Raw genomic sequence first — 112,342 nt, 5'->3', positions numbered from 1 at the left:
CTCCCTGGTTTGAGAACTACTTCCGTCGCCTGCTTAAAGAAATTAGACGGAGGCTCCCCATGCCAGTACTGCTTCATTTCTGTAGATAAATTAGGATAGTCTTTTAAATCAAGGTGCTCAAGAGGCCGAAGAGCATTTTCATTGGGCATAAAATACCATTTTTTTTCCCCGTGAATTTGGAAAACAAAATTCACGTAGGAATCGAAATGAGGTACGAGCCCCCCCTGTTTGTGCGCGGCGTAAATGATAGCCTTATGAAATACATTCTCGGGCAATGACAAAGTATTTTTTAGCCTTTTCCCAATCTTATACAGTTTTTCATAGGCCAAATCAGCAAAATCAAACTCCAGTGCTGCGCCTTCTAAATAAAGTTTAGCAGCCTTATTTACATTAACCATTAAGCGATCCGACAGCCCTTCAGTGGTTTCCAACAAGTTTTTTCCGTAACACATGACCGGAAATTTATAATCCTGAAGAACGTTGTCTAAGGAAAACGCTCTGGGAAGACTGAGGAAGCTGAGTACATCATCTAACCCTGCATGTGACACGCGGTAATTCTTATCCGGCCAGCAGTTTTCAATAAAATCACGTAGTCCATTCACTCCAAATATAAATCTATTATCATTGACTACAACGTTCATTTGAATGTCCTCTGCAAGTTGGTATTTTCTGCCGCTCGCAACATCTGATATAGGCAGATCGTAACCACAGAAAATATTGCTCCATCTATCGCTACCGCGATACCTGCGGAATATATATCAGAAATAAAAGTTAACATTTTGGCACCAACTGCGGCACCGAGGAAGCTGATAAGGATAAAGCTTGAGAAAATAGCCCCTTTATATCTATCTTCCGTATTGTTTTGAATAATTAGGCGGGTCATAGAGAACCCTATGCTTGTCCCTGCCCCCCATAAAACTCCAGCAGCTAAACAAACATGAGGAGACCGCGCGAGACCGAACAAAACCACACCACAGCCACAAATAAACCAACCGGCAATATAAAAAATACTGTGGTTGGTTATTTTCAGCTTTCGTAAAAAAAAGAAACCGGTGACCAGGCCACCTAATGACCAAGCTATCTGCATACCCGCAATATAAAAATCATTACTGTTCTCTAGTTCCTTGACATGTAGGGCAACACCGCCAATGAAAACGGCCATTGAACACAAGCCAATCATAAAATAAGTGATGCTCATCAGCAATATCGTTTTATTGTTTGTAATTTCTCTTAGTGCTTCCAACATGACTTTTTTATATTTTGGCTTTGTAGCGACCAAACTTACTTTCTCAGGGATCATAGAAAGAAAAATGAGCCCCATAACACAAAGTACAAGTGCGATACTAAGGTAGGTTTTTGTGCTGTCGCTAATTAGTATATAAGATAATAATGAGCCTGTCAGGCCGAAGAAATAGTTCAATGTTGTTGTATTAATTGTCAGGTTTTTTATCCTGCCAACACTAATGTCAGGGATAATGCTATCCAAGGTTGGTTTAATGAAACCAGTGCCAAAACCGAATAGAACACTGTACACATAGACGTTTAGTATAGATAACGTAGAGGACAAATTAAAACTAAGTGACACGACAGCGGTTGAAAGCATTAAAAAACCAAAAACAGCAAGTTTTTTTGCACTAACAATATGACTAATAAATCCCGCAACGATAATTCCGATGACGATAGAAATATAAAATATAGAGAATGCATCGGCCGTCCTATCCATAATCCCTGAGCCTAAATACACGATAAGCCAAGGAAGAAAATAGGCATTGGCTGTCTCCATAAAATACCAGCATGAGCTATATCTATAATAGTTTTTTTCGTTGTTGGTTAACATATGGCTTCCTGTAAATTAGCTCCCATAATGTTGGTCGAGGGCTGTCGATGATGAGCTGGTTGTCGTAATTGATGTAGTCAATACCAGCAACAAGCTCTTCTTCACTGAAATCGACAGGTCGAAGTTCATACGAACTCATGCTAGCGCATGCTAGGAACTGCTCAATAGTGGAGGTCTCGATACTCTCTTCGATCGCTTTTTTCACAATTTCCCTGTAAGAGTATTCATCCAGCTGTTGTTGAAACTGAGGCAGTAATGCTTTTACATCTGAATAGGAATCGACTAAGTAAAGCGCCCCCCCTTCCTTCAGTATGCGGACACATTCTTTCAACCCCTGAATTGGGTCTTCCCAGTGATGAAAGCAGGAATAGGAAAAAACCAAGTCGAAGCATGCATCGGGATAAGGCAAGGAATGTACATCTCCTTGTACCAGTTTTACACGATCGCTCAAATCATGAGAGGCAATTTTCTTGTTGGCAAGTGCGAGCATAAAGGGGTTAATATCTAAGCCATCAATTTGGCCGACATTCTGTTTCGCAAAAAATACTGTCAGATCGCCAGGGCCAATACCCAAATCGAGAGTTCTATTGACGTTACACTCGGTGAACAGTCGTTGCATTCTCTCCGCCAGCATCGGGTAGATGTGGAGCTGATATTTTTGGACAAACTCGTTGTATTTCAGGCAGGCGTTTTGACTAAGCATGTTCAGTTTCTCAATGTCGCATCTTCAATAATTTCTTCTTCTTGCATCTCCTGGATGAGATTTTCGACATCAGATATTATGTCTGAAATGTTGGCGTCATACTCCCTAGACAGTGCATCAACTATCTGCATGTTACTAAGTCCATTAGTTATTTTCTTGAAAATAAACGCGGCAGTGGAGTTCAATGCAAAATCTGGTTCAATAATGATTGACTCGTTCACCTCTTTCCAGCTAACTCCTTCTGAAATAACAAAAAACCTCTCTTGCATTACGAATTCCTTTTATTAAACAGCAAACTTACCCCATGTGATAAAAGGGGTGCCAGCTGCCCCCCCTTTTATTTTTCTTCTTAAATCAATGACCGCCAACGGATACTGAGCGACGGATTTGAACTAAGCGTGGTTTAGCATAAGTCTTTTTCATTGCTCTATTCCTTTTGAAAGTAAATTGATATAGTCACCTGTATCACAACATTTTGTTAACAGGTTATTAATGTTTAGCAAGGATAATGTTTTCCTGCAAGTTTTTTTTAAAAACATCACAAGACATATGCAACCACCTGTTTTATTTGATTTTTTTATAAACCATTAAAATAATTTCAACATAAAACATTACAGATAGGAAACTATTATGCTAAGAACTAATCTACTTGAAGATAATTCATGCCCAATTTTGAAATCTCTTATCTTGGAACATTGCGGCGGGGATTCAATGGTCGTACATGGAGAAGAGTTTATTCTCTCCTCACTTCCTGTTTTTGTATGTAGCGAAGGTAATAAGATTTGCGGGTTTTGTGTTTTTAAAGAGGATAAAGAAAGCATTGAAATAATTGCAATTAATGCATTAATATCAAGAAAAGGAATTGGTCTAACACTCATCGATGAAGTCAAACGCTATGCTGTAGCTCATGGTAAGATGGAAATAAAACTCACGACAACGAATGAAAATTTAGGAGCCATCATTTTTTACAAAAAGATGGGTTTTAATTTGTATTCTGTAGATGTAGATGCCGTTACTAAAGCCAGGATGATAAAACCCTCAATCCCGTTATTCAGCGAAGAAGGAGTCTTAATAAAAGATGAGCTACACTTTTCGTTTGCATTCAACAATAAATCCAATCATATCAAATAGATTTTTCCCCATCATTTATCAGGGTGCAATTAAATGCGAATTTAACAGGTGTCTCCAATAATTTATGGAGTATCCCTAGTACGTAGCCCTCCTAAACTTTAATCCTAATGCCATGATTTTGTGAACCACTACACCATCATGGCGATACTTCTGGCCTAGCAGAACTACTACACTAAATAATTTATCCAGAGTTGTAATTTACCCGCCCCCCGAAAATATGCCTTGGAGTTGATGCATGTATTCTGGTCACTGCCTCTAGAAGGGGGGTATTTGAGCATCCAATGAGTTCAGCAGATTAATAATGTCGTATTGGGCGGCCCTGCCGATCGACTAACTCACCTTCATACCGCGCGACACTTCTGCAGCCAATCTGCCCCACATTCCTCATTCAAAATCAGGTTGGATTGTATTCCCTGCTTAGTGCTACGTTTATGTAGCGTATGCTCATGCGCTTTCAGCGTTTGCGGCACCGCTTAGCCTAACGCCCGTGCTTATAGCCTTGTGGCGGCCATACACAACATACAGTTAGCAACGCGGATTCGGTAGAGGGATGTGGGCATTGCCGAACATTATGCCCTCTAAGGTGCCAATCACGCCCAAATTGTCACAAACATCGACCAGAGGATCAGTATGCTGTTGATGTTCAGGACTTCCGCCGAACTATGCTGCGCCAGAAGCAGTATGCGGGCATCATTCGGGTTAGCAGGTGACGTACGTACGATGACGGCCAGCTCTTCGGTGATCTTCGCCAACAGCAGAGAGGGTAATAACCTCTGGGAATGGCATTATAATCTGGCGGCGCAATATGCCGTTGTTACAGCCGCTGAACGGCTGCATCAGATTGTTGTGGATCACCTGTACCACCGCCCGTATATGCGGCATGTAGCTGGCGCGATATTTCGGGTTGATGGCCACCGCATCGCCGCCGATGGTAGCTTTATACCCCCATCACATCTCCTTTTCTCCTGGTCAAGTAGGATATCAGCGATAAACCGAACACGCTGGCACGTTCGTACGCAAATTTTTGGTTATTGACGGGGCGTTGGTGGTGTAGTGCCCCGGGCATCAACCGGGCGATGGCCTCCATCAAGCTCTTGCCACTGCCAGAACTGAGGCGTATGGGGCTGCCACCCCGGCACACTTGCCAGTGGGAGCTGAATTACCTTGCAAGTATCTTGAGAAACAAAAGTATCACTTTGATAAAAAAGAACTCCCCTACAATCAAGTTAGTATATTAGTACTGTGCCTTCAAAAAGTTATCGAAAAAGATTTATAGAAAAACTGTTCACCTACAGAACCGCAGGCACAAAAAAACCGGCCTGAGCCGGTTTGGGGAACGCTTGTCGTTATGATATTGGCCGTTCAGCGGCCGATAGGATGCCCTGGTGTTGCTGCATGTATTCGGGTCACTGCCACTATAGGTGGCGCTGCGATTGAGCGTCCAATGGGTTCGGCAGATCAATAATTGCCTATTGATCGGCCCGGCCGATCGACCCGCTCATCGTCACACCGCCCCACACTTAGGCAGCCAGTCCGCTTCGCACTCGTCACTCAATATCAGGTTGGTCTGTATTCCCAGCTTGGTGCGGCGTTTCAGCAGCATATGCTCATACTCTTTCAGCGTCTGCGGCACCGCCTGGCCGAACGCCGTCAGGTTCATCACGTGCTGATAGCCCCTTGCCGCCATAAACGACAGGTAGGCGTGGTACAGATAGCGGCGCGGGTTCGGCGGGGTGATGTTGGCATTGCCGATCATCATCCCTTCCGGGGTACCCAGCACCGTCAGGTAACCACAAAAATCGACCAGCGGATCGGAATGCCGTTTGATTTCCAGGGCTTCCGCCGAACTTTGCTGCGCCTGGAGCAGTGCACGCGCGTCATTCGGGTTGGCAAAGCGCTGCATCAGGTGACGCACAATCACGGCCAGCTCTTCGGTGATCTTCGCCAATAGCAGCGGGTCGCGCTCCTCGGGGGCAATAGCTTCCGGGAACGGCAAAATAACGCGGCGGCGCGAGATGCCGCCGCTGCGGTCGCTGAACTGCATCGGGTTGTTGTTGACCGCCAGTATCACTGCCGGGATGTAGGCGGCGTAGGCATCGCGGTATTTCGGGTCGATGGCGACCGCATCGCCACCTGTGATGGCCTTGATGCCCGCCCCGTCACCGCTCCACTTTTCCTGGTCGGGCAGGAGTATCAGCGAGTAGCCGACCACACTGGCACGTTCGCGCGCCGACTCCAGGTTGTCGATGGTGGCGGAGGTGGTGTTGTCGGCCCCGGCCAACAGCCGGGCGATGGCGGCCATGACGCTCTTGCCGCTGCCGCCGGGGCCAGTCACTTCGAGGAACAGTTGCCAGTCGTAGCGGTTGGCCAGCACCATAAAGAGTGCCGCGAGGATACGCTCTTGCTTGTCGTGGTTGCCCCCGGCGGCCCGCGTCAGCCAATGCCAGAAGTGCGGTGCATGGTCGGCCAGGTTCTCCCCGGCACGCGGCGGCGTATAGTCCATGCTGTTGACCGTGCGCAGCCAGTGCTCTTGCCGGTGGGCGCTGAACTGGCCGCTGACGGTATCAAACACCCCGTTACGAAAACCAATCAACCGGCGGGCCGGGTCGCCCATCTGCGGCACCATCAGCTTGAGGGTATCCAAAATGCTGTTGATACCGGCGGCAGAGAACGGCGCACGCACCTTCTGGAACAGCGCGGCAATCTCCCGGCTCAGTTGCCGGTGCGGCAGCACCTGCCAGGCGCCGCGCGTATAGCGGCACAGCTCTTCCCCCACCGGCGGCACCGCCAGGGTGTTGCCGTAGTGCTCGGCCAGCAGTTCGGCCTTCTCGCTGGCGCTCATGGCTTTGAGGTCTGCATCACTCAGCGTGTCGAACGGGCTCGGCTGCGGCGGTTGGCTGAATGCCTGGAGCTGGGTGCGCGTGGCCTCGGCCCCTTCCCGGCCATAAACGTCGTTCCAGTCGCCTTCCGAAGGCGGCAGTGCCGGGATACCGCCGGTGAGTGTGGCCGCCTCGGCGGCGCGGGTCTGCCCGGTGCCGCTGCGGTCATTATCGGCCGCCAGCAGCAACCGCGCATCCGGGTAATGGCTGCGCAGCTGCTGCGCCATCGTCGCCAGGTTGTTGGCGCTGAGTGCCACGCACACCGCCTCACCGGTCAGGCGGTGCACGGTGAGGCCGGTGGCGTAGCCTTCGGTGAGCCAGATAACCGCGTTGTCCGGGCCACTCAGGGTGTGGCAGGCGGCTTTCACCTGCCCGCCCGCCAGCATGCGCTTGTCCCCGCGGGCGTTAATCAGCTGCACGTTGACCACCTCGCCTCCGGCATTATGCAGCGGCAGCAACAGGTCGCCGGGCTGGAAGGTGATACCGCCGACGCGCAGCGGCTGACCGTGCAGGGTCAGGGTTTCTGCCTCCGGCCAGCCTTTGGCGCTCAGATAGGCGTTGCCGGTCTGGGGCCGGGCAGCGGCCACCAGAGTCTGTGCCTGTCGCGCGGCCTTGCGCTGGGCGTCGGCCTTCTCTTGCCCGCCGACCGTCTGTGACGTATGACCGCTCTCAGCGGTCGGTGGCAGAGCGTTGGGGTTTTCTCCCATCACGGCAGCCACCTGTTCGGCTGCGGCCCTGGCAGACAGTGACAGGGCTTTTTCCACCAGGTTGAGACCGTCACCGGCCCCACACTGATTGCAGAACCAGGTGCCGCGCCCATCCTGATTGTCGAAACGGAAGCGGTCTTTGCCGCCGCAGGTCGGGCACGGCTGCGGCTTGCCGTTCGGCTGCAAGGCGATGCCGAGCGCCGGGAGTATCACCGGCCAATGGCCGGTGGCGGTGCGTACAGTCTGGGAAACGAAGTGGGCGCTCATGCTCTTCTCCTCAGTGTACGGTGGCATTCTGCGATGCCGACAGGCGCTCGCAGCACAGCTCGTCCATCATCTTTTGCCCCAGCGCGGTCAGGCGCGGCGCGGCCACCAGAACGTCCGGCTGCACCATGTCGCTCAGCATGGTGCACGCCATGTCCATGCCATCCTCCGCACCGTACTGACGCACAAAGTGCCCTTCCAGGCGCAGGGCAATCGTCATCTGCAGCTCGTCCAGCGTGTACCCGAGGCTCACCCGGTAAAAGGCGCAGGTGTCCAAATAGGCTTGTGCCACGGCGCGGCGAAAAACGGCGGTGCGGACTTCAATCGGTAAACAAGATGAGGTGTTCATGCGGCGGTGGCCTCCATGCGGGCAAGAATTTGGGTTTCACAGGTGTTGACGACGTGGCCGAGTTGGTCAGTCAGCAGGGCAATGACCGAGGCAAACGATGCCTGTTGCACGGCATCGGGGCGCTGCCCGCCGAGGTCGAGGGTGTCCAGCAGGTCGAGGAACAGCACGCCGGTGGCGTGCGCATGCTGGAGACGCAGAAAATCGGCGTGCGGGATAGGGTAATGGGTATCACGGTAGTAGCGGTCGGCCAGGGTGTTCATGCTGCCGCCTTAACCGGCAGACGACCGGCAAAGGACAACACGTAATCACGGGCCAGCACGCGGCGGGCGTTGTGCTCAGAATCCGCCACGGTGCGCACCATACGTGGTGAAGCCGTCAGCGCAGACCGGCGTACGGCCGCAAACAGGAAACAGAATGTCGGGTGAGTTGGGGTGAGGGTCGTAGCCATAACGGCAGCCTCCAAGGTTAGCGAATTACCGCTACCACCGGAGTTCCTACACTCAATGGTGGTAGCCCAGACGGGGGTAGGAATACCGGCAACCTTGGAAACCGGCCAGCCCGAAGGCTGCCCCGCCTGAGCCACCATTGATTGACTGCTGCGGTAGCATAACATCCACCGCGCAAAAAATGAGCGCACTAAGGCTGTGACATAAAAAAACACGCGTGGCGCGTGTTCATTTGTCGCCAAGATTAAACACGGGTTCCTACGCCCGGCTGCCGATTTTGCGGCAGCGGGAGGACTATAGCGCAGGGCCGGACGTGGGGGCAAGCCGTAAGACGCCCTCGGACGTTCAATTGATCGCATAGTGATCAACAGTCGGTCAGTTGGTCGTTGCGGGTATCGGCCGCCGCGCAGGTCAGCGGCACAGGCCCGGCACGGAACAGGCGCGGCTCAGCCTGGCGACTCGCCAGACGAATAACGCCGTGTTTTTCGCTGCGGTGCTCCGGCAAGACGACGCCAGGCTCTTTACGCTGCAACAGGATAGCTTCCGCCACAAACAGCGCGTCGCGCTCATCGAGGGTGAAATGCTGGCGACCAAAGGTTAACTGCATCATACGGCGGCCCCCTGGTGACGGTTGGCGATACGTTCGTCCATCCACTGCTCGACCTCGGAGGCCAGCCAGGCGACGTTTTTACCGCCGAGGGAGACCTGAGCCGGGAACTGCCGGCGGCTCATCATCTCGTACACGGTGGAGCGGGACAGGCCGGTGGTGTAGAGCACTTCCGGCAGGCGGATAAAGCGCTCGCGCGGGGTGTAACTGCTAGGAATAACCGGCGACGGGGTAGATGGAGTGGGGGTGGAAACGGTCAACATAAAACGCTACCTCTTTGTGTCCGGCCAACGCTGGCCGGGACTGTGTGAACTTCGGTAGCGCCCTATTATGTGAAGATTTGCCGGGGTGGCAACAAGGTGTTGTTGTGTGGTGGAACAGATTTTATGGTTGTTTTTCAATCAACTGGACAACGCTGGCCGATATTGGCCTTTATTGGCATTTATTGACCGTTGTTGGCAAATCGGCCGAAAAGCCTGAGCGATGGATGGACGGTTGATTAATAGGGAGAAACCGCCAAACACCGCTAGCCAGGGAAAAGGTCGTTTTGGGCTGGGTGAACAGTAGTGAACACAGGGTGAAGAGTTTAGCGAGAAGTGTTCACCCTATTATTTACTGATTTATCGATATTTTTTATTTAGGTGAACGGTAGTGAATAGTTTTAGGTAAAACTAAAAACGGCTTGATGGTTTTCTCATCAGCGCCCAAGGCTGTTGTCCTGGGGACAGTCCAACCGGGATGAATGGCGATGTTGTACGGCGGTCAGCAGAATAGCTTCACATTGACTGACACCGGAGACACGACCATGAGCACCACCGCCTTACCGAAATACATCACCGATAAACTGCAAGCCCTGCGTGACGCTCGCGCCGCCCACGACAAAAACTATCAAGCGTTGACCGACGTCGTAACCGGCATTGCCCGCTGCCACCAACAGAAGAAAGACACCGAAGTGCAGAGCCAGGAGGCAGAAAGCCAGTGGCGCACCCTGTTTCGCAAACTGCGCGGAGAAATGACGCCGGAACGGCAAGCGCAGCACCACAGCCGGATTTCCAAGCGGGAGCTGGCGAAAGAGTTCGACGGCCTGATTGAGGAGATGGAGCTGGACAAAATGCAGCTTCACCTCAGCTGCGGCGGTACAGCCCCGAAGGTGGTGAACGCGCACAAAGACGCCCTCACGACCTTTGCAGCTCACGCGATACATCAGGCGGTGGATGCGCTGAGCAAGGCGCTAATCAGCCCTGACGTTATCAAGGCGTGTGCACTGGCTTCACGTGCTTACGGCGTCTATGCGGACAATCCGATGAGGATGATTGAGCAACAGGTACTAGGAACGCTACAAGGCCGTATTCACGTTGCCATGGCACAGCAAAATATCGACCACCCGGTGCTTAATGAGATTGGCCTGACGATACCGCAAGAAACCAGCGTATTGCAGGAGCGACAAAAATGCCCAATGCGCCAGAGGCGTAGGGCAAGAGAACTGGCGGAAAAACGCCGTCTGCTGCAAGAAAAAGGAGCCAAATCATGATGCGCTGCCCGCTGTGCACTCATGCGTCCTATACTCGCACCAGTCGCTATATCACGGAGCGGACAAAAGAGGCGTATTACCAATGTCAGAGCCTGACCTGCTCTTGCACATTCAAGACGGTGGAAAGCGTCGATAAAATCCTGTGTCAGCCGATACAGACACAACCGGTCGATGAGAACGCCCTGCCACCGCCGGAGAAACGGACATTGAACCGCTATCGCCGCTACAACAGCAATCCAACCTTGCACTAAGCTCTCTCCTCAGCCCCGCCGCTCTCGACAGCATTGCGGGGCATTGCCCTTCCAGCCTCGCCCAAAACAGCCTTTTTCCTGGCTAGCCAGCCTCAAATTGCGCGTGCATGCATAGGGTGCATGATTTCGCATGCAAGAAAATGCACTTTTCATCCCCTGCCGCACCAGTACTGGCGCGGCCTGCGGTCGTTCATGCAACTGCATGAAAAGCGACACATGAAGTGCGCAGGCGAGGCGGGGGAAGTATTGCGCGCCAGCGGTAATATGCGTATTTATTTTCACGGCCTGAGTGCATCGTCACACTTCACTAGTTCGCGGTAATGTCGGCGAGTGATACAGTAACGTTCAAGGGAGGGAAGTGCTAATGAGGCGGTCAGATGAGGGTGAGCAAAGGATGGACGGCGGAGGAGCTCGGCCATTTAAACTTTCTAAAGTATAGCTTTTTTAGCAGATCACCGATCTCCTTGGACATACCTTCACATCCATCCTTCTACACTGTGGCGCCCAAAGTCCATCGATATTACTTGTTGATCGTGTCCTATAGACTGTACTGTAACAACACTGCCTCACCACCTATTCGATAAAAGCATGTAAGGAGAACTGATGGAAGGGAAAAATTACACTTCTGAATATCTATTAATTTTCTCAGAAGAAAGAAAACTAATGCAAAATGAGGAAGATTTAATAAGAGGCCTTCAACTTAATCAAAACTTGAAGATTGAAAAGAAAGGTTCTAACAACACCATCACATTTCAGAATACTGAATTTACCCTAAACGTAAAGAAAATAAAATCCAAAAATGAAGCTTACCGTAGCTATGTCATTGACGTTTGCAACACAAATAAGGTTACAGATGAGAAAGAAAAATTAGCAGTAAGAGACTTAAATAAAGAAATCATTGCTACAATTAGAGAATTACAACATTCACAACTAAATACACTCAGAGATGACTTGGCAACCGAGTTTTCAATTGAGGGCTATAAGCACATACATGAAATAGAAAATAAAATGAGGAAATTAATCACCATCTTTATGTCTACAAAAGTAGGTCTAGAATGGATTAAATCAAACATACCACAAGAAGTTATCGACTCAATAAAAAATAAAGATGTAAAATCTGAAACTCAATCACTAAACACGTTCCTTTCAGAAACGGATTTCATTCAACTATCCAAATTCCTATTTGACAAATATAGCACAATCAAAACAGCCGATGTGCATCGCATATTAAATAGCACAAAAAAAACCATTGACGTTGAAAAATTAATGGATTTCGTTCCTAAAAGCAACTGGCAGCGATATTTCTCCCCAGAGGTTTACTCGGAAAAGACCGATTCCAAAGAGCGAAATAAAAAAGAAGAAAAACTCATTGATGATTGGGAGTCCCTGTATGACCTTAGAAATAAGGTTGCACACAACCGCTTTATTACCTATGAGGAAATGAAACAAATTATTAGCAAAAAAAATGACATCAATGAAGTCATCAATGAAGCATTTAATGCTATTGAGGAAATAGAGATAACTAAGCAACAAGAAGAGGAAATAAAGTCAGAATTAAAGACAACTATTCATGAGAAAACTGGCGAGAATGTAGACATAAGTAAAAACGAAGACCCAGAGAATAAGCCTGTTGATAAAAAACTGATGACTGACGGTGAGCACCATATAAGAAAGCTAACAAGATACATGTATATGAACATACACGATTCATACAAGAAAGAACTAAGAAAATATAGAAGCAAACTAAACAAAGCGGTGGAGAATTACAAGTCATCACCTGACAACACCCTTACATATAATTTATTAGAACTTGAATTAAATCGAGTTAAGGACTATTTAAAGACATTAGCCTCTGTTATTTAATGTCAAAAAAAGGGGCGCAACGCCCCTTTGCTTTATGAAGTGAGTCAACTCTGCGTGATACTAAATCATTTGGCGAATTCATAAGGAGATACTAACTTAATTTTATTCTCATCAAGATAATCAGCCCACCACTGCACCATCAACCTACGCTCATCTAGATGCACAGAAGTATGAATATAAGCTGCTCGCACATTATTGCGTTCAGAGTGGCTTAACTGGCGTTCTATCGCATCATCGCTCCACAGCCCTGACTCCCCCAAAGCACCGCGCGCCATCGTCCTAAAACCGTGCCCACAGACTTCTGTTTTGGTGTCGTAACCCATTGCACGTAGTGCATTATTCACAGTGTTTTCGCTCATGACTTTATCGGGATCATGATCGCCGGGGAACAAACGCTTATTTTCTCCGCTCAAACTCCTCAGTTTCTCTAACAAAACCAACGCTTGGCGGCTTAGCGGGACGATATGCTCTTCTTTCATCTTCATGCCACGGTGTGAGTAGCGTACACCTTTGATTTCTTCACGCTGCGCCGGTATGCGCCAGCAAGCTTTATCAAAATCGAACTCATCCCAGCGGGCGAAACGCAGCTCACTAGAACGCACAAAGGTGAGTAATGAAAGCTCTACGGCGATGCGTGTCATGAGACGTCCCCGATAAGCGGCAAGCCGTGCGAGGAACTCGGGGAAACGATGAGGCGGCAATGCAGGATAATGCCGAGCTTTGGTTGTTGCCAATGCTCCGGCCATGTCGCTGGCAGGATTTGAATCAATGTAATCGTTCTGAACTGCATAACGCATAATGGCCGTAACACGTTGCTGTAAGCGCTGCGCTACGTCGTGCTTACCGCTGGCGTCAACGGCCTTAATCGGTGCTAAGAGATGGCTGGTTTTAAGACCACGAATATCAGCTGCACCAATGTGCGGGAAAATATACAGTTCCAAATAACGAAGCACTCTCGCTCGGTGATCTTCACTCCAACGTTTGTTGTTGGCATGCCATTCTCGGGCAATGGTCTCGAACGTGTATGCGCCCGCAGTTTCAGCCTGAGCTTCCCTTTCTTCTGCTTTTGGATCCAATCCTTGTACCAACAGCTTTTTGGCTTCGTCTCTTTTGCTACGTGCTTCGGCAAGACTGACTGTCGGCCAAACACCGAAAGCAAGCCGATCCTCTTTTTTATCGTTAGGGCGGCGGTACTTCATTCGCCAATACTTGGAACCTTTCGTCGTAACCTCGAGATACAAACCGCCGCCATCGGCCATTTTGTAGGTTTTCTCTTTGGGCTTTGCGGTCTCGACCTGGCGGGCGTTTAGCTTCATTTTGGGGGCACATTTTCTATCGAAGTGGAGATGCCCCCAATTATGCCCCCAGTGCCCCCTGGATTTCAACGGACGACCTCGGACAACGGCGGACGCCAGAAAGGTCAATCTTATTGATTTTAAAGGATTTTTTGGACTTCGTCGGACGACTACGGAAGGGGGAATGGTGCCGAAGGCCGGACTCGAACCGGCACGTATCTCTACGGTTGATTTTGAATCAACTGCGTCTACCGATTTCGCCACTTCGGCACTGAAGTAGTATGCGGAAAACGGGTGAATTATACCTTCCCGCGACCAGCACGCAACACTTATCCGTTGTTCAATGAGTTAAGTGTCGAAAAAACCGCCGCAACACACGTTTGTCCTCCCCGCCTTACCGCTGCGCGCCCTTCCCAACCACGTTGGTGATGAACATGCTACATCCACAGGCTGTTGCAACGAGCATCCAGGATCAGGCGCCACACTCACGCAATACCATCCGATTCCAGCCTCGTCGCACAGAGCAATGATGATTCATGTGCCGTACATCACTCACTCCCACTAGCCAGAACCGCTCGCCAGCTAGCGAAACAGGTTCAGGAACCCGCCACGCGGAAGGTAGCACCTGCCTTCCCCATCCCCACTGTCTCACTCAGCCCCTATCAAAAATAAAATAATCCCCAGCGGCAATGACAATGCTGCAAATAATTGCATAACAATGTGTCAGCCAATAAAGAATGAGGTTGCGTAACATTCCAGGAACAATATTTTTTCATTACTGAATATCAGGCAGGAAATAAAAAATCGAAACGGGGCTATAAAAAGACAGAGGTTATTCACGTTGGATTGGCTTTATCTGAAATCACCAGAAAATAGCGTACATACATAACAAAATGGCTAGTTTATGCCTAAAAACCAGCTGAGATCGCTTGCCTCTGCGGAGTTAATAGCTTTAAGATGGTGCAAGAAAATTTTCCCTGGTGTTGGCCAATATTGGCAACCTGGCCCTACGCGGTCAGGTTTTTTTTTGTATTTTTTATCAAAACATTACCGGGAAAGTGTATCGCCTTAAGGGGTGGGAAACTAGTTAGACTAAAGTACAGTCCCTTACTAGACCTTTATAAGTTCATGCAGGTTATTATTTCACATCGCAGAGATCGGAGCCGATACGCTATTGCAGCCTTCACGTTAATCGCCACGCGGCCAACTCAATACCGATTTAACACCCGTATTTCCCGAATCGAAAGACGCTGTTCGCCAGCCGATATTTTCTCCATTTAGACGTATCCCGGCTGATGAGTTCTGCGCAGTCGTTGCCTCAGTATTCCACAGGCTAGCTAGCCCATCACTCCACCGGTTTGATCAGCCGCAGCTCCATCCCCAGGCGCACGGCATGTCGGGCATTCGTGACCCCCAGCTTTTTGACGACGTTGGACATATGAAACTTGATGGTGCCGGTCTTGATGCCCAGGATCATCGCCGTTTCCTGGTAGGTTTTACCCACGCTGGCCCAATAGAGGATCTCGTTTTCCCTGTCGGTAAAGCGGGCGTTTCTCTCTAGGGCTGCGGCGTTTTTTGCTGACAGTGGTGACAGCGCCAGATAGGACTCATGGATTGAGGCCAGCAATACCGAAATGTCGCCTTTACGTTCGGTGAGCGCCTGGATGGCTTCCGCTCTTTGCTCAAGGTTGAAGGCAAAGGAAAGCGTGACGAGGTTATCGTTGTAATCGTGCAGCACGAAAGTATAGCCGTGCGTTACGCCAAACTCGCGGGCCTGTTCGAACAGTTCGGGAAAATGCAGCCCTCCGTCCGCCATGATTTGCTCGTCCCAGGCGAAGGGGGTCAGGCGGTTACGGGCGGTAAGCACCACCGGATCAATGTACTGCAATCCCTGCTCTTGATACTTTTTTACCCATTCACTCGGGTAGTTGGTGACGCCAAAGATGCAGGCAATGTCTTTTTTGGATAACACCACATACGCCCACAGGAGATTGCCCAACTCCCCTAGTGCCACTTCCAGGCGCTTGCCGATAATGTTGCTGAGATTATATTCGTCTTCCATTGGCTGCCTGCTCCCTCTCCTGCATTGCTGCTGAAGTGACTATAGCACGACAAAAACCGCAGGCGGGGGCATGCCACCCCAACAAAAAAGGCGCGGCCCCGCGGCCACGCCTTTCTTCACTACCGCTCGCCCCGCTACTTGCGTTTGAGCAGCATATACACGCTGATCAGCAGGAACAGCATGCTCGGCAACAACGCGCCCAGCACCGGCGGCATGCTGTACACCAGGCTCAGCGGGCCGAAAATCTGATCCAGCACGTAGAACAGGAAGCCGAAGCTGATGCCGGTCACCACGCGGATGCCCATCGGCACGCTGCGCAGCGGGCCGAAGATGAACGACAGCGCCATCAGCATCATCACCGCCACCGACAGCGGCGAGAAGATTTTGCTCCACATGTTGAGCTGGTAACGGCTGGCTTCCTGGCCGCTCTGCTTCAGGTACTTCACGTAGTTGTGCAGCCCGCTGATGGAGAGCGAATCCGGATCCAGCGCCACCACGCCCAGCTTGTCCGGGGTCAGGTTGGTTTTCCATTCGCCGGTCAGCGTCTGGGTGCCGGTCACCTGTTTCGGGTTGGTCAGATCCGAGGTGTCCACCTGTGAAAGCTGCCACAGGCCGTTCTCGAAGCTGGCGGTAGCCGCATAGCGCACCGTCTCCAGGCGACGCTGATCGTTGAAGTGGTAGATGTTCACGCCGGAGAGTTCTTTGTCGCCGGAGACGCGCTCGATGTAGATGAAGTCGTTGCCGTCCTTCGCCCACAGCCCGCTCTTGGTGGAGAGCAGCGAGCCGCCGTACATCTGCTGGGCGCGGTAGTTGCGCGCCATCTGCTCGCCCTGCGGCGCCACCCACTCGCCGATCGCCATGGTCAGCAGCACCAGCGGAATGGCGGTTTTCATCACCGAGCCGGCGATCTGCAGGCGGGTGAAGCCGGAAGCCTGCATCACCACCAGTTCGCTGCGCGTCGCCAGTTGGCCCAGGCCGAGCAGCGCGCCGAGCAGCGCCGCCATCGGGAAGAAGATCTCGATGTCTTTCGGCACGCTCAGCAGGGTGTACATGCCGGCGCTCAGCGCGGTGTATTCGCCCTGGCCGACCTTGCGCAGCTGATCGACGAACTTGATGATGCCGGACAGCGACACCAGCATGAACAGCGTCATGATGATGGTGTTGAAAATCGTTTTACCGATATACCTGTCTAATACGCCAAACATCAGGCCGCTCCTCTCAGGCGTGCGCGCAGCTTACGCATCGGCACGGTATCCCACAGGTTCAGCGCCAGTGCGATCGCGAAGTAAACGCCGTTAACCAGCCACAGCCACAGCATCGGATCCAGCTTGCCCTTGCCGGCATTGGAGCGCAGCGAGGTCTGCAGCAGGAAGAAGATCAGATACAGCAGGATGGCCGGCAGCATGCTCAGCACGCGGCCCTGGCGCGGGTTCACCACGCTGAGCGGCACCACCAGCAGCGCCATCAGCGCCACCGACACCACCAGCGTCAGGCGCCAGTGGAATTCGGCGCGCGCGTCCGGATCGTCGGATTCCCACAGCGTCTGCATCGACATCTGTTCGGATTCGGTGTTGTCCACCGCCACGGTGCGGTGGCCAATCACCGCCTTGTAGTCGGTGAAGTCGGTAATGCGGAAGTCGCGCAGCAGCGCGGTGCCTTCAAAACGCGTGCCCTTGTCGAGCGTCACCACCTGCGAGCCGTCTTTCTGCTGCACGATGTTGCCGTGCTCGGCCACCACCACCGACGGGCGTTGGTTGCCGTTCGGCCGCAGTTGCGCCAGGAACACGTCGTTGAAGGTGCTGCCCTTCACGTTGCCGATAAACAGCACCGCGTTGCCGTCTTGCGAGGGTTTGAACTGCCCTTCAGCCAGCCCGGCGATGCTCGGGTTGGCTTTGGCTTCGTTCACCACCACGTCCTGATAGCGCGAGGCCCAGGGGCCGGCCCAAAACACGTTCACCGCCGCGACCGCAGAGGTGAACAGCGCCAGGATCATGGCGGCGATAATCAGGGTGCGTTTGCCCAGCCCGCAGGCGTGCATGACGGTGATTTCGCTCTCGGTATACAACCGCCCAAGCGTCATCAGCAAGCCGAGAAACAGGCTCAAAGGCAGGATGAGCTGCGCCATCTTCGGCACGCCCAGAGCGAGCAGAGAGAGTATTAAGTTTGTCGGGATATTGCCGTCCACCGCGTCGCCCAACACCCTGACCAGGTTCTGACAAAAGAAGATCAGAAGCAGGATGAACAGGATGGCGATTTGGCTCTTGAGCGTTTCCCGTACCAGATATCTTATGATGATCACGCTTATTACGCCTGTGAAAACTTGTCTTTTTGCAGGAAAATCGATAATTTCATCGCTAATCCGCCATTTATTCTCATCATATGGCAACCTTCACAGCTAAAATAGTATTACAACATCAAGCCGTTTGGGTGTCCTATAGGAACTTGCTTATAGTCGCCAAAACAGAGCAATTTACGCCGTTCAGGTTAACATAATCCGTTAACTCAAATGGCGGGAGATCGTTACGGAGTCGATTATTCTAGCCGTAGCGTCCGCCTTTGTCTTTAAGATTCAGGAGAGTGCATGGAGTTCAGTGTAAAAAGCGGTAGCCCGGAAAAACAGCGCAGTGCCTGTATTGTAGTCGGCGTTTTCGAACCGCGCCGCCTGTCCCCTATCGCAGAACAACTCGACAAAATCAGTGATGGTTATATCAGCGCATTGCTGCGCCGTGGCGAACTGGAAGGCAAGGTCGGGCAGACGCTGCTACTGCACCATGTGCCCAACATTCTCTCCGAGCGCATCCTGCTGATCGGCTGCGGCAAAGAGCGCGAGCTCGATGAGCGCCAATACAAGCAGGTGATCCAGAAAACCATCAATACCCTCAACGACACCGGCTCAATGGAAGCGGTCTGCTTCCTGACCGAGCTGCACGTGAAAGGCCGCAACACCTACTGGAAAGTGCGTCAGGCGGTGGAAACCGCCAAAGAGACGCTCTACACCTTCGATCAGCTGAAAAGCAACAAGGTGGAGCCGCGTCGTCCGCTGCGCAAAATGGTGTTCAACGTGCCGACCCGCCGTGAGCTCACCAGCGGCGAGCGCGCGATTCAGCACGGCCTGGCGGTGGCTTCCGGCATCAAGGCGGCCAAAGATCTCGGCAACATGCCGCCGAACATCTGTAACGCCGGCTACCTGGCCTCGCAGGCCCGTCAGTTGGCGGACGCCTTCAGCACCAACATCACCACCCGCGTCATCGGCGAACAGCAGATGAAAGAGCTGGGCATGAACGCCTATCTGGCGGTCGGTGCCGGTTCGCAGAACGAATCATTGATGTCGGTGATGGAATATAAGGGCAACCCAAATCCGGACGCTAAGCCGATCGTGCTGGTCGGCAAAGGGCTAACCTTCGACTCCGGCGGCATCTCGATCAAACCGGCCGACGGCATGGACGAGATGAAATACGACATGTGCGGCGCGGCGACCGTGTACGGCGTGATGCGCGTGGTGGCGGAGCTGAACCTGCCGCTGAATGTGATCGGCGTGCTGGCCGGCTGTGAAAACATGCCGGGCGGCCGGGCGTACCGTCCGGGCGACGTGCTGACCACCATGTCCGGCCAGACCGTCGAGGTGCTCAACACCGACGCCGAAGGCCGCCTGGTGCTGTGCGATACCCTGACCTACGTCGAGCGCTTCGAGCCGGAGCTGGTGATCGACATCGCCACCCTGACCGGCGCCTGCGTGATCGCTTTGGGCCACCACATCACCGGCCTGATGTCGAACCACAACCCGCTGGCGCACGAGCTGCTGGGCGCTTCCGAGCAGGCCGGCGACCGCGCCTGGCGTTTGCCGATGGCCGACGAGTATTACGAGCAGCTGGACTCCAACTTCGCCGACATGGCGAACATCGGTGGCCGCCCAGGCGGCGCCATCACCGCCGCCTGCTTCCTGTCGCGCTTCACCCGCAAGTACACCTGGGCGCACCTGGATATCGCCGGCACCGCCTGGCGCTCCGGTAAAGCCAAGGGCGCGACCGGCCGCCCGGTAGCGCTGCTGTCGCAGTTCTTGCTCAACCGTGCAGGCCTGAACGGCGACGATTAAATACCCTTCATCTTTCAAGTCGCAGCGTTGTTGGCCGCATTCGTTCACCCCAGTCACTGACTTGATGTCAGCTCCTGGGGATGAACGAACTTGCCGCCTAGCTGCAACTTGAAATCTATTGGGTATATAATCCTCTCAGCAGCGAAGGGGTAGAGTTATCTGCTCCGTTCCCAAAAAGGGCGCAACCTACATGTTGTGCCCTGTTTTTTTATCGGCAGCGGTGGATCCTTAATGAAACAGGCGACGTTTTATTTGCTCGACAACGCGGAACCGTCAGGCGCGCTCAGCGCCCATGAGGCCGTGGCCTGCGCCGTTGCCGCCAACGGCTTCCGCGCCGGCAAGCGGGTGCTGATCGCCTGCGAGAGCCAGGAGCAAGCCCAGCGGCTGGACGAAGCGCTGTGGCAGCGCGAGCCGCATGAATTCGTGCCGCACAACCTGGCCGGCGAAGGGCCGCACTACGGCGCGCCGGTGGAACTGTGCTGGCCCGGCAAGCGCGGCAACGCCCCGCGCGATCTGCTGATCGCTCTGCTGCCGCAGTTTGCCGATTTTGCTACCGCTTTCCATGAAGTGGTAGACTTCGTTCCTTACGAAGACACTCTGAAACAGTTGGCGCGCGACCGTTACAAGGCCTATCGCAGCGTCGGCTTCCATTTGACCACGGCTACGCCGCCAACTCACTGAATACGATAAAGAATGGAAAAGACAAACAGTCAGCTCGATACCGCATACGACCCAAAACAGATCGAACAGAAGCTGTACGATCACTGGGAGAATCAGGGTTACTTCAAGCCGAACGGCGATACCAGCCAGGAAAGCTTCTGCATCATGATCCCGCCGCCGAACGTCACCGGCAGCCTGCACATGGGCCACGCGTTCCAGCAGACCATCATGGATACCATGATTCGCTATCAGCGCATGCAGGGTAAAAACACCCTGTGGCAGGCGGGCACCGACCACGCCGGCATCGCCACCCAGATGGTGGTGGAGCGCAAGATCGCCGCAGAAGAAGGCAAAACCCGCCACGACTACGGCCGTGACGCGTTCATCGACAAGATCTGGCAGTGGAAAGCGGAATCCGGCGGCACCATCACCCGTCAGATGCGCCGTTTGGGCAACTCCGTGGACTGGGAGCGCGAGCGCTTCACCATGGACGAAGGCCTGTCGAACGCGGTGCGCGAAGTGTTTGTCCGTCTGCACAAAGAAGATCTGATCTACCGCGGCAAGCGCCTGGTGAACTGGGATCCGAAGCTGCGCACCGCCATCTCCGATCTGGAAGTGGAAAACCGCGAATCCAAAGGTTCCATGTGGCACCTGCGCTACCCGCTGGCCGACGGCGCGAAAACCGCCGAGGGCAAAGACTACCTGGTGGTCGCCACCACCCGTCCGGAAACCGTGCTGGGCGATACCGGCGTGGCGGTCAACCCGGAAGATCCGCGCTATAAAGACCTGATCGGCAAAGAGATCATTCTGCCGCTGGTCGGCCGCCGCATCCGCATCGTCGGCGACGAACACGCCGATATGGAAAAAGGCACCGGCTGCGTGAAGATCACCCCGGCGCACGATTTCAACGACTACGAAGTCGGCAAACGCCACGGCCTGCCGATGATCAACATTCTGACCTTCGACGGCGACATCCGCCAGGAAGCGGAAGTGTTCAACACCCTGGGCGAAGTCTGCACCGACTACTGCAACGAGATCCCGGCCGAGTTCCGCGGCCTGGAGCGCTTCGCGGCGCGTAAAGCGGTGGTTGCCGCCTTCGAAAATCTGGGCCTGCTGGACGAGATTAAACCGCACGATCTGACGGTGCCTTACGGTGACCGCGGCGGCGTGGTGATCGAGCCGATGCTGACCGACCAATGGTACGTGCGCACCGCGCCGCTGGCCAAAGTGGCGGTGGAAGCGGTCGAACAGGGCCAAATCGAGTTCGTGCCGAAGCAGTACGAAAACATGTACTTCAGCTGGATGCGCGACATTCAGGACTGGTGCATCTCGCGTCAGCTGTGGTGGGGCCACCGCATCCCGGCCTGGTACGACGTGAACGGCAAAGTCTACGTGGGCCGCAGCGAAGAAGAAGTGCGCAGCGAGAACAACCTGGGCGCCGACGTGGTGCTGACCCAGGACGAAGACGTGCTGGACACCTGGTTCTCGTCCGGCCTGTGGACCTTCTCCACCCTGGGCTGGCCGGAGCAGACCGACGCGCTGAAAACCTTCCACCCGACCAGCGTGATGGTCAGCGGCTTCGACATCATCTTCTTCTGGATCGCGCGCATGATCATGCTGACCATGCACTTCATCAAGGATGAAAACGGCAAGCCGCAGGTGCCGTTCAAGACCGTCTACATGACCGGTCTTATCCGCGACGACGAAGGCCAGAAGATGTCCAAGTCGAAAGGCAACGTGATCGATCCGCTGGACATGGTCGATGGCATCTCGCTGGAAGATCTGCTGGAAAAACGCACCGGCAACATGATGCAGCCGCAGCTGGCGGAGAAGATCCGCAAGCGCACCGAGAAGCAGTTCCCGAACGGCATCGAGCCGCACGGCACCGACGCCCTGCGTTTCACCCTGGCGGCGCTGGCCTCGACCGGCCGCGACATCAACTGGGACATGAAGCGCCTGGAAGGCTACCGCAACTTCTGTAACAAGCTGTGGAACGCCAGCCGCTTCGTGCTGATGAACACCGAAGCGCACGACTGCGGCTTCAACGGCGGCGAGAAAGTGCTGTCGCTGGCGGATCGCTGGATCCTGGCCGAATTCAACCGCACGGTGAAAGCCTACCGCGAAGCGCTGGATACCTACCGCTTCGATCTGGCGGCCAACATCCTGTACGAATTCACCTGGAACCAGTTCTGCGACTGGTATCTGGAGCTGACCAAGCCTGTCGTGAGCAACGGCAGCGAAGCGGAACAGCGCGGCACCCGCCACACGCTGATCACCGTGCTGGAAGCGCTGCTGCGCCTGGCGCACCCGATCATTCCGTTCATCACCGAAACCATCTGGCAGCGCGTGAAGCCGCTGACCGGCACGACCGCAGATACCATCATGCTGCAGCCGTTCCCGGCCTACGACGCCGCGCTGGAAGACGAGCAGGCGCTGAACGATCTGGAGTGGATCAAGCAAACCATCATCGCCGTGCGCAACATCCGCGCCGAGATGAACATCGCGCCAAGCAAAGCGCTCGACGTGCTGCTGCGCAACTGCAGCGCCGACGCCCAGCGCCGCGTGCAGGAGAACCAGAGCTTTATCGCCCGTCTGGCGCGTCTGGAATCCATCGCGCTGCTGCCGGCCGGTGAGAAAGGCCCGGTCTCCGTCACCAAACTGGTGGACGGCGCCGAGCTGCTGATCCCGATGGCCGGTTTCATCGACAAGGACGCCGAGATCGCGCGTCTGGCGAAAGAGATGGGCAAGCTGGATGCGGAAATCGCTTCGATCGAAGGCAAGCTGGCGAACGAAGGCTTCGTGGCGCGCGCGCCGGAAGCGGTAGTTGCCAAAGAGCGCGATCGTCTGGCGGCCTGCAAAGAAGGCAAAGTGAAGCTGCAGGAACAGCAGGCGACCATCGCCGCGCTGTAATCCACCGGCTCACGCCAACGCCTGAAAAACAGCGGGGTCTTCCCCGCTGTTTTTTTATCGCCGTTGCATCCGGGCCGGGTTAGATGTTATTACAAGATATTACTGCCGCAAGGACGCCGCCGGGAAATAACCCCGGCGCGTTTCGCGCTGCGATAAAAATGAAAAACGAACGTGGTCTCTTTCAATGGCGAGTGTAAACATGACAACAGCAACCCCGGCGCGCCTGCTGGTGCGCCCCATCACGGCGGAAGACAATCCCGCCATTGCTCACGTCATTCGCGAAGTCTCCGCCGAGCACGGCCTGACGGCGGATAAAGGCTATACCGTCTCCGATCCCAACCTGGATGCCCTGTATCAGCTCTACAGCCTGCCGCGCAGCGCTTACTGGGTGATCGAGGTGGACGGCCAGGTCGCCGGCGGCGGCGGCATCGCGCCGCTGCAGGGTGGCGCAGACGATATTTGCGAATTGCAGAAGATGTATTTCCTGCCGGTGTTGCGCGGCAAGGGATTGGCGAAACGCCTGGCGCTGCAGGCGCTGGATTTCGCCCGCCAGCACGGCTTCCGCTGTTGTTACCTCGAGACCACCGCCAGCCTGACGCAGGCCGTTGCGCTGTACGAACATCTGGGCTTCGAACACATCGACCATGCGATGGGCGCCACCGGCCACGTCGATTGTGAAGTCACCATGCTGAAAACGCTGTAATCCTCCCCCGCCTCTTCATCAGGGCGCAGCTTGCTGCGCCTTTTTTATTAATATCGCAATCAATCAGTAAAACTCGCTATAACGCCGTTTTTCAAGCAGATAAACTGACGTTAAAAACCACGATGTAAATTTAATGTGAAGTTCGTTAATAAATTAACGATCGCAAATTGACCGCCTTTTCCCCCGCGTTACTCTGCCAGTATCCCAATCGCGCACGGAGAGCTGTCATGTCGGAAAATACCTTTGATTACATCATCGTCGGCGCCGGTTCCGCCGGCTGTGTGCTGGCGGCGCAGCTGATCCGCCGCACCCAAGCGCGGGTGCTGCTGCTGGAAGCCGGCGGCGACGACAATAACCTGTTCATCAAGATGCCGGCCGGGGTGGCCAAGATCATCGCCAAAAAAAGCTGGCCCTATGAAACGGAGCCGGAACCGCACGCCAACAACCGCCGCATGCAGATCGCGCAGGGCAAGGTGCTGGGCGGCAGCAGTTCGGTGAACGGCATGATCTACCTGCGCGGCCAGCCGCAAGACTACGACGACTGGGCCGAGCGCTACGGCTGCGCCGGCTGGAGCTACCGGGAGGTGTTGCCCTACTTCAAACGCGCCGAGGCCAATGAAAGCCTGTCAGACGACTACCACGGCGCCGACGGGCTGCTGCCGGTCAGCGAGAATCGCTATCGCCACCCGCTCAGCATGGCGTTTATCCGCGCCGGCCAGGAGCTGAACCTGCCCTATCGCAACGACTTCAACGGCGACAGCCAGCACGGCGTCGGCTTTTACCAAACCACCACCCACAACGGCGAGCGCGCCAGCACCGCCCGCACCTACCTGAAGGCGGTGCGCGACGAACGGCGGCTGGTGGTGAAACTGAACGCCCTGGCGCACCGGCTGACCTTCGAGGGCAACGTCGCCACCGGCGTGGTCTACAGCCAGAATGGCGGCGCGGAAGTCACCGCCCGCGCCACCAAAGAGGTGATCGTCAGCGCCGGCGCGGTCGGTTCGCCGAAGCTGCTGATGCTGTCCGGCATCGGCCCGCGCGACCACCTGCAGCAGTTGGGCATCGAGGTGCGGGCGGATCTGCCGGTGGGCAAAAACTTCCACGACCATCTGCACATGTCGATCAACGTCAGCACCCGCGAGCCGATCAGCCTGTTCGGCGCCGATCGCGGCCTGCAGGCGCTGAGCCACGGCGCGCAGTGGCTGGCGTTTCGCAGCGGGGTACTCTCGTCCAACGTGCTGGAAGGCGCCGCCTTCACCGACAGCCAGGGCGACGGCCGGCCGGACGTGCAGATCCATTTCCTGCCGCTGCTGGACAGCTGGGACGACGTGCCCGGCGAGCCGCTGCCGAACATTCACGGCTTCACGCTCAAGGTCGGTTACCTGCAGCCGAAGGCACGCGGCGAAGTGCAGCTGCGCAGCAGCAACCCGCGCGATCCGGTCAAGCTGCACGCCAACTACCTCGGCCACCCGGACGATCTGGCCGGCAGCGTGCGCGCGGTGAAGTTCGGCCTGGATTTCCTGCAAACCGCGGCGCTGAAGCCGCTGATCAAAGATCTGCTGATGCCGCAGCCGGAGTGGACGCGCGACGAAGCGCAGCTGGAGGAGTTCGTGCGCAACTTCTGCAAGACGGTGTATCACCCGGTGGGCAGTTGCCGCATGGGGCCGTCGCCGCAGGACGCGGTGACCGATCCGCAGCTACGGGTGCACGGTTTTGAACAGCTGCGGGTGATCGACTGCTCGGTGATGCCGCAACTCACCAGCGGCAACACCAATGCGCCGACCATCATGCTGGCGGAAAAGGCGGTGGATCTGTTGCTGGGCGCGCCGCAGTAAGGGCGCGCCTCAACCTCAGGCGGCGGCGGGCACGCCGCTGTGGAAGCGCAGCTCGCTGTCCGGCGACAGGATCAGTTCAGCTTCGAGGCGGCCGAAATGCGCCACCCGTTCGCTGATGTCGCCGCCGGCGATCTGCTCGGCCAGCGTCAGGTAGTCCTGATAGTGGCGCGCTTCGGATCGCAGCAGCGAGACGTAAAAGCGGTTCAGCTCGTCGTCCAGGTGCGGCGCCAGTTTGGCGAAGCGTTCGCAGGATCGCGCTTCGATGTAGGCGCCGCAGATCAGTTTGTCGATCAGCGTCGCCGGATCGTGGGTGCGGATCTCGCGGATCATGCCCTTGGCGTAGCGGCTGGCGGTGATCTTGCGATACGGGATCCCGCGCGCCTGCATGATCTCCAGCACCTGCGAGAAGTGATGCAGCTCTTCCTTGATCAACAGCACCATGCGATCCGCCAGATCCTGGCCGTAGGCCGAGCCGTTTTTCGGCAGGATCTTGCGGGTGAACTGGCCCTGGCGGAACAGCGTGTCCGGCGCGCCCTGCGCTTCGTGCAGAAACGCCTCGTAGGGCCGCAGCAGCGCCAACAGCGCGTCGCCGCTCTCTTTGTCCGCCACGTAGCGGCGGATCAGCCACATGCCGGTCTGCGCGGCTTTCAGCTCACACACCAGGTGGTCGGTCAGCAACAGCTGCAGGTTTTCCGGACGGCGCGCGGCGTCGATCCAGGCGTCGGGAGTTTCACAGTGCAGGAAGCTTAAAATCGGGGCTAGCAGAGATTGGTATGTCATAGCGTCATTGCCCTATGTATTTCAAGTTGCAGCCAGGCGGCCAGCTCACTCATCCCCAGGAGCTTACTTAGGTAAGTGACTGGGGTGAGGGAGTGCAGCCAACAACGCTGCAGCTTGAAAGACGACGGGGATATCAGGGGCCGGCGAGAACCGGCCCATGTGAATAAGCGGGGTTAATCAGTGGCGTTTGCCGTCGTCGTCTTCGTCGATGTAGTCGCCGTCTTCGTCATCCTCACCGTCTTCACCGTTCGGATCTTCAAAGTAGGTGCCCCAGCCGTCGTAGTTGACGCCGCAGCGCTCCGCCAGCGCCACCAGCTGCTCGACCTGGGCGTCGATCAGCTCGGCGTTCAGGCCGACTTCGCTGATCACGTCGCAGCACATCACCAGTGAACCGTCTTCCACTTCCAGCTCTTCGGCGTCGGTCACTTCGTAGCCCAGCTTGAAGGCTTCAACGGCTGCTTGCTCCAGAACCTCAAATTTCTCGGCGGACAGATGGTGCTCGATGGTGTAGAGCGCGTCCGGATCGCTGCCGTCTTCCAGCAGCTCTTCGATGATCAGGCGGGTCTCTTCACGTTGTTCTTCCAGCAATTCGCGGTTTGCCATGCCTATATCCTCAAGTCAAATGGCCTTCATTCCTTCTATTTTCACACACCGCCGACATTGCTTCCACGATAAACGTGAAAGATTTCCTCGCTGGGGTTGAAATTGAATATTCATACATATAAAGTGAATTTTAATTCAATTGAGCAATCAGGGAATCGGACTATGAGCACCGGCAATGCGTTCTACCAACGTCACTTTCTGAGGTTAATGGATTTCACCCCCGCCGAACTGCAGGCGCTGCTGAAGCTGGCGGCCGATCTGAAACAGGCCAAGAAGCAGGGGCGGGAACAGCGCCGGCTGCAGGGCAAAAACATTGCGCTCATCTTCGAAAAAGACTCGACCCGCACGCGATGCTCTTTCGAAGTTGCCGCATTCGATCAGGGCGCGCAGGTGACCTATCTCGGCCCGAGCGGCAGCCAGATCGGCCATAAAGAGTCGATGAAAGACACCGCCCGGGTGCTGGGCCGCCTGTACGACGGTATTCAGTATCGCGGTTACGGCCAGGCGCTGGTGGAAACCCTGGCGCAGCACGCCGGCGTGCCGGTGTGGAACGGCCTGACCGACGAGTTCCACCCCACCCAATTGCTGGCGGATCTGCTCACCGTGCAGGAACACCTGCCGGGCAAGGCGCTGAGCGAGGTGAAACTGGCGTACGTCGGCGACGCGCGCAACAACATGGGCAACACGCTGCTGGAAGCCGCCGCGCTGGCGGGCATGGATCTGCGGCTGGTGGCGCCGAAGGCCTGCTGGCCGCAGCCGGAGCTGGTGGCCGAGTGCCAGGCGCTGGCGCAACAAACCGGCGCGAAACTCACCCTGACCGAAGACATCGCCGAAGGGGTGCAAGACGCCGACTTCCTCTACACCGACGTGTGGGTGTCGATGGGCGAACCGAAAGAGACCTGGCAGGAGCGTATTGCGCTGCTGCGGCCGTATCAGGTCAACATGGCGATGCTGAAGCTGACCGGCAACCCAAACGTGAAGTTCCTGCACTGCCTGCCGGCGTTCCACGACGACCAAACCACGCTCGGCAAGCAGATGGCGCAACAGTACGATCTGCACGGCGGCATGGAAGTGACCGACGAAGTGTTCGAGTCGGCGCACAGCGTGGTGTTCGATCAGGCGGAAAATCGGCTGCATACCATCAAGGCGGTGCTGGTCGCCACGCTGAGCGAAACCCTCTGACAATCCACCTCCACCGCCCTGGCGCCCCCGGCCAGGGCGGCTAATATATTCCTGGAATATCAAATAGCGCATTGACCTTTGCCCACCACCGGTAAAGGTTCTACCGTGACAGGCCGACGGCGCCCGCGCCGTAAAAACCAACGATAACAAACCGTTCTCAGCGCCACCTTGTGGCGCCTTCAGGGGATATACACCGATGAAAGCCAAACTCTTGCCGCTGTTCCTGCTCGCCGCCCTGCCCGCCGCCGCGTTAGCCGCCACGCCGCCGAATACGCTGGTGGTGGTGCAATCGCTGGATGACATCGTCAGCCTCGATCCGGCGGAAGCCAACGAACTCTCCAGCATCCAGACGGTGCCCAGCCTGTATCAACGATTGGTGCAGGCGGATCGCGACGATCCGGCCAAGGTGGCGCCGGTGCTGGCGGAAAGCTGGCAAAGCGATGCGGCGGCCAAAACGCTGACGGTGAAACTGCGGCCGCAGGCGGCGTTCGCCTCCGGCAACCCGCTGACCGCCGACGACGTGATCTTCTCCTACAGCCGCGCGGTCAAGATGAACAAATCGCCGGCGTTCATCCTCAACGTGCTCGGTTGGCAGCCGGACAACATCGACGCGCAGCTCAAGAAGATCGACGAACATACCGTGCAGCTGCGCTGGACGGCGGACGTCAGCCCGGCGGTGGCGCTGAATATCCTCTCGACGCCGATCGCCTCGATCGTCGACAGCAAAGCGGCGCTGGCCAACGTCAAAGACGGCGACTTCGGCAACGCCTGGCTGAAGATGCACTCCGCCGGCAGCGGCCCGTTCAAGATGCGCGTCTATCAGCCGCATCAGGCGATCGTGCTGGACGCCAATCCCACCACGCCGGGCGACAAGCCGCAGCTGAAAAACATCATCATTAAAAACGTGCCGGATCCGGCCACCCGCCGCCTGCTGCTCCAGCAGGGCGACGCCGATATAGCCCGCGAACTGGGCGCCGACCAGACCGACACGCTGAAGAACCAGCCGGGCGTCAAGGTGCTGGAGATCCCGTCCGCCGAGCAAAACTACCTGGTATTCAACACCGGCAACGGCGCCAATCCGCTGCTGAGCAACCCGGCCTTCTGGGAGGCGGCGCGCTATCTGGTGGATTATCAGGGCATCACGAAGGATCTGCTGAAGGGCCAATATTTCGTGCATCAGAGCTTCCTGCCGGTCGGGCTGCCGGGCGTGCTGGAGACCAACCCGTTCAGCTACGATCCGGCCAAGGCGAAAGCCATCCTGGCCAAAGCGGGCATCACCCACGCTGCCTTTACGCTGGACGTAGAGAACAAACCGCCGTTCATCACCATCGCGCAGGCGCTGCAGGGCAGCTTCGCCGCCGCCGGCGTGAAGGTCGAGCTGCTGCCGGCCGCGGGCAGCCAGGTTTACTCCCGCGTGCGCGCCAGGCAGCATCAGGCGGCGATCCGCCTGTGGATCCCGGATTACTTCGACGCCCACTCCAACGCCAGCGCCTTCGCCTACAACGACGGCAAGAGCAGCACGGTGGCCGGGCTGAACGGCTGGCAGATCCCGCAGTTGAACCAGCAGACGCTGGCGGCGCTGGCCGAAGCCGATCCGGCCAAGCGCCGCGCGCTGTACACCGCCATGCAACAGGAGCTGCAGCGCAGTTCGCCGTACGTGTTTATCGATCAGGCCAAAACCGAAGTGGTGCTGCGCGACAACGTCAAAGGCTATCAACAAGGGCTGAACGCCGACATGGTCTACTACGATCGCGTCAGCAAATAGCCGACGGGCGGCCATCGCCGGCCAATCGATTGCGGGGCGGCAAAAAACGGCGTTTTAACGCTTGCAGTGGCGAAAAGCGCGAGTATAATGCGCCACAATTTGCCAGGAGAAAGCATGAAAAACGACGTTTGTTTTGTTAGCCGCAATCGACAAAACCGACTGCCTATCGGCGGCCAGCTGCCGTTGTTTCTCCTGTTGCTAAACCGATCGTTTCAAGCCCCTCATTGAGGGGCTTTTTTTTGCCTTGAGAATATCCCAAAGTCCCGCGCCACGGGCACGCGTCGAGGAGGAGTGAAAAATGGCCAACCCGCTGTATCACAAACACATCATCTCTATTAACGATCTCAGCCGCGAGGATCTGGAGCTGGTGCTGCGCACCGCCGCCGGTCTGAAAGCCAACCCGCAGCCGGAACTGTTGAAACACAAGGTGATCGCCAGCTGCTTCTTTGAAGCCTCGACCCGTACCCGCCTGTCGTTCGAAACCTCGATGCACCGCCTCGGCGCCTCGGTGGTCGGTTTCGCCGACGGCAGCAACACCTCGCTCGGCAAGAAAGGCGAAACCCTGGCCGACACCATCTCGGTGATCAGCACCTACGTGGACGCCATCGTGATGCGCCACCCGCAGGAAGGCGCGGCGCGCATGGCCTCGGAGTTCTCCGGCAACGTGCCGGTGCTCAATGCCGGCGACGGCGCCAACCAGCACCCGACCCAAACCCTGCTGGATCTGTTCACCATCCAGGAAACCCAGGGCCGCCTGAGCAACCTCAGCATCGCCATGGTCGGCGACCTGAAGTACGGCCGCACCGTGCACTCGCTCACCCAGGCGCTGGCCAAGTTCGAAGGCAACCGCTTCTACTTCATCGCCCCGGACGCGCTGGCGATGCCGGCCTACATCCTGAAAATGCTGGACGAGAAAGGCATCGAGTACAGCCTGCACGGCAGCATTGAAGAAGTGGTGCCGGAGCTGGATATTCTCTACATGACCCGGGTGCAGAAAGAGCGCCTCGATCCGTCCGAGTACGCCAACGTGAAGGCGCAGTTCGTGCTGCGCGCCGCGGATCTGGCCGGCGCGCGCGCCAACCTCAAGGTGCTGCACCCGCTGCCGCGCATCGACGAGATCGCCACCGACGTGGATAAAACGCCGCACGCTTACTACTTCCAGCAGGCGGGCAACGGCATCTTCGCCCGCCAGGCGTTGCTGGCGCTGGTGCTCAACGCAGATTTGGCTCTTTAAGGGGGAACCGCCATGACTCACGACAACAAACTGCAGGTCGAAGCGATCAAATGCGGCACGGTGATCGACCACATTCCGGCGCAGATCGGTTTCAAACTGCTGACGCTGTTCAAGCTGACCGCCACCGACCAGCGCATCACCATCGGCCTGAACCTGCCTTCCAACGAGCTGGGCCGCAAGGATCTGATCAAGATCGAGAACACCTTCCTGACCGAGCAGCAGGCCAACCAGCTGGCGATGTACGCGCCGAAGGCCACGGTGAACCGCATCGACAACTATGAAGTGGTGCGCAAACTCACCCTTAGCCTGCCGGACCACATCGACGGCGTGCTGACCTGCCCGAATGGCAACTGCATCAGCCGCAGCGAGCCGGTGGCGTCGAGCTTCAGCGTCAAATCGCGCGGCGGCGAAGTGCACCTGAAGTGCCGCTACTGCGAAAAAGAGTTCGAGCACCAGGTGGTGCTGCAGGCCGACTAAGCCCGGTATGGGCGCCGGGAGATGGCGCTGTTATTCTCCCGGTGACGCCCTATAATGGGATTTCTGGATAGAACAATCCTCGTTTATCAGGAGAAAACATGTCACGTAACATCAGCACTGAACTCGCCCCGGCAGCCATTGGTCCTTACGTGCAGGGCGTTGATCTGGGCAGCATGATCATCACTTCCGGCCAGATCCCGGTCGATCCGAAAACCGGCGCCGTCGCCGACGACGTGGCCGCTCAGGCGCGCCAGTCGCTGGAAAACGTCAAGGCGATCGTCGAAGCCGCCGGCCTGATCGTTGCCGACATCGTGAAAACCACCGTGTTCGTGAAAGACCTGAACGACTTCGCCACCGTCAACGCCGCGTACGAAGCCTTCTTCACCGAGCACAGCGCGCCGTTCCCGGCCCGTTCCTGCGTTGAAGTGGCGCGTCTGCCGAAAGACGTGAAGATCGAAATCGAAGCCATCGCCGTGCGTCGTTAATCGACGCGCACGCGAATGACGGTCAGCTTCGGCTGGCCGTTTTTATTTCTGCTCTGCCCCGACAGCCTGCCGTCCCTGCGCCTTCAGCGCTCACCGCCGCCGCCATTTCGCCCTATATTAAGGCGTCGTCACGCCAGATCTGCACCGCAAACGGGCGTTTTTCGCCGCGGCAGCCTCGCTCTGCGCCATTTTCGCCCGTTATCGCCTTGGCACGTTTTATGCTCGATTGATTGACAGCCTGCAATGTCGACGAGGTGACGATGCTGAATATCAATCTTTCCGCTTCACCGTTTTTTGATGAGATGCTTCTGGCTGAGGGAAAACACCGTGGCCACTACGACGCCTACTGGCAATGGCTGCAGCAGGCCGATCACCAGGCCGTGCAACGCAAGCGGGAAGAGGCTGCGCTGCTGTTTCACCGGGTGGGCATCACCTTCAACGTCTACGGCGACGATGACGGCGCCGAGCGGTTGATCCCGTTCGACAGCGTGCCGCGCATTATTCCGGCCGCCGAATGGGCGATGCTCGATCGCGGCATTCGCCAGCGCGTACAGGCGCTCAATGCCTTCCTGCATGACATTTACCACCAGCAGCATATTCTGAAGGCCGGCCTCATTCCGGCGGAGCAGGTGCTGGCCAACGATCAGTATCAACCCTGTATGCAAGGCGTTGATCTGCATCGCGATATCTATGCGCATATCGTCGGCGTGGACATGGTCCGCAACAGCGACGGCCAATACTATGTGCTGGAAGATAACTTGCGCACCCCGTCCGGCGTCTCTTACATGCTGGAAAACCGCAAAATGATGATGCGTCTGTATCCGGAACTGTTCGCCCGGCAACGCATCGCGCCGGTGGAGCGCTACCCGTCGCACCTGCTGCAAACGCTGCGCGAAAGCTCGCCCATCAACGATCCCACCGTGGTGGTGCTGACGCCGGGCCGCTTCAACAGCGCCTATTTTGAGCACAGTTTCCTGGCGCAGCAGATGGGGGTGGAGCTGGTCGAAAGCGCCGATCTGTTCGTCAAGGACGGCGCGGTGTTCATGCGCACCACCGCCGGGCCGTGCAAAGTGGACGTGATCTATCGTCGGGTGGACGACGCCTTCCTCGATCCGCTGGCGTTTCGGCCGGACTCGATGCTCGGCGTACCGGGGCTGCTGTCGGTGTATCGCGCCGGCAATGTGGTGCTGGCCAACGCCATCGGCACCGGCGTGGCCGACGACAAATCGATCTACCCCTACGTGCCGGATATGGTGCGCTTCTACCTGCAAGAGGAACCGATCCTCAACAACGTGCCGACCTGGCAGTGCCGGCATAAAAGCGAACTGTCGTATGTGCTGGCCAACCTCGAACAGATGGTCGTGAAAGAGGTGCACGGCGCCGGCGGCTACGGCATGTTGATCGGCCCCACGGCGAGCAAGGACGAGCTCGCCCGCTTCCGTGCGCTGCTGCTGGCTCGCCCGCAGAATTACATTGCGCAAAACACGCTGGCGCTGTCCACCTGCCCGACCTTCGTCAACGATGGTCTGGCGCCGCGGCATATCGATCTGCGGCCGTTCGCCCTCAGCGGCGCGGAGATCCGCCTGGTGCCCGGCGGCCTGACCCGGGTGGCGTTGGCGGAAGGTTCGCTGGTGGTGAACTCGTCGCAGGGCGGCGGCACCAAGGACACCTGGGTATTGGAGGACGACCTATGCTGAGCCGCACCGCCAGTGAACTCTATTGGATGGCCCGCTATCTGGAGCGGGCGGAAAGCATCGCCCGGGTGCTGGACGTCACCAACAAGCTGTCGATGATGCCGATCCGCGACGGCGGCGATCAGGATCTGCAGGTGCCGCTCAATCTGACCGGCACCGGCCAGCTGTATGCCGCCGCCTACCCGGAATTGACGATGCCGAATCTGGTCAGTTTCTTCGCGCTCGACAACCGCAACCACAGCAGCATCTTCAGCTGCCTGCAAATGGGCTGGAACAACGCCCACGCGGTGCGCGGCAGCCTGTCGTCCGAAGTCTGGGAGTGCATCAACGCCACCTGGATAGAGATGAAACTGATCCGCCGCCAGGGCATCGGCTCGGTGGGCGCCGATGCCTTCTTCGACTGGGTGAAGGAGCGCGCCCATCTGTTTCGCGGCGCCATGTTCGGCACGCTGCTGCGCAGCGACGCCATGCGCTTTATCCGTCTCGGCACCCTGCTGGAGCGGGCCGACGGCACCGCCCGTCTGCTGGAGGTGAAGAACACGCTGATGGACATCGACGGCGACCCGGTGCGCGAATATTACCGTATGGACACGCTGCTGCGGGCGGTGAGCGCGCGCGAAGCCTACCACAGCATCTACAAGCAGCCGTTGAGCCGCGAGACCATCGCCGAACTGATGATTCTGCGCAATGAAATTCCGCGTTCACTGCTGGCCTGCGTCGGCGACATGGTGCAGCAATTGGAACTGATCGGCGGCGGCGCCAACCAACCGCGACGTCTGGCGCACACCCTGCATGCCGAGCTGCGCTTCAGCAGCATGAAGGATCTGAACAAGATCGGCCTGGGCGAGTGGTTGAGCGCCTTTCTCGGCCAGGTGAACGGCATCGCCGAAAGCATCCATCACACTTATCTGGAGGCGCAATGAAACTGAATATTGAGCACAACACCCATTATCGCTACGCCCAGCCGGTGCAGCGCAGCACCCAATATCTGCGGCTGACGCCGCAGGACTCGCCCCATCAGCGCATCCTCTCCTGGCAACTGTCGTTGCCGGATGACGCGGTGCGCACCACCGACGCCTTCGGCAACGTACTGCACGTGCTGACGCTTGATGAACCGCATCAGGCCATCACCATTCGGGTGCTCGGGGAAGTGGAGATTGAAGACGGCGTCGAAGATCGGGCGCTCGGGCACCTGTCGCCGCTGGTATTTCTGCGCCATAGCCCGCTGACCCAGCCCGATGACGCCATTCAGGCCTTCGCCCTGCGTTATCATCAACCGCAGGCGGTGCTGAGCGGCCTGGAACATCTGATGGGCGAACTGCTGCTGAAAATGCCTTACAGCCCAGGCTCCACACGCGTGACCGACAGCGCCGCCGAGGCTTTCGCCGCCGGCAGCGGCGTGTGTCAGGATCATACGCATGTCTTCCTGAGCTGCTGCCGCAGCCTGAACATCCCGGCGCGCTACGTCAGCGGCTACCTGTACAGCGAAGACTCGACCCATGTCGCCACCCATGCCTGGGCGGAAGTGTGGGTGGAGGAACGCTGGCACAGCTTCGACGTGACCAACAATACGCGCATGCCAAATCAGCACCTTAAGCTGGCGGTCGGCATCGATTATCTGGACGCCTGCCCGGTGCGCGGCATGCGGTTGGGCGGCGGCTGCGAAGACATGAGCGCCATCGCCGCCGTACAAATGATGCCAACCGGCCAGTAGCCGCTTGCCGATGGCAAATGTTTCGGGCACGCTGCGCGTTGGCGGCGTGCCGGTCTTGTTTTGAGGGATTGTAGTATGACCTACTGTGTGGCCATGCGTTTGTCGTCCGGGCTGGTCTTTGCGTCCGATTCGCGCACCAACGCCGGAGTGGACCATATTTCCACCTTCCGCAAACTGCACGTGTTCCAACAGGACGGCGATCGCATGCTGGTGCTGCAAAGCGCCGGCAACCTGGCGACCACCCAGAGCATCATCAGTTTGCTGTTGCACCGCAGCAAGGACGCCGAACGCCCCAACCTGCTCAACGCTCCCAGCCTCTACGACGCCGCCACGCTGGTGGGGGAAACGGTGCGCGAGGTGATCCAGCGCGACAGCGAGGCGCAGCAAAGCGGCAGCACCACCGATTTCAGCTGCAACCTGCTGCTCGGCGGCCAAATTAGCGGGGAAGAGATGCGGCTGTTCCATATCTACCCGCAAGGCAATTTTATCGAAGCCACCCGCGACACGCCCTATTTTCAGATAGGCGAAAGCAAATACGGCAAACCGATCATCGACCGGGTACTGCACTACGACACGCCGCTGGAACAAGCGATGCAATGCGCGCTGATTTCACTGGATTCAACCTTACGCAGCAACCTGTCCGTCGGGCTGCCGCTCGACGTGATGATCTACCCGCGCGACAGCTTCAGCCATGCCCGGCAATACCGCATTACCGAAGATCATCCGTACTTCAGCGCCATCCGCAAGGGCTGGGGCGAAGGGCTGGTCAGCATTTTTACCCAGTTGCCGCCGCTGCAGCTGTAGGGATCCGGGCTCACACGAGCCCGTCCGCTTCATTGCGGCTGGAGCCCCCGCAGCAGCGCCTCCAGCGGGTACACCGCCGCAATCACCACTTCGTCGCGCGTCTGCGCCGCCGCATCCAGCTGGCGCTGCACTTGTTCTGCTTCGGCCCGGCTCAGCGGTTTGCCCTGCTGATGGCGCTCCAGCAGCGTTAAGCCCAGCAAGGCCAAAGCATCGACATCCTGCGCCACCGGCGCCAGCTCCCGCAACGCGCGGTTGCCCGCGATCGCCGTCTGCAGCGCAGCGCCGTTCGCCTGCCAGCGCTGCAGCCGTTCGCGCAGCGCCTGCGCCGCCGCCTTATCGCGCTTATCCTTCAGCAAAGCCGCGACCTGCGCATGCATCTCGCGCACCGCGCCACTCTCCGGCGGCAGCGCATCGGCAAAGCGATTCAGCGGTTCGAACTGATGATAGTTGCCGGCCTGGAACTTCAGGTGCTGGCGGGTGTAATACTGCGCCGGCTCCACCGCCTCGGCCAGGATCTGCAGCGGCAGGATCTGCACGCTGTTGCTCAGCCGGGTGAATTCGCGCGCCGTTTCCACGTGCTGCTGCAGGCCGACCGACACCACCGACCAGGCGTCGATCGCCGCCAGCCGCCGGTACATGTTGCTTTCATCGGTGACGTCCTGCGCCGACCACAGCCGCTCCGCCACCGCGAAGGCGCGCGGCCACAGCTTGAGATCGAGCAGCGGCGCGCGCACGTTTTCCGCCCACAGCGCCGCTTCGCCGCCGAGAATGTTGGCCTGCCCCTTCTCGTCCGGCACCACCGGCATCTTGCCCGCCGGCGCCGCCGCCAGCTTGTCGCCGCTGGTGGGGTAACGCACGTTGCCGACCAGCGTATAGCCGCTGAGCTTGTCCTGTTGCAGCGTAAACACCGGCCGTGTGTCGCCCATCCAGGTATCGACGCGGAACGTCACCTGCTGCGGCGTGCGCCAGACGATGTCGTGCACCGCGCGGCGTGACTTGCCGTTGAAATCGATAAAGCCGCGCCAGCCCTGCTTGCCCTCGATCAGCGTGAAGCTGCCTTCCACCGCGCTTCCCTTCAGGCGCGGCATGCTGAAACGCCAGCTTTGCGCCTGCTCGCCGGGCTGCACCGCCGTCTCGACCCCCAGCGGCTGCGGCAGAATTTCATTGCGGTAGTGATAGGCGGTGCTTTGCGGCTGATCGAGATAGAAACCGGTGGAGAGAATGCCCTGATAGCCATCCTGCGCGCTGGCGCCCAGCGAGTCTTGCCCCTGCCAGGATTGAATGACGATCGAGCGCGGCAGCGACGGGTGGTAGATCTCATCCCAGCCGACCATCTGCCGCTGGTGCTTCTCGAGGACTTTTTCCAGCTTCTGGTTGAAGTAGGCCTGCAGCGCATGGGTATCCGCCAGCCCGTTCTGCTGCATAAACGCCTGTATCGACGGCGACGCCCGCCACTGGCTGGCGTCCACTTCGTCGCCGCCGATGTGCAGATAGGGATCGGGGAAGATCTCTGCCAATTCACCGACGATCGTGTCGACAAACTGATAAACCTCGTCGCGGGTCGGGTCTAGCGTCGGCTTATGCACGCCCCACTCGCGCTCCATGCGATACGGCCCCGGCGCGCTCATCAGCTCGGGATAGGCCACCGCGATGCTGGAGGCGTGCCCCGGCATGTCGATCTCCGGCACCACGCGAATGCCGCGCGCCGTGGCGTAAGCCACCACCTGCCGCATTTGCTCACGGGTGTAAAACAGGCCGTCGCTGGCCTGCTGCTGCAATTTGGGGTAATGCTCGGAGGCGAAGCGCCAGCCCTGATCGTCGGTCAGGTGCCAGTGGAATACGTTGAGCTTGGCCGCCGCCATGCCGTCAAGCTGGCGCAGAATGTCCGGCAGCGGCAGGAAATGGCGCGCCGAATCCAACAAGACGCCACGCCACGGGAAGCGCGGCACGTCGCGAATATCCACTAGCGGCAGGAAGGTATTTTGCCCGTCGGTCTGCAGCAGCTGCAGCAGGGTCTCCATGCCGCGCAGCGCGCCGAAGCGGGTGTTGGCGGTCAGCGTGGCGCCCTGCGGCGTGACCGCCAGCCGGTAGCTTTCGTCGCTGCCCGGCAGCGGCTGCGCCGCCACCCGATCCTTGATCACCACCTTGATCGCCGCGCCGTTCGCTTCTTCCCTCGGCGCCAGCGTCCAGCCGGTCTGCAGTTCGATGCGCTGGCGCCAGCGCGGCAGCGCGTCGCCCAAATCATCGCCCTGGAGGCTTAACGACAGCCGGTGATCCAAAATCAGTTTGCCCGCCGGTTGCGTCACTTCCACCTGCTGCGGCCAGGGCATCAGCGGCAAATCACCCGCCGGCTGCGCCAGCGCGCCGCAAGAAAACCATAACGATGAAGCCAGTAGCGTATAACGGAAAGGTCTGTGCATCGGAAATTCCTCAGAGGAAAAAAACAAAATATCCCCAATGAATTTCAAACCACCGCTAGGCGGCAAGCGCCCGCATCCTCAGGCGCTTAGGTCTGCTAAGTAACTGGGGGGCGGGCGTACAGCCAACAACGCGGTGGCTTGAAAGGCGCAGGGGAAAACAGCCAACGCTGTAGATAAAGACTCAGCACAGAGCAGATGTCCAACCGTTGCGGTGAAAAAGCGGACGGGATCACAGTTGCCCCCTCCCGGCCGGAGGGGGCGAACGGGTTATTGCCAGCCGTAGCGGCGCACGAACCAGCCTTTCACGCACTGGGTCAGCACCATGTAACCGGCGAGGATCAGCACTAGCCACGGGAAGTAACCGAGCGGCAGCGCCTGCAGCTGCAGGAAGCCGGCCAGCGGCGAGAACACCAGGCCGATGCCGGTGGCGATCACCGCCAGCGTCATGATGCACAGCGGCCAGGACGGGCGGCTCTGGATAAACGGAATTTTGCGCGTGCGGATCATGTGCACGATCAGCGTTTGCGACAGCAGCCCTTCCACGAACCAGCCGGACTGGAACAGCGTCTGCATTTCCGGCGTATTGGCCTTGAACACCCACCACATCAGGCTGAAGGTCAGCACGTCGAAGATCGAACTGATCGGCCCAAAGAACACCATAAACCGCCCCAAATCGGCGGAGTTCCAGCGCTGTGGCTGGGTGATCTGATCGTCGTCGACGTTATCGAACGGGATGGCGATCTGCGAGATGTCGTACATCAGGTTCTGAATCAACAGGTGCAGCGGCAACATCGGCAGGAACGGCAGGAAGGCGCTGGCGATCAGCACGCTGAACACGTTGCCGAAGTTGGAGCTGGCGGTCATCTTGATGTATTTCAGCATGTTGGCGAAGGTGCGGCGCCCTTCGATCACCCCCTGCTCCAGCACCATCAGGCTTTTTTCCAGCAGGATGATGTCCGCCGCTTCCTTGGCGATATCCACCGCCGAATCGACGGAGATGCCGATGTCGGCCGCGCGCAGCGCCGGTGCATCGTTGATGCCGTCGCCCATAAAGCCCACCACGTGCCCCTGACGGCGCAGCAGTTTGACGATGCGCTCCTTGTGCAGCGGCGTCAGCTTGGCGAACACCGTGGTGCGCGCCGCCACCTGTGCCAGCTGCTCGTCGTCCATCTGCTCGATCTCGCTGCCGCGCAGCAGATGATCGGCCTCCAGCCCGACGTCACGGCACACTTTGGCCGCCACCAGCTCGTTGTCGCCGGTGAGGATCTTCACCGTGACGCCGTTCTGTTTCAGCGCCGCCAGCGCCGGTGCGGTGCTTTCCTTCGGCGGATCGAGGAAAGCGACGTAGCCTTCGAGGATCAGATCCGACTCGTCCGCCACGCCGTATTCATGGGTTTGCGCCGGCAGGATCTTGTTGGCCACCGCCACCACCCGCAGCCCCTGCTGGTTGAGATCGTCGGTGATGCGGCGAATGCGCGCCAGCAACGCCTCGCTGAGCGGGATCACCTCGTCTTCGTGGCGCACGTGGCTGCAAATCGCCAGCATCTCTTCCAGCGCGCCCTTGCACACCAGCTCGTGATAGTCGTTGTCTTTGGCCACCACCACCGACATGCGGCGGCGCACGAAGTCGAACGGGATCTCATCCACCTTGCGGTAGTTTTGCAGCGCCTGCGGCTGCTGATTTTGCTCCGCGCAGCTCAGCACCGCCACGTCGAGCAGGTTTTTCAGCCCGGTCTGGTAGAAGCTGTTCAGCCAGGCGTAGCGCAATACCCGCTCGCTGCCGGCGCCGAACGCATCGGTGTGGCGCTCCAGCACGATCTTGTCCTGGGTCAGGGTGCCGGTCTTGTCGGTGCACAGAATATCCATCGCGCCGAAGTTCTGGATGGCGTCCAGCCGTTTGACGATCACCTTCTGGCGCGACAGCTTCACCGCCCCTTTGGCCAGCGTCGAGGTGACGATCATCGGCAGCATCTCCGGCGTCAGCCCGACCGCCACCGACAGCGCGAACAGCGCCGCTTCCCACCAGTCGCCCTTGGTGTAGCCGTTGATCAGCAGCACGATCGGCGTCATTACCAGCATAAAGCGGATCAGCAGCCAGCTGACCTTGCTGATACCGCTCTGGAAGGCGTTCGGCTGTTCATCCTGGCTGGTGACGCGCTGCGCCAGCTGGCCGAAATAGGTGCTGCCGCCGGTGCCGATCACCATCGCCAGCGCGGTGCCGCTGACCACGTTGGTGCCCATGAAGCACAGATTCTGGCAATCGAGCGGATCGGCCGCCGGCGACTGCGACGCCGCAGATTTCTCCACCGGCAGCGATTCGCCGGTCAGCGCCGCCTGGCTGATGAACAGATCCTTGGCCGACAGCACGCGCAGATCCGCCGGGATCATGTCGCCGGCCGCCAGCTTGATGATATCGCCCGGCACCAGCTGCGCGATCGGCAGCTCCACATGCTCGCTCCTGCCGGTGAGCGCATCGCTGCGGATGACCGTAGCGGTGTTGCTCACCATCGCTTTCAGCGCATCGGCCGCCCGGTTGGAGCGCGCCTCCTGGATGAAGTTCAGCAGCGTGGAGATCAGCACCATCAGCGCGATCACCAAGGCGCCGGTGAGATCCTCGGTGGCGTAAGAGATCATGCCGAGCGCGGTCAGCAGCAGGTTGAACGGGTTGCGGTAGCAGTGCCAGAGGTGTTGCCACCAGGCCTCTTTCTGCTGATCGTCGATGACGTTCTCGCCGCAGCGTTGGCGCACCTGTTCCGCCTCATGGGCGGTGATACCTTCCGGGTGGCTGTGGAAACGCTCAAACAGCTGCATCGTCTCTGCGGCGGCGCATTCCAGCCGCTGCTGCGCCAGGCCGGCCGGCATATCGCGCGCAGCGCCGCTGACGCTGTCCAGCAGGCTGTCGCGGCGCACCAAACGGCGCGGAAGGCCGCGGGCGAACAGGCCCAGCAGCTGACGGGGGAGTTTTTTCAGTTTCATGGTTCGCACCTCGTCGCCCGGTGCCTCACGGCAGCGGGTAAACGGGGATCGTCATCGGCCAGGCGGATGGCGCGCACGCCAAAAAGCCTCTGCCCATGCAGATCCTTATTCTTTTTTTCAGCAGCAGGAGCGAACGACGAAGCGCGCGCTACCGGTTACCGTGATGTACTTCACCGGTAAAACAGCAGCGCCAGGCGGAGAGGTTTTACCGGAGAACCGAGTGAGTGTCTAAAGCAGTCGGGTCGGGGTCCATATAGGGTATAACCTCCGGTAAAGGGAAAAACAGAGCGGCAGGAGCGGCCGTTCAGCGCAGTGCAACAATCCCGTTTTGCATCAAGATCCGCGTCGGAAAATGAGCTATGCTGACGGGCATTGTTTTACAGGCCATTATGTTACGCCTGTCCACCTCAACGAAAAGTAAACCATGCAAAACCGGCTGACCATCAAGGACATCGCGCGCCTGAGCGGCGTAGGCAAATCCACCGTCTCACGCGTGTTGAACAATGAAGGCAGCGTGAGCCCGCAGACCCGCGAACGGGTGGAAGCGGTGATCCGTCAGCAAGGGTTTACCCCCTCCAAGTCGGCGCGCGCCATGCGCGGCCAAAGCGACAAGGTGGTGGGCATCATCGTTTCCCGTCTCGATTCGCCGTCGGAGAACCAGGCGGTGCGCACCATGCTGCCGCTGCTGTACCAACAGGGCTTCGACCCGATCGTGATGGAGAGCCAGTTCGAAACCCGCCTGGTGCAGGAGCATCTGCACGTACTGCGCCAGCGCAACGTCGACGGCGTGATCCTGTTCGGCTTCACCGGCCTGACCGCAGCGATGCTCAAACCGTGGCAGGAAAAAATGGTGGTGATGGTGCGCGAATACGACGGCTTCTCGTCCGTCTGCTACGACGACGCCGGCGCGGTGAACCTGTTGATGGATCGTCTGTACCGGCAGGGGCATCGGCATATCGGATATCTGGGGGTGCAGCTCAGCGACGCCACCACCGGCCAGCGCCGCTACCAGGCCTATCTCGACGCCTGTGAACGCCTCACGCTCACGCCGCGCGCCACGCTGGGCGAGCTGAGTTACCAGAGCGGTTTCCAGCACGCCGCCGAAGTGATCGATGCGCACACCAGCGCGCTGATCTGCGCCTCCGACAGCATCGCCCTCGGCGCGATCAAGTACCTGCAGCAGCAGCCGGCGCGCGCCATTCAGGTGTGCGCCATCGGCAACACCCCGCTGCTCAGCTTCCTGTTCCCCGACACTCTGTCGGTGGAGTTCGGCTACGGCAGCGCCGGCCTGCTGGCGGCGCAGCAGCTGCTGGCGCAGCTCAGCGGCGAACAGGGGATCCGCCGCCTGGTGGTGCCCAGCAAACTTTCCTGACGATCTGCTTAGAAGTTGACCATTTTTTGTCATTTTGTGATCCTCGCCCCAAACCGGGAACGTTCCCATTTCATTCAAAAAGCCGAGTGGCTAAGCTTTGATCATTACTCAGTCAACACCTCTGCAGGTATCCCATAATGAGCAAAGTAAAACAGCAGGATATTGATCGCCTGATTGTTTTGGTCGGCGGCCGCGAGAACATCGCCACCGTCAGCCATTGCATTACCCGGCTGCGTTTCGTCCTCAATGACCCCAGCAAGGCCAGCCCAAAGGAAATCGAAGAGCTGCCGATGGTCAAAGGCTGCTTCACCAACGCCGGGCAGTTCCAGGTGGTGATCGGCACCGACGTCGGCGACTACTATCAGGCGCTGATCGCCAGCACCGGCGTCAACGAGGCCGACAAGGAGCAGGCCAAGGTGGCCGCCCGCCAGAACATGACCTGGACCGAGCGCACCATCTCCCACTTCGCCGAGATCTTCTTCCCGCTGCTGCCGGCGCTGATCAGCGGCGGTCTGATCCTCGGCTTCCGCAACGTGATCGGCGACATCCCGATGTCCGGCGGCCAAACGCTGGCGCAGATGCACCCGGCGTGGAAAACCGTTTACGACTTCCTGTGGCTGCTCGGTGAAGCGATCTTCATGTTCCTGCCGGTGGCCATCTGTTGGTCGACGGTGAAAAAGATGGGCGGCACGCCGGTGCTCGGCATCGTGCTGGGCGTCACCCTGGTGTCGCCGCAGCTGATGAACTCCTACCTGCTCGGCCAGCAAACGCCGGAAGTGTGGAACTTCGGCTGGTTCGTGATCCAGAAAGTCGGCTATCAGGCGCAGGTGATCCCGTCAATCCTGGCGGGGATGGCGCTGGGCTGGATCGAAACCCGGCTGAAAAAGATCGTCCCCGACTATCTCTATCTGGTGGTGGTGCCGGTGGTCTCGCTGCTGCTGGCGGTGTTCCTGGCCCACGCGCTGATCGGGCCGTTCGGCCGCATGATCGGCGACGGCGTCGCCTGGGCGGTGAAAGCGGTGATGACCGGCAGCTTCGCGCCGGTGGGCGCCGCGCTGTTCGGCTTCCTGTATGCGCCGCTGGTGATCACCGGCGTGCACCAGACCACGCTGGCTATCGACATGCAGATGATCCAAAGCATGGGCGGCACCCCGGTGTGGCCGCTGATTGCGCTGTCCAACATCGCGCAGGCCTCGGCGGTGCTCGGCATCATCATCATCAGCCGCAAGGCCAACGAGCGTGAAATCTCGGTGCCGGCGGCGATCTCCGCCTACCTCGGCGTAACCGAACCGGCGATGTACGGCATCAACCTCAAATACCGCTTCCCAATGCTGTGCGCGATGATCGGCTCCGCGATCGCCGGCCTTATCTGCGGGCTGGACGGCGTGATGGCCAACGGCATCGGCGTCGGTGGCCTGCCGGGCATCCTGTCTATCAAACCGCAGTTCTGGCTGATTTACTCGCTGGCGATTCTGGTGGCGATCGTCATCCCGCTGGTGCTGACCATCATGGTCTACAAACGCAAGGCCGCCCGCGGCGAGCTGCCGGTTTGATTGACGCAAAATACGCAACATGAATGTAGGGGCTGGAAATACCCTATAGCTTTCGAGCTGCAGCTAGGCGGCAAGGGTGCAAATCCCCAGGAGCTTACTCAAGTAAGTGACTGGGGTGCAGCGCCAGCAGCCAACAACGCTGCAGTTTGAAAGATGAAGGGTACGGGCCCGTTGTCACGATTCAAAGGTATCCAGTTATGAGCAACCCAACCCCCTGGTGGCAGAACGGCGTCATCTACCAAATTTATCCGAAGAGTTTTCAGGACAGCACCGGCAACGGCTACGGCGATTTGGCCGGGGTGACCCGGCGGCTGGACTATCTGCAGGAACTGGGCGTCGACGCGATCTGGCTGACGCCGGTCTACGTATCGCCGCAGGTGGACAACGGCTATGACGTGGCGGACTACTGCGCCATCGATCCGGCTTACGGCACGATGGCGGACTTCGAGCAGTTGGTCGCCGCCGCCCACCAGCGCGGCATCCGCATCGTGATGGACATGGTGTTCAACCACACCTCGACCGAGCACCCGTGGTTCAAGGCCGCGCAGGATCGCCACAGCCCGTATCGTCAGTTCTACGTCTGGCGCGACGGCGAAGGCGATACGCCGCCGAACAACTGGCGTTCCAAGTTCGGCGGCAACGCCTGGCAGTGGCACGCCGACAGCGGCCAGTACTACCTGCACCTGTTCGCCGCCGAGCAGGCGGATCTCAACTGGGAGCACCCGCCGGTGCGCGAAGAGCTGAAGAAAGTGTGTCAGTTCTGGGCGGACAAAGGCGTCGACGGGCTGCGCCTCGACGTGATCAACCTGGTGTCCAAACAGCAGGACTTCCCGTCCGACAACCAGGGCGACGGCCGCCGCTTCTACACCGACGGCCCGCGCATCCACGAGTTCCTGCAGGAGATGAGCCGCGACGTGTTTCAGCCGCGCGGCCTGATGACGGTGGGCGAGATGTCCTCCACCACGCTTGAGCATTGCCAGCGCTACGCGGCGCAGAGCGGCGAAGAGCTGTCGATGACCTTCAACTTCCATCACCTGAAGGTGGACTACGCCGGCGGTGAAAAATGGACGCGGGCGGCGCCGGATTACGTGGAACTGAAGCAGATCTTCCGCCACTGGCAGCAAGGGATGCATAACCGCGCCTGGAACGCGCTGTTCTGGTGCAACCACGATCAGCCGCGCATCGTGTCGCGCTTCGGCGATGAAGGCGCACTGCGGGTGCCGGCCGCCAAAATGCTGGCGATGGTGCTGCACGGCATGCAGGGCACGCCTTATATCTATCAGGGCGAAGAACTCGGCATGACCAACCCCGGCTTCTGCGCCATCGAGCAGTATCGCGACGTGGAAAGCCTGAACATGTACGCCGAACTGCGCGCCCAGGGCCGCAGCGACGCCGAGCTGCTGGCGATCCTGGCCGACAAATCGCGCGACAACGGCCGCACGCCGATGCAGTGGAGCGCCGCACCGCACGCCGGTTTCACCACCGGCACGCCGTGGATCGGCTGCGCCGAGAACTACCCGCAGATCAACGCCGACGCGGCGCTGGCCGATCTCGACTCGGTGTTTTACGCCTATCGCCAGCTGATCACCCTGCGCAAGCAGTATCCGCTGCTGACCCACGGCGACTATCAGGATCTGGCGCCGGAACACCCGGCGCTGTGGTGCTATCAGCGCAGCTGGAACGGCCAGCGCCTGCTGGTGGCGGCCAACCTGAGCCGCGAACCGCTGGCCTGGGCGGCGGAAGGCGTGGAAGCTTCCGCGCAATGGCGCCCGCTGATGAGCAACTACAGCGACTCGGCGGACCAGCCGCAGGCGCTGACGCTGCGGCCGTTCGAAGCGGTGTGGTGGCTGCTCGAAGACTGACCCCGCAGGGCGCGGCGAGCGCTGCGCCCTACCATTTCCCCATCAGCGCCGCCACGCCGGCGGCCTCTTGCGCCAACTGCTCATCGCTCATGTCGCTCACGCCCTGCACCAGATGCGGCGGCAGATAATCCATGCCGGTCAGGTTGGCCATGGCGTGGAACGGCAGCAGCAGATCCTGCACCGGATAACGGTTGTACCCTTCCGCCGTATAGGCCTGCGCGTTGCCGCCAGTGCTCACCACCAGCTGCAGCGGCTTGCCGTGCAGTTGGGTGCCTTCGCTGCCGTAGGCGAAACCGTAGGTTAATACCGCATCCTGCCATTCGCTGAGGATCGCCGGCGAGCTGTACCAGAAAAACGGGAACAGCATCACCACCGCATCATGGCTCTGCAGCAGTTCCTGCTCGCGCGCCACGTCGATGCGGTAATCCGGATAAGCGCGGATCAGTTCGTGAACGGTCACGTTGGGCAACGGACGCAGCGCCGCGATCAGCGCTTTGTTGATGCGCGACTCGTCGGGAGTGCGGTGGGCGGTTAACACTAAAATGCGCGACATAACGATTCCTCGGTCATAAGAAGATGAGGGCATTTTTCCATTTCCGCCGCTTCGGGTGTAGGCTGTTAAAGGTCACTTCAATTTCAACCAAAAGTATCAACCACTATGTCGCTGCCCTTTGACGTGCACCGCCTGCTGCCGGCCTTCCTCGCCGCCGCGCAGGCGCAAAATTTCTCCGCCGCCGCTCGCCAGCTGGGCGTGACGCCGGCGGCGGTCAGCAAAAACATCCGCGCGCTGGAAGAGAAGCTAGCGCTGCGGCTGTTTCAGCGCAACACCCACAACGTGCTGCTGACCGACGAGGGCAAAGCGCTGCTGGCGCAGGTGGCGCCGCTGTGGCAGGCGTTGGCGGCCACGCTGGAAAGCGCCGGCGGCGAACGGCAGGCGCCGGCCGGCGTGGTGCGCGTCAGCATGATCCCCGGCTTCGGCCGCCAGATGCTGATGCCGTTGATCCCGCAATTTCTGGCGCGCTATCCGCAGATCGATCTCGATCTGTCGCTGGACGCCCGGGTGGTGAACCTGGTGGGCGAAGGCTTCGACGTCGGCATCGGCAGCCGGGTCGATCCCGACAGCCGGCTGGTGGCCCGCCCGCTCTACCCGATGCACATGGTGCTGGCGGCCTCGCCGGACTATCTGGCACGGTGCGGTGAACCGCAAACGCCGCACGATCTGCTGCGCCACGACTGCCTGCTGCACCGCAACCCGGGCAACGGCCGCCACGTCAAATGGCAGCTGCGCCATCAGGGCGAAACGCTGGCGCTGGATCTGAACGGCCGGCTGGTGGTGAGCCGGCCGGAAATGTTGCTGGATGCGGCGCTGGCCGGGCTCGGCATCGTCAACCTGGCGCGCTGGTACGTTGAAAAGCACTTCGAGCAAGGTACGCTGCGGCCGGTGCTGGCGCAATGCTGGCCGCGCCCGGTGCAGCTGTGGCTCTATTACGCCTCGGCGGATCTGCCGCCGCGGGTGCGCGTCTGGGTCGACTTTCTGCTGGAACATTTTCGCGATCGGCCGGCGGGCGATTGACGTCTGTTCAGCTTGCGCACGCTCTTCCGTTTTCCTTGTTCTACATCAAAAGAATCGCGCCAATATCTATATATAGTGCATTAGGAATTACGAACGCCTATATATAGTAGTTATCCACAAAATCATCCACACGTCGCCACAGCCCTTGCGCGCTGCGGCTTTGCCCTGTGGATAAGCGAAATTTGACGGTTGCTCGCCACGCCAGGCGGGTATGAACGCTCCCTCGGGGAACAAGGAGTACAACGTGAAACCAGTAGTGATTAAGCGGGACGGTTGCCAGGTACCTTTTGACGAAGCGCGCATTGCGCAGGCCATCGAGCGCGCCGCGCTGGCGGTGGGCGTGGTCGACGCCGACTACTGCGCCACCGTCGCCCGCGTGGTCGCTCAGCGCATGGAGCAACAGCCGCGCGTCGATATCCACGAGATCCAGCAGGCGGTGGAAAACCAGCTGATGGCCGGCGAGTACAAACAGCTGGCGCGCGCCTATATCGAATACCGCCACGATCGCGACGTGGCGCGCGAGCTGCGCGGCCGCCTGAACCAGGAGATTCGCGGCCTGGTCGAGCAGAGCAACCGCGCGCTGCTGAACGAAAACGCCAATAAGGACAGCAAGGTGATCCCCACCCAGCGCGACCTGCTGGCGGGCATCGTCGCCAAACACTACGCCAAGCAGCACATCCTGCCGCGCGACGTGGTGCTGGCCCATGAACGCGGCGAAATTCACTATCACGATCTCGACTACTCGCCGTTCTTCCCGATGTTCAACTGCATGCTGATCGATCTGAAAGGCATGCTGACCAACGGTTTCAAGATGGGCAACGCCGAGATCGAGCCGCCGAAGTCGATCTCCACCGCCACCGCCGTGACCGCACAGATCATCGCCCAGGTCGCCAGCCATATCTATGGCGGCACCACCATCAACCGCATCGATGAAATTCTGGCGCCGTTCGTCGACGAGAGCTTCCGCAAACACCTGCAGGTGGCGGAAGAATGGCAGATCCCGGACGCCAAAGGCTATGCCATGGCGCGCACCGAGAAAGAGTGTTACGACGCCTTCCAGTCGCTGGAGTACGAGGTCAACACCCTGCACACCGCCAACGGCCAGACGCCGTTCGTCACCTTCGGCTTCGGCCTCGGCACCAGCTGGGAATCGCGCCTGATCCAGCGCTCGATCCTGAAAAACCGCATCGCCGGGCTGGGTAAAAACCGCAAGACCGCCGTGTTCCCCAAACTGGTGTTCGCCATCCGCGACGGCCTCAACCACCAGTACGGCGACCCGAACTACGACATCAAGCAGCTGGCGCTGGAGTGCGCCAGCAAGCGCATGTACCCGGACATCCTCAACTACGATCAGGTGGTGAAGGTCACCGGCTCGTTCAAAACGCCGATGGGCTGCCGCAGCTTCCTCGGCACCTACGAGCAGGACGGCGAGCTGGTGCACGACGGCCGCAACAACATCGGCGTCATCAGCCTCAACCTGCCGCGCATCGCGCTGGAGGCGATGGGCGATGAGTCGCGCTTCTGGGCGCTGCTGGATCAGCGCCTGCAGCTGGCGAAAAAGGCGCTGATGACGCGCATCGCCCGGCTGGAAGGCATCAAGGCGCGGGTGGCGCCAATCTTGTACATGGAAGGCGCCTGCGGCGTGCGGCTCAAGGCCGATGACAACATCGCCGATATCTTCAAGCACGGCCGCGCCTCGATTTCGCTGGGCTACATCGGCCTGCACGAGACCATCAACGCGCTGTTCGGCGGCAAAAACCACGTGTATGACGACGAAGCGCTGCGCGCCAAAGCGGTGGCGATCGTCGCGCGGCTGCGCGCCGCCGTCGACGCCTGGAAAGACGAGACCGGCTACGGCTTCAGCCTCTACAGCACGCCGAGCGAAAACCTGTGCGATCGCTTCTGCCGGCTGGACACCGCCGATTTCGGCGTGGTGCCGGGCGTCACCGACAAGGGCTATTACACCAACAGCTTCCACCTCGACGTGGAGAAGAAGGTCAATCCGTACGACAAGCTGGACTTCGAAGCGCCCTACCCGCCGTTGGCCAGCGGCGGCTTCATCTGCTACGGCGAATACCCGAACCTGCAGCACAACCTGAAGGCGCTGGAAGACGTGTGGGACTACAGCTACAGCCGGGTGCCTTACTACGGCACCAACACGCCGATCGACGAGTGCTACGAATGCGGCTTCACCGGTGAATTCTCCTGCACCAGCAAAGGCTTCACCTGCCCGAAATGCGGCAACCACGACTCGGCCAAGGTCTCGGTCACCCGCCGGGTGTGCGGCTATCTCGGCAGCCCGGACGCCCGGCCGTTCAACGCCGGCAAGCAGGAAGAGGTGAAACGCCGGGTCAAACACCTCGGCAACGGGCAGCTCGGCTGAAAAGCGCCGTACAGCCTATGCAGAAGCCTGTTCATCAGGCGTGATTGTCGCAGCCAGTTTGCCTTCGGCCAGCGCGCACCAACCGGAGCGTATACGCAGTACGTGAGGATTGGCAGCACTGCCCGGAGGCAAAATGGCCAGTAAAATAGCCTGATGGGCAGGCCTCACATGAATTATCACCAGTATTACCCGATCGACGTGGTCAACGGCCCCGGCACCCGCTGCACGCTGTTTGTCGCCGGCTGCGTGCACCAGTGCCCCGGTTGCTACAACAAAAGCACCTGGCGGCTCAACTCCGGCCAGCCGTTTACCCCGGCGCTGGAAGAGCGCATCATCACCGATCTGAACGATACGCGCGTGCCGCGCCAGGGGCTGTCGCTCTCCGGCGGCGATCCGCTGCACCCGGCCAACGTCCCGAGCATCTTAACGCTGGTGAAACGGGTGCGCGCCGAGTGCCCCGGCAAGGATATCTGGCTGTGGACCGGCTACCGGCTGGCGGAGCTGGACGCACAGCAAATGCAGGTGGTGGACAGGATCAACGTGCTGATCGACGGCAAGTTCGTGCAGGATTTGAAAGACCCGGCGCTGATTTGGCGCGGCAGCAGCAACCAGGTGGTGCATAGGTTGCGTTGAGTTGATAACACGCGTCTCAGCATGTGTTAATCCAAAGTTGCTCAGACACAGCTACGACATGGAGACAATCTGATGGGTGGATCTGAGCCAGAGGCAGTTACTCATCCCAACCTAATTGTTTGAAAAATTTCAGTTAGTGCCGTATCTATTCACTTTTGCTAATAGTTGATTATTCTTCAAGTATAATATTACCGGTAACATTTGATGACAACTTGGGTGGACATACTCAATAGAGCAGTAAATATTTTTTGGTGGTATAATACATTTATCATTTCAAAAATGAATCACAAACATAAATTCGAAAAGGGTAAAGTCGCCATTATTATGGCGCCCTATAATCAGAAAGCACTCAAAACTTTATGTCACCTAACTATTGATTCTTGATAACTGAATGGATTAGAAATAAGGGATAAAATGGTAAAATCTAACCAAATAACGTAAAAATCAATTAAATTAATTTTATCATTTCAAAAAACAACAATTGCAAAGTCGATACTTTTAGGTTTTATATCAACATCGTTCGGGTTGATAGCCTAAGTTGATTATTTAAAATGAATGCGACAAAAACTTTATAATTGTAAAGTTGACATTGATAAGACAGACATAGAAAAAGTAAGAACCACGTTACTTTACAAACGAAAACCCCTGTTTAATTCTTTGTCTGATGACTATAATAAATTTAAGCAATAAATTTTTAAGAAGAATAATAAACGGTTAAAGAAATCATAAACTTCATTCATTTTTACAAGCAGTCATCATACTATGCTAGTGATGACGACTGTATGGACTAGGAGTATAATCAGTATTTATGCCACCTGATTAAAAAGTTATAACTTAAATTATTTCCATTCAATTATACTTATTTAAAGTTAAGTATTTTTCACCAACGCTTGTAGTAAATCATTGATGGAATCTGATGGCACACTACCTTTTGACTGTATGAATTGGCTAAGTTTTTGTGCGGCCTGAGCGACGACTGGATTTACTGTCGCTTTCACCTCAAACTCGCTGACTTGCTGTAACAGCATACTGCAAATTTTCCTTCCTTGTGTAGTTTTACCTATATAAGCACGAAAATGCAGGTGATTAGTCTGAACCACCAGTCGCTCAACATGTTGAGAAAAAATGTGATGACGTGGATGATAACATGCCCATGTTCTTGTGTGTTGTCGATATCCGTTCCCAGCAGGTAGGGGCAACGAATAAAAATCGTTTGCTGCTTTAATCATATTACATGTCATACATACTCGAACTAGATTTTCTTCTACAAATGTGAATTGCGGGTATATTGAGCTTGGTAAAATATGATCAACATTAGAATTGCTATTATGAAATATTCTGTCTTGACAATATCCACAACGATTTGAAAGTCCATGTACATAGCTAGTAATTGCATCATAGACTCGTCTTCCAACAGGACCATCATTATATAACTTCGCCCATAATTTAATTGTCCCATTGCGCGATTCATCATAATAATAAATTGCCTTATTCGTTGCTTCTTTGATTTTTCTTTTTTGCGAATAAGATTTGCGAACCTCCCTCAGAAGTTTCATTCAGTCTCTATCTCCTCTCCCTGAAGGTTAGCCGGTTTAGACATCGCAATCAAATCCCTGATAGCCATCTCAAAGTCCTCGATTGTTCGCTTAATATCTTCGCTGTCCTTTTCTGTATGAGATGCAAGCTTAAGCTTTTTTTTAAAATTCTCAACGGATGCAAGAGTTGATGTCTCGGCTCTATTATATCTTGCCCTGTTAATATTCTCACTGGTTAGGATTTCAATGGTTTTTGTAACAATAGTAGCAAACTCTTCGAATATATATTTATTATCAGGAGGGATTGTATTGAAATTTTTATATAAAATACGCTCAACATTGAACTCATCATCCATTATTCTAATCAGTTCCCCAGCGGACAAATTATAACAATCAGCTCCAGCTTGCAATGCGCTTGAAATTATTACCGGCGAGTGAGTAGCAATATAACAGTTAACGTCATCTTTTAAAGATAGTAATGGATGAAAAATTTCAGGCCACTTAACTTGCCATTCAACGTGCAAGCTAACTTCAGGCTCATCAATAAAGTAGCATACACCCTGATTAATTGATGTAACTATTTTTAAAGCGGTGTTAATTATGTATTGCTCACCAGAACTCAAGTCAGAAAAGGGGTATGGAGTACCATTTTTGTAAAAAACAGCCTCAAAAGGACGCTCTTTAGCAACAAGTATCTCTTTATTTACTGTTGCAAAATCACTTGTTAACTCTTGTGTGTTAAACGGTTGAGTCTTAGAAAACTTTGTTTTTCTATAACTAATACCAAACTTTCCTTCAAACCCTATTTCTTCAAGAAAATTCATTAATGCCGGACACAAATCTGTGTCTAGTATTGCAAGATAAAGTATCACAGCATTTGCTGCTAAGGTGCCATTGTGAGTACCGTTTCCGACGGTTCTATTCCCCAAGTAACGATATGACCCATTGGCCGTTTTCTTAATTTGAGATCTAAATTTGAATTTATCCGATACACCAGAAGCAATCACTACTACATCTCGACTTTCTGAGAGCCGCTCCGCATTCTCTTCTAATGCTCGACTTTTTCCTGAACCATTGTTACCAATAATATAAGTGAACTTATTATTTTCAGCGAATTCCATATTTTTACCGAGATAAAGTTAGTAAAAAAAACCAAAGATAACATTCTTAACGAGTATAACTCAACATCATCCTCGATAGCGCCCCCGAATTTTCGCTTTGAATATAGCCATTCGTTTTTCTGCCTCCGAATGGCTGAGATAAACCGCGGTGCCGTTTCTTAAGCGTTCAAGGGCGGCATCCACCCTTTCACGCAACGCTTGCTCTAGGAATATCGCCTCTACGTCCATTTCGGGTTTATTCCGCTGTTCCATTCTCATTTCCTCCTTTGAGACAGCATCAAGTCACGAATCCGTTACACCAACCCCATCCCCACCACGCCGGTCAGTACGCCGCACAGCGCCACCAGCGCTGCCGTCAGGCACAGCGCCTGGGCGGAGAAGGTTTTGTTGAGCATCAGCAGCGAAGGCAGGCTGACCGCCGGCAGGGTCATCAGCAGCGCCAGCGCCGGGCCTGCGCCCATGCCCGCCAGCATCATGGTCTGTACGATCGGGATCTCCGCCGCGGTGGGGATAACGAACAGGCAGCCGACGATCGCCAGGCCGATGATCCACAGCAGGCTATTGTCGACGGCGCCGTCGGCGTGCGGGAACAGCCAGACCCGCGCCGCCCCCAGCGCCAGCACCGCCAGCACGTAGATCGGGATGGTCGACCAAAACAGCGCCCACAGCGCTTTGCCCCAGCGGGCGAGGAACGGCTGCTCATCGCTCTGCGCCATCATCAGCGGCGGCTGCGGCGCGGCGGGCTGCGGATCGTTGGCGGTCACGCGCTGCACCAGCCAGGCGATGCCCAGCACCATCACCACGCCCGCCACCAGGCGGATGGCGGCGAACGGCCAACCGAGCACAAACCCCATGAACACCAGCGTCGCCGGGTTCAATACCGGATTGGCGAGCCAAAAGGCCAGCGCGGCGCCGCTGGACACCGACTGGCGGCGCATGCCGGCGGCAACCGGTGCGGCGCAGCAGGTGCACATCATGCCCGGCAGCGCGATCAGCGCCCCCAGCACGGTGCCAGAAAAACGCCGGTGGCCGAGCGTGCGCGCCAGCCAGTCGCGCGGGATCAGCACCTGTACCAGCGAGCCTAACAGCACCCCGAGCAGCGCCGCCTTCCATACCGCGGTGAAGTAGACCAGCGCGTACTGCCAGGCCGCCAGCCAGGGGCTCGCAGCGCCGTCGGCCAGGATCGATTTGCCGATCGAGTGGCTGTCCGCCGCCACGAACGCCTTGCCGTAGTAAGGCTGCCATTTGACGTAGTAGAGGCCGACGGCCACCACCAGCAGAAACAGGATCGGTTTCCACAGCGGCCAGGCGCGTGGGGCGTGTTCAGGGGCATTCAGAGATTGCGGCATGGTAGCGGCCAGAGTCAGTCAACAAAGGCGCCAGCATAGCGCGCCGTCGCCGCCCGTGCACGCCTGGGCTGTCCTAAATAGTTCATCTGTTCGCCACCGACGCGTAACGCGATTGTCATCTGCGCCCGGCACCATGATGCCAACGTGAAAACCACAGGGTAGACGCCCGATGAAACGCACAGCTTCCGCCTTCATCGCACCGCCATCGGCATGACGAGGTTTTTATTATGATGGAGTTATCTAGACATCCGACCACTTACCCCACCCGCTATCAGCAGATCGCCGCGCAGCTGGAACAGGAGCTGCGCACGCAGTACCGCTGCGGCGACTACCTGCCTTCTGAACAGCAGTTGGCCGAGCGCTATCAGGTCAATCGCCACACCCTGCGCCGCGCGGTGGATCAGCTGGTGGAGCGCGGCTGGCTGCAGCGCCGCCACGGCGTCGGCATTCTGGTGCTGATGCGGCCTTATGACTACCCGCTGCACGCCAACACCCGCTTCAGCCAGAACCTGTTCGAGCAGGGCAGCCACCCCACCAGTGAGCGCTTACTCGCTGTCTTGCGCCCGTGCAATGGGCATGTCGCCAGCGCGCTCTCGCGTGAAGAAGGCGAAATGGTGATCCACCTGCGCACCCTGCGCCGGGTCAACGGCGTGCCGATGAGCGTGATCGACCACTATCTGCCCGATCTGGACTGGTGGCCGGCGCTGCAGCAGTTCCACAGCGGTTCGCTGCACCAGTTTATCGAACAGCACCTGCAGCAGCCGCTGACCCGCCGCCAGACGCGCATCAGCGCGCGCCGCGCGCAGGCCAAAGAGAGCCGGCTGCTGGAGATCGCCACCCACGCGCCGCTGCTGTGCGTGCGCACCCTTAACGTCCGCAGCGGCGGCGAAGACGTGGCGGAATACTCCGTCAGCCTGGCCCGCGCCGACATGATTGAACTGACGATGGAGCACTGAATGCACGCCTTAGAGTCGAGACAACGCTGGATGTCGGTGCTGGCGCACAGCCGGCCCGAGCAGCTGCGCAGCCACTGGCAGGCGCTGAACCTCAGCCCGGGTTACCGCAGCATCCGCGCGCCGGAGATCGGCCTGGCCCAGCTGCAGGGGCGCATGGGCGCCACCGGCCGCCGCTTCGTGCTGGGGGACATGACGGTCACCCGCGCGGTGGTGCAGCTGGACAACGGCGGCTACGGCTACAGCTATATCGCCGGGCGCGACAAGGCGCACGCCGAGCTGTGCGCGCTGGCCGATGCGCTGCTGCAACAGCCGGAACACGGCGAACGCCTGCAACAACAGCTGATCGCGCCGCTGGCCGCGCTGCAGCACGAGCAGCGCCAGCTGCGCGCCCGGGCGATCGCCGCCAGCCGGGTGGACTTCTTTACGCTGGTGCGAGGGGATTAAGCCATGAGTTTATTGACCGGTTTTGAACAACCGATAGACCAATCGCAGCACGCTTTCCGTTTGATTATTAAAGCCTTGAGCGAACCGGGCCACCGGGTGACGCTGCCGAACGGCCCGGCCTGGGCGCCGCTGAACGCCGCCAGCACCGCCGCGCTGCTGACGCTGGCCGATCAGGAAACGCCGCTGCAGCTGTGCGCGGCGCTAAAAAGTGAGCAAGTGCTAACAAACATTCGTTTTCACAGCGGCGCGCCGCTGGCCGCCACGGCGCAGGAGATCTGTTTTGCCCTGTTCGATGAACACGTGCAGGCCGCCGATCTGCAGGCGTTGCCGCACGGCACGGAAATCTCGCCGGAGTTCGGCGCCACGGTCATCGTGCAGCTCGCCGAACTGGAGAACGGCGCCGCGCTGCGCCTGACCGGCCCCGGCATCGAGAGCCAACGCCTGATTGCACCGCGCCTGCCGCCGGCGCTGCTGGATTACCTGGTCAACCGTCCGCAGCGCTTCCCGCTGGGGCTGGATATTTTGCTGACCTGCGGCGATCGCCTGCTGGCGATCCCGCGGACCACCCGCGTGGAGGTGTGCTGATGTACGTAGCGGTAAAAGGGGGCGAAAAAGCCATTGAGGCCGCCCATCAGCTGCAGGAACAGCTGCGGCGCGGCGACGAGGCGCTGCCGGCGATCGGCGCGGAACAAATCGAACAGCAGCTGGGGCTGGCGGTGGATCGGGTGATGACCGAAGGCGGCATCTACGATCGCGAGCTGGCGGCGCTGGCCATCAAACAGGCCAGCGGCGATCTGGTGGAGGCGATTTTCCTGCTGCGCGCCTATCGCACCACCCTGCCGCGCCTGGCGGTCAGCGAACCGCTGGCCAGCGAAAACATGCGGCTGGAGCGGCGCATCTCGGCGGTTTACAAGGACTTGCCCGGCGGGCAGGTGCTGGGGCCGACCTACGACTACACCCACCGGCTGCTGGATTTCGCGCTGCTGGCGGAAGGCGAGGCGCCGCGTGCGCCGCAGGCCGACGAACCGCTGCCGGACAACTGCAGCCACGTGTTCGATCTGTTGTGTCGCCAGCAGTTGGCGCGCGAAGAGCAGGACGACGGCAGCGCGCCGGACGACATCACCCGCACCCCGCCGGTTTACCCCTGCTCGCGCTCGGCGCGCCTGCAGCAGCTGGTGCGCGGCGACGAAGGTTTTCTGCTGGCGCTCGGCTACGCCACCCAGCGCGGCTACGGCCGCAACCACCCGTTCGCCGGCGAGATCCGCACCGGCCACGTTTCGGTGGAGATCGTGCCGGAAGAGCTCGGTTTCGCTATCGATATCGGCGAAATCCTGCTGACCGAGTGCGAAATGGTCAACGGCTTCGTCGATCCAAAAGACCACCCGCCGCACTTCACCCGCGGTTACGGGCTGGTGTTCGGCCGCGCCGAACGCAAGGCGATGGCGATGGCGCTGGTGGACCGCGCGTTGCAGAGCCCCGACTACGGCGAAGGCGTCGCCGGCCCGGCGCAGGACGAAGAGTTCGTGCTGGCCCACGCCGACAACGTCGAGGCCGCCGGCTTCGTCTCCCATCTCAAGCTGCCGCACTACGTCGACTTCCAGGCCGAACTGGAGCTGCTCAAGCGGCTGCGGCAGGAATACAGCGAGCGTCAGGAGGCCCGCGATGAGTGAAGTATTGACCGGCTATAACCTCGGTTATCTGGACGAACAGACCAAGCGCATGATCCGCCGCGCCATCCTGAAGGCGGTGGCGATCCCCGGCTATCAGGTGCCGTTCGGCGGCCGCGAGATGCCGATGCCCTACGGCTGGGGCACCGGCGGCATTCAGCTCACCGCCAGCGTCATCGGCCGCGCCGACGTGCTGAAGGTGATAGACCAAGGGGCCGACGACACCACCAACGCGGTGTCGATCCGCCGCTTCTTCCAGCGCGTCGCGGGGGTGGCCACCACCGAACGCACGCCGGAGGCCACGCTGATCCAAACCCGCCACCGCATTCCGGAAACCGCGCTGCGCGAAGACCAGATCCTGATCTATCAGGTGCCGATCCCGGAGCCGTTGCGCTTTATCGAACCGCGCGAAACCGAGACCCGCAAGATGCACGCGCTGGAGGAGTACGGCGTGATGCAGGTGAAGCTGTATGAGGACATCGCGCGCTACGGCCATATCGCCACCACCTACGCCTATCCGGTGAAGGTCAACGATCGCTACGTGATGGATCCGTCGCCGATCCCGAAATTCGACAACCCGAAAATGCACATGATGCCGGCGCTGCAGCTGTTCGGCGCCGGGCGCGAGAAACGCATCTATGCCCTGCCGCCGTTCACCAAGGTGGAGAGCCTGGACTTCGACGACCATCCGTTCAGCGTGCAGCAGTGGGACGAACCCTGCGCGCTGTGCGGCTCGCGCCACAGCTATCTCGACGAGGTGGTGCTCGACGATCGGGGCAACCGCATGTTCGTCTGTTCGGACACCGACTACTGCCGGCAGCAGCTGGCGCAATCTTCGCAAGAGGCGCAGCACTGATGACTTCCACCCCTTTGAGCACCACCCCGCTGCTGTCGGTGAACCGGCTCACTCACCTGTACGCCCCCGGCAAGGGCTTCAGCGACGTGTCGTTCGATATCTACCCCGGTGAAGTGCTGGGCATCGTCGGCGAATCCGGCTCCGGCAAAACCACGCTGCTGAAGTCAATCTCGGCGCGGCTGGCGCCGCAGCGCGGGCAGATCCTTTACCGCCCGCAGGCGGAGCAGGAGCACGACCTGTACGCCATGGCGGAGAGCGATCGCCGCCGCCTGCTGCGCACCGACTGGGGCGTGGTGCACCAGCACCCGCTCGACGGGCTGCGGCCGCAGGTCTCCGCCGGCGGCAACATCGGCGAGCGGCTGATGGCCATCGGCCAACGCCACTATGGCGACATTCGCCGCCAGGCCGGCCAGTGGCTGGAAGACGTCGAAATCCCGCTGTCGCGCCTCGACGATCTGCCGACCACCTTCTCCGGCGGCATGCAGCAGCGGCTGCAGATCGCCCGCAATCTGGTCACCCACCCCAGGCTGGTGTTTATGGATGAACCGACCGGCGGGCTGGACGTGTCGGTGCAGGCGCGCCTGCTCGATCTGCTGCGCAACCTGGTGGTGGAGATGCAGCTGGCGGCGGTGATCGTCACTCACGATCTCGGCGTGGCGCGGCTGCTGGCCCACCGCCTGCTGGTGATGAAACAGGGCGAAGTGGTGGAGAGCGGCCTGACCGACCGGGTGCTGGACGATCCTCACCACCCCTACACCCAGCTGCTGGTTTCTTCGGTGCTGTCGTAACCCAAGGCGATAACAGATGACTATGCAAATCCGAGTTGAACATCTCAGTAAAACCTTTGTGCTGCATCAGCAGTACGGCACCCGCCTGCCGGTGCTGCACGACGCCAACCTGACGGTCCACGGCGGCGAATGCGTGGTGCTGCACGGCCACTCCGGCAGCGGCAAATCCACCCTGCTGCGTTCGCTGTACGCCAACTACCTGCCGGACAGCGGCCATATCTGGATCAACCACCAGGGCGACTGGCTGGACATGGTCAGCGCCGACGCGCGCCAGATTCTGGCGGTGCGCCGCCATACGCTGGGCTGGGTCAGCCAGTTCCTGCGGGTGATCCCACGCATCAGCGCGCTGGAGGTGGTGATGCAGCCGCTGCTGGAACAGGGCGTCGAGCGCGCCGAGTGCCGCGAACGCGCCGAAGCGCTGCTCGCTGCGCTCAACGTGCCGCAGCGCCTGTGGCCGCTGGCGCCGTCCACCTTCTCCGGCGGCGAGCAGCAGCGGGTGAACATCGCGCGCGGCTTTATCGTCGACTACCCCATCCTGTTGCTGGATGAACCGACCGCCTCGCTCGACAGCCGCAACAGCGCGGCGGTGGTGCAGCTTATCGAACGCGCCAAGGCGCGCGGCGCGGCGATCGTCGGCATTTTTCACGATGAAGGCGTCCGCCGACAGGTCGCCGACCGGCTTTATGACATGCAGGCGCCGCAGGCGCTGGAGGCCCTCTGATGATCGTCAATAACGTTAAGCTGGTGCTGGATGACCAGGTGGTGCAAGGCTCGCTGGAGATGCAGGACGGCGTGATCCGCAGCTTCGCCGACGGCCCGAGCCGGCTGCCGCAGGCGCTGGACGGCGACGGCGGCTGGCTGCTGCCGGGGCTGATCGAGCTGCATACCGACAACCTGGACAAGTTCTTCACCCCGCGCCCGAACGTCGACTGGCCGGCCCATTCGGCGATGAGCAGCCACGATGCGCTGATGGTGGCCAACGGTATCACCACGGTGCTGGACGCGGTGGCGATCGGCGACGTGCGCGACGGCGGCCACCGGCTGGAAAACCTGCAGAAGATGATCGACGCGGTGATCCACAGCCAGCGCGCCGGGGTGAACCGCGCCGAGCATCGGCTGCACCTGCGCTGCGAGCTGCCGCACGAGAGCACCCTGCCGCTGTTCGAACAGCTGATGGACAAGCCGGGCGTGTCGCTGGTGTCGCTGATGGACCATTCGCCGGGCCAGCGCCAGTTCGCCTCGCGCGAAAAGTATCGCGAATATTATCAGGGCAAATACCACCTCAACGACCAGCAGATGAGCGAGTACGAGGAGCAGCAGGTCGCCCTGTCCGCCCGCTGGGCCGCGCCGAACCGCGAGGCGATCGCCGCCCACTGCCGCGCGCGCCGCATCTCGCTGGCCAGCCATGACGACGCCACCGCCGCGCACGTGGCCGAATCCTGCGCGCTGGGCAGCGCCATCGCCGAGTTCCCCACCACCGAGGCGGCCGCCCGCGCCTCGCACCAGCAGGGCCTGCAGGTGCTGATGGGCGCGCCAAACATCGTGCGCGGCGGTTCCCACTCCGGCAACGTGGCGGCGCACCACCTGGCGGCGCTGGGGGTGCTGGATATTCTCTCTTCCGATTATTACCCGGCCAGCCTGCTGGACGCGGCGTTTCGCCTCGCAGCGGACGAGCGCAACGCCTACGATCTGCCCCAGGCGGTGCGTATGATCACCCGCAACCCGGCGCGGGCGCTGGATCTGCAGGATCGTGGCACCCTCGCCGAAGGATTACGGGCGGATCTGGTGCTGGCACGGCCGCACGGCGAGCACGTTTATGTGCAGAACGTGTGGCGTCAGGGCAGGCAGGTGTTCTGATGGCGCGGCTCATCTATCTGATGGGGCCTTCCGGCGCAGGCAAGGACAGCCTGCTGGCCGCGCTGCGGGCCGACGCCGACCGCGCGCCGCTGGTGGCGCACCGCTACATCACCCGGCCGGCGGACGCCGGCTGCGAGAATCACATCGCGCTGAGCGAACCCGAATTTCTGCGCCGCCGCGCCAAGGGGCTGTTCGCGCTCGACTGGCAGGCCCACCAGCAGCGCTACGCGTTCGGGATCGAAGTGGATCTTTGGCTGCTGCAGGGGATCGACGTGGCGGTCAACGGTTCGCGCGCCCACCTGCCGCAGGCGCAGCAGCGCTACGGGGCGCAGCTGCTGCCGGTGTGCCTGCAGGTCAGCGCCGCGATCCTGCGCCAGCGCCTGCAGGATCGCGGGCGGGAAAGCGCCGAACAGATCGAGCAGCGGCTGGCGCGGGCGGCGGAATATCAGCAGAGCCTGCCCGCCGGCTGCCGGGTGCTGCACAACGACGGCCCACTCGACGACACCCTGGCGGCGCTGCTGGCGCTGCTGCCGACCTCTACCCGACAAACTCAGGACGCGACGCCATGAACGACTTCGCCCAGCCGAAAATCGGCGACAACGTGACCCTTAACCGCACCCGGCTCGGCCAGTATGTGCACCTGGCCGACGATGCGATTCTGGAAGAGGTGGAGATGGGGGACTACTCCTACACCGCCGGGCACAACCAGATCTTTTACGCCACCATCGGCAAGTTCGTCTCCATCGCCTCCTATGCGCGCATCAATCCCGGCAACCACCCGACCTACCAGCGCATCGCGCAGCACCACTTCACCTACCGCGCTTCCGAATACGGGCTGGGGGAAGATGACGCGGCGTTCTTCGACTGGCGGCGCGAGCACCACGTCACCGTCGGCCACGACGTGTGGATCGGCCATAACGCCATCCTGATGCCGGGCGTCAGCGTCGGCAACGGCGCGGTGATCGGCAGCGCGGCGGTGGTCACCAAAGACGTGGAGCCCTACAGCATCGTCGCCGGCGTGGCGGCCAAAAAGATCGGCATGCGCTTTGACGACGCGCTGATAGAACGCATCGAACGCAGCCAGTGGTGGCACTGGGATCACGCCACGCTGCAGGCGCGGCTGGCGGATTTTCGCGACATCAACCGCTTTGCGCAGAAATACCTTTAACGGAGGGGAGCGATGCAACTGACCTTTCTCGGCACCGGCGGCGCGCAGCAGGTGCCGGTGTTCGGCTGCGACTGCCCTATCTGCCAACGGGCGCGGCGCGAGCCGGCATTTCGGCGGCGAGCGTGCAGCGCCATGCTCAACTATCAGGGGGAAACGACCTTATTGGATGCGGGATTACCGGCTTTGGAGCGGCGATTTTCGGCGGGGCAAATTCAACGTTTTTTACTGACACATTACCACATGGATCACGTTCAGGGGTTATTTCCTTTGCGTTGGGGGTGCGGAAATTCCATTCCAGTATATGGCCCGCCGGATGAACAGGGCTGCGACGACCTGTTCAAACACCCCGGCATTTTGGCGTTTCAGCCGCCGCTGGCACCCTTCGCCACCGTCGAACTGGGCGGCATGCGCATCACCCCGCTGCCGCTGCAACACTCCAAACTGACCCACGGCTATCTGATCCAGGCGGCGGGCGCTGCGCTGGCCTACCTGACCGACACCGTCGGCCTGCCGCCGGCCACCGCCGACTATCTGCAGAATGTGGCGCTGGATCTGCTGGTGCTCGACTGCAGCCTGCCGCCTCAGCCGCAGGCGCCGCGCAACCACAACGATCTGACCCGCGCGCAGGAGACGCAGCGGTTGCTGCAGCCCAAACGCACGCTGCTGACGCACATCAGCCATCATCTCGATCTGTGGCTGCTGGACCACGAACTACCCGCCGGGCTGGAGCTGGCGTTCGATCACCTCAGCGTCAGCCTCGGTAGCAGTGCAGCCGGTCCGACTCCAGCACCCTGACCCCTTCGCCCGGCGTGAACGCCTGCTGCAACAGCGTCTGCGCCACGTCTTTGGCGGCGACCGCCCGCCATTTGCCGGGCAGCAGCCTGAACAGCGGCAGCGTGAGGCGCTCCATCAGGCGCGGCGCAGGGCGATCCCCCACCAGCATGGAAGGCCGCACCAGCGTCAGGCGCGGCCAGTATTGTTCGCGCAGCGCCTGCTCCATCTCGCCTTTGGTGCGGTTATACAGGAAGGTGGAATGCGCATTGGCACCCAACGCGCTCACCACCAGACAGTGCTGCGCCCCCAAGCGGCGGCCGGTCAGCGCGCTCTCCACCACCAGTTGGTAATCGACGTAGCGGAAGGCATCGGCGCTGCCCGCCGCCCGGCGGGTGGTGCCCAGGCAGCAGAACACCAGATCGACCGGCTGCTGCAGGCCGCTCAGTAGCTCGAACAGCGCATCGCCGACCGGATTGGTCAGCTTGCCGTGCGGCGGCAGCGGCGTGCGCGTCGGCGCCACGATGGCCGTTATCTGCGGATCGCTTTGCAACCGCTGCAACAACTCGCGCCCCACCAGCCCGGTTGCGCCGACTAACAGTGCTCGCGCCATGCGATCTCCCGTTGTAATCAATACGTCGACTTAAAGTATAGACCGCGCCCAGTGCAGCTTCTTGCCGAAGCCGAGGGTGTTGTCGGTCATCTTCACCTCGTGCAGATCCAGCCGCCAAACCGAGGCCTTCATCGCCCTGGCGATCGGGAAGCGCTTGCAGTAACGCGCGCGCGCCGCCTCGGCCTCTTCGCCGCTCAGCAGCACCGCCTCGGCGCGGTATTGCACGCCGCGGATCAGCGCGATGCTTTTCGGCTTCGGCGCGATGGTGCCGACCACCCGGCCGTTGTTCAGCATCAGCCCGCCGTGGCGGGTGTGCGGTTCGGTCATCAGCCACAGCGCCATCGTCGCGGCGTCGAACACGTAAAAACAGTTGGCGCACCACATGTCGAGGTCGTCGCCGGCGCACAGCGTCAAGACGTGTTGTTTACCGATAAAATCCGCAATCTGCTGCCGTTGTTCTGGGGTATTCAAGGTTACTCGCCTCCCTGTTCACTCACTTCATCTTACCCTGCGTTGTTGAGGCGAGTCACAAATAACGATAATCATCAAAAATCTCGCATGAATATAAAAGCATTATATTTGAATTTTTACCCACAATAACATAAGGCAGGTTGATAACATAAATAACACAATGCGGATTTATTTGATCGTTATGCAGCCGGTTATTTGACCGCTTTTTTTATTCCTTCTCGAGCGGCATCAAAATTAAGCGCTCAAGGCCCGAGAACATTAGCAATTCATTTACATGCCAACCTCTGCGTCTGGATGATACTTATGCAACACATTGCATAACCGGTGAATAGTTATTTATCCAAACCGGCATTTATGTGACGATAGTCACGATTTTAAGCCAATCCTGCGCTAAAATAGCGCCATCTTTTCACTCAGCAAGGTGGATTAGAAAATGGAAAACAATAACCGAAAAATGGCGCACATCAGGCGTACAACCCATATTATGATGATGGCTCATCGCAGCTGCTTTAGCTTCGCATTCTTCAACTACAGATAACCCTCCCCCTCGCTCTTACACCGTTGTTAAGAGTGTCTTTGCGTTTCACTTTATTCTCCGCACTCCGGTGATAATGTCTTTTTCTCGCTAAGCGGGAAGGGCGCGCAATACATTTTTAATTTCGGCCAAGCGCATCCAATATAAATAAAACAGCGAACACAGTTAATGCCTTTCGGCATCACTGGGTTCTCGCACACCTTTATTTTCGTGAAGGCGTTAGCGGCAAATGAAATTATTTGCCGGCGGAATGCCTTTGCCTGAAGAATGAGAAAAATGAAAAAACTAAAAATTGCCGCCAACACCCAAACCCTCGGCTGCTTTGAAACTGAACGCGACATCGTCGATGTGCATCACAGCGATTTCAATGACGTCGCCGCCATCGTGCTGTCGGTAGACGACGTCGCGCAAGGCATGGTGGCGCGCATCGAAGAACACGGCCTGAACATTCCGCTGTTCGTCGCCGTCTGCTGCGAAGAAGAGCTGGATAACGCCGTCTTGCCGGCGCTGCATGGCGTGTTTGAGCTGTGCGGCAAGAATACCCAGTTCTACGGCAAACAGCTGGAAGCCGCCGCCGCCAAATATGAGAGCGAGCTGCTGCCGCCGTTCTTCAACACGCTGACGCAGTATGTGGAAATGGGCAACGCCACCTTCGCCTGCCCCGGCCACCAGGGCGGCGAGTTCTTCCGCAAACACCCGGCGGGCCGCCAGTTCTTCGACTTCTACGGCGAAACGATTTTCCGCTCCGACATGTGCAACGCCGACGTCAAACTGGGCGACCTGTTGATCCACGAAGGCGCGCCTTGCGCCGCGCAGCAGCACGCCGCCAAGGTGTTCAACGCCGACAAGACCTACTTCGTGCTCAACGGCACCTCGGCCTCGAACAAGGTGGCGACCAACGCCCTGCTGACGCGCGGCGACCTGGTGCTGTTCGACCGCAACAACCATAAATCCAACCACCACGGCGCGTTGATCCAGGCCGGCGCTACGCCGGTTTACCTGGAAACCGCCCGTAACCCGTTCGGCTTTATCGGCGGCATCGACGCGCACTGCTTCGACGAACGCTACCTGCGCCAGCAGATCCGCGAAGTGGCGCCGGAACGCGCCAACGAGGCTCGCCCGTTCCGCCTGGCGATCATCCAGCTCGGCACTTACGACGGCACCATCTACAACGCCCGCCAGGTGGTCGACAAAATTGGCCACCTGTGCGACTACATCCTGTTCGACTCCGCCTGGGTGGGCTATGAGCAGTTCATTCCGATGATGAAAGACTGCTCGCCGCTGCTGCTGGAACTGAACGAAAACGATCCCGGCATCATCGTCACCCAGTCGGTGCACAAACAGCAGGCCGGTTTCTCGCAGACCTCGCAGATCCACAAAAAAGACAAGCATATCAAGGGGCAGAGCCGCTACTGCAACCACAAGCGCTTCAACAACGCCTTTATGCTGCACGCCTCCACCAGCCCGTTCTACCCGCTGTTCGCCGCGCTGGACGTCAACGCCAAGATGCACGAGGGCAAGAGCGGCCAGCGCCTGTGGCAGGAGTGCGTGCGCGTGGGTATCGAAGCGCGCAAAATGCTGCTGGATACCTGCACGATGATCAAACCGTTCGTGCCGGATCAGATCGACGGCAAGCCGTGGCAGGCCTATGACACCGCGGCGATGGCCAACGATCTGCGCTTCTTCAACTTCGTGCCCGGCGAGAAGTGGCACGCCTTTGAAGGCTATGCCGAATCGCAGTACTTCGTCGATCCGTGCAAACTGCTGCTCACCACGCCGGGCATCGATACCGCGACCGGCAGCTACAGCGAGTTCGGCATCCCGGCGACCATTCTGGCCAACTACCTGCGTGAAAACGGCATCGTGCCGGAAAAATGCGATCTCAACTCGATCCTGTTCCTGCTGACGCCGGCGGAAGACATCGCCAAGATGCAGCATCTGGTGGCCCTGATCGCCCGCTTCGAGAAGCACATTGAGCAAAACTCATTGCTCAGCGAGGTGCTGCCTGCGGTCTATAAAAACCACCAGCAGCGCTACAAAAACTACACCATCCGCCAGCTGTGCCAGGAAATGCACGACCTTTACGTCAGCTATGACGTTAAAGAACTGCAAAAAGAGATGTTCCGCAAAAGCTATTTCCCACGCGTGGTGATGAACCCGCAGGACGCCAATACCGAGTTCGTGCGCGGCAATGTGGAATTGGTGTCGCTGGTCAAGGCCGAGGGCCGCATCGCCGCCGAAGGCGCCCTGCCTTACCCACCAGGCGTGCTGTGCGTGGTGCCCGGCGAAATTTGGGGCGGCGCCGCGCAGCGTTATTTCCTGGCACTGGAAGAAGGGATCAATTTATTGCCGGGATTCGCACCGGAATTGCAGGGCGTTTATATCCAACAGGATGAGGACGGCTGGAACCGCGCTTATGGCTACGTCATGAAAAATTAATCACCTTACGGGGCGGCGATTATTCTCGCCGCCCGGATCGCATCCTAAAAGAGAAAATGATCATGAGTAAGTCCAATAATAAAATGGGGGTCGTGCAATTAACGATCCTGACCGCCGTGAATATGATGGGTTCCGGCATAATTATGCTGCCGACCAAGCTGGCCGAAGTGGGCACGATTTCGATCGTTTCCTGGCTGGTGACCGCCGTCGGCTCGATGGCGCTGGCCTACGCCTTCGCCAAATGCGGCATGTTCAGCCGTAAATCCGGCGGCATGGGCGGCTACGCCGAATACGCCTTCGGTAAATCAGGCAACTTTATGGCGAACTACACCTATGGCGTTTCGCTGCTGATCGCCAACATCGCCATCGCCATTTCCGCCGTCGGCTACGGCACCGAGCTGTTTGGCGCTACGCTCAGCCCGCTCGGGATCTGTATCGCCACCATCGGCGTGCTGTGGCTTGCGACCGTCGCCAACTTCGGCGGTGCGCGCATCACCGGCAAAATCAGCGGCATCACCGTCTGGGGCGTGATCATTCCGGTGGTGGGCATCTCGGTCATCGGCTGGTACTGGTTCAGCGGCAGCGCCTACGTCGCCGCCTGGAACCCGCATCAGGTGCCGACCTTCGAAGCCATCGGCGCCTCGATCTCAATGACCCTGTGGGCGTTCCTGGGGCTGGAATCCGCTTGCGCCAACACCGACGTGGTGGAAAATCCGGAGCGCAACGTGCCGATCGCCGTACTGGGCGGCACACTCAGCGCGGCGGTGATCTATATCGTTTCGACCAACGTGATCGCCGGCATCGTGCCGAACATGGATCTGGCCAACTCCACCGCCCCGTTCGGGCTGGCCTTCTCCCACATGTTCAACCCGACGGTCGGCAAGATCATCATGGCGTTGATGGTGATGTCCTGCGTCGGCTCGCTGCTCGGCTGGCAGTTCACCATCGCTCAGGTGTTCAAATCCTCCGCCGACAGCGGCTTCTTCCCGAAAATCTTCTCCAAACTGAGCAAGGCCGACGCGCCGGTTAAAGGCATGCTGACCATCGTCGTCATCCAGAGCGGTTTGTCTCTGATGACTATCAGCCCGTCGCTGAACAAGCAGTTCAACGTGCTGGTGAACCTGGCGGTGGTGACCAACATCATCCCGTACATCCTGTCGATGGCGGCGCTGGTGATTATTCAGAAAGTGGCGAAGGTGCCGGACAAAAAGGCGCGCATCGCCAATATCATCGCCGGCATCGGCGCGCTGTACAGCTTCTACGCGCTCTACAGCTCCGGTGAGGAAGCGATGATGTGGGGCGCCATCGCCACCTTCCTCGGCTGGACGCTGTACGGCATCGTCTCGCCGCGCTTCGAGCTGGCGGGAAAAAAGGGGTAAAGCGGTAAGGCACCGGCGGCCGGGGATGGGATTGTGATGGCGAACATGCCATCATACGCCGACCCTGGCCACCGAAACGGCGTACGATGACCGACACTACCCCCACTCCCTGGCACCTCTATATGCTGCGTTTACCGAGCGGCATACTGTATACCGGCATCACCACCGACGTGGCGCGCCGCCTGGCGCAGCATCAGGCCGGCAAAGGTGCCAAGGCGCTGCGCGGCAAAGGGGAGCTGACGCTGGCGTTTCACTGCCAGGTGGGGGATCGCTCAACGGCGCTGAAGCTGGAATACCGCGTCAAACAGCTGAGCAAAATACAAAAAGAGCGGCTGGTGAATCACCCGCCGCTGTCGTTGGAGGATTTGTTGCCGATCGTTAAAAGCGATTAAACGGCGCCGAAAAAGCCACTTCGCCGCTGACGCCATTCAGAGCGTCTTGCGCCAGCGGATACACCTGGAATGCGCTTTCCGTGTCCGGCCAGCGACAATTCAGGCCATAGGCGGCTGCCGGTTTGAAGCCGAAGCGGCCGTAATAGGCCGGATCGCCCAGCACTACCACCGCGGCGTAGCTGAATTCGTTCAGCGAGTCCAAGCCTTCGTACACCAGCTTTTCAGCCAGCCCCTGACGGCGCAGGCTTTCGTCAACCGCCAGCGGCGCCAGCGCCACCCATTGGCGGTCTTCGCCGGCCACATCTACCGGGCTGAACGCGGCATAACCCACTACGCCGCCTTCGTCGTCAGTGGCGACCACGCCCAGCGTCAGCAGGCCGTCTTCGCGCAGCTGTTGCACCAGGTCTGCTTCGTCGTCGCGGCCAAAGGCGCGGCGCAGCAAGGCGTCGATGCCCGCCGCGTCTACCGGGATCTCTACGCGGATCAGCATGATACCGCCACACGGGAAGCCGACGCCGTGCCCTCCTGCAGCCCTGCTTCGACAAAATCAGCCAACTGCAGCAGCCCCGTGCGCAGCGGCGCAGGCATGCTTTCCAGCTCGATGGCGTCCATCAAATTTTTCACATACAGGCCCAATTCGGTATCCCCTTCAATCTGCAGCCGACGCTGAAAGAACAGCGTATCCGGATCTTGCTTGCGCGCCGCGATCAGGATCAGATCGTTGGCGTCGCCGCTGAAGCTGACGTCCGCTTCGGCGTGCTGGCTGACCACCAGTTTGTCGTTTTCTACCGTCATAAACCAGTGTAGCGCCAGATCGCGAACTTCGATCTTTAACCAGCGCGATTCGAGAAATTCCAGTTCGCCATCCGCCAACGCCTGGCGGAACTGCCAGCTCAGCACCTGTTGCAGCAGCTGGCGCTGCAGGGCGAACGGCGTGAATTTCAGCGGGATGCGCAGCAGCGACGGCCCCTGGCGCACAAGGCGTGCTCGTAGTTGTTCCAACACGGTCATCCACTCCTTTCAATACGGACTACCGCTATTTTGCCACACTGGCGCGCGGCTTCAGCGGTCTATATCAACAAATAGTGCATTTCACCGCCATGTTTATCAATACGCCATAAGCTGCCCCAAATCAAAACCTGTGCGCACCCCTTCGCCTAAAATGGCCTCCCCGATTCGCGTTTGCCGGCGGAACACCGCCGCCGGCAACCTTTAAAGACAGCGTGCGCCCGGCCGGGCGCACGGCTAAGCCAGGATAAATCTATGGAGCTGCTTTGCCCCGCCGGCAACCTGCCGGCCCTGAAGGCCGCGGTAGATAACGGCGCCGACGCCGTTTACATCGGGCTGAAAGACGATACCAACGCGCGCCACTTCGCCGGCCTCAACTTCACCGAGAAAAAGCTGCAGGAAGCGGTTGATTACGTGCATCGCCACGGCCGCAAACTGCATATCGCCATCAACACCTTCGCCCATCCCGACGGCTACGCCCGCTGGCAGCGCGCGGTGGATATGGCCGCCCAGCTGGGCGCCGACGCGCTGATTCTGGCGGATCTGGCGATGCTGGAATACGCCGCCCAGCGCTACCCGCAGCTGGAGCGCCACGTTTCGGTGCAGGCCTCCGCCACCAACGAAGAGGCGATCCGTTTCTACCAGCGCAACTTCGAGGTGGGCCGGGTGGTGCTGCCGCGCGTGCTGTCGATGCATCAGGTGAAACAGCTGGCGCGCACCAGCCCGGTGCCGCTGGAAGTATTCGCCTTCGGCAGCCTGTGCATCATGGCCGAGGGGCGCTGCTACCTCTCCTCCTACCTGACCGGCGAGTCGCCGAACACCGTCGGCGCCTGCTCGCCGGCGCGCTTCGTGCGCTGGCAGCAAACCCCGCAGGGCATGGAGTCGCGCCTGAACGACGTGCTGATCGACCGCTACCAAGACCACGAAAACGCCGGTTACCCGACGCTGTGCAAGGGCCGCTATCTGGTGGACGACGTGCGCTACCACGCGCTGGAAGAGCCCACCAGCCTCAATACGCTGGAGCTGCTACCGGAGCTGCTGGCCGCCAACATCGCCTCGGTGAAGATCGAAGGCCGCCAGCGCAGCCCGGCCTACGTCAGCCAGGTGGCGCGCGTCTGGCGCCAGGCGATCGACCGTTGCCAGGCCAATCCTGCCGCCTACCGCGCCGACGCCGCCTGGATGGAGACGCTGGGCGCGATGTCCGAAGGCACCCAGACCACGCTGGGCGCCTATCACCGCAAATGGCAGTAGCAGGAGGAAACATGAAATACGCACTGGGGCCGGTACTCTACTACTGGCCGAAAACCGACATCGCGGCGTTCTATCAACAGGCGGCGGAGAGCAGCGCCGACATCATTTACCTCGGCGAGAGCGTCTGCACCAAACGGCGCGAGATGAAGGTTAGCGATTGGCTGGCGCTGGCGCGCGAGATCGCCCACAGCGGCAAACAGGTGGTGATCTCCACGCTGGCGCTGCTGCAGGCGCCGTCCGAGTTGAATGAGCTGAAACGCTATGTGGAGAACGGCGAGTTCCTGTTGGAAGCCAACGATCTGGGCGCGGTGAACATGGCGGCGGAGCGCGGCTTGCCGTTCGTCGCCGGCCATGCGCTGAACTGCTACAACGCCTATACCCTGCGCCTGCTGCGCCGCCAGGGCATGGTGCGCTGGTGCATGCCGGTCGAACTGTCGCGCGACTGGCTGGCCAATCTGCTGACGCAGTGCGACGAGCTGGGCTTCCGCCACGACTTCGAGGTGGAGGTGCTGAGCTACGGCCACCTGCCGTTGGCCTACTCGGCGCGCTGCTTCACCGCCCGCTCGGAGAACCGCGGCAAGGACGAGTGCGAAACCTGCTGCATCAAATATCCGCAGGGCCGCATGATGCGCTCCCAGGAGCAACAGCAGGTGTTCGTGCTCAACGGCATCCAGACCATGAGCGGTTACTGCTACAACCTCGGCAACGAGCTGCCAAGCATGCAGGGGCTGGTGGACATCGTGCGGCTGTCGCCGCAGGGCGCCGAGACGCTGGCGCAGATCGACGCCTTCCGCGCCAACGAGCGCGGCGAGCAGCCGCTGAACTTGATCGACCGCGCCGACTGCAACGGCTACTGGCGCCGCGTGGCGGGGTTGGAGTTGGTGTCTTAACGAGGACAGAGCCGGCAGCGGGCGCTGCCGGCTCTGTTTATTTATCAAGATTAATGCGCTCATCTCCACCGTGGAACCAATGGAATAAACTTACACACATCAGGCAGCAGCTTCTGATACCAAAATAAGTGAAAACCGCGATGGCCGCATCTACCAAATGTTCTCCGTATGAAATAATACTCAGTGAGGAGAACGAGACAAGTAACATACTCAACGTTAGCGCAATCATATTACATAGCGGGTTTAAAAGACGTCTGTTAACCATAACCCACCCTCTATTTTTGACACTCTAAAAGCGATTTACTCATCACCAGCGACATTGCCCATTAACGCTATTGGCGTTTTTATTCCCACCCAAGGCACCACCGTTATTCTTATTATTCCCGGCAGGGCTGTTATCTGCGCAAGAGACCGCCCCCATTAAGCCACCGGCAACCGCCATACCTATCATCCCTGGAGGGCCGCCGGAAAAACCGGTAAATGCGCCAATGATAATGCCCATTCCAACCTGATTGGCACAAGAGTTTGACGCACCTCTGCCTGGCCTGTCACGATCGCCGCCGTTATTTCCATCGCCACAACCGCCAATCAATTTCATCTCATCAAAATCAAGCGCTCTTATTGTTGACATATTATTCCATCCTTTAAATAACACGTTATAGATAAAGTTAACGCCAACCATTAATTCCCTAAGCAGATCGACAATTACAACTACCAAAATCAACATAACAAATCAAATTAAAAATAAGAGTAGACGCCCAGCTAAATAAATCACCTTAGACATATCAATAATACGAAATAATAAAGGCGCCGAAAATGGCGCCTTTATTTATCCCCTACGCCCGCCGCTTCCTGAACATCCCGCGCAGCGCCACGCTGTTGCGCAAGAAGCCGACGCCGAAGCCCAGCAGGGTGTAGACCACACCGAGTATCAGCATCATGGCGACGTCGCCCCACACCTCATTCAGCGACAGCCCCATCTGGTTGACGCCGGCGATCGCCTTGGTGCCCCAGGTGGAGGGAATGCTGTACGAGATGGCGCGCACCCAGGCCGGCATCGACTGCAGCGGCCAGATAGTGCCGGACAGGTAGAAGATCGGCGTGGTGATGAACGCCAGCGTCAGATAGATCATCTCGACGCTGCGCAGGCATTCTGTCACCAGCTTGCCCAGCCCCAATACCGCCAGCAGGAACGGGAAGGTCAGCAGCAACAGTTCGGCGATGTTCGCCGTCTGCCGATAGCCCAAGACCCACGGCCACAGCACGAACAGCACGATCGACAGGAACAGCCAGATCGGCAGCAGCGCCGTTAGCCCGCCGAGGTGCGCCGCCAGCGGCGCCTTGCCACCGGGCATGCTCTTCATGGCGATATTGACGCGGATACAGGCGATCAGCAGCGAGTGCTGCAACAGCATCACCAGCAGGCCGGGGAAGATGATCGCCGCAAAGCTGATGCCGGGGTTAAACACGTCCAGCGTTTGCCCCAGTATCGGCGTCAGCAATATCTGCGCCTGCCGTTCGCTGAAGCCGCTGCGCAGCAGCAGCCCGTTGTTGTACTCCGTCAACAACTGCTGGTAGGCCGCCACCACGTCCTGTTGGATCTGGCCGTTGGCCAGGCGGTTGGTGGCGTCGCCGTACATCGGCACCACGATGTTCTGCCCGCTGAGAATTTTCTTCTCCAGATCCACCGGCATGATGAGCACCGCAAACAGCTTGCGCCAGCCGAGATCGCGCTGCGCCTGCTCCAGGCTGTCGTAGGTTTCAATCGCGATCTTGGAGGTTGCGTCCAGTTGGCGGATCAACTGCCGGCTGGCAGTGCTGTGATCCTGATCGATCACGCCCACCGGCAGATCCCAGACCGTGCGGTTGGCGTACACCAGGCTCATGATGCACAGCGACAGGATCAGCATCAGCCACACCGGCCGCTCCAGCATGCCGAGCAGCACCTTAACGAAGGTTTGCCAATAGAGCTTCATCCGGCACTCCCCTCTTTTGCCAGCCGCGCCGGCAGGCGATTGCGCACCAGCAGCGCGGCCACCAGCGGATAGACCGCCAGCAGCGCGCACACGCTGAAGATGGCGCTGGCGTGCACCTGCCGCAGGAACACGTCAAACATCGCGTACAGCGCGTGGGTCAGCGGTTCGATGTTGGAAATGATGCGCGCCGGCAGCGGCATCGACAGCTCAGGCACCGCCATGCCGGAGAAGGTCATCGCGATACTGACCAAAATACCGATCAGGCTGTAGGCGGTGATGGTGCTGCCGGTAAAGGTGTACAGCAGCAGGCCGATACTCTGCGCCGCCATCACATAGAACAGGCCGATCATCAGCATAAACAGCGGGTTGCCGCTGACGCGGGCGTCAAAGATGCCCACCAGCGCCGCGATCTCCACCATCAGCAGGGTGGTGAAACACAGCGTGTACGGCGCCAGCTTGCCGAGCAGCGCCAGGCTGAACGGCTTGGCCTGCAGCAGCGACTTGCTGCGCGCCAGCACATAGATCATGCAGGTCACCGCGAACAGCTGCAGCAGGTGGATGGTGGCGGCGAACTGCTGGTAATAGATATAGCTGCCGCTGGCGTTGAACAGGCTGCCGTAGGAGAGCGTCACGTCCGCCAGCGGCGGCAACGTTTTGCCCATCTCGGTGGCGATGATGCTGCGGGTGCTGGCGTTGATTTCGTTCATCAGGCCGCCGAAGTCCTGGGTGGAGTACAGCCCGGCGCCGTAAAACAGCGCGTTGTAGTACATCACCACGCTCGGCTGTTTGCCCGACAGCGCATTGGCCTCAAAGTCCGGTGGGATATACAGCAACGCGTAATCCTGCGCGCTGCGCAGGCGGCTCAGCGACTCCGGCAGCCCGCCGCCGTATGCCTCGACGTGGGCGTGCGACCCGGCGTCCAGCCGCCGCGTCAGCGATTTGGACAGCGGGCTGTGATCGCTGTCCACCACCGAGACCGGCAGATCGAGCAGCGTGCCTTCGGAGAAGTTGCTGCTGATCAGCGCAAACAGGATCAGCGGAAAGATCCAGCTCAGCCAGTGCACCACCGGGCTGCGAAAGGCGACGCGACACTCTTTGTCGAACGCGTGACTGAAGCAGCGCCAGCCGGCCCTTACTCTTTCCATTGCCATAAGGTGCTCATCCCCGGACGCAGGCCGTCCACCGGCTGTGACGGATACAGGCGCACTTCGAAGGTTTTCAGGTCGAAGTCGCCGGTGGCGCGGGTGGCGCGTTTGGTGGCGTAATCCCCCAGCGGCGCGATGTAGCGCACCTCGGTGTCGATCATTTTGTCCTTCAGCGCCGGCACCCGCAGCTTGACCTTGTCGCCTTTGCGCACGTGGGCCAGGATGTCTTCACGCAGGTTAAACACGAAGTAAGCGTCCGGCACCCGGATCAACGTCACCAGCGGGCTGCCGGCGTTCAGCAATTCGCCCACTTCGGCCGGGATCGGCCCCACTTCGCCGTCCACCGGCGCTTTCACCTGCAGATCGTCGCTCTGCGCCTGGATCTGCAGCAGGTTCTCTTCCGCCGCCCGCAGCGCCGCCGCATATTGCTGCCGCTGCTCGACGCGGTCGCCGTTGATGCCTTCATCCAGGTTGGCCTTGGCGGCCTGCACCTGCTGGAAGGCGGTGTCGCGCGACCGGCGCGAAGCGTCCAGCTCGGACTTCGAGATATAGCCCTTGCCGGCCACGCTCAGGTTACGGTTGTAGTCGTTTTGCGCATTGCGGTACTGCGCCTCGGCCTGCGCCAGGTTGGCGCGCAGGTTGCGGATGCTCTCTTCACGGGTGCCGTGCAGCGACAGCTCGAGCTGCGCTTTGGCCTCGTCGCGCGTCGCCTGCGCGGAACGCAGCTGCGCCATCAGTTCGGGGCTGTCGAGTTGGATGATCAGCTGGCCGCTTTTCACGTCATCGCCGCGTTCGATCAGGCGTTCAACAACCCGGCCTTTCGCCTTGGATGCGACGATCACTTCGGGGGCATCCACTTCACCCTGCAGTAACAGATCCTGATTGTGCGCGCGGAACAGGATCGCCAATGCGATCGCCACCATCATCAGCAACAGGGTAAACAGCGTCTTTTTTTTCATTATATCGGCTCCCGGAACGGTAAGCGGCGGGCGGGGATCATCATTTCCATGTCTCAAATTGCTCCAAAAAACACCATTGCACTCATGAGGATATCACAAGCACATATCTCCTCTTTTATAACTATAAATTGGATTATGCTTTTAACACTAAAAAGCATCTTTTTTCGGCCTTTTAGTATGCAGACTCCTGCAATCGCCCTTTAAGCGATCCACTCTCTGATGGACGATGTCATGACTGAACACACTGCCGTACCGCTTTCGGTACTGGATTTATCGCCAATCCCGCAAGGGGCCAAGGCGCGCGACGCTTTCCACTGTTCGCTGGATCTGGCGCAACACGCCGAACGCTGGGGCTACCAGCGCTACTGGCTGGCCGAGCACCACAACATGACCGGCATCGGCAGCGCCGCCACCTCGGTGCTGCTGGGCTATCTGGCCGCCGGCACCCAGAGCATTCGCCTCGGCTCTGGCGGCGTAATGCTGCCGAACCATGCGCCGCTGGTGATCGCCGAACAGTTCGGCACGCTGGAATCGCTCTACCCCGGCCGCATCGATCTGGGGCTGGGCCGCGCGCCCGGCACCGATCAACGCACCATGATGGCGCTGCGCCGCCACCTGTCCGGCGATGTGGATACCTTCCCGCGCGACGTGCAGGAACTGCAAAACTACTTCTGCGACGCGCAGCCCGGCCAGCCGGTGCAGGCGGTGCCGGGCCAGGGGCTGCATGTGCCGCTCTGGCTGCTCGGCTCCAGCCTCTACAGCGCACAGCTGGCGGCGCAGCTCGGCCTGCCGTTCGCCTTCGCTTCGCACTTCGCTCCGGATATGCTGTTCCAGGCGCTGCAGCTGTACCGCGAGAACTTCAAACCCTCCAAACAGCTGGCGCAGCCGCACGCCATGGTGTGCGTCAACGTGATCGCCGCCGACAGCGACCGCGATGCGCGCTTCCTGTTCAGCTCGATGCAGCAGCAGTTCATCAATCTGCGCCGCGGTTCGCCCGGCCCGCTGCCGCCGCCGGTGGATAACATCCACGCGCTGTGGAGCGCCGGTGAGCAATACGGCGTCGAACAGGCGCTGCGGATGTCGATCGTCGGCGATGAAAAAACGGTGCGTCACGGGCTGCAAACGCTGCTGCGTGAAACCGATGCCGACGAGATCATGGTCAACGGCCAGATCTTCGATCATCAGGCGCGGCTGCGTTCGTTCGAGATCGTCGCCGGCGTGAAAGGCGACATCGTGAAGGGCTAAAAAGCGAAAAGGCGGTGGGAACCCCACCGCCTCGGCGTTAACGCTGGATCAGATAGCGGATGGTCGGCCCGTCCTGCTGGATATCCAGCACCTTGTAGCCGTGGTTGCGCGCATCGAGCGGGATGTTGTTGATCGACTGCGGGCAATCACTGATCACCTCCAGGATCTCCCCCGGCTTCAGATGCGGCATCGCCTCCAGCGTCGCCACCGCCGGGTACGGACAAGGCTCGCCCAGCATGTCCAGCCGGTAGTCCGGCACTATCGTCGTCTCTTTCATGGCATGCTCCTCAAATTCACCACCTGCGCCTCAGGCCGGGCGCGGAAAAAGCGTTTCTCCCACCACAGCATGGCGGCGAAGGCCAGCGCCAGCAGCAGGTAAGTCACCAGCAGGCCGCCGATCGGGCCGAAGGTATCGAGCAGGTTGATCTTGTCGTAGTCGGTCGCCAGCGCCGGCGCCAGGTCGTCCCAGTAATAGGCCAGCAGCGTAGCGCCGATGATGTTGCCCAGCCCCACCCACCAGTAATGCACCTGCCCTTCCACGGCGCGGTACATCCAACCGGTCTCGCAGCCGCCGGCCAGCACGATGCCGAAGCCGAACAGCAAACCGCCCAGCACCGCATTCGGGCCGGCCCACATGATCTTCGGCGCCACGCCGAGCTGCACATAGCTGAAGATGCCGATGGCGCTCACCGCCATGCCGATGATGATGGCTTTCGCCATGTGGGTGCGACCGGTGATCCACAGATCGCGGAACGCCGAAGTGAAGCAGATCTGCGCGCGCTCGATCAGCAGGCCAAAGCCGATGCCGAACAGCATGGCGATGCCGAGCTTCGGCGCATCGAACAGCGTCCACAGCGACCAGGCCACCGCCAGGCCGAAGACGGCCATGCCCAACCGGAAGCGACGGCGCGCCTGCTCAGGCTTCTGCGTCAGCGGCGCGGCGGCCTTCACCTTTTGCAATTTGACCGGAATGCGGAACATCGGCAGCAGCGTGAATTTGGCGCCGAAGTAGGAGCCGGCGGCGGTCGCCAGCGCGAAGAACCAGGCGTGCAACGAGAACTGAGGAATGCCGGTGAAGAACGCCGCCAGGTTGCAGCCCATCGCCAGGCGTGCGCCGAAGCCGGCGATGATGCCGCCCAGCAACGCCTGCACGATGCGAATGCGGTGCTGCGGCTGACGCAGTTTGATGTTGTTGGCCCACAGCGCGGCGGCGATACAGCCGGCGAACATGCCGATGATCATCCGCCCGTCGATGCGCTCCAGCGGCGTGCCCTGCAGGCCGATGACCTTGAAATAGCCCCACTGCTCGGGGTGCAGGCCGAACCACTGCAGCACATGGCCGCCCCAGCGGGTGAACTCGCCGGTCACCGCCCAGAAGGTGCCGGTCATGCCGAAGTAGTAGGTAGAAAGGATCCCGGCGGCGATCACCGCCGGCAGCGGCGCCCAAAAGCGCACCAGGTATTGAGATTTAAACTGCTGCCAACTCATGGCATCTCCCGTGCATATCATCCGTAAGAAAAAACCTTATGAATGATACGCCATTCAGGGGCGTTTGACGGCAACTTTCAGGCATAAAAAAACCAGCCCGCAGGCTGGTTTTTCAGAGCGCTTCACCGCGAACGGCGAATCAGCGATTACGCGTCGCCGAAACGACGACGTGGTGCTGCCGGTGCGCCGTCATCACGGCGTGGCGCCGGCTTGCCGTCACGGTTGTAGTTACCGCCACGACGCTCGCCGCCGTTGCCGCCTTCACGACGTTCGCCGAAGGAGCGACGTGGGCCGCCTTCGCGACGTTCGCCGTTGAACGGACGACCGTTGCCGCGACGCTCGCCGCCGTTGCCACCGTCACGACGCTCGCGACGTTCGAACGGCTGCGCATCGCCCAGCAGCTGCATGTTCATCGGCTTGTTCAGGATGCGAGTGCGAGTGAAGTGATTCAGGATCTCGCCCGGCATGCCTTTTGGCAGCTCGATGGTGGAGTGGGAAGCGAACAGCTTGATGTTGCCGATGTAACGGCTGCTGATGTCGCCTTCGTTAGCGATAGCGCCAACGATGTGACGCACTTCTACGCCATCGTCACGGCCCACTTCGATGCGGTACAGCTGCATTTCGCCAACGTCACGACGTTCGCGACGCGGACGATCGCCGTCACGGCTGTCACGACGGTCGCCACGGTCACCGCGACGATCGTCACGGTCGTTGAACTCGCGGCGCTGACGTGGCTTGAAGACCGGATCCGGCGGCAGGATCAGCGGACGTTCGCCCTGAGCCATTTTCAGCAGCGCGGCGGCCAGGGTTTCCATATCCAGCTCTTCTTCCGGCTGCAGTTTGGTCAGCAGTGCGCGATACAGGTCCAGATCGCTGCTTTCCAGCTGCTGCTGAACTTTCGCCGCGAACTTGGCCAGACGACGCTCGCCCAGCAGTTCTGCGTTCGGCAGTTCCACTTCAGGGATGGTCAGCTTCATGGTGCGTTCGATGTTGCGCAGCAGGCGGCGTTCGCGGTTTTCCACGAACAGCAGCGCGCGGCCGGCGCGGCCCGCACGACCGGTACGGCCGATACGGTGAACGTAAGACTCGGAGTCCATCGGGATGTCGTAGTTGACAACCAGGCTGATGCGCTCAACGTCCAGGCCACGGGCCGCAACGTCGGTCGCGATCAGGATATCCAGACGACCGTCTTTCAGACGCTCCAGAGTCTGCTCACGCAGCGCCTGGTTCATGTCGCCGTTCAGCGCGGCGCTGCTGTAACCGCTGCGCTCCAGCGCTTCGGCCACTTCCAGGGTCGCATTCTTGGTACGGACGAAGATGATCGCCGCGTCAAAGTCTTCGGCTTCCAGGAAACGCACCAGCGCTTCGTTTTTACGCATGCCGTAGACCGACCAGTAGCTCTGGCTGATGTCCGGACGGGTAGTCACGCTGGATTGGATGCGCACTTCCTGCGGCTCTTTCATGAAGCGGCGGGTAATGCGACGGATCGCTTCCGGCATGGTGGCGGAGAACAGCGCGGTCTGATGTTCAGCCGGGATCTCAGCCATGATGGTTTCTACGTCTTCGATAAAGCCCATGCGCAGCATTTCGTCGGCTTCATCCAGCACCAAACCGCTCAGGTTGGAGAGGTTCAGGGTGCCGCGCTTCAGGTGGTCCAGCAGACGGCCTGGGGTACCCACAACGATTTGCGGGCCCTGGCGCAGAGCGCGCAGCTGCACGTCGTAACGCTGGCCGCCGTACAGGGCTACCACGTTGACGCCGTTCATGTGTTTGGAGAAATCGGTCATCGCTTCAGCAACCTGAACCGCCAGTTCGCGGGTCGGCGCCAGCACCAGGATCTGAGGTGCTTTCAGGTCTGCCTGCAGGTTGTGCAGCAGCGGCAGCGAGAACGCTGCAGTTTTACCACTACCGGTCTGCGCCATGCCCAGCACGTCGCGGCCGTTCAACAGGTGAGGAATACACTCAGCCTGGATCGGAGATGGTTTTTCATAGCCCAGATCGTTCAGGGCGGAAATGATTGGAGCAGACAGCCCCAGATCGGCAAAAGAGGTTTCAAACTCAGTCGTCATGTACACGTGCCTCATTAATAATGGCAGCCAGTCTACATAACTCGTCGAGAAAATTTTCAGTCATTTTCATTGAAAAGTGTGAACCGGCTCAAATTAGATTATAAAACGAACAAAAAAGCCCTCGCCCGTTAAGGCGATAACTTTGGTTAAAAACCAATGTCCATCAGGCTGATAGGTGTTCGTCAGCTATTGCTGGTCCGATTCCGATAGGTCGTCTTGCTCTTGGCCCAAAAGCGCCAATTCCAACAATGCATAGCGGTGCTCAACGAAGTTGTGAACGTTGTTAGACACCGTCAGTTTGAACAGCGCCGAAGCGGTGTCCTTGTCCCCCAGACTCAGGTAGTGTTTACCCAAATAGAAGTCAGTTTCACTGAGATGCTCAGCGAGCGAAGTGTTATCCGTTGCATCTGCCTTGAGGCGTTCCATCAGCGTTTTTTCGCTGATCTTGCCCAGGTAGAATTCGACAATATTCCATCCCCATTGCCCTCTGTCCGCTTTGTCATAGCGCTGCTGAAGCGCTACCTCGGCCTTCTTGGGATCGATTTCTCGCTCCACCAGATACAGCCATAACGAACGGAAGGGATCGTTTGGGTCGTCTTGATAAAACGCCTGCAGATCATCCTGCGCCAACGGGAAGCGGCCGCCATAATACAGTGCGATGCCCCGGTTTAAACGCGCGTAATTGTAAGTTGGATCAAGCTCTAGTACAGAATCAAACGCTTCATAGGCAGCATCAAAATTGCCTGCCTGCGTTAAGTAAATGCCCAGGTAGTTGAAAACTTCCGGCATGTCGGGACGTATCGCCAGCGCCTGCGAGAAATCATTGCGCGCTAATGCACGTAACCCGAGGCTATCATACAGCACACCGCGCTCATATAAAAGCTGTGCGCGTTCGTCATCCGTCAGTGCCCGGCTGGCAAGAATTTGTTCCATGCGCGCCAGGATCACTTCCTGCTGCAACGTAGGCTGCAACGGGATTGCCAAAACTTCGTCTTTACGCCAATCATGGTTGCTGCATCCTGCCAGCATGAGTGCTGTCGCAACGTAACACCAGCGCAAGAAAGGCTTCATTTCCCACTCCCGAAGACAAACATTGGATGAACGTCCTGTCCTCCGTTTGCTAAAACGCGGGCATCCTACCCGCGCGATACGAACAGCCCCCAACCCCGTGGCGGGGAGCTGTAAAACTATCTATACAGTTATTCTGCTTCAGGCGCAGGTGAACCTGCTTCCGGCGCCATCGCTTCTTTGATGCTCAGACGCACGCGGCCCTGACGGTCAACTTCCAGTACCTTAACCGGCACTTCCTGACCCATCTGCAGATAGTCGGTCACTTTCTCAACGCGCTTGTCGGCGATCTGAGAAATGTGCACCAGACCTTCTTTACCACCGCCGATAGCGACGAATGCGCCGAAATCAACGATACGGGTCACTTTACCCTGGTAGATACGGCCCACTTCGATCTCTGCCGTGATCTCTTCGATGCGACGGATAGCGAATTTCGCTTTCTCACCGTCGGTCGCAGCGATTTTAACTGTACCATCATCTTCGATTTCGATGGTAGTGCCAGTCTCTTCGGTCAGTGCGCGGATAACGGAACCGCCCTTACCGATCACGTCTTTGATTTTATCCGGGTTGATGCGGATAGTATGAATACGCGGTGCGAATTCGGAGATATCGCCGCGCGGAGTGCTGATAGCCTGTTCCATTACGCCCAGGATGTGCAGACGCGCGCCCTTGGCCTGGTTCAGAGCCACCTGCATGATTTCGCGGGTGATGCCTTCGATTTTGATGTCCATCTGCAGCGCGGTGATACCGTCGCGGCTACCGGCCACTTTGAAGTCCATGTCGCCCAGGTGATCTTCGTCACCCAGAATGTCGGACAGAACCACGTAGTTGTCGGCTTCTTTCACCAGGCCCATCGCGATACCCGCAACGGCAGCCTTGATTGGCACACCGGCGTCCATCAGCGCCAGAGACGCGCCGCACACGGAAGCCATGGAAGAAGAACCGTTGGATTCGGTGATTTCAGACACCACGCGAACCGTGTACGGGAAATCTTCCGGTTTAGGCATCATAGCCAATACGCCGCGTTTCGCCAGGCGACCGTGACCGATTTCACGACGCTTAGGAGAACCGACCATGCCGGTTTCGCCTACGGAGTACGGAGGGAAGTTGTAGTGGAACAGGAAGCTGTCGGTCTTCTCGCCCATCAGCTCGTCCAGGTTCTGGGCGTCGCGCGCGGTGCCCAGGGTCGCGGTAACCAGCGCCTGAGTTTCGCCACGGGTGAACAGCGCGGAACCGTGGGTGCGCGGCAGTACGCCGGTGCGCACGTCCAGGCCACGGATCATGTCTTTTTCACGGCCGTCGATACGCGGCTCGCCACGCAGTACGCGGCTGCGCACCACGTTTTTCTCCAGGTTGCCCAGGATGTCCTGGATCTCACCGGCGTCCAGCGTTTCGTCCTGCGCCAGCAGGGTTTCAACCACGCTGTCTTTGATCGCGTCAACCTGAGCGTAACGCTCTTGTTTTTCGGTGATGTGGTAAGCGTCGCCCAGGCGAGCTTCGGCCAGTTCAGCCACGCGCGCGTGCAGCGCTTCGTTGACCGCAGGCGCCTGCCAATCCCACTTCGGTTTGCCGGCTTCGGCAACCAGCGCGTTGATATTTTCGATAACCACTTGCTGCTGGTCGTGGCCGAACACCACGGCGCCCAGCATCTGATCTTCGCTCAGCACGTCCGCTTCGGATTCAACCATCAGCACCGCACCGGCAGTACCGGCAACCACCAGATCCAGACGGCTTTCTTTCAGCTCGTCGGTCGTCGGGTTCAGCACGTACTGGTCGTTGATGTAACCCACGCGCGCGGCGCCGATTGGGCCGTTGAACGGAATACCGGACAGGCTCAGGGCCGCGGAAGCACCGATCATCGCAACGATGTCCGGGTTCACCTGCGGGTTAACGGAAACCACGGTCGCGATCACCTGAACTTCGTTCAGGAAGCTGTCCGGGAACAGTGGGCGGATCGGGCGGTCGATCAGACGGGAAGTCAGCGTCTCGCCTTCGCTCGGACGGCCTTCGCGACGGAAGAAGCTGCCCGGGATACGGCCGGCGGCGTAGGTACGCTCTTGGTAGTTAACAGTCAGCGGGAAGAAGCTCTGGCCCGGCTTGGCTTTTTTCTGGCCAACGACGGTAACGAATACGGCGGTGTCATCCATGCTCACCATAACGGCGGCGGTGGCCTGACGAGCCATCATACCGGTTTCGATGGTGACGGTATGCTGGCCATACTGGAATTTGCGAATGATCGGTGTCAGCAAAATTATATCCTTGATTAGCGGCGCGCAATCGCATTGACGACTCGACACGCCTGTGACTCGATTTGCCTTCTCACTACATCCTCGCGACTAATGACAATCCTTATCTCAGGCGGGAGATAAAGCCTCTCATTAGCCGCGCGAACCTCTGTAACGGAAGAACCTGTTTGGAAACATCAGTAATACATTAACCTGATTTGCTTATGCTTCCTAGAAGAAAGGGGCCAAAATAGGCCCCTTTCCACTGAAACTTGCTAGATTAGCGACGCAGACCCAGACGCTCGATCAGGCTGGTGTAACGTGCTACATCTTTACGCTTCAGGTAGTCCAGCAGCTTACGACGCTGAGAAACCATACGCAGCAGACCACGACGGCTGTGGTGATCTTTTTTGTGCTCGGAGAAGTGGCCTTGCAGATGGTTGATCTGCGCAGTCAGCAGGGCAACCTGAACTTCGGTAGAACCGCTGTCGTTAGTACCACGACCGAAATCAGCTACGATTTGAGCTTTAGCTTCAACACTTAGAGACATTGTAATACTCCAGATTATAGATAATAAAAACAGGCGCCGATCTCTAATTCAGCAACCCAATGCATAAGCTGCGCCATTCTACTCTTAGCGCAGTGCGATCGCAAGGCGACGCAGTGCCCCGCCGTCAGTCGAAATGTTCGACCACCAGGCGGCGCGGCGCCACGCGACCATCCTCGGCGATGTCGCCAACGCCGATGAATTTCCGCTCTTCACCCTCGGTGATACGCACCATGCCGGAAGCCGGCGCGCCGGCCACCTGCACCGGTTGCCCCTGCTTGACGTAGCCCGCCACCACCGGCAGCAAATTCACTTCCGGATAGTTCTCAACCGGGCTGTCCATCGGCATCAGCAGCGGATCGAGCAGCTCGCCGGGCGCGATCGCCTGTTCCTGCGCCTGCGCCAGCTTGGCGTTCAGCTGTTCCAGCGTCACCATGCGCGCGATCGGGTAAGTCGCCACCTGCAGGCGGCGCAGATAGATCACGTGCGCGCCGCAGCCCAGCAGCTCGCCGAGATCGTCGGTGATGGTGCGGATGTAGGTACCTTTCGAGCAGTGGATCTCCAGCTCCAGCTCATCCCCTTCCCAGCGGATAAACTGCAGCTCGTACACCGTGATGCTGCGCGCTTCGCGCGGCACTTCAATCCCCTGGCGCGCATACTCGTAGAGTTTCTTGCCCTGGTATTTCAGCGCCGAATACATCGACGGCACCTGCTGGATGTCACCGCGGAAGGTGTCCAGCGCCGCGTCGAGCTGCGCCTGGGTAAAGTTCACCGGGCGCTCCTGCACGATCTGACCGTCGGCGTCCGAGGTATCGGTACGCTGCCCCAGCTTGGCGATCACCCGATAACGCTTGTCGGAATCGAGCAGATATTGCGAAAACTTGGTCGCTTCACCCAGGCAGATAGGCAGCATGCCGGTCGCCAACGGATCGAGCGCGCCGGTGTGACCCGCTCGGTTGGCGTTGTACAGGCGCTTTACTTTTTGCAGCGCATCGTTGGACGACAAACCCTGCGGCTTGTCCAGCAACAGCACGCCGTGGATATCACGGCCGCGGCGACGAGGGCGACTCATCAGTCCTCCTTGTCATCGCCTGAGGCGGAACGGCGCTCGGCGTCGTTCTTCACCACGTTGGTCACCAGGTTGGACATGCGCATGCCTTCCACCAGGGAGTTGTCGTAGGCGAAGGTCAGCTCCGGCACCACGCGCAGGCGCATCGCTTTGCCCAGCAGAGTGCGGATGTAACCGGAAGCGTCCTGCAACGCTTTGATGCCGTTGGTGACCAGATCCGGATCGTGGTTCTCGGTCAGCACGTTCAGGAAGGTGACGTAAACCTTGGCGTACGCCAGGTCACGGGACACTTCCACGCCGGAAACGGTCGCCATGCCGACGCGCGGATCTTTCACTTCACGCTGCAGAATGATCGCAATCTCTTTCTGCATCTCTTGCGCCACGCGTTGACCGCGGCTGAATTCTTTTGCCATTTTGGATTCTCCAGACAAATCGGGGGGCACAAAGGCCCCCCGTAAACAGATATAAGCAGATGTGCAATCGTTAAGCGATGGTGCGTTGGATCTCAATGATTTCGAACACTTCGATCATGTCGCCGACGCGCACGTCGTTATAGTTCTTAACGCCGATACCACATTCCATGCCGTTACGGACTTCGTTAACGTCATCTTTGAAGCGGCGCAGGGATTCCAGCTCGCCTTCATAGATAACCACGTTGTCGCGCAGTACGCGGATTGGGTTGTGACGCTTGATGGTCCCTTCGGTAACCATACAGCCGGCGATAGCGCCGAACTTAGGCGATTTGAACACGTCGCGCACTTCGGCCAGGCCGATGATCTGCTGCTTGTATTCCGGCGCCAGCATGCCGCTCATCGCCTGCTTCACTTCGTCGATCAGGTTATAGATCACGGAGTAGTAACGCAGATCCAGGCTTTCCGCTTCGATCACGCGGCGCGCAGAAGCGTCGGCACGCACGTTGAAGCCCAGGATGATGGCGTTGGAAGCCGCCGCCAGCGTCGCGTCGGTTTCGGTGATACCACCTACGCCGGAGCCGACAATCTTCACCTTCACTTCGTCGGTGGAGAGTTTCAGCAGCGAGTCGCTGATCGCTTCGCAAGAACCCTGTACGTCGGATTTCAGTACGATGTTCAGCTCGGACACTTCGCCGTCGGTCATGTTGGCGAACATGTTTTCCAGCTTGGACTTCTGCTGACGCGCCAGTTTGACTTCGCGGAACTTGCCCTGACGATACAGCGCCACTTCACGCGCTTTCTTCTCGTCACGCACCACGGTCGCTTCGTCACCCGCTGCAGGCACGCTGGACAGACCCAGGATTTCCACAGGGATAGACGGACCGGCGGAGGTCACTTCACGACCCAGCTCGTCGCGCATCGCACGCACACGGCCGTATTCGAAGCCGCACAGGACGATATCGCCCTTGTTCAGCGTACCTTCCTGAACCAGCACGGTAGCCACCGGGCCACGGCCTTTATCCAGGAAGGACTCGATCACTACGCCGCTCGCCATGCCGCTGCGTACCGCTTTCAGCTCCAGAACTTCGGCCTGCAGCAGGATAGCCTGCAGCAGCTCGTCGATACCGGTACCGGCTTTCGCGGACACGTGGACGAACTGCGCTTCGCCGCCCCACTCTTCCGGCATCACGCCGTACTGGGACAGTTCCTGCTTAACGCGGTCCGGATCGGCTTCCGGCTTGTCGATTTTGTTCACCGCAACCACCAACGGCACCTGCGCCGCTTTCGCGTGCTGGATAGCTTCGATGGTTTGTGGCATCACGCCGTCGTCGGCCGCCACCACCAGAACCACGATGTCAGTCGCCTGAGCACCGCGAGCACGCATCGAGGTAAACGCGGCGTGGCCCGGGGTGTCCAGGAAGGTGATCATGCCGTTCTCGGTTTCTACGTGGTAGGCACCGATGTGCTGGGTAATGCCGCCGGCTTCGCCCGCCGCCACTTTGGTGGAGCGGATGTAGTCCAGCAGAGAGGTTTTACCGTGGTCAACGTGGCCCATGATGGTCACGACCGGCGCGCGCGGCTCGGCCGCAGCGCCCGTATCACGGTCGCTCATCAGCGCTTCTTCCAGCTCGTTTTCACGACGCAGGATAACTTTGTGGCCCATCTCTTCGGCAACCAGCTGTGCGGTTTCCTGGTCGATAACCTGGTTGATGGTGGCCATGGCGCCCAGCTTCATCATCACTTTGATGACCTGAGAACCTTTTACCGCCATCTTGTTGGCCAGCTCGGCCACGGTGATGGTTTCACCGATCACCACGTCGCGGTTAACCACCTGCGCCGGCTTGTTGAAGCCCTGCTGCAGAGCGCTAGGCTTGCGTTTGCCTTTACCACCACGGGTAACGGCGCGCGCTTCTTCGCGATCCGCTTTGGATTCGGACAGCTTGTTGCCTTTCTTCTGCTTGGTGGCTTTGCCGCCGCGGGTGCGGCTGCGACGATCGCCTTCAACTTTGGCGTCGTTTTCATCTTCCGCGGCACGGGCGTGCTGAGAGGTGGTCACGTGATAGTCGGCGCTTTCAACCGCGGCGCTTGCCGCGTCTGCCTGGGCCCACTTCTCGCCGTTCTCTTCGGCCATGCGACGGGCTTCTTCCGCCACGCGCTTGGCTTCCTCTTCAACCTTGCGGCGCACTTCCTCTTCCGCTTTACGTTTCAGTTCAGCGGCTTCGGCTTCACGGCGTGCTTTTTCCGCCTGAGCTGGCTTGGTCATTTCGTCGGTATGTTGATTGGTCACTTTTTCTTTTTCCGCTGAATTACGCTTAGCAATCTCCGCGGCCTCACGTTTGGCTTGCTCTTCGGCTGCGCGCTTCGCTTCCGCTTCGCGTTTTGCGAGCTCTTCCGCTTCGCGCCGTGCCTGCTCTTCCGCTTCACGCTGTGCCTGCTCTGCCGCTTCAGCCAACTGGGCTTCCTGCGTATCGCGATTTACATAAGTGCGTTTCTTGCGGACCTCAATTTGCACCGATTTACTTTTACCGCCGGTGCTCGGGATATTCAAGGTGCTGCGCGTTTTGCGCTGCAAAGTGAGTTTACCCGGCGCGCTGCCGTGTTCACGGTTCAGGTGCGCCAGCAATGTTTCTTTTTCTTGCTGGGTAACAGAGTCCGACTCGGACTTGTTGATCCCTGCATCAGCAAACTGCTGTACCAGGCGATCAACCGGAGTCTGAATCTCTGCTGCCAGCGATTTTACGGTTACATCTGTCGTCATGCTGTTCCTTCCTGCTACAGTTATTACGCGTTGTCGCCAAACCAACAGATATTGCGCGCAGCCATGATCAGCTCGCCGGCTTGCTCGTCGCTAAGCCCTTCAATATCAGCCAGATCGTCAACACCCTGCTCGGCAAGATCTTCCAGCGTACAAACCCCACGCGCGGCCAGTTTAAAGGCCATGCTGCGCTCAAGACCCGGCAGGTTGAGCAAATCGTCGGCCGGTTTGTTGTCGCCCAGGCTTTCTTCTTGTGCCAGGGCCAGCGTGGTCAATGCAGCTTTGGCGCGTTCGCGCAATGCTTCAACCGTATCTTCATCCAGACCGTCGATTTCCAACAGCTCTTTGATCGGCACGTAGGCCAGCTCTTCCAGCGTGGAGAAGCCTTCTTCAACCAGTACGGTGGCGAAATCTTCGTCGATATCAAGATACTTGGTGAAGGTATCAATAGCGGCATGAGCCTCGGCCTGGTGCTTGGCCTGCAGGTCGTCCGCCGTCATCACGTTCAGTTCCCAACGATCGTCGCCGCGGTGTTGTTTCAGCAGCTGGGAAGCCAAACGCACGTTTTGGCCGTTACGGCCGATCGCCTGTGCCAGGTTGCTGGCTTCAACGGCGATATCCATGGTGCAGTTATCTTCATCTACCACGATCGACGCGACGTCGGCCGGCGCCATGGCGTTGATGACGAATTGCGCTGGATTATCATCCCACAGGATGATGTCGATGCGTTCGCCGCCGAGCTCGCTCGACACGGCCTGAACGCGCGCACCGCGCATACCTACGCAGGCGCCGACCGGGTCGATGCGCTTGTCGTTGGTTTTCACTGCAATTTTCGCACGGGAGCCAGGATCGCGGGCTGCCGCTTTAATTTCAATCACTTCTTCGCCGATTTCCGGCACTTCGATGCGGAACAGTTCTTTCAGCATTTCCGGGCTGGAACGGCTGACGAACAACTGCGCGCCGCGGGCTTCAGGACGCACGGCGTACAGTACGCCGCGAATGCGGTCGCCCGGACGGAAGTTTTCGCGCGGCAACATGTCTTCACGGCCAATCACCGCTTCGGCGTTGTTGCCCAGATCCAGCGCGATGCTGTCACGGTTCACTTTCTTCACCACGCCGGTGACGATCTCGCCTTCATGTTCACGGAAAGCGTCAACCACCATCGCGCGCTCGGCCTCGCGCACTTTCTGCACGATAACCTGCTTGGCGGTTTGGGTGGTGATGCGGTCGAAGGTTACGGATTCGATCTGATCTTCGACGTAGCCGCCGAGCTCGATGCTCGGATCTTCAAACTGAGCGGCTTCCAGCGTGATTTCACGCGTCGGCTGCGTCACTTCGTCTACGGCGACCCAACGGCGGAAGGTATCGAAATCGCCGGTTCTGCGGTCAATGCTGACGCGCACGTCGATTTCCTGCTCGTATTTTTTCTTGGTTGCGGTGGCTAATGCAGTTTCCAGCGCTTCGAAAATCTTCTCGCGCGGAAGGGATTTTTCATTGGAAACTGCTTCAACAACAGCCAGAATCTCTTTGTTCATCCTAGTTGCCTCTTCCAAACTTTAAAAGTGGGGTACCAGGTTCGCTTTCTGGATGTTGCTCAGCGCGAACACTTCATCTTTCCCTTCCACAGTAACCGTGATCATCTCGCCTTCGACAGACTTGATAATACCCTGCCACTTGCGACGGTTCTGTACCGCCATGCGCAGGACCAGGCTGACTTCTTCACCGAGGAAACGCGTATAGTGCTCTGCGGTGAACATCGGGCGATCAAGGCCAGGAGAGGAGACTTCCAAGTTGTAAGCGACCGTGATTGGATCTTCGACGTCCAATACAGCGCTGACCTGGTGGCTGACATCAGCGCAATCATCAACATTGATGCCGTTGTCACTATCAATATAGATGCGGAGCGTCGATTGGCGCGCACGAATGAATTCGATGCCTACAAGCTCAAAGCCCAACGCTTCTACGGGTGCCGAAAGCATCTCTGTTAACTGTTGCTCTAATGTGGACAAGCCCACCCCCAAGACATAAAAAAAGGGCTAAATAGCCCAGTGATTCTGTTGCCAAATAACAAAAAACCCCGAAAAATCGGGGCTTTATGCAACTGGACCCTGTTTGCCGCTAGGCGGCCTCGGTACAACTTTCGAGCAAGTGTCATTTTCAAATGTTGATCGAGAAAAGCGGGTTTCAATCGAAAAGTGTATTTGAAAATAAACACTTAAAGGAAAGTGGTTGCGGGGGCCGGATTTGAACCGACGACCTTCGGGTTATGAGCCCGACGAGCTACCAGGCTGCTCCACCCCGCGTCCGAAAACGTGGCAAATACTACGCCGATAATCGCAAAATTGCAAGTTATCTCTGGGATTTGGTACCGAGGATGGGACTCGAACCCACAAGCCCGTTAGGGCACTACCACCTCAAGGTAGCGTGTCTACCAATTCCACCACCTCGGTACTGATTCTTACTGCTAACGGCCGTTGTTCTTTCGAGTTCACAACCACCGTTTACAAACTTTTTGCGGCTTACTGCGGGATGTCGCTGCTCGGCTTGGCAGGTGCTGCCGGCGCGGTTGTCTGCTCAGTTTTCACCGGCTGACCGAGGTTTTCCCACTCGCTGCCTTTCTTGCTTTGGTTGCTGCTGAGGTTGCCCAGAATCAGGCTGATGACGAAGAACAGCGTCGCCAATACAGCAGTCATGCGGGTCATAAAGTTACCGGAACCACTCGAACCGAACAACGTGCCTGATGCACCTGCTCCGAAAGAGGCTCCCATATCAGCGCCTTTACCTTGCTGCAACATAATCAGAGCAACCAGCCCGATTGAAATCAGCAGGAAAATTACCAGAAGAGCTTCGTACATAGTAGTACCCGTATCCTTGCGGCCTTACCGCATGCCAAATGCTTCACACTCATCAAGCAGGCGTGTTTATAAACTGCCTACTGAAGCGGGTGTGAATACTAACCAAAGCCGCCAACCCGCGCAAGGGCAATTTGCAGCCGCCGGCGCGTTTGCGGAAAAAAACGCCAACAATCGCCTGTTCGGGCTCAGCGATGCCAAGCCCGGCGGCTAACTGTCTGTTTTAACCTGCGGATTTCACCGCATCGGCGATGCGATGCGCCAGCGCGCTCACCTGCTGCTCGTCCTCGCCTTCCACCATCACGCGGATCAGCGGTTCGGTGCCCGATTTGCGCAGCAGCACCCGGCCGCGGCCGGCCAGCTCGGCTTCCACCTGCTCGGTGACCTTGCGCACCGCTTCAGATTCCAGCGGATTGTGATCGCCGGCGAAACGCACGTTGACCAGGATCTGCGGCAACAGCTTCATGCCGCTGCACAGGTCATGCAGGCTCATGTGGTTGCGCACCATGGCGGTCAGCACCTGCAACCCGGCCACGATGCCGTCGCCGGTGGTGGTTTTGTCCAGCAAGATCACATGGCCGGAGTTTTCCGCACCGATGCGCCAGCCTAACTCCTGCAGCTTCTCCAGCACGTAACGGTCGCCCACTTTGGCGCGAGCGAACGGAATGCCCAGCTGTTTCAGCGCCAGCTCCAGCCCCATATTGCTCATCAGGGTGCCGACCGCGCCGCCGCGCAGCTGCCCCTGACGCAGGCCTTCGCGGGCGATGATGTACAGGATCTGATCGCCGTCCACCTTATTGCCCAGGTGATCCACCATCATCACGCGGTCGCCGTCGCCGTCGAACGCCAGGCCAACGTGCGCTTTTTCCTGCAGCACGCGCTCCTGCAGCTGACGCACATCGGTAGCGCCGCATTTCTCGTTGATGTTCATGCCGTCCGGCTCAACGCCGATGGCGATCACCGTAGCGCCCAGCTCGCGCAGCACGCTCGGCACGATGTGGTAAGTCGCGCCGTTGGCGCAGTCGACCACGATTTTCAGCCCTTTCAGGCTCAGCTCGCTCGGGAAGGTGCCTTTGCAGAATTCGATATAGCGGCCGGCGGCGTCGATGATGCGGCTGGCTTTACCCAGTTCGGCGGACTCCACGCAAGTCAGCGGTTTTTCCATCTCGGCTTCAATTGCCTCTTCGACGTTGTCCGGCAGCTTGGCGCCGTCGATCGAGAAGAATTTGATGCCGTTGTCGTAGAACGGGTTATGCGAGGCGGAAATGACAATGCCCGCTTCGGCGCGGAAGGTACGCGTCAAATAAGCCACCGCCGGCGTAGGCATCGGCCCGGTGAAGGAGGCGGACAATCCGGCGGCCGCCAGACCGGCTTCCAGCGCGGACTCCAGCATATAGCCGGAGATGCGCGTATCCTTACCGATGATGATCTTGCGGGAACCGTGACGCGCCAGCACTTTACCGGCCGCCCAGCCCAGCTTCAGCACGAAGTCCGGCGTGATGGGGCTGTCCCCGACCTTGCCACGGATGCCGTCGGTGCCAAAATATTTGCGCTCGCTCATGTCTCTACTGTCCCTTAGCTGAAAGTGTTGCCTCGACGACACGCATCGCCTCGACGGTTTCTTTAACGTCATGCACTCTGACAATCTGCGCACCCTGCATCGCCGCGATCACCGCGCAGGCCACGCTGCCGATAACCCGTTGATCCGGCGGCACGTTCAGCAGTTGTCCAATCATCGATTTGCGCGACATGCCGACCAACAGCGGCAAACCAAAACGATGAAACTCCGACAACCGAGCCAGAAGCTGATAGTTGTGCGCCAAATTTTTACCGAAACCGAAGCCGGGGTCGAGCAGCAATTTCTGATTTGTTATCCCCGCCTCGTTACAGCGCCGGATATGGTGTTCGAAAAACGCCTGAACGTCGGCGATCAGATCGTCGTAGTGCGGAGCCTGCTGCATGGTGCGCGGCTGCCCCTGCATGTGCATCAGGCAGACCGGCAGGCCGCTTTCCGCCGCCGCCGCCAGGGCGCCCGGCTCCTGCAGCGAACGGATGTCGTTGATCAGATGGGCGCCGGCCTGCGCCGATTCGCGGATCACCCCCGCCTTCGAGGTATCGACCGAGATAAAGACCTCGAAGCGCTGCGCCAGCGCTTCCACCACTGGCACGACCCGCTCAAGCTCCTCCTCTTCGCTCACCTCCGCCGCCCCCGGCCTTGTCGATTCGCCGCCGACGTCGATCATCGTGGCGCCGGCCGAAATCAGCGCATGCGCATGCACCAGCGCCTGGTTCAGGGTGTTGTGGCGGCCGCCGTCGGAAAACGAATCCGGTGTCACGTTGAGGATGCCCATCACCTGAGGATGGGAGAGATTGAGCGTCATGTCGCGCACGGTTAACTGCATGTTGGTCCACCTTACTGTTGCCTGGTTCACTGCCCGCCGGGCAAAAAAAAACCCCGGCGTACCGGGGTTTGATGTTATTACACAGCCGTTGTTACTTGTCGAGCTGTTCGGACATGGTGTTGCCCGGCGTTGGAGTGCGCGGCTCATCTACCGGCGTCGGGGCTTTCGGGGTGCCGCCGTTGTCGGAGCTGTTGCCTTTGTTCGCATCGTCCCAGCCCGCCGGCGGACGCACGTCTTTGCGGTTCATCAGATCGTCGATCTGCGGCGCATCGATGGTTTCATACTTCATCAACGCATCCTTCATCGAGTGCAGGATGTCCATGTTTTCCATCAGCAGCGAGCGAGCACGCGTGTAGTTGCGTTCGATCAGCGACTTCACTTCCTGGTCAATGATACGCGCGGTTTCATCCGACATGTGCTTCGCCTTGGCCACGGAACGGCCCAGGAACACTTCACCCTCTTCTTCCGCATACAGCAGCGGCCCCAGCTTCTCGGAGAAGCCCCATTGGGTCACCATGTTGCGGGCGATGGAGGTCGCCACTTTGATGTCGTTCGACGCACCGGTAGAGACTTTTTCCGGCCCGTAGATGATCTCTTCCGCCAGACGGCCGCCGTACAGGGTGGAGATTTGGCTCTCCAGCTTCTGACGGCTGGCGCTGATCGCATCCCCTTCCGGCAGGAAGAAGGTCACGCCGAGCGCACGGCCACGAGGAATGATCGTCACTTTATGTACCGGATCATGTTCAGGAACCAGGCGGCCAATGATGGCGTGACCCGCTTCGTGATACGCGGTCGACTCTTTCTGCGCTTCGGTCATTACCATGGAGCGGCGTTCCGCACCCATCATGATCTTGTCTTTGGCTTTCTCGAACTCCACCATCGACACCACGCGCTTGTTGCCGCGGGCGGCGAACAGCGCCGCTTCGTTGACCAGGTTGGCCAGATCGGCACCGGAGAAGCCCGGCGTACCGCGCGCAATGACGGAGGCGTCGATGTCGGCAGCCAACGGCACGCGGCGCATGTGCACCTTCAGGATCTGCTCACGGCCACGCACATCCGGCAGCCCGACCACGACCTGACGGTCGAAACGGCCCGGGCGCAGCAGCGCGGGGTCAAGCACGTCCGGACGGTTGGTGGCCGCGATGACGATGATGCCCTCGTTGCCTTCGAAACCGTCCATCTCAACCAGCATCTGGTTCAGGGTCTGCTCGCGCTCATCGTGACCGCCACCCAGGCCGGCGCCACGCTGGCGGCCGACGGCGTCGATTTCATCGATGAAGATGATGCACGGCGCGGCTTTCTTCGCTTGTTCGAACATGTCACGCACGCGGGATGCGCCCACGCCGACGAACATTTCGACGAAGTCGGAACCGGAAATGGTGAAGAACGGCACCTTCGCTTCGCCGGCGATCGCTTTCGCCAACAGCGTTTTACCGGTCCCCGGCGGGCCAACCATCAGCACGCCTTTCGGGATCTTGCCGCCCAGCTTCTGGAAACGGCTCGGTTCGCGCAGGTATTCCACCAGTTCGCTCACCTCTTCTTTCGCTTCGTCACACCCGGCGACATCGGCGAAAGTGGTCTTGATCTGGTCTTCCGTCAGCATGCGGGCCTTGCTCTTGCCGAAGGACATCGCGCCCTTGCCGCCGCCGCCCTGCATTTGCCGCATAAAGAAGATCCAGACCCCGATCAGCAACAGCATCGGGAACCAGGAGATAAAGATAGAAGCCAGCAGGCTCGGCTCTTCAGGCGGCTCGCCGACAACTTTCACATTCTTCGTTAACAACGTATCCAGCAACTTAGGATCGTTGACAGGGATGTAGGTCGTGTATTTGTTACTGTCTTTCTTGGTAACGTTAATTTCACGTCCGTTGATTCGCGCTTCGCGAACCTGGTCCTGGGTCAGTTCGGACATGAAGGTAGAGTAATCCACCCTACGGCCATTCGACTCGCTGGGCCCAAAGCTCTGGAATACAGACATCAACACTACCGCGATGACTAACCAGAGAATTAGGTTTTTCGCCATGTCACTCAAGGGATTAACCTCATCTTACAACTGTGTTAACAAACAGCGTTAGGGTACTACAGTTTGCGCCCTGTCGCTACAATGTACACTTCGCGCGAACGGGCGCGGGAAGCGTCTGGCTTACGAATCTTAACCTTCGTAAACAGGGAGCGAATTTCCCGTAGGTACTCGTCAAAGCCATCTCCCTGGAACACCTTCACCAGGAAACTTCCGCCTGGTGCGAGGACATCACGACACATATCCAGCGCCAACTCCACCAGATACATCGACCTTGGAATATCGACCGCCGGGGTGCCACTCATATTCGGGGCCATATCGGACATGACCACCTGAACCTTACTCTCGCCTACTCGTTCCAACAGTGCCTTCAGCACCAGTTCATCACGAAAATCGCCCTGAAGGAAATCGACGCCAACGATAGGATCCATTGGCAAAATATCACAGGCGATGATGCGCCCGGTACCGCCGATTTGGGTGACCACATACTGCGACCAGCCGCCCGGTGCGGCGCCCAGGTCAACCACGGTCATGCCCGGTTTGAACAGTTTGTCGCTCTGCTGTATTTCATCAAGTTTAAACCAGGCACGGGAACGCAGTCCCTTTTTCTGCGCCTGCTGTACATATTTATCGCTAAAGTGTTCTTGTAACCAGCGACTGGAGCTAGCCGAACGCTTTTTATTAGCCATCTCGTTTTCCAACTATCATAAAAAGAGTCTTATGTCAGGGTCGCTGCTCACGTAGACTCACACCGGTGAAGACCGATTTGGTGATATACATGAGATGGCGGTAGAATGTACCGTTTTCAATCCCAACTTAAGCAAAAAAGACAATGAATCTGAATAATAAACAAAAACAGCACCTGAAAGGCCTGGCGCATCCGTTAAAACCGGTGGTGATGCTGGGCAATAACGGTCTTACCGAAGGGGTGCTGGCTGAAATTGAACAGGCTCTGGAGCATCATGAGCTGATCAAGGTAAAAATCGCCGCTGAAGATCGCGAAACCAAGACCCTGATCGCCGACGCTATCGTGCGTGAAACGGGCGCCTGCAATGTGCAAGTTATCGGCAGTACGCTTATTCTTTACCGCCCGTCGAAAGAGCGCAAGATCAGTCTACCGCGTTAATAACCATCAGGTTAACGAAAAGGTGCCATGCGCCTGACCAAGATAAAAGGCCGCTTGCGGCCTTTTTCCTATCTTTACAAAACGTTGGCGCATTAATGACCAACGGCCTCGATCAGAGATACTCGACCTTCAGGATCTCGTATTCCACGTCGCCGCCTGGGGTTTTGATTACCACCACATCGTCTTGCTCTTTGCCAATCAGGCCGCGCGCCATCGGCGAGTTTACCGAAATCAGATTTTTCTTGAAATCGGCCTCATCGTCGCCAACGATGCGGTAAGTCACTTCTTCTTCACTGTCCAGATTCATCACCGATACGGTGGCGCCGAAGATCACCCGACCGGTGTTCGGCATCTTGGTGATATCGATCACCTGCGCATTGGACAGTTTGGCTTCGATTTCCTGAATGCGGCCTTCGCAGAAACCCTGCTGTTCGCGGGCGGCATGGTACTCGGCATTTTCTTTCAAGTCGCCGTGTTCACGCGCTTCAGCGATATCCGCAATGATTTTCGGGCGGCGCACGCTTTTCAGATATTCGAGCTCTTCGCGCAGTTTTTCAGCGCCAAACAAGGTCATCGGAATTTGGTTCATCGTATAAATACCTCTAAATCTTTCCTGTTCAAATAACCGTCATCCTGACGTATTCGTATGAAAACACGGTTGGCATACCGCCCCCCGCCTCCAGGCGACAAACAAAAGAAACCTGACTCGGAACGGAGCCCAAGCCAAGATCGGTTTTGCATTTTGATACGCATTTTAGCCTAGAGTTCCTTGAGGGTCATCGTTTACTTTTTCCCTGATTGCACCGTAGTATGACGGCACGTTATCCAGCTGTTATCCCGAGATTATGCGTTTTTCACGAATTGTCAGTGCATTGGCTTGCGCATTTGTTCTGAATGCGAATGCGGCCCCGGTTGAAGAGTACACACAATATCTGCCTGATGGGGCCAACCTTGCCCTGGTCGTTCAGAAGATCGGCGCCGGTGCGCCGACGATCGATTACCACTCTCAGCAAATGGCGCTGCCGGCCAGTACCCAAAAAGTGCTGACGGCGCTGGCGGCATTGCTGCAACTCGGGCCCGATTACCGTTTCACCACCACGCTGGAGAGCCAGGGCGATATTCGCGACGGCGTGCTGCGCGGCAACCTGATCGCCCGCTTCAGCGGCGATCCGACCTTCAAACGCCAGAGCCTGCGCAATATGGTGGCCGTCCTGAAGAAGCAGGGCGTGCGCCAAATCAGCGGCGACGTGCTGGTCGATACCTCGGTCTTCGCCAGCCATGACAAGGCGCCCGGCTGGCCGTGGAACGATCTGACGCAGTGCTTCAGCGCGCCGCCGGCCGCCGCCATTGTCGATCGCAACTGTTTCTCGGTCTCGCTGTACAGCGCGCCGAATCCGGGCGACATGGCGTTTATCCGCGTCGCCTCCTATTATCCGGTTAATATGTTTAGCCAGGTGCGCACCCTGGCGCGCGGCTCCGCAGACGCGCAGTACTGCGAGCTGGACGTGGTGCCGGGCGAGCTGAACCGCTTTACCCTGACCGGCTGCCTGACGCAGCGCAGCGAGCCGTTGCCGCTGGCCTTCGCCATCCAGGACGGCGCCAGCTATGCGGGCGCCATCCTGAAAGACGAGCTGAAGCAGGCCGACATCCAGATCGACGGGCATTTGAAACGCCAGACGCGCCCCGGCATCACCGGCACGGTGATCGCGCAAACCCAGTCGGCGCCGCTGCACGATCTGTTGAAAATCATGCTGAAGAAATCGGACAACATGATCGCCGATACCGTCTTCCGCACCATCGGCCACGAACGCTTCGGCGTGCCGGGCACCTGGCGAGCAGGTTCCGATGCGGTACGGCAGGTGCTGCGCCAGAAGGCCGGCATCGATCTGGGCAACACCATCATCGCCGACGGTTCCGGCCTGTCGCGCCACAACCTGCTGGCCCCGGCGACCATGATGCAGGCGCTGCAGTACATCGCGCAGCACGACAACGAGCTGAACTTTATCTCGATGCTGCCGCTGTCCGGCTATGATGGCACCCTGCGCTACCGCGGCGGCCTGCATGAGGCTGGCGTAGACGGCAAGGTGTCGGCCAAGACCGGCGCGCTGCAGGGCGTCTACAACCTGGCGGGCTTCATCACTACCGCCAGCGGCCAGCGCATGGCCTTCGTGCAGTATCTCTCCGGCTACGCCGTGCCGCCGGAAGATCAGAAACAGCGCCGCGCGCCGCTGGTGCGTTTCGAAAGCCGCCTGTATCGGGATATTTACCAAAACAACTGAGGATCGCCATGAAGCTGCTGGTCGTTGAAGATGATGAACTGCTGCAACAAGGGCTGGCGCTGGCGCTGACCGGTGAAGGCTACGTGTGCGACTGCGCCGCCACAGCGGCGGAGGCCGGCAGCCTGCTCATCACCAGCCAATACAGCATGGTGATCCTGGATCTCGGCCTGCCGGACATGGACGGCGCAGCGCTGCTGCGGCAGTGGCGCCGCCAGCAGATCGATCTGCCGGTGCTGATCCTGACCGCCCGCGACGCCCTGGAAGACCGCGTCGATGGGCTGGACGCCGGCGCCGACGACTACCTGGTCAAACCCTTCGCGCTGGTTGAGCTACAGGCGCGCGTGCGCGCTCTCCTGCGGCGCTACCAGGGCCACAGCGACAATCTGATGCAGGTGGATGACCTGCAGTTGAATCTCTCCAGCCAGCAGGTCTATCTGCAACAGCAGCCGGTGGAGGTCACGCCGAAAGAGTTCGCCATTCTGGCGCGCCTGATCATGCGTGCCGGGCAGACGGTCAACCGCGAACTCCTGCAGCAGGATCTCTACACCTGGCAAGATGATTTAGGTTCCAACACCCTGGAAGTGCATATTCACAACCTGCGCCGCAAACTGGGCAAGGATCGCATTCGCACCGTGCGCGGCATCGGCTACCGCCTGGAACCCTCGTCATGATCAGCATGCGCCGCCGCCTGCTGCTGATGCTGGCGCTGATCCTGCTGGTCACGCAACTCATCAGCGCCTTCTGGCTGTGGCACGAAAGCCAGGAGCAGATCAGCTTCCTGGTGGACGAAACCCTGTCCGCCAAAGTGCGTACCGAACGCGTCGATACCGAGATCGCCGAGGCCATCGCATCGCTGTTGGCGCCTTCGCTGATCATGATGATCGTCACCCTGTTGGCGTCATTCTGGGCTATCAGCTGGATCATCCGCCCACTCAACCAACTGCAACAGCGGCTGGAAAAGCGCTCTGCCGATAACCTGACGCCGCTGCCGATCACCAGCGATAGCCAGGAAATGGTGGCCGTCACCAATGCGCTCAATCAGCTGTTCTCACGGTTGGACAACACCATTCAACAGGAACGCCTGTTCACCGCCGACGCCGCCCACGAACTGCGCACGCCGCTGGCCGGCATCCGCCTGCATCTGGAATTGATGGAAAAACAGGGCGTCAAGGGCAGCCAGGCGCTGATCGCCCGCATCGATCAGCTGATGCATACCGTCGAGCAGTTGCTGATGCTGTCGCGCGCCGGGCAAGACTTCGCCAGCGGCCATTATCAGCATTTCGATTGGGTGGCCGATGTGATCCAGCCGCTGCGCGAAGAGCTCGACGAAATGGCCGCCCAACGCGGGCAGACGCTGGGCTGGCAATTGCCGGCTGCTGCCACAGTGAACGGCGATCCGGTGCTGCTGCGGCTTCTGCTGCGCAACCTGGTCGAAAACGCTCACCGTTACGGCCCGGAAGGCGGCGCGATACAGGTACGGTTAACGCCGCAAGACAACGGCTATCTGCTGCAGGTCATCGACGATGGCCCGGGAATCAAGGAAGAAATGGTCGGGGAGCTGACGCAGGCGTTTCGCCGCATGGATCAACGCTACGGCGGCAGCGGACTGGGCCTGAATATCGTGATCCGCATCGCGCAACTGCACCAGGGGCGTTTGACGCTGGAAAACCGCCGCGATGCGCGCGGCCTGAATGCCCAGTGCTGGCTGCCGGAAAAGGCGCTCAAATAATAAGGGCCCAGCGTTGCTGAGCCCTTTATCACCGAATTACTTCTGGTAAATGATTTCGACGCCTTCGTCGTCGTCTTCGTCCCAGTCGTCATCCCAGTCATCTTCCGCTTCGGCTTCCACTTCCGCGATTTGCTCGCGGTGGTAGTCATCCCACATGAATTCGACTTTTTCCGGTGCGCTTTCTTCGATCGCCATCGCTTTCGGCTGGGTGTTGATGAAGTTCATCACGTCCCAGCACAGCGCGTTGACGCCTTCACGGTTGGCGGCGGAGATCATGTAGTACTTCCCTTCCCAGCCCATGCCTTCTACAATCGCCTTGGCGCGTTCGGCGGCTTCTTCCTCACCAATCACATCAATTTTGTTGAACACCAGCCAGCGCGGCTTCTGCGCCAGATTTTCGCTGTATTGGTTCAACTCGTTGATGATGACTTTGGCGTTTTCCACCGGATCGGATTCGTCGATCGGCGCGATGTCCACCAGGTGCAGCAGCACGCGGCAACGCTCCAGGTGTTTCAGGAAACGAATACCCAGGCCGGCGCCTTCGGAGGCGCCCTCGATCAGCCCCGGAATGTCGGCGACCACAAAGCTCTGCTCGTGATCCATGCGCACCACGCCCAGGCTCGGCACCAGCGTGGTAAACGGATAATCGGCCACCTTCGGCTTGGCGGCGGACACCGCGCGGATGAAGGTCGATTTGCCGGCGTTCGGCAGCCCCAGCATGCCCACATCGGCCAGCAGCAACAGCTCCAGCAACAGGTCACGCGCTTCGCCGGCGGTACCCAGCGTCTTCTGACGCGGCGCGCGGTTGACCGAAGATTTGAAACGGGTGTTGCCCAGACCGTGCCAGCCGCCTTTGGCGACCATCAGCTTCTGCTCGTGGCGGGTCATGTCGCCGAGGATCTCGCCGGTGCCCTGATCCTTCACGCGCGTGCCGACCGGCACCTTGATGATGACGTCTTTACCGCGTTTGCCGGTACAGTCGCGGCTCTGGCCATTCTGGCCGCGTTCGGCGCGGAAAGACTTCTCAAAGCGGTAGTCGATCAGGGTGTTAAGGTTCTCGTCCGCCAGCAGGTAGACGTCGCCGCCGTCGCCGCCGTCACCGCCGTCAGGCCCACCGTTCGGGATATATTTTTCGCGGCGGAAGCTGACGCACCCGTTGCCGCCGTCGCCTGCAACGACCAGAATCGCTGCTTCATCTACAAACTTCATTTACCGTCTCCGTAAATCATTCACCGGGCTGCTTCAAAGGAGCAACCAGGGGGGGGTCTGCCCGTCGCGGCCACCACCGGTGACCAATTGCGGAAAACATGGCGCCCGCCACAACCACAAACGCACCGACATAGCCGACGATGTTCAGCGTCGGCATGGCGAATGCCTGGGGCCAAGCCAGCGCCAATAAATCTGAAAACAGCAGGGTAAACAGCGGGGTCAGCGTAACCAACGCGCTCACCTGCGCCGCCTGCCAGCGCGCCATCGCTTCCGCCAGCGCGCCATAGCCGATCAGCGTGTTGGCGCCGCAAAACAGCAGGCACGCCAATTGCCAGCCGCTAAGCTGGAAAATCACCTCGGGTTTGGCCAGAGGGAACAATGCAATCGCACATAAAGTGTACAACATAACCAGGATCTGCGGCGAAGCCAGCCGGCGCAGCAACACCTTCTGCGCCACGCCATAGCTCACCCAGACCATCGCCGCGCACACGCCCAGCATGACGCCCAGCGTGTAGTCCGTCAGCCGGGTGAAGATCTCTATCAGACTGACGTTGAAAAACAGCATCAGCCCGCAAATCAGCATCAGGGCGCCAATGACCTGGGTGATGCGCATGCGTTCTTTTAAAATCAGCACGCTGGCGAACATCATACCGACTGGCGACAGCTGGCCAATCACCTGCGACGCCGTCGGGCTCAGGTATTGCAGCGAGGAGCTGAAGAACACAAAGTTGCCCAGCAGCCCCGCCGTCGCGATCGCCAACAGCAGCAGCCAACGCGGCTGGCGGAACATCGTCAGCGGCGGCAGCTTGCCGCGCACCGCAAGGATCACGCCCAAACCGATGGCGGCCATGGTAAAGCGATACCAGACAACGGTAAACGGCTCCATCACCACCAACACTTCTTTCATCGCGATCGGCAACGCGCCCCAGCAAACCGCCGTGGTTAACGCCAGAGAAATGCCAACGCCGACCTGCTGCTTCGTATCCATATCACCTTCGCCAACGCTGACGGGCCAACCCTCAGGCAACCCATAAATGTAAAAAGCCCCGCAACGAATTGCGGGGCTTACATCTATTTCGTAAGGCTCGAATAATTATTCAGCTTCGATGCTGATGAATTTACGATTGCTCGGGCCTTTAACTTCGAATTTGACTTTACCGTCTTTCAAAGCAAACAGAGTGTGGTCTTTGCCGCAACCCACGTTGGTACCAGCGTGGAATTTGGTGCCGCGCTGACGAACGATGATGCTGCCTGCCAGTACTGCTTCGCCGCCAAAGCGTTTTACGCCCAGACGTTTAGCTTCTGAATCGCGACCGTTACGAGTCGAGCCGCCAGCCTTTTTGTGTGCCATTAATCCGCTCTCCTAACTTAAGCGCTGATGCCGGTGATTTTAACGTCAGTGAACCACTGACGGTGGCCCTGCTGCTTACGGTGGTGTTTACGACGACGAAACTTAACGATTTTAATTTTCTCGCCACGACCGTGAGCAACGACTTCAGCTTTGATCTTGCCGCCATCGACGAAAGGAACGCCGATTTTGATATCTTCGCCATTAGCGATCATCAGAATCTGGTCAAACTCAACCGCTTCACCAGTTGCGATGTCCAGCTTTTCCAAGCGAACGGTCTGACCTTCGCTTACTCGGTGTTGTTTACCACCACTTTGGAAAACCGCGTACATATAAAACTCCGCTTTCCGCGTGCCCGACTGTGTTAGTTCAGAGCGCGCTATAAATATTCACAATAGGGCGCGAATTCTACGCAAAAAAGCGGCGCATGACAAGAGCAGAATAAGACCAGAAGGAGAAAAAAGAAGAAAAAAAGCGCAGTTTCTTTCGTGGCGTTTATCTGAACCGTTTTTCAAGTACAATCATAGGGACAGTTACCGCCATGTACCGATGTGAGCAGCGATCTCAACGCGGTGAAGAGAAACACAGCTGAAAAAAACACAATGAACCTAGAGCAAATTACCGAGTTAACCGCGCAAGATATGGCGGCCGTGAACGCAACAATTCTCGAACAGCTGAATTCCGATGTCACGCTCATCAATCAGCTTGGCTATTACATTATCAGCGGTGGCGGTAAGCGCATCCGGCCGATGATCGCCGTCCTGGCGGCGCGGGCGTTGGGCTACGAAGGCAACAAGCACGTCACCGTCGCCGCCCTGATCGAATTCATTCATACCGCCACGTTGTTGCATGACGACGTCGTCGACGAATCGGACATGCGCCGCGGCAAAGCCACCGCCAACGCGGCGTTCGGCAACGCCGCCAGCGTGCTGGTCGGCGACTTTATCTATACCCGCGCCTTTCAGATGATGACCAGCCTGGAATCCCTGCGCGTGCTGGCGCTGATGTCGGAGGCGGTCAACGTCATCGCCGAAGGTGAAGTGCTGCAGTTGATGAACGTGCACGATCCCGACATCAGCGAAGAAAGTTATATGCGGGTGATCTACAGCAAAACCGCCCGTCTGTTTGAAGCGGCGGCGCAATCGTCGGCGATCCTGTCCGGCGCCAGCGCTGAGCAAGAACAGGCGCTGCAAGATTATGGCCGCTACCTCGGCACCGCTTTCCAGCTGATCGACGATCTGCTCGACTACAGCGCCGACGGCAGCACGCTGGGCAAAAACACCGGCGACGATCTGAACGAAGGGAAACCGACCCTGCCGCTGCTGCACGCGATGCACAACGGCGACGACGCCCAGCGTGACATGATCCGCGGCGCGATTGAGCAAGGCAACGGCCGCCACCTGTTGGAGCCGGTGCTGCAGGCGATGCAGCAATGCGGTTCGCTGGAATACACCCGCAAACGCGCCGAGGAAGAAGCCGACAAGGCGATCGCCGCGCTGCAGGTCTTGCCGGCATCAGAGCACCGTACAGCGCTGGAGGGCCTGGCCCATTTGGCGGTACAACGCGATTTTTAAGAAATTTTAATTTCTAAATACATTCATCAGGCCCGCCCACGCGGGCCTGCCTAGGTATTGCTCTCTTCGTCGATACGCGCCAGCAGGCCGCCAATCCCTTCCCGCATCAGGAAAGCCACCATTTTCTCGCGCTCGCTCTCCGTCAAATGGTAGTAATACTCGATCCAGACCGCCAACGGATCCTGGCGTTCTACGTCATATGCCGCCCCGTCTTCTTTCAGCGCCAGCAGGTTACGCACGCCTGGAGGCAGGCTGTCGATATGGTACTCCAACGCTTTTCCCTGCACGCCTTTACGCCTGCGGCTGATCCAGCCTTCGCGTCGGGCCATCAGATTGATTCCCTGTGGTGAGGAAGGTAATCCTGCGATGCCTGTCAGTTCCTTGGCGGCAAACCACTCGTTTTTCATAGCCATCATCTCTGGGCAATAGTGGGCAATGTCGTTTTTTGGAAATTACTTGGGTATTTTTTAGGAAATTTAATGGTATTCTTGTTTCCGAATAAGCGTTTCACGTTGTTCAAACGCTTAACCATGACCCGTTAGTTATACCACTAACGCAACTTTGGCTAATCAGAAAAGGAATGTAAACATGAATTCAAGGAACCCAGATTGGCATCCGGCAGATATCATCGCGGCGCTACGCAAGCAGGGCACCACGCTGGCGGCAGTGTCGCGCAAGGCCGGATTAAGCTCATCGACGCTGGCCAATGCGCTGTCGCGCCCGTGGCCAAAGGGGGAATGGCTGATCGCCGAAGCGATAGGCATCCACCCTTCGGAGATCTGGCCAAGCCGCTATTACGATCCGCACAGCGATTGCCTGCTGGATCGCAAAGCACGCATCAAATCGTGAACGCGGAGCAAAAAAAACCGCCGGAACAGCGTCCGGCGGCGTTTATCGGCTGACTATCGGTGTCGATCAGTTATTGATGAACTTCTCGCCCAGTTCGATATCTTTATGCAGCACGTCCAGCATCTCGTTCAGTGCTTTCTGCTCGAAGGCGCTCAGGGTGCCGATATCTTTGCGTTCTTCAACGCCGTTCTTGCCCAGCACCAGCGGCTGCGCGAAGAAGCGAGCGTATTTGCCGTCGCCTTCAACGTAAGCGCATTCCACAACGCCTTTCTCGCCCTGCAGCGCACGCACCAGAGACAGACCGAAACGGGCGGCCGCCTGGCCCATGGACAGCGTTGCAGACCCGCCGCCGGCTTTGGCTTCCACCACTTCAGTGCCGGCGTTCTGAATACGTTTGGTCAGATCCGCCACTTCCTGATCGGTGAAGCTCACGCCAGGGATCTGCGACAGCAGAGGCAGGATGGTCACGCCAGAGTGGCCGCCGATCACCGGCACGTTCAGTTCTTCAGGCTGCTTGCCTTTCAGCTCGGCCACGAAGGTATTGGAACGGATGATATCCAGCGAAGTCACGCCGAACAGTTTGTTCTTGTCGTAAACGCCGGCTTTTTTCAGCACTTCCGCCGCGATGGCGACCGTGGTGTTAACCGGGTTGGTGATGATGCCGATGCAGGCTTTCGGGCAGGTTTTCGCCACTTGCTCAATCAGGTTACGCACGATGCCGGCGTTAACGTTGAACAGGTCAGAGCGATCCATGCCTGGCTTACGGGCCACGCCGGCGGAAATCAGCACCACGTCCGCACCGTGCAGAGCCGGAGTCGCGTCTTCGCCGCTGAAGCCTTTGATTTTAACTGCGGTTGGGATGTGGCTTAAGTCGACGGCAACGCCTGGGGTAACGGGGGCAATGTCGTAGAGAGAGAGTTCAGAACCTGAAGGAAGCTGGGTTTTGAGTAGAAGGGCGAGGGCCTGGCCGATACCGCCAGCAGCACCGAGAACTGCAACTTTCATCCTATACTCCTTTATTATCTTAAATATATAAAGCGCCGTGAATGTGTTGGTTACGGACCTTAAGTTATTACACCTTTCAAAACAATAAATTAGCCAATTCTTGCCTGCAGGTGTAATAAAACGGCCGCTGTCGCGCTCATTTTAGATTAAATCGCTTACGCATGAAGGGCATAGCGCACACTAATCAAAAATAGTGCGAGGTTATTCACGAGCAAGTTAACCGGCCGTTACATTACACCCTTACGCAACATCAGAACAACATCATTTTAATAACATTTTATTTACCACAGCAGGCCGATTTTCCGTCGTCAAAAGGGCATATTCATCGCGGCCGGATTTTGTTAAAATGCCGCCCTTTCCTCGCCGTCCGGTCATTTTTATTTTCTTTGGGGCGGCCTTTGTTGCATAAAAATTCATCTATATGCATAATCATGACTTCCACTATCAACATTCCACGGTGCAAAATGCGTAATCCCGCAAAACAGGAAGATCTGATCAAGACGTTCAAAGCGTTATTGAAAGAAGAAAAATTCAGTTCTCAAGGCGAGATCGTTTTGGCGCTGCAAGAAGAAGGCTTCGAAAACATTAACCAATCCAAAGTATCGCGCATGCTGACCAAGTTCGGCGCGGTACGTACGCGCAATGCCAAAATGGAAATGGTGTATTGCCTTCCTGCCGAACTCGGCGTGCCGACCACCACCAGCCCATTGAAGAATCTGGTGCTCGACGTCGACCATAACGATGCCGTCGTGGTGATCCACACCAGCCCGGGCGCCGCACAGCTGATCGCCCGCCTGCTCGACTCACTGGGTAAATCCCAGGGTATCCTCGGCACAATTGCCGGCGACGACACGATTTTCGTCACCCCGTCCAACGGCTTTACCGCTCAGAAGCTGCATGAAGCGATCTTGAGCGTGTTCGAACAAGAGCTGTGAAACCTGGCGCTAACAAAGTGCGGCTGTAAACCGCATTTTGTTAGCGCTTCTTTAACCCTCGCGTTACCTTCCCAGCCTTCAACCGCGTTTAACACTGCTTTTTTATCCCGCAACAACACATTTCCATGACATCTCCATGTAACCAGCAGTACCCACTGTGATCTTCCGCACTTTTGGTCAAAATCACTTACCTTATTGAAATTACATAAATTTAACATCAAAAGATCGTTTTATGAGCGTTTTTTATTCCTTACGGTTATAAAAAATAAGGATCATGAGGTTAAAGTTTCACTAGCAACTGTTAGCGAACTATTAATTTTTCGCGTTACTAGCTGTATACTCATTTTCGTGAACTGAATCACAGTTCGTTGGAACTGATAAAAGAATACGATGAGGTGAGATGATGAAAATTAAAGCTACCGTTGCAACCCTGAGCGTTCTGTCCATGCTTTCCTTTGGTGCATTCGCAGCACAATCTGTTGATGCAACCCAGGCCGCAAAACTGCAGCCCGCCGGTGTGATCACCGTGAGCGGCGTCGCCGCTGCGCCTTCCGACATTCGCCAGGCACTGTCCGACAAAGCCGACGCCAAAGGGGCGACCGCTTACCGCGTAATCGAAGCGCGCAACGACGGCAACTTCCACGCGACCGCTGAAATCTACAAATAAGTAACGGCATTACCCGGCAACGGGCAATACATCTCTGGAATCAAACGCTGTCATAACGGCCTTCAAGAATAAAAATCGCTGCCAAGCCCTTCCAGGCTGTTATGACCAAGGATCGCTATCATGAACATGAAAACTACTGTTGCTGCACTCGGTTTGCTGTCCGTCATCTCCTTCGGCGCGTCTGCCGCCCAGTTGGTGACTAACGATCAGACCGCCAATCTGCAATCTATCGGCACCATTACCGTCAGCGGCATCGACGGCGCGCCGACCGACATTCGCCAGGCGTTGTCGGAGAAAGCCGACGCGAAAGGCGCGACCGCCTACCGCGTGATCGAAGCCCGTAACGAAGGCAACTACCACGCCACCGCCGAGATTTACAAATAACAACTCTGGGAACGGCTTTGCAGAGCTGATTACCCTCGTCACTGCCACTGCCGAGTTCTGACGCAAACGCCGATTTCCCAGAGACCCTCTCGTCGTCCTATCCGACGAACCCCGTTGCCCTCGCTCGCGAGGGCTTTTTTATGGGCGTAAAAAAGGCCGCGAATGCGGCCCTTAGGTTGGCTTATGCGGCTAAGCGATCAGTAGGTCACCTTCGGTTCCTGCTTTTTCGCCAGCGCGTCCAGCAAGCGATCGTGAATACCGCCGAAACCGCCGTTGCTCATCACCAGAATGTGGTCGCCCGGCTGTGCGGTTTTCACCACCATGTCCACCAGCGTGTCGAGATCCGCACTCCAATGCGCCGGCTGCACGCAGGCATCCGCCACTTCCGCGACCTGCCACGGAATGTGGTGCGGCTGGAACAGGAACACTTCGTCGGCACGGCCGAGCGAAGGCGCCAGATCGTTTTTGCTGATGCCCATTTTCATGGTGTTGGATCGCGGTTCCAGCACCGCCAGAATGCGCGCCGTACCGCCGACCTTGCCGCGCAGCGCGGCCAGAGTGGCCAGGATCGCCGTCGGGTGGTGCGCGAAATCGTCGTAAACCGTGACGCCGTTGGCTTCGCCACGCAGCTCCAGGCGGCGGCGGGCGTTGATGAAATCGCCCAACGCGCGGCAGGCGTCCGCCGGCTGCACGCCGACGTGGCGAGTCGCGGCGATGGCCATCAGGCCGTTATGCATGTTGTGCTCGCCCACCAGCGCCCACTTCACTTCGCCGACCTGCTCACCGTCGAGGAACACCGCGTAATGGCTGGCGTCCGGCGTCAGCTTCTGCGCACGCCAGGCGCCCTCTTCGCCCACCAGCTCCTGTTCGCTCCAGCAGCCCATCGCCATCACCTGCTTCAGGTGGCTGTCGTTGTCCGGCAGGATGATTTTGCCTTTGCCCGGCACCAGACGCACCAGGTGGTGGAACTGTTTCTGGATGGCTTTCAGATCGTCGAAAATATCGGCGTGGTCGAACTCCAGGTTGTTCATGATCAGCGTGCGCGGGCTGTAGTGCACGAACTTGGAGCGTTTGTCGAAGAACGCGCAGTCATACTCGTCGGCCTCGATCACGAAGAACGGGCTGCCGCCGAGGCGGGCCGATACGTCGAAGTTGCCCGGCACGCCGCCGATGACGAAGCCGGGCTGGTAGCCGCAGGCCTCGAGGATCCAGGTCGCCATGCCGGCGGTGGTGGTTTTGCCGTGGGTGCCGGCGACCGCCAGTACCCAGCGATCGCGCAACACGGCGTCGTGCAGCCACTGCGGGCCGGAAACGTAAGGGATACCGCGCTCCAGCACCGCCTCCACGCACGGGTTGCCGCGCGTCATGGCGTTGCCGATGATCACCAGATCCGGCGCCGGATCCAGCTGGGCGGGATCATAACCCTGAATCAGATCGATCCCCTGGTTCTCCAGCAGCGTGCTCATCGGCGGATAGACGTTGGCGTCCGAACCGGTGACGTCATGCCCCAGTGAGCGCGCCAGCATCGCCAGCCCGCCCATAAAGGTGCCACAGATCCCAAGAATGTGAATGCGCATAGGTTTCTCATGTGAGTGCATCGAATGTCGGCATATTCTAACGCTCAGAATCGTCCAGAAGAAATGGATTTGCCTATGAATGGCGCGCATCTTTGGGCTACACTGCACGCGAAAACGTTGGCGGTTTGTTAACAGGCCGCTATCCATCCGTAGATTCAGGGATTGTGTCATGAAAACGTTAGGCGAATTTATCGTCGAGAAACAGCACGACTTCTCTCACGCCACCGGCGAGCTGACCGCGTTACTTTCTGCAATTAAACTGGGCGCCAAAATCATCCACCGCGACATCAACAAGGCCGGC

Annotated in this window: 109 protein-coding genes and 3 tRNA genes (2 of these 112 running past the window's edge); 53 read left to right on the top strand and 59 right to left on the bottom strand. The window is 58.5% G+C overall.

Going from position 1 to position 112,342, the window contains the following annotated elements; genetic code table 11:
* The 4 genes in view from ACOWVD_RS09830 to ACOWVD_RS09815 are tightly spaced (at most 2 nt apart) and all read right to left on the bottom strand, a layout consistent with a single transcriptional unit that may run on beyond the window.
* Positions 1–641 carry the 5' portion of a JmjC domain-containing protein gene (locus ACOWVD_RS09830; RefSeq protein WP_421105608.1) on the bottom strand. Its footprint begins 319 nt before the window's first position, so the window shows 641 of its 960 coding nt (coding positions 1–641); its start codon is at positions 639–641; its stop codon lies beyond the left edge, outside the window.
* Positions 638–1,837 (bottom strand): MFS transporter, encoded by a 1,200-nt coding sequence (locus ACOWVD_RS09825; protein ID WP_421105607.1) that lies wholly within the window; start codon positions 1,835–1,837, stop codon positions 638–640. The genes ACOWVD_RS09830 and ACOWVD_RS09825 overlap by 4 nt, the downstream gene beginning before the upstream one ends.
* Positions 1,806–2,540, bottom strand: a complete 735-nt coding sequence (locus tag ACOWVD_RS09820) for a class I SAM-dependent methyltransferase (RefSeq protein ID WP_154871238.1) — start codon at positions 2,538–2,540, stop codon at positions 1,806–1,808. The genes ACOWVD_RS09825 and ACOWVD_RS09820 overlap by 32 nt, the downstream gene beginning before the upstream one ends.
* Before the next feature lie 2 nt (positions 2,541–2,542).
* Positions 2,543–2,809: a PqqD family protein gene (locus ACOWVD_RS09815; protein WP_038878971.1), complete on the bottom strand. Its 267-nt coding sequence runs from the start codon at positions 2,807–2,809 to the stop codon at positions 2,543–2,545.
* A 361-nt stretch (positions 2,810–3,170) separates the two neighbouring features.
* Here ACOWVD_RS09815 and ACOWVD_RS09810 point away from each other — a divergent pair, with 361 nt between their 5' ends.
* Positions 3,171–3,671: a GNAT family N-acetyltransferase gene (locus ACOWVD_RS09810; RefSeq protein ID WP_154871237.1), complete on the top strand. Its 501-nt coding sequence runs from the start codon at positions 3,171–3,173 to the stop codon at positions 3,669–3,671.
* A 630-nt stretch (positions 3,672–4,301) separates the two neighbouring features.
* Positions 4,302–4,706 carry a hypothetical protein gene (locus ACOWVD_RS09805; protein ID WP_421105606.1) on the top strand — a complete coding sequence of 135 codons (405 nt, stop codon included), beginning with the start codon at positions 4,302–4,304 and terminating at the stop codon, positions 4,704–4,706.
* Between the two features lie 469 nt (positions 4,707–5,175).
* Here ACOWVD_RS09805 and ACOWVD_RS09800 read toward each other — a convergent pair whose 3' ends face one another.
* Genes ACOWVD_RS09800 through ACOWVD_RS09775 form a run of 6 tightly spaced genes read right to left on the bottom strand, consistent with a single transcriptional unit; the run spans position 5,176 to position 9,186 of the window.
* Positions 5,176–7,524 carry a primase-helicase zinc-binding domain-containing protein gene (locus tag ACOWVD_RS09800; RefSeq protein WP_421105605.1) on the bottom strand — a complete coding sequence of 783 codons (2,349 nt, stop codon included), beginning with the start codon at positions 7,522–7,524 and terminating at the stop codon, positions 5,176–5,178.
* Positions 7,525–7,534: 10 nt separating this feature from the next.
* Positions 7,535–7,870: a DUF5375 family protein gene (locus tag ACOWVD_RS09795; protein WP_033638859.1), complete on the bottom strand. Its 336-nt coding sequence runs from the start codon at positions 7,868–7,870 to the stop codon at positions 7,535–7,537.
* Positions 7,867–8,130 (bottom strand): hypothetical protein, encoded by a 264-nt coding sequence (locus tag ACOWVD_RS09790; protein WP_016928972.1) that lies wholly within the window; start codon positions 8,128–8,130, stop codon positions 7,867–7,869. Before ACOWVD_RS09790 ends, ACOWVD_RS09795 begins: the two co-directional genes overlap by 4 nt.
* Positions 8,127–8,675 carry a host cell division inhibitor Icd-like protein gene (locus tag ACOWVD_RS09785; RefSeq protein WP_071883863.1) on the bottom strand — a complete coding sequence of 183 codons (549 nt, stop codon included), beginning with the start codon at positions 8,673–8,675 and terminating at the stop codon, positions 8,127–8,129. The genes ACOWVD_RS09790 and ACOWVD_RS09785 overlap by 4 nt, the downstream gene beginning before the upstream one ends.
* A gap of 5 nt (positions 8,676–8,680) precedes the next feature.
* Positions 8,681–8,926, bottom strand: coding sequence for a hypothetical protein (locus ACOWVD_RS09780; RefSeq protein ID WP_033638862.1), 246 nt, complete (start codon positions 8,924–8,926; stop codon positions 8,681–8,683).
* Positions 8,923–9,186 carry a helix-turn-helix transcriptional regulator gene (locus tag ACOWVD_RS09775; RefSeq protein WP_421105604.1) on the bottom strand — a complete coding sequence of 88 codons (264 nt, stop codon included), beginning with the start codon at positions 9,184–9,186 and terminating at the stop codon, positions 8,923–8,925. Before ACOWVD_RS09775 ends, ACOWVD_RS09780 begins: the two co-directional genes overlap by 4 nt.
* 542 nt (positions 9,187–9,728) lie before the next feature.
* On the opposite strand from ACOWVD_RS09775, the gene ACOWVD_RS09770 reads away from it, so the two are divergent.
* The 3 genes from ACOWVD_RS09770 to ACOWVD_RS09760 all read left to right on the top strand — a co-directional run bounded on the left by ACOWVD_RS09770 (position 9,729) and on the right by ACOWVD_RS09760 (position 12,568).
* Positions 9,729–10,454 carry an NAD-dependent aldehyde dehydrogenase gene (locus tag ACOWVD_RS09770; RefSeq protein ID WP_421105603.1) on the top strand — a complete coding sequence of 242 codons (726 nt, stop codon included), beginning with the start codon at positions 9,729–9,731 and terminating at the stop codon, positions 10,452–10,454.
* Entirely contained in the window at positions 10,451–10,705 is a 255-nt protein-coding gene (locus ACOWVD_RS09765) for an ogr/Delta-like zinc finger family protein (RefSeq protein ID WP_071883862.1), read from the top strand. The genes ACOWVD_RS09770 and ACOWVD_RS09765 overlap by 4 nt, the downstream gene beginning before the upstream one ends.
* A 603-nt stretch (positions 10,706–11,308) precedes the next feature.
* A complete protein-coding gene (locus ACOWVD_RS09760) occupies positions 11,309–12,568 on the top strand; it encodes a hypothetical protein (protein WP_421105602.1) in 1,260 nt (419 codons plus the stop codon).
* A 65-nt stretch (positions 12,569–12,633) separates the two neighbouring features.
* Here ACOWVD_RS09760 and ACOWVD_RS09755 read toward each other — a convergent pair whose 3' ends face one another.
* The 5 genes from ACOWVD_RS09755 to lptF form a co-directional block, all read right to left on the bottom strand.
* Positions 12,634–13,884 carry a tyrosine-type recombinase/integrase gene (locus tag ACOWVD_RS09755; protein WP_421105601.1) on the bottom strand — a complete coding sequence of 417 codons (1,251 nt, stop codon included), beginning with the start codon at positions 13,882–13,884 and terminating at the stop codon, positions 12,634–12,636.
* Between the two features lie 164 nt (positions 13,885–14,048).
* Positions 14,049–14,133 (bottom strand) — tRNA-Leu (locus ACOWVD_RS09750).
* Between the two features lie 1,075 nt (positions 14,134–15,208).
* A complete protein-coding gene (locus ACOWVD_RS09745) occupies positions 15,209–15,925 on the bottom strand; it encodes a LuxR family transcriptional regulator (protein WP_273890343.1) in 717 nt (238 codons plus the stop codon).
* A gap of 134 nt (positions 15,926–16,059) precedes the next feature.
* Positions 16,060–17,130 carry an LPS export ABC transporter permease LptG gene (gene lptG / locus ACOWVD_RS09740; protein WP_004933350.1) on the bottom strand — a complete coding sequence of 357 codons (1,071 nt, stop codon included), beginning with the start codon at positions 17,128–17,130 and terminating at the stop codon, positions 16,060–16,062.
* Positions 17,130–18,224, bottom strand: a complete 1,095-nt coding sequence (gene lptF, locus ACOWVD_RS09735) for an LPS export ABC transporter permease LptF (RefSeq protein WP_421105600.1) — start codon at positions 18,222–18,224, stop codon at positions 17,130–17,132. Before lptF ends, lptG begins: the two co-directional genes overlap by 1 nt.
* A gap of 282 nt (positions 18,225–18,506) precedes the next feature.
* Here lptF and pepA point away from each other — a divergent pair, with 282 nt between their 5' ends.
* From pepA to ACOWVD_RS09710, 5 genes are all read left to right on the top strand, one after another.
* Positions 18,507–20,018: a leucyl aminopeptidase gene (gene pepA / locus ACOWVD_RS09730; protein WP_004933352.1), complete on the top strand. Its 1,512-nt coding sequence runs from the start codon at positions 18,507–18,509 to the stop codon at positions 20,016–20,018.
* Positions 20,019–20,249: 231 nt separating this feature from the next.
* Positions 20,250–20,699 carry a DNA polymerase III subunit chi gene (locus tag ACOWVD_RS09725; RefSeq protein WP_004933353.1) on the top strand — a complete coding sequence of 150 codons (450 nt, stop codon included), beginning with the start codon at positions 20,250–20,252 and terminating at the stop codon, positions 20,697–20,699.
* 12 nt (positions 20,700–20,711) lie between these two features.
* Entirely contained in the window at positions 20,712–23,588 is a 2,877-nt protein-coding gene (locus ACOWVD_RS09720; protein WP_049243089.1) for a valine--tRNA ligase, read from the top strand.
* Positions 23,589–23,787: 199 nt separating this feature from the next.
* The gene (locus ACOWVD_RS09715) at positions 23,788–24,291 is read left to right on the top strand and encodes a GNAT family N-acetyltransferase (protein ID WP_004933360.1); all 504 of its coding nucleotides are present in this window, start codon (positions 23,788–23,790) and stop codon (positions 24,289–24,291) included.
* A 227-nt stretch (positions 24,292–24,518) separates the two neighbouring features.
* A complete protein-coding gene (locus tag ACOWVD_RS09710; protein WP_049243088.1) occupies positions 24,519–26,126 on the top strand; it encodes a GMC family oxidoreductase in 1,608 nt (535 codons plus the stop codon).
* A 15-nt stretch (positions 26,127–26,141) separates the two neighbouring features.
* Here ACOWVD_RS09710 and miaE read toward each other — a convergent pair whose 3' ends face one another.
* Together miaE and rraB are read right to left on the bottom strand one after the other, a co-directional pair.
* Positions 26,142–26,906, bottom strand: a complete 765-nt coding sequence (miaE, locus tag ACOWVD_RS09705) for a tRNA isopentenyl-2-thiomethyl-A-37 hydroxylase MiaE (RefSeq protein ID WP_015376459.1) — start codon at positions 26,904–26,906, stop codon at positions 26,142–26,144.
* Positions 26,907–27,083: 177 nt separating this feature from the next.
* On the bottom strand, positions 27,084–27,509 hold the full coding sequence (gene rraB / locus ACOWVD_RS09700) for a ribonuclease E inhibitor RraB (RefSeq protein WP_004933365.1): 426 nt from the start codon (positions 27,507–27,509) through the stop codon (positions 27,084–27,086).
* Between the two features lie 162 nt (positions 27,510–27,671).
* Here rraB and argF point away from each other — a divergent pair, with 162 nt between their 5' ends.
* From argF to ACOWVD_RS09655, 9 genes are all read left to right on the top strand, one after another.
* Complete coding sequence (gene argF / locus ACOWVD_RS09695) at positions 27,672–28,691, top strand: ornithine carbamoyltransferase (protein WP_021504215.1); 1,020 nt, start codon at positions 27,672–27,674, stop codon at positions 28,689–28,691.
* 196 nt (positions 28,692–28,887) lie between these two features.
* The gene (locus ACOWVD_RS09690) at positions 28,888–30,456 is read left to right on the top strand and encodes an ABC transporter substrate-binding protein (protein WP_273874815.1); all 1,569 of its coding nucleotides are present in this window, start codon (positions 28,888–28,890) and stop codon (positions 30,454–30,456) included.
* 298 nt (positions 30,457–30,754) lie between these two features.
* Positions 30,755–31,690 carry an aspartate carbamoyltransferase gene (gene pyrB / locus ACOWVD_RS09685; protein ID WP_019453297.1) on the top strand — a complete coding sequence of 312 codons (936 nt, stop codon included), beginning with the start codon at positions 30,755–30,757 and terminating at the stop codon, positions 31,688–31,690.
* A 12-nt stretch (positions 31,691–31,702) separates the two neighbouring features.
* Positions 31,703–32,167 (top strand): aspartate carbamoyltransferase regulatory subunit, encoded by a 465-nt coding sequence (pyrI, locus tag ACOWVD_RS09680; RefSeq protein WP_004933377.1) that lies wholly within the window; start codon positions 31,703–31,705, stop codon positions 32,165–32,167.
* A 98-nt stretch (positions 32,168–32,265) separates the two neighbouring features.
* Positions 32,266–32,652, top strand: coding sequence for a 2-iminobutanoate/2-iminopropanoate deaminase (gene ridA, locus ACOWVD_RS09675; RefSeq protein ID WP_004933379.1), 387 nt, complete (start codon positions 32,266–32,268; stop codon positions 32,650–32,652).
* Between the two features lie 260 nt (positions 32,653–32,912).
* Positions 32,913–34,349 carry a circularly permuted type 2 ATP-grasp protein gene (locus tag ACOWVD_RS09670; protein ID WP_049187800.1) on the top strand — a complete coding sequence of 479 codons (1,437 nt, stop codon included), beginning with the start codon at positions 32,913–32,915 and terminating at the stop codon, positions 34,347–34,349.
* A complete protein-coding gene (locus ACOWVD_RS09665; RefSeq protein ID WP_004933382.1) occupies positions 34,343–35,269 on the top strand; it encodes an alpha-E domain-containing protein in 927 nt (308 codons plus the stop codon). Before ACOWVD_RS09670 ends, ACOWVD_RS09665 begins: the two co-directional genes overlap by 7 nt.
* Entirely contained in the window at positions 35,266–36,060 is a 795-nt protein-coding gene (locus ACOWVD_RS09660) for a transglutaminase family protein (protein ID WP_004933384.1), read from the top strand. The genes ACOWVD_RS09665 and ACOWVD_RS09660 overlap by 4 nt, the downstream gene beginning before the upstream one ends.
* 75 nt (positions 36,061–36,135) lie before the next feature.
* Positions 36,136–36,864, top strand: a complete 729-nt coding sequence (locus ACOWVD_RS09655; RefSeq protein ID WP_164095776.1) for a proteasome-type protease — start codon at positions 36,136–36,138, stop codon at positions 36,862–36,864.
* A gap of 29 nt (positions 36,865–36,893) precedes the next feature.
* Here the strand turns inward: ACOWVD_RS09655 and ACOWVD_RS09650 are convergent, their stop codons facing one another.
* Both ACOWVD_RS09650 and mgtA read right to left on the bottom strand, forming a co-directional pair.
* Positions 36,894–39,284, bottom strand: coding sequence for a beta-N-acetylhexosaminidase (locus tag ACOWVD_RS09650; protein WP_351005908.1), 2,391 nt, complete (start codon positions 39,282–39,284; stop codon positions 36,894–36,896).
* Positions 39,285–39,551: 267 nt separating this feature from the next.
* Positions 39,552–42,260, bottom strand: a complete 2,709-nt coding sequence (gene mgtA / locus ACOWVD_RS09645; RefSeq protein ID WP_421105599.1) for a magnesium-translocating P-type ATPase — start codon at positions 42,258–42,260, stop codon at positions 39,552–39,554.
* A gap of 424 nt (positions 42,261–42,684) precedes the next feature.
* Between mgtA and treR the strand changes: the two genes are divergently transcribed.
* From treR to treC, 3 genes are all read left to right on the top strand, one after another.
* A complete protein-coding gene (gene treR / locus ACOWVD_RS09640) occupies positions 42,685–43,632 on the top strand; it encodes a trehalose operon repressor TreR (protein ID WP_015376450.1) in 948 nt (315 codons plus the stop codon).
* A 137-nt stretch (positions 43,633–43,769) separates the two neighbouring features.
* A complete protein-coding gene (gene treB / locus ACOWVD_RS09635) occupies positions 43,770–45,185 on the top strand; it encodes a PTS trehalose transporter subunit IIBC (RefSeq protein WP_019453304.1) in 1,416 nt (471 codons plus the stop codon).
* Positions 45,186–45,382: 197 nt separating this feature from the next.
* The gene (gene treC, locus ACOWVD_RS09630; RefSeq protein ID WP_151254744.1) at positions 45,383–47,047 is read left to right on the top strand and encodes an alpha,alpha-phosphotrehalase; all 1,665 of its coding nucleotides are present in this window, start codon (positions 45,383–45,385) and stop codon (positions 47,045–47,047) included.
* A gap of 28 nt (positions 47,048–47,075) precedes the next feature.
* On the opposite strand, the gene ACOWVD_RS09625 is transcribed toward treC, so the two are convergent.
* Positions 47,076–47,600, bottom strand: coding sequence for an NAD(P)H-dependent oxidoreductase (locus tag ACOWVD_RS09625; protein WP_049243076.1), 525 nt, complete (start codon positions 47,598–47,600; stop codon positions 47,076–47,078).
* A gap of 105 nt (positions 47,601–47,705) precedes the next feature.
* Between ACOWVD_RS09625 and ACOWVD_RS09620 the strand changes: the two genes are divergently transcribed.
* The 3 genes from ACOWVD_RS09620 (at position 47,706) to nrdG (ending at position 51,636) form a co-directional block, all read left to right on the top strand.
* Positions 47,706–48,620 (top strand): LysR family transcriptional regulator, encoded by a 915-nt coding sequence (locus ACOWVD_RS09620; RefSeq protein WP_049243073.1) that lies wholly within the window; start codon positions 47,706–47,708, stop codon positions 48,618–48,620.
* Positions 48,621–48,864: 244 nt separating this feature from the next.
* A complete protein-coding gene (gene nrdD / locus ACOWVD_RS09615; RefSeq protein WP_060419611.1) occupies positions 48,865–51,003 on the top strand; it encodes an anaerobic ribonucleoside-triphosphate reductase in 2,139 nt (712 codons plus the stop codon).
* 168 nt (positions 51,004–51,171) lie between these two features.
* Positions 51,172–51,636: an anaerobic ribonucleoside-triphosphate reductase-activating protein gene (gene nrdG / locus ACOWVD_RS09610; protein WP_016929292.1), complete on the top strand. Its 465-nt coding sequence runs from the start codon at positions 51,172–51,174 to the stop codon at positions 51,634–51,636.
* A gap of 869 nt (positions 51,637–52,505) precedes the next feature.
* On the opposite strand, the gene ACOWVD_RS09605 is transcribed toward nrdG, so the two are convergent.
* From ACOWVD_RS09605 to ACOWVD_RS09590, 4 genes are all read right to left on the bottom strand, one after another.
* A complete protein-coding gene (locus tag ACOWVD_RS09605; protein WP_152514002.1) occupies positions 52,506–53,192 on the bottom strand; it encodes an HNH endonuclease in 687 nt (228 codons plus the stop codon).
* Complete coding sequence (locus tag ACOWVD_RS09600; RefSeq protein WP_080033352.1) at positions 53,189–54,292, bottom strand: AAA family ATPase; 1,104 nt, start codon at positions 54,290–54,292, stop codon at positions 53,189–53,191. Before ACOWVD_RS09600 ends, ACOWVD_RS09605 begins: the two co-directional genes overlap by 4 nt.
* Before the next feature lie 66 nt (positions 54,293–54,358).
* Positions 54,359–54,544: a hypothetical protein gene (locus tag ACOWVD_RS09595; RefSeq protein ID WP_016929295.1), complete on the bottom strand. Its 186-nt coding sequence runs from the start codon at positions 54,542–54,544 to the stop codon at positions 54,359–54,361.
* 41 nt (positions 54,545–54,585) lie between these two features.
* Complete coding sequence (locus ACOWVD_RS09590; RefSeq protein WP_421105598.1) at positions 54,586–55,641, bottom strand: permease; 1,056 nt, start codon at positions 55,639–55,641, stop codon at positions 54,586–54,588.
* A 227-nt stretch (positions 55,642–55,868) separates the two neighbouring features.
* Here ACOWVD_RS09590 and phnF point away from each other — a divergent pair, with 227 nt between their 5' ends.
* Genes phnF through phnP form a run of 11 tightly spaced genes read left to right on the top strand, consistent with a single transcriptional unit; the run spans position 55,869 to position 64,172 of the window.
* Positions 55,869–56,597 carry a phosphonate metabolism transcriptional regulator PhnF gene (phnF, locus tag ACOWVD_RS09585; protein WP_015376439.1) on the top strand — a complete coding sequence of 243 codons (729 nt, stop codon included), beginning with the start codon at positions 55,869–55,871 and terminating at the stop codon, positions 56,595–56,597.
* Positions 56,598–57,041 carry a phosphonate C-P lyase system protein PhnG gene (phnG, locus tag ACOWVD_RS09580; RefSeq protein ID WP_016929298.1) on the top strand — a complete coding sequence of 148 codons (444 nt, stop codon included), beginning with the start codon at positions 56,598–56,600 and terminating at the stop codon, positions 57,039–57,041.
* Between the two features lie 3 nt (positions 57,042–57,044).
* Positions 57,045–57,626, top strand: a complete 582-nt coding sequence (phnH, locus tag ACOWVD_RS09575; protein ID WP_197843031.1) for a phosphonate C-P lyase system protein PhnH — start codon at positions 57,045–57,047, stop codon at positions 57,624–57,626.
* On the top strand, positions 57,626–58,711 hold the full coding sequence (locus ACOWVD_RS09570) for a carbon-phosphorus lyase complex subunit PhnI (protein ID WP_049243059.1): 1,086 nt from the start codon (positions 57,626–57,628) through the stop codon (positions 58,709–58,711). The genes phnH and ACOWVD_RS09570 overlap by 1 nt, the downstream gene beginning before the upstream one ends.
* The gene (locus ACOWVD_RS09565) at positions 58,704–59,564 is read left to right on the top strand and encodes an alpha-D-ribose 1-methylphosphonate 5-phosphate C-P-lyase PhnJ (protein WP_016929301.1); all 861 of its coding nucleotides are present in this window, start codon (positions 58,704–58,706) and stop codon (positions 59,562–59,564) included. Before ACOWVD_RS09570 ends, ACOWVD_RS09565 begins: the two co-directional genes overlap by 8 nt.
* The gene (phnK, locus tag ACOWVD_RS09560) at positions 59,564–60,352 is read left to right on the top strand and encodes a phosphonate C-P lyase system protein PhnK (RefSeq protein WP_021504232.1); all 789 of its coding nucleotides are present in this window, start codon (positions 59,564–59,566) and stop codon (positions 60,350–60,352) included. The genes ACOWVD_RS09565 and phnK overlap by 1 nt, the downstream gene beginning before the upstream one ends.
* 16 nt (positions 60,353–60,368) lie before the next feature.
* Complete coding sequence (gene phnL, locus ACOWVD_RS09555; RefSeq protein WP_019453319.1) at positions 60,369–61,073, top strand: phosphonate C-P lyase system protein PhnL; 705 nt, start codon at positions 60,369–60,371, stop codon at positions 61,071–61,073.
* Positions 61,073–62,209: an alpha-D-ribose 1-methylphosphonate 5-triphosphate diphosphatase gene (phnM, locus tag ACOWVD_RS09550; RefSeq protein ID WP_015376433.1), complete on the top strand. Its 1,137-nt coding sequence runs from the start codon at positions 61,073–61,075 to the stop codon at positions 62,207–62,209. The genes phnL and phnM overlap by 1 nt, the downstream gene beginning before the upstream one ends.
* On the top strand, positions 62,209–62,778 hold the full coding sequence (phnN, locus tag ACOWVD_RS09545) for a ribose 1,5-bisphosphokinase (RefSeq protein ID WP_021504235.1): 570 nt from the start codon (positions 62,209–62,211) through the stop codon (positions 62,776–62,778). The genes phnM and phnN overlap by 1 nt, the downstream gene beginning before the upstream one ends.
* Positions 62,775–63,377 (top strand): DapH/DapD/GlmU-related protein, encoded by a 603-nt coding sequence (locus tag ACOWVD_RS09540; RefSeq protein WP_015376431.1) that lies wholly within the window; start codon positions 62,775–62,777, stop codon positions 63,375–63,377. Before phnN ends, ACOWVD_RS09540 begins: the two co-directional genes overlap by 4 nt.
* A 12-nt stretch (positions 63,378–63,389) precedes the next feature.
* A complete protein-coding gene (gene phnP, locus ACOWVD_RS09535; RefSeq protein WP_164095761.1) occupies positions 63,390–64,172 on the top strand; it encodes a phosphonate metabolism protein PhnP in 783 nt (260 codons plus the stop codon).
* Here phnP and ACOWVD_RS09530 read toward each other — a convergent pair.
* Together ACOWVD_RS09530 and ACOWVD_RS09525 are read right to left on the bottom strand one after the other, a co-directional pair.
* A complete protein-coding gene (locus tag ACOWVD_RS09530) occupies positions 64,129–64,761 on the bottom strand; it encodes an NAD(P)H-binding protein (RefSeq protein ID WP_197763690.1) in 633 nt (210 codons plus the stop codon). The two genes, phnP and ACOWVD_RS09530, sit on opposite strands and share 44 nt — an antisense overlap.
* Before the next feature lie 30 nt (positions 64,762–64,791).
* Positions 64,792–65,232 carry a YhbP family protein gene (locus tag ACOWVD_RS09525; protein WP_306377067.1) on the bottom strand — a complete coding sequence of 147 codons (441 nt, stop codon included), beginning with the start codon at positions 65,230–65,232 and terminating at the stop codon, positions 64,792–64,794.
* Positions 65,233–65,665: 433 nt separating this feature from the next.
* On the opposite strand from ACOWVD_RS09525, the gene speFL reads away from it, so the two are divergent.
* From speFL to ACOWVD_RS09505, 4 genes are all read left to right on the top strand, one after another.
* Positions 65,666–65,770: a leader peptide SpeFL gene (gene speFL / locus ACOWVD_RS09520; RefSeq protein ID WP_004933443.1), complete on the top strand. Its 105-nt coding sequence runs from the start codon at positions 65,666–65,668 to the stop codon at positions 65,768–65,770.
* Positions 65,771–66,043: 273 nt separating this feature from the next.
* Positions 66,044–68,206, top strand: a complete 2,163-nt coding sequence (gene speF / locus ACOWVD_RS09515; protein WP_306377066.1) for an ornithine decarboxylase SpeF — start codon at positions 66,044–66,046, stop codon at positions 68,204–68,206.
* Positions 68,207–68,268: 62 nt separating this feature from the next.
* Positions 68,269–69,585, top strand: coding sequence for a putrescine-ornithine antiporter (potE, locus tag ACOWVD_RS09510; protein WP_421105597.1), 1,317 nt, complete (start codon positions 68,269–68,271; stop codon positions 69,583–69,585).
* Between the two features lie 86 nt (positions 69,586–69,671).
* Positions 69,672–69,977, top strand: coding sequence for a GIY-YIG nuclease family protein (locus tag ACOWVD_RS09505; RefSeq protein ID WP_164095758.1), 306 nt, complete (start codon positions 69,672–69,674; stop codon positions 69,975–69,977).
* On the opposite strand, the gene ACOWVD_RS09500 is transcribed toward ACOWVD_RS09505, so the two are convergent.
* A complete protein-coding gene (locus ACOWVD_RS09500; RefSeq protein ID WP_021504238.1) occupies positions 69,964–70,467 on the bottom strand; it encodes a GNAT family N-acetyltransferase in 504 nt (167 codons plus the stop codon). The two genes, ACOWVD_RS09505 and ACOWVD_RS09500, sit on opposite strands and share 14 nt — an antisense overlap.
* Positions 70,461–70,982, bottom strand: a complete 522-nt coding sequence (gene ubiT, locus ACOWVD_RS09495; protein WP_421105596.1) for a ubiquinone anaerobic biosynthesis accessory factor UbiT — start codon at positions 70,980–70,982, stop codon at positions 70,461–70,463. Before ubiT ends, ACOWVD_RS09500 begins: the two co-directional genes overlap by 7 nt.
* 258 nt (positions 70,983–71,240) lie before the next feature.
* Between ubiT and ubiU the strand changes: the two genes are divergently transcribed.
* Together ubiU and ACOWVD_RS09485 are read left to right on the top strand one after the other, a co-directional pair.
* A complete protein-coding gene (gene ubiU / locus ACOWVD_RS09490; protein WP_033631633.1) occupies positions 71,241–72,236 on the top strand; it encodes a ubiquinone anaerobic biosynthesis protein UbiU in 996 nt (331 codons plus the stop codon).
* Between the two features lie 11 nt (positions 72,237–72,247).
* Positions 72,248–73,126, top strand: coding sequence for a U32 family peptidase (locus tag ACOWVD_RS09485; protein ID WP_049243044.1), 879 nt, complete (start codon positions 72,248–72,250; stop codon positions 73,124–73,126).
* Positions 73,127–73,433: 307 nt separating this feature from the next.
* On the opposite strand, the gene ACOWVD_RS09480 is transcribed toward ACOWVD_RS09485, so the two are convergent.
* The 4 genes from ACOWVD_RS09480 to ACOWVD_RS09465 all read right to left on the bottom strand — a co-directional run bounded on the left by ACOWVD_RS09480 (position 73,434) and on the right by ACOWVD_RS09465 (position 77,206).
* The gene (locus tag ACOWVD_RS09480) at positions 73,434–73,853 is read right to left on the bottom strand and encodes a hypothetical protein (protein WP_134954209.1); all 420 of its coding nucleotides are present in this window, start codon (positions 73,851–73,853) and stop codon (positions 73,434–73,436) included.
* A gap of 109 nt (positions 73,854–73,962) precedes the next feature.
* Positions 73,963–75,102, bottom strand: a complete 1,140-nt coding sequence (locus ACOWVD_RS09475) for an ABC transporter permease (RefSeq protein ID WP_421105595.1) — start codon at positions 75,100–75,102, stop codon at positions 73,963–73,965.
* Positions 75,099–76,253, bottom strand: coding sequence for an ABC transporter permease (locus ACOWVD_RS09470; RefSeq protein ID WP_015376418.1), 1,155 nt, complete (start codon positions 76,251–76,253; stop codon positions 75,099–75,101). Before ACOWVD_RS09470 ends, ACOWVD_RS09475 begins: the two co-directional genes overlap by 4 nt.
* Positions 76,235–77,206: an HlyD family secretion protein gene (locus tag ACOWVD_RS09465; protein ID WP_004933479.1), complete on the bottom strand. Its 972-nt coding sequence runs from the start codon at positions 77,204–77,206 to the stop codon at positions 76,235–76,237. Before ACOWVD_RS09465 ends, ACOWVD_RS09470 begins: the two co-directional genes overlap by 19 nt.
* Positions 77,207–77,437: 231 nt before the next feature.
* Here ACOWVD_RS09465 and ACOWVD_RS09460 point away from each other — a divergent pair, with 231 nt between their 5' ends.
* The gene (locus ACOWVD_RS09460; RefSeq protein ID WP_015376417.1) at positions 77,438–78,451 is read left to right on the top strand and encodes a luciferase-like monooxygenase; all 1,014 of its coding nucleotides are present in this window, start codon (positions 77,438–77,440) and stop codon (positions 78,449–78,451) included.
* A gap of 37 nt (positions 78,452–78,488) precedes the next feature.
* On the opposite strand, the gene yedF is transcribed toward ACOWVD_RS09460, so the two are convergent.
* From yedF to rlmE, 19 genes are all read right to left on the bottom strand, one after another.
* A complete protein-coding gene (gene yedF, locus ACOWVD_RS09455) occupies positions 78,489–78,728 on the bottom strand; it encodes a sulfurtransferase-like selenium metabolism protein YedF (protein ID WP_421105594.1) in 240 nt (79 codons plus the stop codon).
* Complete coding sequence (gene yedE, locus ACOWVD_RS09450; RefSeq protein WP_016929320.1) at positions 78,725–79,939, bottom strand: selenium metabolism membrane protein YedE/FdhT; 1,215 nt, start codon at positions 79,937–79,939, stop codon at positions 78,725–78,727. The genes yedF and yedE overlap by 4 nt, the downstream gene beginning before the upstream one ends.
* A 146-nt stretch (positions 79,940–80,085) precedes the next feature.
* Positions 80,086–82,008, bottom strand: coding sequence for a DEAD/DEAH family ATP-dependent RNA helicase (locus ACOWVD_RS09445; RefSeq protein WP_004933492.1), 1,923 nt, complete (start codon positions 82,006–82,008; stop codon positions 80,086–80,088).
* Complete coding sequence (gene yrbN, locus ACOWVD_RS09440) at positions 81,998–82,072, bottom strand: protein YrbN (RefSeq protein ID WP_223182019.1); 75 nt, start codon at positions 82,070–82,072, stop codon at positions 81,998–82,000. The genes ACOWVD_RS09445 and yrbN overlap by 11 nt, the downstream gene beginning before the upstream one ends.
* A gap of 122 nt (positions 82,073–82,194) precedes the next feature.
* Positions 82,195–83,079: a lipoprotein NlpI gene (gene nlpI, locus ACOWVD_RS09435; RefSeq protein WP_004933495.1), complete on the bottom strand. Its 885-nt coding sequence runs from the start codon at positions 83,077–83,079 to the stop codon at positions 82,195–82,197.
* Between the two features lie 128 nt (positions 83,080–83,207).
* Positions 83,208–85,325 carry a polyribonucleotide nucleotidyltransferase gene (gene pnp / locus ACOWVD_RS09430; protein WP_004933498.1) on the bottom strand — a complete coding sequence of 706 codons (2,118 nt, stop codon included), beginning with the start codon at positions 85,323–85,325 and terminating at the stop codon, positions 83,208–83,210.
* A 256-nt stretch (positions 85,326–85,581) separates the two neighbouring features.
* Positions 85,582–85,851: a 30S ribosomal protein S15 gene (gene rpsO / locus ACOWVD_RS09425; protein ID WP_004933502.1), complete on the bottom strand. Its 270-nt coding sequence runs from the start codon at positions 85,849–85,851 to the stop codon at positions 85,582–85,584.
* 124 nt (positions 85,852–85,975) lie between these two features.
* Complete coding sequence (gene truB, locus ACOWVD_RS09420) at positions 85,976–86,920, bottom strand: tRNA pseudouridine(55) synthase TruB (RefSeq protein ID WP_044029872.1); 945 nt, start codon at positions 86,918–86,920, stop codon at positions 85,976–85,978.
* Positions 86,920–87,330: a 30S ribosome-binding factor RbfA gene (gene rbfA, locus ACOWVD_RS09415; RefSeq protein ID WP_004933508.1), complete on the bottom strand. Its 411-nt coding sequence runs from the start codon at positions 87,328–87,330 to the stop codon at positions 86,920–86,922. Before rbfA ends, truB begins: the two co-directional genes overlap by 1 nt.
* 70 nt (positions 87,331–87,400) lie before the next feature.
* Positions 87,401–90,088 carry a translation initiation factor IF-2 gene (infB, locus tag ACOWVD_RS09410; RefSeq protein ID WP_004933511.1) on the bottom strand — a complete coding sequence of 896 codons (2,688 nt, stop codon included), beginning with the start codon at positions 90,086–90,088 and terminating at the stop codon, positions 87,401–87,403.
* 23 nt (positions 90,089–90,111) lie between these two features.
* A complete protein-coding gene (gene nusA / locus ACOWVD_RS09405; RefSeq protein ID WP_004933514.1) occupies positions 90,112–91,620 on the bottom strand; it encodes a transcription termination factor NusA in 1,509 nt (502 codons plus the stop codon).
* A gap of 21 nt (positions 91,621–91,641) precedes the next feature.
* The gene (gene rimP / locus ACOWVD_RS09400; RefSeq protein WP_028127574.1) at positions 91,642–92,094 is read right to left on the bottom strand and encodes a ribosome maturation factor RimP; all 453 of its coding nucleotides are present in this window, start codon (positions 92,092–92,094) and stop codon (positions 91,642–91,644) included.
* Positions 92,095–92,311: 217 nt separating this feature from the next.
* Positions 92,312–92,388 (bottom strand) — tRNA-Met (locus tag ACOWVD_RS09395).
* A gap of 60 nt (positions 92,389–92,448) precedes the next feature.
* A tRNA-Leu gene (locus ACOWVD_RS09390) sits at positions 92,449–92,535 on the bottom strand.
* Positions 92,536–92,604: 69 nt separating this feature from the next.
* Positions 92,605–92,940, bottom strand: a complete 336-nt coding sequence (secG, locus tag ACOWVD_RS09385; protein WP_004933519.1) for a preprotein translocase subunit SecG — start codon at positions 92,938–92,940, stop codon at positions 92,605–92,607.
* Positions 92,941–93,160: 220 nt separating this feature from the next.
* Complete coding sequence (gene glmM / locus ACOWVD_RS09380; protein ID WP_421105593.1) at positions 93,161–94,498, bottom strand: phosphoglucosamine mutase; 1,338 nt, start codon at positions 94,496–94,498, stop codon at positions 93,161–93,163.
* Between the two features lie 4 nt (positions 94,499–94,502).
* Positions 94,503–95,339: a dihydropteroate synthase gene (gene folP / locus ACOWVD_RS09375; RefSeq protein WP_049243033.1), complete on the bottom strand. Its 837-nt coding sequence runs from the start codon at positions 95,337–95,339 to the stop codon at positions 94,503–94,505.
* 91 nt (positions 95,340–95,430) lie between these two features.
* Positions 95,431–97,362: an ATP-dependent zinc metalloprotease FtsH gene (ftsH, locus tag ACOWVD_RS09370; RefSeq protein WP_004933529.1), complete on the bottom strand. Its 1,932-nt coding sequence runs from the start codon at positions 97,360–97,362 to the stop codon at positions 95,431–95,433.
* Positions 97,363–97,418: 56 nt separating this feature from the next.
* Entirely contained in the window at positions 97,419–98,048 is a 630-nt protein-coding gene (gene rlmE / locus ACOWVD_RS09365; protein ID WP_004933533.1) for a 23S rRNA (uridine(2552)-2'-O)-methyltransferase RlmE, read from the bottom strand.
* A 143-nt stretch (positions 98,049–98,191) separates the two neighbouring features.
* Between rlmE and yhbY the strand changes: the two genes are divergently transcribed.
* Entirely contained in the window at positions 98,192–98,485 is a 294-nt protein-coding gene (gene yhbY / locus ACOWVD_RS09360; RefSeq protein ID WP_004933536.1) for a ribosome assembly RNA-binding protein YhbY, read from the top strand.
* 112 nt (positions 98,486–98,597) lie between these two features.
* On the opposite strand, the gene greA is transcribed toward yhbY, so the two are convergent.
* Entirely contained in the window at positions 98,598–99,074 is a 477-nt protein-coding gene (gene greA, locus ACOWVD_RS09355) for a transcription elongation factor GreA (protein WP_004933539.1), read from the bottom strand.
* A gap of 256 nt (positions 99,075–99,330) precedes the next feature.
* Between greA and dacB the strand changes: the two genes are divergently transcribed.
* The 3 genes from dacB to pmrB are packed head-to-tail and all read left to right on the top strand — an operon-like array spanning position 99,331 to position 102,493.
* A complete protein-coding gene (dacB, locus tag ACOWVD_RS09350) occupies positions 99,331–100,764 on the top strand; it encodes a serine-type D-Ala-D-Ala carboxypeptidase (RefSeq protein WP_015376410.1) in 1,434 nt (477 codons plus the stop codon).
* An 8-nt stretch (positions 100,765–100,772) separates the two neighbouring features.
* A complete protein-coding gene (pmrA, locus tag ACOWVD_RS09345) occupies positions 100,773–101,435 on the top strand; it encodes a two-component system response regulator PmrA (protein ID WP_033631626.1) in 663 nt (220 codons plus the stop codon).
* Positions 101,432–102,493 carry a two-component system sensor histidine kinase PmrB gene (pmrB, locus tag ACOWVD_RS09340; protein ID WP_021504259.1) on the top strand — a complete coding sequence of 354 codons (1,062 nt, stop codon included), beginning with the start codon at positions 101,432–101,434 and terminating at the stop codon, positions 102,491–102,493. The genes pmrA and pmrB overlap by 4 nt, the downstream gene beginning before the upstream one ends.
* A gap of 36 nt (positions 102,494–102,529) precedes the next feature.
* Here pmrB and cgtA read toward each other — a convergent pair whose 3' ends face one another.
* From cgtA to rplU, 4 genes are all read right to left on the bottom strand, one after another.
* A complete protein-coding gene (gene cgtA, locus ACOWVD_RS09335) occupies positions 102,530–103,702 on the bottom strand; it encodes an Obg family GTPase CgtA (RefSeq protein ID WP_004933553.1) in 1,173 nt (390 codons plus the stop codon).
* Positions 103,703–103,718: 16 nt separating this feature from the next.
* The gene (locus ACOWVD_RS09330) at positions 103,719–104,690 is read right to left on the bottom strand and encodes a DMT family transporter (protein ID WP_021504260.1); all 972 of its coding nucleotides are present in this window, start codon (positions 104,688–104,690) and stop codon (positions 103,719–103,721) included.
* 105 nt (positions 104,691–104,795) lie between these two features.
* The gene (rpmA, locus tag ACOWVD_RS09325) at positions 104,796–105,053 is read right to left on the bottom strand and encodes a 50S ribosomal protein L27 (RefSeq protein ID WP_004933559.1); all 258 of its coding nucleotides are present in this window, start codon (positions 105,051–105,053) and stop codon (positions 104,796–104,798) included.
* A 17-nt stretch (positions 105,054–105,070) separates the two neighbouring features.
* Complete coding sequence (gene rplU / locus ACOWVD_RS09320; RefSeq protein WP_004933561.1) at positions 105,071–105,382, bottom strand: 50S ribosomal protein L21; 312 nt, start codon at positions 105,380–105,382, stop codon at positions 105,071–105,073.
* Between the two features lie 270 nt (positions 105,383–105,652).
* Here rplU and ispB point away from each other — a divergent pair, with 270 nt between their 5' ends.
* The gene (gene ispB / locus ACOWVD_RS09315) at positions 105,653–106,624 is read left to right on the top strand and encodes an octaprenyl diphosphate synthase (protein WP_016929331.1); all 972 of its coding nucleotides are present in this window, start codon (positions 105,653–105,655) and stop codon (positions 106,622–106,624) included.
* A 50-nt stretch (positions 106,625–106,674) separates the two neighbouring features.
* On the opposite strand, the gene ACOWVD_RS09310 is transcribed toward ispB, so the two are convergent.
* Positions 106,675–107,031, bottom strand: a complete 357-nt coding sequence (locus ACOWVD_RS09310) for a DNA-binding protein (RefSeq protein ID WP_049243026.1) — start codon at positions 107,029–107,031, stop codon at positions 106,675–106,677.
* A gap of 181 nt (positions 107,032–107,212) precedes the next feature.
* Here ACOWVD_RS09310 and ACOWVD_RS09305 point away from each other — a divergent pair, with 181 nt between their 5' ends.
* Positions 107,213–107,473 (top strand): helix-turn-helix domain-containing protein, encoded by a 261-nt coding sequence (locus ACOWVD_RS09305; protein ID WP_004933567.1) that lies wholly within the window; start codon positions 107,213–107,215, stop codon positions 107,471–107,473.
* A gap of 66 nt (positions 107,474–107,539) precedes the next feature.
* On the opposite strand, the gene mdh is transcribed toward ACOWVD_RS09305, so the two are convergent.
* Positions 107,540–108,478, bottom strand: a complete 939-nt coding sequence (gene mdh, locus ACOWVD_RS09300; RefSeq protein ID WP_004933569.1) for a malate dehydrogenase — start codon at positions 108,476–108,478, stop codon at positions 107,540–107,542.
* Positions 108,479–108,942: 464 nt separating this feature from the next.
* Between mdh and argR the strand changes: the two genes are divergently transcribed.
* The 3 genes from argR (at position 108,943) to yhcN (ACOWVD_RS09285) (ending at position 110,464) form a co-directional block, all read left to right on the top strand.
* The gene (argR, locus tag ACOWVD_RS09295; RefSeq protein ID WP_048796299.1) at positions 108,943–109,413 is read left to right on the top strand and encodes a transcriptional regulator ArgR; all 471 of its coding nucleotides are present in this window, start codon (positions 108,943–108,945) and stop codon (positions 109,411–109,413) included.
* 403 nt (positions 109,414–109,816) lie between these two features.
* Entirely contained in the window at positions 109,817–110,080 is a 264-nt protein-coding gene (gene yhcN, locus ACOWVD_RS09290) for a peroxide/acid stress response protein YhcN (RefSeq protein ID WP_004933574.1), read from the top strand.
* Between the two features lie 120 nt (positions 110,081–110,200).
* On the top strand, positions 110,201–110,464 hold the full coding sequence (gene yhcN / locus ACOWVD_RS09285) for a peroxide/acid stress response protein YhcN (protein ID WP_004933578.1): 264 nt from the start codon (positions 110,201–110,203) through the stop codon (positions 110,462–110,464).
* Between the two features lie 197 nt (positions 110,465–110,661).
* On the opposite strand, the gene mpl is transcribed toward yhcN (ACOWVD_RS09285), so the two are convergent.
* Entirely contained in the window at positions 110,662–112,041 is a 1,380-nt protein-coding gene (mpl, locus tag ACOWVD_RS09280; RefSeq protein ID WP_004933582.1) for a UDP-N-acetylmuramate:L-alanyl-gamma-D-glutamyl-meso-diaminopimelate ligase, read from the bottom strand.
* 169 nt (positions 112,042–112,210) lie between these two features.
* Here mpl and fbp point away from each other — a divergent pair, with 169 nt between their 5' ends.
* Positions 112,211–112,342: the 5' portion of a class 1 fructose-bisphosphatase gene (gene fbp / locus ACOWVD_RS09275; RefSeq protein ID WP_004933587.1), read on the top strand. Its footprint extends 873 nt past the window's final position; the window shows 132 of its 1,005 coding nt (coding positions 1–132); its start codon is at positions 112,211–112,213; its stop codon lies beyond the right edge, outside the window.

It is taken from the genome of Serratia sp. SA088 (genome assembly GCF_049065515.1).
GTDB lineage: Bacteria > Pseudomonadota > Gammaproteobacteria > Enterobacterales > Enterobacteriaceae > Serratia > Serratia nematodiphila.
The sequence above is the reverse complement of the archived record's forward strand: the minus strand, read 5'-3'. Positions and strand labels throughout refer to the sequence as shown.

Excerpts from the sequence above, each read along its gene's own strand:
- ACOWVD_RS09795 (WP_033638859.1), bottom strand. The coding sequence starts at position 7,870 with ATGAACACCTCATCTTGTTTACCGATTGAAGTCCGCACCGCCGTTTTT.
- pmrA (WP_033631626.1), top strand. The coding sequence starts at position 100,773 with ATGAAGCTGCTGGTCGTTGAAGATGATGAACTGCTGCAACAAGGGCTG.
- ACOWVD_RS09505 (WP_164095758.1), top strand. The coding sequence starts at position 69,672 with ATGACCGACACTACCCCCACTCCCTGGCACCTCTATATGCTGCGTTTA.
- rplU (WP_004933561.1), bottom strand. The coding sequence starts at position 105,382 with ATGTACGCGGTTTTCCAAAGTGGTGGTAAACAACACCGAGTAAGCGAA.
- ACOWVD_RS09725 (WP_004933353.1), top strand. The coding sequence starts at position 20,250 with ATGAAACAGGCGACGTTTTATTTGCTCGACAACGCGGAACCGTCAGGC.
- nlpI (WP_004933495.1), bottom strand. The coding sequence starts at position 83,079 with ATGAAGCCTTTCTTGCGCTGGTGTTACGTTGCGACAGCACTCATGCTG.
- pmrB (WP_021504259.1), top strand. The coding sequence starts at position 101,432 with ATGATCAGCATGCGCCGCCGCCTGCTGCTGATGCTGGCGCTGATCCTG.
- ACOWVD_RS09470 (WP_015376418.1), bottom strand. The coding sequence starts at position 76,253 with ATGGCAATGGAAAGAGTAAGGGCCGGCTGGCGCTGCTTCAGTCACGCG.
- ACOWVD_RS09770 (WP_421105603.1), top strand. The coding sequence starts at position 9,729 with ATGAGCACCACCGCCTTACCGAAATACATCACCGATAAACTGCAAGCC.
- mgtA (WP_421105599.1), bottom strand. The coding sequence starts at position 42,260 with ATGAAACTGAAAAAACTCCCCCGTCAGCTGCTGGGCCTGTTCGCCCGC.
- greA (WP_004933539.1), bottom strand. The coding sequence starts at position 99,074 with ATGAACCAAATTCCGATGACCTTGTTTGGCGCTGAAAAACTGCGCGAA.
- yhcN (WP_004933574.1), top strand. The coding sequence starts at position 109,817 with ATGAAAATTAAAGCTACCGTTGCAACCCTGAGCGTTCTGTCCATGCTT.
- ACOWVD_RS09785 (WP_071883863.1), bottom strand. The coding sequence starts at position 8,675 with ATGCGATCAATTGAACGTCCGAGGGCGTCTTACGGCTTGCCCCCACGT.
- rpsO (WP_004933502.1), bottom strand. The coding sequence starts at position 85,851 with ATGTCTCTAAGTGTTGAAGCTAAAGCTCAAATCGTAGCTGATTTCGGT.
- ACOWVD_RS09310 (WP_049243026.1), bottom strand. The coding sequence starts at position 107,031 with ATGAAAAACGAGTGGTTTGCCGCCAAGGAACTGACAGGCATCGCAGGA.
- ACOWVD_RS09655 (WP_164095776.1), top strand. The coding sequence starts at position 36,136 with ATGACCTACTGTGTGGCCATGCGTTTGTCGTCCGGGCTGGTCTTTGCG.
- ACOWVD_RS09690 (WP_273874815.1), top strand. The coding sequence starts at position 28,888 with ATGAAAGCCAAACTCTTGCCGCTGTTCCTGCTCGCCGCCCTGCCCGCC.
- ubiU (WP_033631633.1), top strand. The coding sequence starts at position 71,241 with ATGGAGCTGCTTTGCCCCGCCGGCAACCTGCCGGCCCTGAAGGCCGCG.
- phnL (WP_019453319.1), top strand. The coding sequence starts at position 60,369 with ATGACTATGCAAATCCGAGTTGAACATCTCAGTAAAACCTTTGTGCTG.
- secG (WP_004933519.1), bottom strand. The coding sequence starts at position 92,940 with ATGTACGAAGCTCTTCTGGTAATTTTCCTGCTGATTTCAATCGGGCTG.
- ACOWVD_RS09755 (WP_421105601.1), bottom strand. The coding sequence starts at position 13,884 with ATGAAGCTAAACGCCCGCCAGGTCGAGACCGCAAAGCCCAAAGAGAAA.
- ACOWVD_RS09670 (WP_049187800.1), top strand. The coding sequence starts at position 32,913 with ATGCTGAATATCAATCTTTCCGCTTCACCGTTTTTTGATGAGATGCTT.
- ACOWVD_RS09815 (WP_038878971.1), bottom strand. The coding sequence starts at position 2,809 with ATGCAAGAGAGGTTTTTTGTTATTTCAGAAGGAGTTAGCTGGAAAGAG.
- mpl (WP_004933582.1), bottom strand. The coding sequence starts at position 112,041 with ATGCGCATTCACATTCTTGGGATCTGTGGCACCTTTATGGGCGGGCTG.
- folP (WP_049243033.1), bottom strand. The coding sequence starts at position 95,339 with ATGCAGTTAACCGTGCGCGACATGACGCTCAATCTCTCCCATCCTCAG.
- ACOWVD_RS09605 (WP_152514002.1), bottom strand. The coding sequence starts at position 53,192 with ATGAAACTTCTGAGGGAGGTTCGCAAATCTTATTCGCAAAAAAGAAAA.
- dacB (WP_015376410.1), top strand. The coding sequence starts at position 99,331 with ATGCGTTTTTCACGAATTGTCAGTGCATTGGCTTGCGCATTTGTTCTG.
- speFL (WP_004933443.1), top strand. The coding sequence starts at position 65,666 with ATGGAAAACAATAACCGAAAAATGGCGCACATCAGGCGTACAACCCAT.
- truB (WP_044029872.1), bottom strand. The coding sequence starts at position 86,920 with ATGAGTCGCCCTCGTCGCCGCGGCCGTGATATCCACGGCGTGCTGTTG.
- ACOWVD_RS09760 (WP_421105602.1), top strand. The coding sequence starts at position 11,309 with ATGGAAGGGAAAAATTACACTTCTGAATATCTATTAATTTTCTCAGAA.
- ACOWVD_RS09710 (WP_049243088.1), top strand. The coding sequence starts at position 24,519 with ATGTCGGAAAATACCTTTGATTACATCATCGTCGGCGCCGGTTCCGCC.
- yhbY (WP_004933536.1), top strand. The coding sequence starts at position 98,192 with ATGAATCTGAATAATAAACAAAAACAGCACCTGAAAGGCCTGGCGCAT.
- ACOWVD_RS09820 (WP_154871238.1), bottom strand. The coding sequence starts at position 2,540 with ATGCTTAGTCAAAACGCCTGCCTGAAATACAACGAGTTTGTCCAAAAA.
- argR (WP_048796299.1), top strand. The coding sequence starts at position 108,943 with ATGCGTAATCCCGCAAAACAGGAAGATCTGATCAAGACGTTCAAAGCG.
- ftsH (WP_004933529.1), bottom strand. The coding sequence starts at position 97,362 with ATGGCGAAAAACCTAATTCTCTGGTTAGTCATCGCGGTAGTGTTGATG.
- treR (WP_015376450.1), top strand. The coding sequence starts at position 42,685 with ATGCAAAACCGGCTGACCATCAAGGACATCGCGCGCCTGAGCGGCGTA.
- ispB (WP_016929331.1), top strand. The coding sequence starts at position 105,653 with ATGAACCTAGAGCAAATTACCGAGTTAACCGCGCAAGATATGGCGGCC.
- lptG (WP_004933350.1), bottom strand. The coding sequence starts at position 17,130 with ATGTTTGGCGTATTAGACAGGTATATCGGTAAAACGATTTTCAACACC.
- treC (WP_151254744.1), top strand. The coding sequence starts at position 45,383 with ATGAGCAACCCAACCCCCTGGTGGCAGAACGGCGTCATCTACCAAATT.
- ridA (WP_004933379.1), top strand. The coding sequence starts at position 32,266 with ATGTCACGTAACATCAGCACTGAACTCGCCCCGGCAGCCATTGGTCCT.
- ACOWVD_RS09445 (WP_004933492.1), bottom strand. The coding sequence starts at position 82,008 with ATGACGACTGAGTTTGAAACCTCTTTTGCCGATCTGGGGCTGTCTGCT.
- infB (WP_004933511.1), bottom strand. The coding sequence starts at position 90,088 with ATGACGACAGATGTAACCGTAAAATCGCTGGCAGCAGAGATTCAGACT.
- cgtA (WP_004933553.1), bottom strand. The coding sequence starts at position 103,702 with ATGAAGTTTGTAGATGAAGCAGCGATTCTGGTCGTTGCAGGCGACGGC.
- phnK (WP_021504232.1), top strand. The coding sequence starts at position 59,564 with ATGACTTCCACCCCTTTGAGCACCACCCCGCTGCTGTCGGTGAACCGG.
- speF (WP_306377066.1), top strand. The coding sequence starts at position 66,044 with ATGAAAAAACTAAAAATTGCCGCCAACACCCAAACCCTCGGCTGCTTT.
- ACOWVD_RS09800 (WP_421105605.1), bottom strand. The coding sequence starts at position 7,524 with ATGAGCGCCCACTTCGTTTCCCAGACTGTACGCACCGCCACCGGCCAT.
- ACOWVD_RS09650 (WP_351005908.1), bottom strand. The coding sequence starts at position 39,284 with ATGCACAGACCTTTCCGTTATACGCTACTGGCTTCATCGTTATGGTTT.
- rpmA (WP_004933559.1), bottom strand. The coding sequence starts at position 105,053 with ATGGCACACAAAAAGGCTGGCGGCTCGACTCGTAACGGTCGCGATTCA.
- ACOWVD_RS09620 (WP_049243073.1), top strand. The coding sequence starts at position 47,706 with ATGTCGCTGCCCTTTGACGTGCACCGCCTGCTGCCGGCCTTCCTCGCC.
- ACOWVD_RS09305 (WP_004933567.1), top strand. The coding sequence starts at position 107,213 with ATGAATTCAAGGAACCCAGATTGGCATCCGGCAGATATCATCGCGGCG.
- rraB (WP_004933365.1), bottom strand. The coding sequence starts at position 27,509 with ATGGCAAACCGCGAATTGCTGGAAGAACAACGTGAAGAGACCCGCCTG.
- ACOWVD_RS09765 (WP_071883862.1), top strand. The coding sequence starts at position 10,451 with ATGATGCGCTGCCCGCTGTGCACTCATGCGTCCTATACTCGCACCAGT.
- ACOWVD_RS09530 (WP_197763690.1), bottom strand. The coding sequence starts at position 64,761 with ATGGCGCGAGCACTGTTAGTCGGCGCAACCGGGCTGGTGGGGCGCGAG.
- ACOWVD_RS09570 (WP_049243059.1), top strand. The coding sequence starts at position 57,626 with ATGTACGTAGCGGTAAAAGGGGGCGAAAAAGCCATTGAGGCCGCCCAT.
- potE (WP_421105597.1), top strand. The coding sequence starts at position 68,269 with ATGAGTAAGTCCAATAATAAAATGGGGGTCGTGCAATTAACGATCCTG.
- ACOWVD_RS09665 (WP_004933382.1), top strand. The coding sequence starts at position 34,343 with ATGCTGAGCCGCACCGCCAGTGAACTCTATTGGATGGCCCGCTATCTG.
- phnP (WP_164095761.1), top strand. The coding sequence starts at position 63,390 with ATGCAACTGACCTTTCTCGGCACCGGCGGCGCGCAGCAGGTGCCGGTG.
- ACOWVD_RS09595 (WP_016929295.1), bottom strand. The coding sequence starts at position 54,544 with ATGGAACAGCGGAATAAACCCGAAATGGACGTAGAGGCGATATTCCTA.
- ACOWVD_RS09485 (WP_049243044.1), top strand. The coding sequence starts at position 72,248 with ATGAAATACGCACTGGGGCCGGTACTCTACTACTGGCCGAAAACCGAC.
- ACOWVD_RS09590 (WP_421105598.1), bottom strand. The coding sequence starts at position 55,641 with ATGCCGCAATCTCTGAATGCCCCTGAACACGCCCCACGCGCCTGGCCG.
- rbfA (WP_004933508.1), bottom strand. The coding sequence starts at position 87,330 with ATGGCAAAAGAATTCAGCCGCGGTCAACGCGTGGCGCAAGAGATGCAG.
- ACOWVD_RS09775 (WP_421105604.1), bottom strand. The coding sequence starts at position 9,186 with ATGTTGACCGTTTCCACCCCCACTCCATCTACCCCGTCGCCGGTTATT.
- pepA (WP_004933352.1), top strand. The coding sequence starts at position 18,507 with ATGGAGTTCAGTGTAAAAAGCGGTAGCCCGGAAAAACAGCGCAGTGCC.
- nrdG (WP_016929292.1), top strand. The coding sequence starts at position 51,172 with ATGAATTATCACCAGTATTACCCGATCGACGTGGTCAACGGCCCCGGC.
- miaE (WP_015376459.1), bottom strand. The coding sequence starts at position 26,906 with ATGACATACCAATCTCTGCTAGCCCCGATTTTAAGCTTCCTGCACTGT.
- ACOWVD_RS09465 (WP_004933479.1), bottom strand. The coding sequence starts at position 77,206 with ATGAAAAAAAAGACGCTGTTTACCCTGTTGCTGATGATGGTGGCGATC.
- nusA (WP_004933514.1), bottom strand. The coding sequence starts at position 91,620 with ATGAACAAAGAGATTCTGGCTGTTGTTGAAGCAGTTTCCAATGAAAAA.
- ACOWVD_RS09810 (WP_154871237.1), top strand. The coding sequence starts at position 3,171 with ATGCTAAGAACTAATCTACTTGAAGATAATTCATGCCCAATTTTGAAA.
- rlmE (WP_004933533.1), bottom strand. The coding sequence starts at position 98,048 with ATGGCTAATAAAAAGCGTTCGGCTAGCTCCAGTCGCTGGTTACAAGAA.
- phnN (WP_021504235.1), top strand. The coding sequence starts at position 62,209 with ATGGCGCGGCTCATCTATCTGATGGGGCCTTCCGGCGCAGGCAAGGAC.
- ACOWVD_RS09565 (WP_016929301.1), top strand. The coding sequence starts at position 58,704 with ATGAGTGAAGTATTGACCGGCTATAACCTCGGTTATCTGGACGAACAG.
- ACOWVD_RS09715 (WP_004933360.1), top strand. The coding sequence starts at position 23,788 with ATGACAACAGCAACCCCGGCGCGCCTGCTGGTGCGCCCCATCACGGCG.
- yedF (WP_421105594.1), bottom strand. The coding sequence starts at position 78,728 with ATGAAAGAGACGACGATAGTGCCGGACTACCGGCTGGACATGCTGGGC.
- ACOWVD_RS09500 (WP_021504238.1), bottom strand. The coding sequence starts at position 70,467 with ATGCTGATCCGCGTAGAGATCCCGGTAGACGCGGCGGGCATCGACGCC.
- ACOWVD_RS09625 (WP_049243076.1), bottom strand. The coding sequence starts at position 47,600 with ATGTCGCGCATTTTAGTGTTAACCGCCCACCGCACTCCCGACGAGTCG.
- ACOWVD_RS09330 (WP_021504260.1), bottom strand. The coding sequence starts at position 104,690 with ATGGATACGAAGCAGCAGGTCGGCGTTGGCATTTCTCTGGCGTTAACC.
- pyrB (WP_019453297.1), top strand. The coding sequence starts at position 30,755 with ATGGCCAACCCGCTGTATCACAAACACATCATCTCTATTAACGATCTC.
- pyrI (WP_004933377.1), top strand. The coding sequence starts at position 31,703 with ATGACTCACGACAACAAACTGCAGGTCGAAGCGATCAAATGCGGCACG.
- ACOWVD_RS09600 (WP_080033352.1), bottom strand. The coding sequence starts at position 54,292 with ATGGAATTCGCTGAAAATAATAAGTTCACTTATATTATTGGTAACAAT.
- ACOWVD_RS09825 (WP_421105607.1), bottom strand. The coding sequence starts at position 1,837 with ATGTTAACCAACAACGAAAAAAACTATTATAGATATAGCTCATGCTGG.
- ACOWVD_RS09745 (WP_273890343.1), bottom strand. The coding sequence starts at position 15,925 with ATGGAAGACGAATATAATCTCAGCAACATTATCGGCAAGCGCCTGGAA.
- ACOWVD_RS09780 (WP_033638862.1), bottom strand. The coding sequence starts at position 8,926 with ATGATGCAGTTAACCTTTGGTCGCCAGCATTTCACCCTCGATGAGCGC.
- mdh (WP_004933569.1), bottom strand. The coding sequence starts at position 108,478 with ATGAAAGTTGCAGTTCTCGGTGCTGCTGGCGGTATCGGCCAGGCCCTC.
- ACOWVD_RS09460 (WP_015376417.1), top strand. The coding sequence starts at position 77,438 with ATGACTGAACACACTGCCGTACCGCTTTCGGTACTGGATTTATCGCCA.
- ACOWVD_RS09805 (WP_421105606.1), top strand. The coding sequence starts at position 4,302 with ATGCTGTTGATGTTCAGGACTTCCGCCGAACTATGCTGCGCCAGAAGC.
- ACOWVD_RS09480 (WP_134954209.1), bottom strand. The coding sequence starts at position 73,853 with ATGTTGATTTTGGTAGTTGTAATTGTCGATCTGCTTAGGGAATTAATG.
- yedE (WP_016929320.1), bottom strand. The coding sequence starts at position 79,939 with ATGAGTTGGCAGCAGTTTAAATCTCAATACCTGGTGCGCTTTTGGGCG.
- phnH (WP_197843031.1), top strand. The coding sequence starts at position 57,045 with ATGAGTTTATTGACCGGTTTTGAACAACCGATAGACCAATCGCAGCAC.
- treB (WP_019453304.1), top strand. The coding sequence starts at position 43,770 with ATGAGCAAAGTAAAACAGCAGGATATTGATCGCCTGATTGTTTTGGTC.
- phnM (WP_015376433.1), top strand. The coding sequence starts at position 61,073 with ATGATCGTCAATAACGTTAAGCTGGTGCTGGATGACCAGGTGGTGCAA.
- phnF (WP_015376439.1), top strand. The coding sequence starts at position 55,869 with ATGATGGAGTTATCTAGACATCCGACCACTTACCCCACCCGCTATCAG.
- glmM (WP_421105593.1), bottom strand. The coding sequence starts at position 94,498 with ATGAGCGAGCGCAAATATTTTGGCACCGACGGCATCCGTGGCAAGGTC.
- ACOWVD_RS09475 (WP_421105595.1), bottom strand. The coding sequence starts at position 75,102 with ATGAAGCTCTATTGGCAAACCTTCGTTAAGGTGCTGCTCGGCATGCTG.
- phnG (WP_016929298.1), top strand. The coding sequence starts at position 56,598 with ATGCACGCCTTAGAGTCGAGACAACGCTGGATGTCGGTGCTGGCGCAC.
- ACOWVD_RS09720 (WP_049243089.1), top strand. The coding sequence starts at position 20,712 with ATGGAAAAGACAAACAGTCAGCTCGATACCGCATACGACCCAAAACAG.
- argF (WP_021504215.1), top strand. The coding sequence starts at position 27,672 with ATGAGCACCGGCAATGCGTTCTACCAACGTCACTTTCTGAGGTTAATG.
- ACOWVD_RS09660 (WP_004933384.1), top strand. The coding sequence starts at position 35,266 with ATGAAACTGAATATTGAGCACAACACCCATTATCGCTACGCCCAGCCG.
- ACOWVD_RS09790 (WP_016928972.1), bottom strand. The coding sequence starts at position 8,130 with ATGAACACCCTGGCCGACCGCTACTACCGTGATACCCATTACCCTATC.
- ACOWVD_RS09540 (WP_015376431.1), top strand. The coding sequence starts at position 62,775 with ATGAACGACTTCGCCCAGCCGAAAATCGGCGACAACGTGACCCTTAAC.
- yhcN (WP_004933578.1), top strand. The coding sequence starts at position 110,201 with ATGAACATGAAAACTACTGTTGCTGCACTCGGTTTGCTGTCCGTCATC.